The 115,343-nt window shown below is 37.7% G+C and carries 100 protein-coding genes, 1 pseudogene and 1 riboswitch (2 of these 102 only partly in view); of the genes and pseudogenes, 42 read left to right on the top strand and 59 right to left on the bottom strand.

What is annotated here, in order from left to right; all coding sequences use genetic code 11:
- Window positions 1-1,365, top strand: the 3' portion of a protein-coding gene (locus JOE23_RS06040; protein ID WP_239585290.1) for an aminotransferase class V-fold PLP-dependent enzyme. 105 nt of this gene lie to the left of the window's left edge; only the last 1,365 of its 1,470 coding nucleotides appear in the window; the start codon falls outside the window, past its left edge; the stop codon is at window positions 1,363-1,365.
- On the opposite strand, the gene JOE23_RS06045 is transcribed toward JOE23_RS06040, so the two are convergent.
- From JOE23_RS06045 to JOE23_RS06075, 7 genes are all read right to left on the bottom strand, one after another.
- Entirely contained in the window at window positions 1,362-2,117 is a 756-nt protein-coding gene (locus JOE23_RS06045) for a CPBP family intramembrane glutamic endopeptidase (protein ID WP_204436569.1), read from the bottom strand. The genes JOE23_RS06040 and JOE23_RS06045 overlap by 4 nt on opposite strands.
- A 55-nt stretch (window positions 2,118-2,172) precedes the next feature.
- The gene (locus JOE23_RS06050) at window positions 2,173-2,907 is read right to left on the bottom strand and encodes a TspO/MBR family protein (RefSeq protein WP_204436570.1); all 735 of its coding nucleotides are present in this window, start codon (window positions 2,905-2,907) and stop codon (window positions 2,173-2,175) included.
- A 1-nt stretch (window position 2,908) separates the two neighbouring features.
- Window positions 2,909-4,345: a cryptochrome/photolyase family protein gene (locus tag JOE23_RS06055; RefSeq protein ID WP_204436571.1), complete on the bottom strand. Its 1,437-nt coding sequence runs from the start codon at window positions 4,343-4,345 to the stop codon at window positions 2,909-2,911.
- Window positions 4,346-4,839: 494 nt separating this feature from the next.
- Window positions 4,840-5,277 (bottom strand): OsmC family protein, encoded by a 438-nt coding sequence (locus JOE23_RS06060; RefSeq protein ID WP_204436573.1) that lies wholly within the window; start codon window positions 5,275-5,277, stop codon window positions 4,840-4,842.
- Window positions 5,278-5,303: 26 nt separating this feature from the next.
- Window positions 5,304-6,296 (bottom strand): arsenic resistance protein, encoded by a 993-nt coding sequence (locus JOE23_RS06065; protein WP_204436575.1) that lies wholly within the window; start codon window positions 6,294-6,296, stop codon window positions 5,304-5,306.
- Window positions 6,297-6,640: 344 nt separating this feature from the next.
- Window positions 6,641-7,813, bottom strand: a complete 1,173-nt coding sequence (locus tag JOE23_RS06070) for a TraB/GumN family protein (RefSeq protein ID WP_204436578.1) — start codon at window positions 7,811-7,813, stop codon at window positions 6,641-6,643.
- Window positions 7,814-7,917: 104 nt separating this feature from the next.
- Entirely contained in the window at window positions 7,918-10,581 is a 2,664-nt protein-coding gene (locus JOE23_RS06075; RefSeq protein WP_204436580.1) for a cation-transporting P-type ATPase, read from the bottom strand.
- Window positions 10,582-11,042: 461 nt separating this feature from the next.
- On the opposite strand from JOE23_RS06075, the gene gdhA reads away from it, so the two are divergent.
- Window positions 11,043-12,398: an NADP-specific glutamate dehydrogenase gene (gene gdhA / locus JOE23_RS06080; protein WP_204436582.1), complete on the top strand. Its 1,356-nt coding sequence runs from the start codon at window positions 11,043-11,045 to the stop codon at window positions 12,396-12,398.
- Between the two features lie 228 nt (window positions 12,399-12,626).
- On the opposite strand, the gene JOE23_RS06085 is transcribed toward gdhA, so the two are convergent.
- Entirely contained in the window at window positions 12,627-13,184 is a 558-nt protein-coding gene (locus tag JOE23_RS06085; protein ID WP_204436583.1) for an NAD(P)H-dependent oxidoreductase, read from the bottom strand.
- Window positions 13,185-13,689: 505 nt separating this feature from the next.
- On the opposite strand from JOE23_RS06085, the gene JOE23_RS06090 reads away from it, so the two are divergent.
- A complete protein-coding gene (locus tag JOE23_RS06090) occupies window positions 13,690-14,712 on the top strand; it encodes a LacI family DNA-binding transcriptional regulator (protein ID WP_204436584.1) in 1,023 nt (340 codons plus the stop codon).
- A gap of 457 nt (window positions 14,713-15,169) precedes the next feature.
- Here JOE23_RS06090 and JOE23_RS06095 read toward each other — a convergent pair whose 3' ends face one another.
- Together JOE23_RS06095 and serC are read right to left on the bottom strand one after the other, a co-directional pair.
- Entirely contained in the window at window positions 15,170-15,586 is a 417-nt protein-coding gene (locus tag JOE23_RS06095; RefSeq protein WP_204436585.1) for a hypothetical protein, read from the bottom strand.
- Between the two features lie 514 nt (window positions 15,587-16,100).
- The gene (gene serC / locus JOE23_RS06100; protein ID WP_204436586.1) at window positions 16,101-17,180 is read right to left on the bottom strand and encodes a 3-phosphoserine/phosphohydroxythreonine transaminase; all 1,080 of its coding nucleotides are present in this window, start codon (window positions 17,178-17,180) and stop codon (window positions 16,101-16,103) included.
- A gap of 532 nt (window positions 17,181-17,712) precedes the next feature.
- Between serC and JOE23_RS18245 the strand changes: the two genes are divergently transcribed.
- Window positions 17,713-17,793: a putative holin-like toxin gene (locus JOE23_RS18245; RefSeq protein ID WP_420827534.1), complete on the top strand. Its 81-nt coding sequence runs from the start codon at window positions 17,713-17,715 to the stop codon at window positions 17,791-17,793.
- Between the two features lie 643 nt (window positions 17,794-18,436).
- On the opposite strand, the gene JOE23_RS06105 is transcribed toward JOE23_RS18245, so the two are convergent.
- The 3 genes from JOE23_RS06105 to JOE23_RS06115 all read right to left on the bottom strand — a co-directional run bounded on the left by JOE23_RS06105 (window position 18,437) and on the right by JOE23_RS06115 (window position 20,529).
- Window positions 18,437-18,754: a hypothetical protein gene (locus JOE23_RS06105; RefSeq protein ID WP_204436588.1), complete on the bottom strand. Its 318-nt coding sequence runs from the start codon at window positions 18,752-18,754 to the stop codon at window positions 18,437-18,439.
- 294 nt (window positions 18,755-19,048) lie between these two features.
- Window positions 19,049-19,981: an alpha/beta hydrolase gene (locus JOE23_RS06110; RefSeq protein ID WP_204436589.1), complete on the bottom strand. Its 933-nt coding sequence runs from the start codon at window positions 19,979-19,981 to the stop codon at window positions 19,049-19,051.
- Window positions 19,978-20,529, bottom strand: coding sequence for a GNAT family N-acetyltransferase (locus tag JOE23_RS06115; protein ID WP_204436590.1), 552 nt, complete (start codon window positions 20,527-20,529; stop codon window positions 19,978-19,980). The genes JOE23_RS06110 and JOE23_RS06115 overlap by 4 nt, the downstream gene beginning before the upstream one ends.
- 123 nt (window positions 20,530-20,652) lie before the next feature.
- On the opposite strand from JOE23_RS06115, the gene JOE23_RS06120 reads away from it, so the two are divergent.
- The 15 genes from JOE23_RS06120 to JOE23_RS06190 all read left to right on the top strand — a co-directional run bounded on the left by JOE23_RS06120 (window position 20,653) and on the right by JOE23_RS06190 (window position 38,255).
- A complete protein-coding gene (locus JOE23_RS06120) occupies window positions 20,653-21,873 on the top strand; it encodes an NAD(P)/FAD-dependent oxidoreductase (protein ID WP_204436591.1) in 1,221 nt (406 codons plus the stop codon).
- 497 nt (window positions 21,874-22,370) lie between these two features.
- On the top strand, window positions 22,371-22,679 hold the full coding sequence (locus JOE23_RS06125; RefSeq protein ID WP_204436592.1) for a PTS sugar transporter subunit IIB: 309 nt from the start codon (window positions 22,371-22,373) through the stop codon (window positions 22,677-22,679).
- A gap of 51 nt (window positions 22,680-22,730) precedes the next feature.
- Window positions 22,731-24,011 carry a PTS cellobiose transporter subunit IIC gene (gene celB, locus JOE23_RS06130; RefSeq protein ID WP_204436593.1) on the top strand — a complete coding sequence of 427 codons (1,281 nt, stop codon included), beginning with the start codon at window positions 22,731-22,733 and terminating at the stop codon, window positions 24,009-24,011.
- A gap of 82 nt (window positions 24,012-24,093) precedes the next feature.
- Window positions 24,094-24,402 (top strand): PTS sugar transporter subunit IIA, encoded by a 309-nt coding sequence (locus JOE23_RS06135; protein ID WP_017471255.1) that lies wholly within the window; start codon window positions 24,094-24,096, stop codon window positions 24,400-24,402.
- Between the two features lie 13 nt (window positions 24,403-24,415).
- Window positions 24,416-25,801, top strand: coding sequence for a glycoside hydrolase family 1 protein (locus JOE23_RS06140; RefSeq protein WP_204436596.1), 1,386 nt, complete (start codon window positions 24,416-24,418; stop codon window positions 25,799-25,801).
- A gap of 145 nt (window positions 25,802-25,946) precedes the next feature.
- Entirely contained in the window at window positions 25,947-27,890 is a 1,944-nt protein-coding gene (locus JOE23_RS06145) for a PRD domain-containing protein (RefSeq protein WP_204436598.1), read from the top strand.
- A gap of 224 nt (window positions 27,891-28,114) precedes the next feature.
- The gene (locus tag JOE23_RS06150) at window positions 28,115-28,564 is read left to right on the top strand and encodes a PTS sugar transporter subunit IIA (RefSeq protein WP_204436600.1); all 450 of its coding nucleotides are present in this window, start codon (window positions 28,115-28,117) and stop codon (window positions 28,562-28,564) included.
- Between the two features lie 3 nt (window positions 28,565-28,567).
- Window positions 28,568-28,894, top strand: a complete 327-nt coding sequence (locus JOE23_RS06155) for a PTS fructose transporter subunit IIB (RefSeq protein ID WP_204436603.1) — start codon at window positions 28,568-28,570, stop codon at window positions 28,892-28,894.
- A gap of 35 nt (window positions 28,895-28,929) precedes the next feature.
- The gene (locus tag JOE23_RS06160) at window positions 28,930-30,045 is read left to right on the top strand and encodes a PTS fructose transporter subunit IIC (RefSeq protein ID WP_204436605.1); all 1,116 of its coding nucleotides are present in this window, start codon (window positions 28,930-28,932) and stop codon (window positions 30,043-30,045) included.
- A gap of 13 nt (window positions 30,046-30,058) precedes the next feature.
- Complete coding sequence (mngB, locus tag JOE23_RS06165) at window positions 30,059-32,692, top strand: mannosylglycerate hydrolase (RefSeq protein ID WP_204436607.1); 2,634 nt, start codon at window positions 30,059-30,061, stop codon at window positions 32,690-32,692.
- A 65-nt stretch (window positions 32,693-32,757) separates the two neighbouring features.
- Window positions 32,758-34,671: a BglG family transcription antiterminator gene (locus JOE23_RS06170; protein ID WP_204436608.1), complete on the top strand. Its 1,914-nt coding sequence runs from the start codon at window positions 32,758-32,760 to the stop codon at window positions 34,669-34,671.
- A gap of 34 nt (window positions 34,672-34,705) precedes the next feature.
- A complete protein-coding gene (locus JOE23_RS06175) occupies window positions 34,706-35,635 on the top strand; it encodes an ROK family protein (protein WP_204436609.1) in 930 nt (309 codons plus the stop codon).
- A gap of 3 nt (window positions 35,636-35,638) precedes the next feature.
- Window positions 35,639-36,595, top strand: coding sequence for a mannose-6-phosphate isomerase, class I (manA, locus tag JOE23_RS06180; protein ID WP_204436610.1), 957 nt, complete (start codon window positions 35,639-35,641; stop codon window positions 36,593-36,595).
- Window positions 36,596-37,016: 421 nt separating this feature from the next.
- Entirely contained in the window at window positions 37,017-37,844 is an 828-nt protein-coding gene (locus tag JOE23_RS06185; protein ID WP_239585291.1) for a M23 family metallopeptidase, read from the top strand.
- 15 nt (window positions 37,845-37,859) lie between these two features.
- Complete coding sequence (locus tag JOE23_RS06190) at window positions 37,860-38,255, top strand: bactofilin family protein (protein WP_204436612.1); 396 nt, start codon at window positions 37,860-37,862, stop codon at window positions 38,253-38,255.
- A 133-nt stretch (window positions 38,256-38,388) separates the two neighbouring features.
- Here the strand turns inward: JOE23_RS06190 and JOE23_RS18060 are convergent, their stop codons facing one another.
- From JOE23_RS18060 to JOE23_RS06235, 9 genes are all read right to left on the bottom strand, one after another.
- Entirely contained in the window at window positions 38,389-39,294 is a 906-nt protein-coding gene (locus JOE23_RS18060; RefSeq protein WP_204436614.1) for a methyl-accepting chemotaxis protein, read from the bottom strand.
- A 96-nt stretch (window positions 39,295-39,390) separates the two neighbouring features.
- Complete coding sequence (locus JOE23_RS06200) at window positions 39,391-40,413, bottom strand: NAD(P)/FAD-dependent oxidoreductase (protein WP_204436616.1); 1,023 nt, start codon at window positions 40,411-40,413, stop codon at window positions 39,391-39,393.
- A 189-nt stretch (window positions 40,414-40,602) separates the two neighbouring features.
- Window positions 40,603-42,288, bottom strand: a complete 1,686-nt coding sequence (locus JOE23_RS18150; RefSeq protein WP_204436618.1) for a methyl-accepting chemotaxis protein — start codon at window positions 42,286-42,288, stop codon at window positions 40,603-40,605.
- Between the two features lie 484 nt (window positions 42,289-42,772).
- The gene (locus JOE23_RS06210) at window positions 42,773-43,897 is read right to left on the bottom strand and encodes an alpha-hydroxy-acid oxidizing protein (protein WP_204436621.1); all 1,125 of its coding nucleotides are present in this window, start codon (window positions 43,895-43,897) and stop codon (window positions 42,773-42,775) included.
- Between the two features lie 12 nt (window positions 43,898-43,909).
- On the bottom strand, window positions 43,910-44,581 hold the full coding sequence (locus JOE23_RS06215) for a methionine ABC transporter permease (RefSeq protein WP_204436885.1): 672 nt from the start codon (window positions 44,579-44,581) through the stop codon (window positions 43,910-43,912).
- 4 nt (window positions 44,582-44,585) lie between these two features.
- Window positions 44,586-45,611 (bottom strand): methionine ABC transporter ATP-binding protein, encoded by a 1,026-nt coding sequence (locus tag JOE23_RS06220; protein WP_204436622.1) that lies wholly within the window; start codon window positions 45,609-45,611, stop codon window positions 44,586-44,588.
- A 35-nt stretch (window positions 45,612-45,646) separates the two neighbouring features.
- On the bottom strand, window positions 45,647-46,459 hold the full coding sequence (locus tag JOE23_RS06225) for a MetQ/NlpA family ABC transporter substrate-binding protein (RefSeq protein ID WP_204436623.1): 813 nt from the start codon (window positions 46,457-46,459) through the stop codon (window positions 45,647-45,649).
- Window positions 46,460-46,740: 281 nt separating this feature from the next.
- A riboswitch (SAM riboswitch) is annotated at window positions 46,741-46,843 on the bottom strand.
- A 69-nt stretch (window positions 46,844-46,912) separates the two neighbouring features.
- Complete coding sequence (locus JOE23_RS06230; RefSeq protein WP_204436624.1) at window positions 46,913-47,728, bottom strand: nitrilase-related carbon-nitrogen hydrolase; 816 nt, start codon at window positions 47,726-47,728, stop codon at window positions 46,913-46,915.
- Complete coding sequence (locus JOE23_RS06235; protein ID WP_204436625.1) at window positions 47,725-48,828, bottom strand: iron-containing alcohol dehydrogenase family protein; 1,104 nt, start codon at window positions 48,826-48,828, stop codon at window positions 47,725-47,727. Before JOE23_RS06235 ends, JOE23_RS06230 begins: the two co-directional genes overlap by 4 nt.
- A 167-nt stretch (window positions 48,829-48,995) precedes the next feature.
- On the opposite strand from JOE23_RS06235, the gene JOE23_RS06240 reads away from it, so the two are divergent.
- Entirely contained in the window at window positions 48,996-50,174 is a 1,179-nt protein-coding gene (locus JOE23_RS06240) for a pyridoxal phosphate-dependent aminotransferase (protein ID WP_239585292.1), read from the top strand.
- A 371-nt stretch (window positions 50,175-50,545) separates the two neighbouring features.
- Here the strand turns inward: JOE23_RS06240 and JOE23_RS06245 are convergent, their stop codons facing one another.
- Together JOE23_RS06245 and JOE23_RS06250 are read right to left on the bottom strand one after the other, a co-directional pair.
- The gene (locus tag JOE23_RS06245; protein WP_204436627.1) at window positions 50,546-51,157 is read right to left on the bottom strand and encodes a LysE family translocator; all 612 of its coding nucleotides are present in this window, start codon (window positions 51,155-51,157) and stop codon (window positions 50,546-50,548) included.
- Entirely contained in the window at window positions 51,157-51,639 is a 483-nt protein-coding gene (locus JOE23_RS06250; RefSeq protein ID WP_204436629.1) for an Lrp/AsnC family transcriptional regulator, read from the bottom strand. The genes JOE23_RS06245 and JOE23_RS06250 overlap by 1 nt, the downstream gene beginning before the upstream one ends.
- 849 nt (window positions 51,640-52,488) lie before the next feature.
- On the opposite strand from JOE23_RS06250, the gene JOE23_RS06255 reads away from it, so the two are divergent.
- Window positions 52,489-53,388, top strand: coding sequence for a DUF1002 domain-containing protein (locus JOE23_RS06255; RefSeq protein WP_204436631.1), 900 nt, complete (start codon window positions 52,489-52,491; stop codon window positions 53,386-53,388).
- A 99-nt stretch (window positions 53,389-53,487) separates the two neighbouring features.
- Here JOE23_RS06255 and JOE23_RS06260 read toward each other — a convergent pair whose 3' ends face one another.
- The gene (locus tag JOE23_RS06260; protein WP_204436634.1) at window positions 53,488-53,775 is read right to left on the bottom strand and encodes a hypothetical protein; all 288 of its coding nucleotides are present in this window, start codon (window positions 53,773-53,775) and stop codon (window positions 53,488-53,490) included.
- 380 nt (window positions 53,776-54,155) lie between these two features.
- Here JOE23_RS06260 and licT (JOE23_RS06265) point away from each other — a divergent pair, with 380 nt between their 5' ends.
- Together licT (JOE23_RS06265) and JOE23_RS06270 are read left to right on the top strand one after the other, a co-directional pair.
- Window positions 54,156-54,995, top strand: a complete 840-nt coding sequence (gene licT / locus JOE23_RS06265; protein WP_204436644.1) for a BglG family transcription antiterminator LicT — start codon at window positions 54,156-54,158, stop codon at window positions 54,993-54,995.
- Between the two features lie 124 nt (window positions 54,996-55,119).
- The gene (locus tag JOE23_RS06270; RefSeq protein WP_204436646.1) at window positions 55,120-57,024 is read left to right on the top strand and encodes a beta-glucoside-specific PTS transporter subunit IIABC; all 1,905 of its coding nucleotides are present in this window, start codon (window positions 55,120-55,122) and stop codon (window positions 57,022-57,024) included.
- 135 nt (window positions 57,025-57,159) lie between these two features.
- Here the strand turns inward: JOE23_RS06270 and JOE23_RS06275 are convergent, their stop codons facing one another.
- The 4 genes from JOE23_RS06275 to JOE23_RS06290 are packed head-to-tail and all read right to left on the bottom strand — an operon-like array spanning window position 57,160 to window position 60,810.
- Window positions 57,160-58,347 (bottom strand): methyl-accepting chemotaxis protein, encoded by a 1,188-nt coding sequence (locus tag JOE23_RS06275; RefSeq protein ID WP_204436648.1) that lies wholly within the window; start codon window positions 58,345-58,347, stop codon window positions 57,160-57,162.
- A 21-nt stretch (window positions 58,348-58,368) separates the two neighbouring features.
- A complete protein-coding gene (locus JOE23_RS06280) occupies window positions 58,369-58,746 on the bottom strand; it encodes a hypothetical protein (protein ID WP_204436650.1) in 378 nt (125 codons plus the stop codon).
- A gap of 12 nt (window positions 58,747-58,758) precedes the next feature.
- The gene (locus JOE23_RS06285; protein ID WP_204436651.1) at window positions 58,759-59,136 is read right to left on the bottom strand and encodes a carboxymuconolactone decarboxylase family protein; all 378 of its coding nucleotides are present in this window, start codon (window positions 59,134-59,136) and stop codon (window positions 58,759-58,761) included.
- Window positions 59,137-59,154: 18 nt separating this feature from the next.
- Window positions 59,155-60,810: a thiamine pyrophosphate-binding protein gene (locus JOE23_RS06290; RefSeq protein WP_204436652.1), complete on the bottom strand. Its 1,656-nt coding sequence runs from the start codon at window positions 60,808-60,810 to the stop codon at window positions 59,155-59,157.
- Between the two features lie 649 nt (window positions 60,811-61,459).
- Here JOE23_RS06290 and ahpC point away from each other — a divergent pair.
- Complete coding sequence (gene ahpC / locus JOE23_RS06295; RefSeq protein ID WP_204436653.1) at window positions 61,460-62,026, top strand: alkyl hydroperoxide reductase subunit C; 567 nt, start codon at window positions 61,460-61,462, stop codon at window positions 62,024-62,026.
- A 14-nt stretch (window positions 62,027-62,040) separates the two neighbouring features.
- Window positions 62,041-63,567: an alkyl hydroperoxide reductase subunit F gene (ahpF, locus tag JOE23_RS06300; protein ID WP_239585293.1), complete on the top strand. Its 1,527-nt coding sequence runs from the start codon at window positions 62,041-62,043 to the stop codon at window positions 63,565-63,567.
- A 222-nt stretch (window positions 63,568-63,789) separates the two neighbouring features.
- Here ahpF and JOE23_RS06305 read toward each other — a convergent pair whose 3' ends face one another.
- The 4 genes from JOE23_RS06305 to JOE23_RS06320 all read right to left on the bottom strand — a co-directional run bounded on the left by JOE23_RS06305 (window position 63,790) and on the right by JOE23_RS06320 (window position 68,556).
- Complete coding sequence (locus JOE23_RS06305; protein WP_204436654.1) at window positions 63,790-64,359, bottom strand: CDP-alcohol phosphatidyltransferase family protein; 570 nt, start codon at window positions 64,357-64,359, stop codon at window positions 63,790-63,792.
- A gap of 151 nt (window positions 64,360-64,510) precedes the next feature.
- Window positions 64,511-65,494, bottom strand: coding sequence for a CobW family GTP-binding protein (locus tag JOE23_RS06310; protein ID WP_204436655.1), 984 nt, complete (start codon window positions 65,492-65,494; stop codon window positions 64,511-64,513).
- 299 nt (window positions 65,495-65,793) lie between these two features.
- The gene (tnpB, locus tag JOE23_RS06315; protein ID WP_204436658.1) at window positions 65,794-66,927 is read right to left on the bottom strand and encodes an IS200/IS605 family element RNA-guided endonuclease TnpB; all 1,134 of its coding nucleotides are present in this window, start codon (window positions 66,925-66,927) and stop codon (window positions 65,794-65,796) included.
- A gap of 684 nt (window positions 66,928-67,611) precedes the next feature.
- Window positions 67,612-68,556: an SDR family oxidoreductase gene (locus JOE23_RS06320; RefSeq protein WP_204436660.1), complete on the bottom strand. Its 945-nt coding sequence runs from the start codon at window positions 68,554-68,556 to the stop codon at window positions 67,612-67,614.
- Between the two features lie 379 nt (window positions 68,557-68,935).
- Between JOE23_RS06320 and JOE23_RS06325 the strand changes: the two genes are divergently transcribed.
- A complete protein-coding gene (locus JOE23_RS06325; protein WP_204436662.1) occupies window positions 68,936-69,106 on the top strand; it encodes a hypothetical protein in 171 nt (56 codons plus the stop codon).
- A gap of 201 nt (window positions 69,107-69,307) precedes the next feature.
- Window positions 69,308-69,991, top strand: coding sequence for a DUF421 domain-containing protein (locus tag JOE23_RS06330; protein ID WP_204436664.1), 684 nt, complete (start codon window positions 69,308-69,310; stop codon window positions 69,989-69,991).
- A gap of 59 nt (window positions 69,992-70,050) precedes the next feature.
- Here JOE23_RS06330 and JOE23_RS06335 read toward each other — a convergent pair whose 3' ends face one another.
- Both JOE23_RS06335 and JOE23_RS06340 read right to left on the bottom strand, forming a co-directional pair.
- Window positions 70,051-70,830 carry a YibE/F family protein gene (locus JOE23_RS06335; RefSeq protein ID WP_204436666.1) on the bottom strand — a complete coding sequence of 260 codons (780 nt, stop codon included), beginning with the start codon at window positions 70,828-70,830 and terminating at the stop codon, window positions 70,051-70,053.
- A complete protein-coding gene (locus JOE23_RS06340) occupies window positions 70,827-71,951 on the bottom strand; it encodes a YibE/F family protein (RefSeq protein ID WP_204436669.1) in 1,125 nt (374 codons plus the stop codon). The genes JOE23_RS06335 and JOE23_RS06340 overlap by 4 nt, the downstream gene beginning before the upstream one ends.
- Window positions 71,952-72,093: 142 nt before the next feature.
- On the opposite strand from JOE23_RS06340, the gene JOE23_RS06345 reads away from it, so the two are divergent.
- Window positions 72,094-72,531 carry an OsmC family protein gene (locus JOE23_RS06345; protein ID WP_204436671.1) on the top strand — a complete coding sequence of 146 codons (438 nt, stop codon included), beginning with the start codon at window positions 72,094-72,096 and terminating at the stop codon, window positions 72,529-72,531.
- 116 nt (window positions 72,532-72,647) lie between these two features.
- Here JOE23_RS06345 and JOE23_RS06350 read toward each other — a convergent pair whose 3' ends face one another.
- Window positions 72,648-73,772 (bottom strand): M20 metallopeptidase family protein, encoded by a 1,125-nt coding sequence (locus JOE23_RS06350; RefSeq protein WP_204436895.1) that lies wholly within the window; start codon window positions 73,770-73,772, stop codon window positions 72,648-72,650.
- 354 nt (window positions 73,773-74,126) lie between these two features.
- On the bottom strand, window positions 74,127-75,581 hold the full coding sequence (locus tag JOE23_RS06355) for a glycoside hydrolase family 1 protein (protein ID WP_204436675.1): 1,455 nt from the start codon (window positions 75,579-75,581) through the stop codon (window positions 74,127-74,129).
- A gap of 220 nt (window positions 75,582-75,801) precedes the next feature.
- On the opposite strand from JOE23_RS06355, the gene JOE23_RS06360 reads away from it, so the two are divergent.
- The 10 genes from JOE23_RS06360 to JOE23_RS06405 all read left to right on the top strand — a co-directional run bounded on the left by JOE23_RS06360 (window position 75,802) and on the right by JOE23_RS06405 (window position 85,666).
- The gene (locus tag JOE23_RS06360) at window positions 75,802-76,521 is read left to right on the top strand and encodes a MurR/RpiR family transcriptional regulator (RefSeq protein WP_204436680.1); all 720 of its coding nucleotides are present in this window, start codon (window positions 75,802-75,804) and stop codon (window positions 76,519-76,521) included.
- Between the two features lie 36 nt (window positions 76,522-76,557).
- Window positions 76,558-77,262 (top strand): HAD family hydrolase, encoded by a 705-nt coding sequence (locus tag JOE23_RS06365; protein ID WP_204436681.1) that lies wholly within the window; start codon window positions 76,558-76,560, stop codon window positions 77,260-77,262.
- 311 nt (window positions 77,263-77,573) lie between these two features.
- A complete protein-coding gene (locus JOE23_RS06370; RefSeq protein WP_204436682.1) occupies window positions 77,574-78,668 on the top strand; it encodes an ABC transporter permease in 1,095 nt (364 codons plus the stop codon).
- Window positions 78,669-78,683: 15 nt separating this feature from the next.
- Complete coding sequence (locus JOE23_RS06375; RefSeq protein ID WP_204436683.1) at window positions 78,684-79,370, top strand: ABC transporter ATP-binding protein; 687 nt, start codon at window positions 78,684-78,686, stop codon at window positions 79,368-79,370.
- A 366-nt stretch (window positions 79,371-79,736) separates the two neighbouring features.
- Entirely contained in the window at window positions 79,737-80,921 is a 1,185-nt protein-coding gene (locus tag JOE23_RS06380) for a DUF4317 domain-containing protein (protein WP_204436696.1), read from the top strand.
- 76 nt (window positions 80,922-80,997) lie between these two features.
- On the top strand, window positions 80,998-81,891 hold the full coding sequence (locus tag JOE23_RS06385) for a LysR family transcriptional regulator (protein ID WP_204436698.1): 894 nt from the start codon (window positions 80,998-81,000) through the stop codon (window positions 81,889-81,891).
- A 79-nt stretch (window positions 81,892-81,970) separates the two neighbouring features.
- Entirely contained in the window at window positions 81,971-82,912 is a 942-nt protein-coding gene (locus JOE23_RS06390; RefSeq protein ID WP_204436700.1) for an NAD(P)H-binding protein, read from the top strand.
- A gap of 200 nt (window positions 82,913-83,112) precedes the next feature.
- Entirely contained in the window at window positions 83,113-84,363 is a 1,251-nt protein-coding gene (locus JOE23_RS06395; RefSeq protein WP_204436897.1) for a M20/M25/M40 family metallo-hydrolase, read from the top strand.
- A 23-nt stretch (window positions 84,364-84,386) separates the two neighbouring features.
- Window positions 84,387-85,178: a DUF3100 domain-containing protein gene (locus JOE23_RS06400; RefSeq protein ID WP_204436703.1), complete on the top strand. Its 792-nt coding sequence runs from the start codon at window positions 84,387-84,389 to the stop codon at window positions 85,176-85,178.
- Window positions 85,175-85,666, top strand: a complete 492-nt coding sequence (locus JOE23_RS06405; protein ID WP_204436705.1) for a hypothetical protein — start codon at window positions 85,175-85,177, stop codon at window positions 85,664-85,666. Before JOE23_RS06400 ends, JOE23_RS06405 begins: the two co-directional genes overlap by 4 nt.
- A 154-nt stretch (window positions 85,667-85,820) precedes the next feature.
- Here JOE23_RS06405 and celB (JOE23_RS06410) read toward each other — a convergent pair whose 3' ends face one another.
- From celB (JOE23_RS06410) to JOE23_RS06430, 5 genes are read right to left on the bottom strand one after another with little or no spacing between them, the layout of a single operon-like run.
- Window positions 85,821-87,173 (bottom strand): PTS cellobiose transporter subunit IIC, encoded by a 1,353-nt coding sequence (celB, locus tag JOE23_RS06410; protein ID WP_204436707.1) that lies wholly within the window; start codon window positions 87,171-87,173, stop codon window positions 85,821-85,823.
- Window positions 87,163-87,663: a hypothetical protein gene (locus tag JOE23_RS06415; protein WP_204436709.1), complete on the bottom strand. Its 501-nt coding sequence runs from the start codon at window positions 87,661-87,663 to the stop codon at window positions 87,163-87,165. Before JOE23_RS06415 ends, celB (JOE23_RS06410) begins: the two co-directional genes overlap by 11 nt.
- Before the next feature lies 1 nt (window position 87,664).
- Entirely contained in the window at window positions 87,665-87,988 is a 324-nt protein-coding gene (locus JOE23_RS06420; protein WP_204436711.1) for a PTS cellobiose transporter subunit IIA, read from the bottom strand.
- Window positions 87,989-88,000: 12 nt separating this feature from the next.
- Entirely contained in the window at window positions 88,001-90,001 is a 2,001-nt protein-coding gene (locus tag JOE23_RS06425; protein ID WP_204436713.1) for a PRD domain-containing protein, read from the bottom strand.
- Window positions 90,002-90,017: 16 nt separating this feature from the next.
- Window positions 90,018-90,332: a PTS cellobiose transporter subunit IIB gene (locus JOE23_RS06430; protein WP_204436714.1), complete on the bottom strand. Its 315-nt coding sequence runs from the start codon at window positions 90,330-90,332 to the stop codon at window positions 90,018-90,020.
- A 244-nt stretch (window positions 90,333-90,576) separates the two neighbouring features.
- Between JOE23_RS06430 and JOE23_RS06435 the strand changes: the two genes are divergently transcribed.
- Window positions 90,577-91,482: an NAD(P)/FAD-dependent oxidoreductase gene (locus JOE23_RS06435; RefSeq protein ID WP_204436716.1), complete on the top strand. Its 906-nt coding sequence runs from the start codon at window positions 90,577-90,579 to the stop codon at window positions 91,480-91,482.
- 123 nt (window positions 91,483-91,605) lie between these two features.
- On the opposite strand, the gene JOE23_RS06440 is transcribed toward JOE23_RS06435, so the two are convergent.
- On the bottom strand, window positions 91,606-92,079 hold the full coding sequence (locus JOE23_RS06440) for an LURP-one-related/scramblase family protein (protein WP_204436719.1): 474 nt from the start codon (window positions 92,077-92,079) through the stop codon (window positions 91,606-91,608).
- Between the two features lie 496 nt (window positions 92,080-92,575).
- Here JOE23_RS06440 and JOE23_RS06445 point away from each other — a divergent pair, with 496 nt between their 5' ends.
- On the top strand, window positions 92,576-93,601 hold the full coding sequence (locus JOE23_RS06445) for a hypothetical protein (RefSeq protein ID WP_204436721.1): 1,026 nt from the start codon (window positions 92,576-92,578) through the stop codon (window positions 93,599-93,601).
- A 47-nt stretch (window positions 93,602-93,648) separates the two neighbouring features.
- Here the strand turns inward: JOE23_RS06445 and JOE23_RS06450 are convergent, their stop codons facing one another.
- The 9 genes from JOE23_RS06450 to skfA all read right to left on the bottom strand — a co-directional run bounded on the left by JOE23_RS06450 (window position 93,649) and on the right by skfA (window position 103,628).
- Entirely contained in the window at window positions 93,649-94,329 is a 681-nt protein-coding gene (locus JOE23_RS06450; protein ID WP_204436723.1) for a PspA/IM30 family protein, read from the bottom strand.
- 20 nt (window positions 94,330-94,349) lie between these two features.
- Window positions 94,350-95,837 carry a TPM domain-containing protein gene (locus JOE23_RS06455; RefSeq protein ID WP_204436726.1) on the bottom strand — a complete coding sequence of 496 codons (1,488 nt, stop codon included), beginning with the start codon at window positions 95,835-95,837 and terminating at the stop codon, window positions 94,350-94,352.
- 451 nt (window positions 95,838-96,288) lie between these two features.
- Entirely contained in the window at window positions 96,289-97,401 is a 1,113-nt protein-coding gene (gene ald / locus JOE23_RS06460; protein WP_204436729.1) for an alanine dehydrogenase, read from the bottom strand.
- Between the two features lie 517 nt (window positions 97,402-97,918).
- On the bottom strand, window positions 97,919-98,308 hold the full coding sequence (locus JOE23_RS06465; RefSeq protein ID WP_204436731.1) for a TlpA disulfide reductase family protein: 390 nt from the start codon (window positions 98,306-98,308) through the stop codon (window positions 97,919-97,921).
- Window positions 98,309-98,314: 6 nt separating this feature from the next.
- Window positions 98,315-99,772, bottom strand: coding sequence for a sporulation killing factor system integral membrane protein (skfF, locus tag JOE23_RS06470; RefSeq protein WP_204436733.1), 1,458 nt, complete (start codon window positions 99,770-99,772; stop codon window positions 98,315-98,317).
- Window positions 99,765-100,487 (bottom strand): ABC transporter ATP-binding protein, encoded by a 723-nt coding sequence (locus tag JOE23_RS06475; RefSeq protein WP_204436735.1) that lies wholly within the window; start codon window positions 100,485-100,487, stop codon window positions 99,765-99,767. The genes skfF and JOE23_RS06475 overlap by 8 nt, the downstream gene beginning before the upstream one ends.
- A 65-nt stretch (window positions 100,488-100,552) precedes the next feature.
- Window positions 100,553-102,037 (bottom strand): CPBP family intramembrane glutamic endopeptidase, encoded by a 1,485-nt coding sequence (locus JOE23_RS06480; RefSeq protein WP_420827535.1) that lies wholly within the window; start codon window positions 102,035-102,037, stop codon window positions 100,553-100,555.
- Between the two features lie 27 nt (window positions 102,038-102,064).
- Window positions 102,065-103,261: a sporulation killing factor system radical SAM maturase gene (skfB, locus tag JOE23_RS06485; RefSeq protein ID WP_239585295.1), complete on the bottom strand. Its 1,197-nt coding sequence runs from the start codon at window positions 103,259-103,261 to the stop codon at window positions 102,065-102,067.
- Window positions 103,262-103,436: 175 nt separating this feature from the next.
- Complete coding sequence (gene skfA, locus JOE23_RS18250; RefSeq protein WP_420827532.1) at window positions 103,437-103,628, bottom strand: sporulation killing factor; 192 nt, start codon at window positions 103,626-103,628, stop codon at window positions 103,437-103,439.
- Window positions 103,629-104,227: 599 nt separating this feature from the next.
- Here skfA and JOE23_RS06495 point away from each other — a divergent pair.
- Window positions 104,228-105,361: pseudogene (locus JOE23_RS06495) on the top strand (aldehyde dehydrogenase family protein); the annotation flags it as partial.
- Window positions 105,362-105,903: 542 nt separating this feature from the next.
- Here the strand turns inward: JOE23_RS06495 and JOE23_RS06500 are convergent.
- The 4 genes from JOE23_RS06500 to licT (JOE23_RS06515) all read right to left on the bottom strand — a co-directional run bounded on the left by JOE23_RS06500 (window position 105,904) and on the right by licT (JOE23_RS06515) (window position 111,464).
- Window positions 105,904-106,509 carry a superoxide dismutase family protein gene (locus JOE23_RS06500; protein ID WP_204436740.1) on the bottom strand — a complete coding sequence of 202 codons (606 nt, stop codon included), beginning with the start codon at window positions 106,507-106,509 and terminating at the stop codon, window positions 105,904-105,906.
- 408 nt (window positions 106,510-106,917) lie between these two features.
- Window positions 106,918-108,351, bottom strand: a complete 1,434-nt coding sequence (locus JOE23_RS06505; protein ID WP_204436742.1) for a glycoside hydrolase family 1 protein — start codon at window positions 108,349-108,351, stop codon at window positions 106,918-106,920.
- 86 nt (window positions 108,352-108,437) lie between these two features.
- Window positions 108,438-110,363 (bottom strand): beta-glucoside-specific PTS transporter subunit IIABC, encoded by a 1,926-nt coding sequence (locus tag JOE23_RS06510; RefSeq protein ID WP_204436745.1) that lies wholly within the window; start codon window positions 110,361-110,363, stop codon window positions 108,438-108,440.
- Window positions 110,364-110,612: 249 nt separating this feature from the next.
- A complete protein-coding gene (gene licT, locus JOE23_RS06515) occupies window positions 110,613-111,464 on the bottom strand; it encodes a BglG family transcription antiterminator LicT (RefSeq protein ID WP_204436755.1) in 852 nt (283 codons plus the stop codon).
- A gap of 503 nt (window positions 111,465-111,967) precedes the next feature.
- Here licT (JOE23_RS06515) and JOE23_RS06520 point away from each other — a divergent pair.
- Complete coding sequence (locus JOE23_RS06520) at window positions 111,968-113,359, top strand: MATE family efflux transporter (protein ID WP_204436757.1); 1,392 nt, start codon at window positions 111,968-111,970, stop codon at window positions 113,357-113,359.
- A 184-nt stretch (window positions 113,360-113,543) separates the two neighbouring features.
- On the opposite strand, the gene JOE23_RS06525 is transcribed toward JOE23_RS06520, so the two are convergent.
- The 3 genes in view from JOE23_RS06525 to JOE23_RS06535 are tightly spaced (at most 17 nt apart) and all read right to left on the bottom strand, a layout consistent with a single transcriptional unit that may run on beyond the window.
- Entirely contained in the window at window positions 113,544-114,560 is a 1,017-nt protein-coding gene (locus JOE23_RS06525) for a glycosyltransferase family 2 protein (protein WP_204436759.1), read from the bottom strand.
- 17 nt (window positions 114,561-114,577) lie between these two features.
- Window positions 114,578-115,213, bottom strand: a complete 636-nt coding sequence (locus tag JOE23_RS06530; protein ID WP_204436761.1) for a hypothetical protein — start codon at window positions 115,211-115,213, stop codon at window positions 114,578-114,580.
- Window positions 115,210-115,343 carry the 3' portion of a beta-glucosidase family protein gene (locus tag JOE23_RS06535; protein WP_204436763.1) on the bottom strand. 2,329 nt of this gene lie beyond the right edge of the window, so the window shows 134 of its 2,463 coding nt (coding positions 2,330-2,463); its start codon lies off the right edge, out of view — the gene reads right to left on this strand; it ends in the stop codon at window positions 115,210-115,212. Before JOE23_RS06535 ends, JOE23_RS06530 begins: the two co-directional genes overlap by 4 nt.

Here is a 115,343-nt window from a genome sequence, read left to right on the forward strand (position 1 = left end):
TGGACAGCTACAGGTCGTCTTTATCAACCCATAGAAGAGAAACTAGCATACGGGCTGGGGCCTTGGATAAGTAATACCCATACAGAGCATACATTAACAAGCCAATTGACAACCGAAGCATACAACTATGCTAAACACATACTGAAAGACCATGTTAACGCTGATGCAAATGACATCATCATACCAGTAGGCGCAGGTACAACCTCTGCATTAAATAAATTACAACGCTTATTAGGCATTCGTGCACCTTCTTCATTGCACGCTTATTTAAATATTCCGAGCCACCAACGACCCATTATTATCACATCATTATTAGAGCACCATTCGAATTACATTTCATGGTGTGAAACCATTGGTGAGGTGATCACCATTGGACTTGACGAGCAACATCAAATTAATTTAGAAGAGCTTGAACAAATCCTTATTCAATATCACGATCGACCCTTAAAGATCGGGGCATTTTCTGCTTGTTCAAATGTAACAGGGATCATCTCAAATTATCATCAAGCCGCTAAACTACTTCATCAATATAATGGTCTATGTTTTGTTGATTTCGCAGCTTCAGCCCCATATCTATCGATCAATATGCACCCTCAAGAGCCTCTCGCTCATTTAGACGGGATTGTTTTTTCTCCACATAAATTTTTGGGCGGGCCTGGATCAACAGGCATCTTAATTGTTAACCGTAATTCGATAGCCAATCACGTCCCAGATCATCCAGGTGGAGGCACGGTACTCTATACAACCGAATCGGGGACTTACCAGTATATTGATGACATTGAAGCTCGAGAAGATGGAGGAACACCTGCTATTTTACAAACGGTTAAAGCAGCCCTTGCCGTTCAATTAAAGGAGAAAATGACCGTTGCAAAGATTAAAGAACGAGAAGTATTGATGTTAAATTATTTTTTACCACAACTCACTAAAATCAAAGGGATTAAAATTTTAGGCTATCCTTTATCCACCGAGCGATTAGGGATTGTTTCGTTTACGCTCGAAGGCTGTCATCACCATTTGGCTACTCGGCTGTTAAATGATCGATTCGGTATTCAAACAAGAAGTGGTTGCTCATGCGCGGGTCCCTATGGTCACCATTTACTTGATCTATCAAAAGCCTATTCAGACAAGATGGTTAACATGCTAAAGCAAGGCGATAACACGTTAAGACCTGGCTGGGTAAGAGTATCATTGCACCCAACCTTAACAGATCAAGAGCTGATTTACATCTTGTATGCGATTGAAGCAGTGACAAATAACCACCAAAGATGGCAACGCGATTACCATTATGATATACGTACTGACACCTTCGTTCCTAATTATTCGACGACAAATTACGATCTAACTGCACGATTATTTGATCACTAGATAACAAAACTTAACAAAGCGTATGTAGCAAAAGCATTCCAAATCATATGAAAGATAATAGCTGACAACAGCGTATTTGATTTAACATAGAGCAACGATATGGCCATCCCCATTATACTTGCAGATAAAACATGCCCGGGGTGGAGCAGACCAAAAATAACTGATGATACAACAATAGCAATAACGAGACCGAACTTGACCCTTAAAAAACCAAAAATAACTGCACGAAACAATATTTCTTCTAAAATAGGGGCAATAATCACAAAAGCTATCACTAGTAATATCAGATTCAGCCCACCTAAATCGATTTGATTGAGGCCAAACAAGTCAATTTGACTCCCTGCCTGTTCTAACTGCCATACATCAATAATTAAATATTGAGACAAATACACAAGTGCAAATGTAATCACTAAATAAAGGTAAGTCTGCCATTGCTTTAAATATGACCACAAAAAGGCATCACGTATAAACAAGCGGATTGATGAGAAAATCAATAAGGCAAACACAAACGCAACCGCATCAATAATAGACACATATTGCGTCATCGACAACTGATTTGCACTTTCGGTTCCTAACAACATATCAATAACTGATGCTATCATAATGATGACCATTGTTAATCCTATTGATAAACCTAAATAGGCAAAAATAAACCCTATAAATTGTGCCCAACGCGGCACTCTTTTTTCTTGATTATTGTTATTTGATGATTGATGCTGATGGCTAACACCATCAACGTGCTGATCTTGCATGATTTAACCTCCATCTAAAAAACACAAAGTTAAACATTATTATAACAAATTTATATTAAGATGGAATGGTTTTTTTCTTCCTCCGAGCAATAAACAACATAACGACAATCACACCAACTACGACATAAGCGACCGAACTTACCACAGGATAGCGACCTTGATTTTCTACCCCAATTCCAATAATAGCCCAAACAAATACAAGCGGATAAATCAGATCATTTTGTCGATAGCGAAATCCTATGGCTAAACAAGCTGATATAATGAGTAGACCAATTGTCCACACTTGGTCGCTTAGCCCAAAGCGATTCCAACCGATCTCTACTAAATAATAGCTAATATTAGTAATAGTAGCTACGCTTATCCAAGCTAAATATAATGAAAATGATATTAAATCAAACAAACGAATCGCACGACGCTGCACTTTTTTATACAAAATAATCAGACTGACTAACAACGCTAGCATGACGACAACGGTGGCCCCAAAGTACAAATAATGCCATAGTAAAATCCAAGTTATATTTAAAATACACGTTAACCAAAACAGATAATGCGTATGAAGATAAATACCTAGGTCACGACGATGCTCCGGCCATTGCCGACCAACCCAAATCGCTAAAGCCAGATAAATAACACTCCAGATGCTAAACACATAGCCAGCAGGGGTAAATAACACTTGGAGCCGATCGGAAATCATTCCTGTCGTTAATCCATTGATAGGTAAAATATTTGCCAGTGAATTGATAACGATAACAGCAGCTAAAAAAATCACATTTAACCAAAATTTCGTCATTTTATTTACTCTCCTTAATCATGTCATAAGCAGCTAACGCCTGCTTTCTTGCCTGATCATGCTCAACTAACGGGGCGGGATATGTCTGTCCCCATTCAAGATTTGCCTGTTCTAAGATCGCTTTGGGCGCTTTACTGGGGTGATGGACGTAAGCTATAGGAAGATCCGTTAATTCGGGTAACCACTGTTTAATATACGTACCATCTGGATCAAACTTTTCCGCTTGTCGGATCGGATTAAATACCCTGAAATAAGGCGCAGCATCGAATCCAGATCCAGTCACCCATTGCCACCCCAACACATTATTGGCCTGATCATGATCAATTAAGGTTTCCTCAAACCATGCTTGTCCCCAACGCCAATCAATCCGTAAATGCTTAACGAGAAATGAAGCAACGACCATGCGGACCCGATTATTGATCCAACCCGTTTCCCAGAGTTCTCGCATCCCTGCATCAACAAGCGGATAACCCGTTTCTCCCTTCTTCCATGCATCAAACCGTTGATGATCCTTTAGCCAAGGAAATTGATTAAAGTTCTCTTTTAAAGCTTTCCTCTTAGCATCTGGATAAACAGCTAATTGTTGATAGGCAAAATCGCGCCATGCGAGCTGCCTTAAAAATGCCCACCCTTGTTTTTCAATGATGATTCGATCTTGTTGATCTTCTGTTAACAGCATCTCTTCAACGATCCGATCCCATATGACTCGTGGGCTAATCGCACCGACAGCTATGTAAGGCGATAACCTTGAAGCGATGTCTAAACTTGGGTACTCCTTTTCATTATAATGTGGTAAAGCGTGATTAATAAATTGTTCCAATAGCTGATGTGCATACGTTTCACCTGGCTTCCAGTAATGTTCAAATTTAGCTGTCCAATCACTGTCTTTAAGTAAGTTAAGTTGCTCAATTTCCTGACTCGATGACTCCGACACATTAATCGCATGATATGAAGCCGGTGCGCGGGTCGGTTTGATGATATCTGCTTGGATTAGTCGCTTCCAAAATGGCGTAAATACTTTATAGTGCTGATTTTGATTCGTTAATATCGTATGAAATGCGACCAATGTGTTCGGTTGAAAAAACTTTATTTGCACAGCTAGCTTTTTAGCCAATTCTAAAATGACCTGATCACCTTCATACGCGGTCTCTATGTAAGTTTGATTAAGGTAAATCGCCTCAATCTTAAATTCGTCAACGAACTGTTGCAAAACCGATACAGTATCACCTTTCACGACCAGCAACGGCAAATTCAACTGCCTTAACGACTGTTTCAAGTCGATCAATTGGTAATGAAGAAACCAATCGCTCGCATGCACCTGTTGACGTGCATGGGTTATATATACCGGTAATACCTCGCCATCTTTCCCGGCTTGATTTAATGCTGGATGGTCATTTGTCCGTAAATCGTTTCTGAACAAGACTAATATTCGCTTCAATTGTTATCACCTCATTGTCTTTTAACAAAACATTCGCTCATGTTTTGAGGAATCGATTAGTTTTTATATGATTAACACTTTAAATCGAATTCTGCTTCTATGTGTGAAAATTTAAAACTTTTCTAACATATAAAACGAAGCTGCAACCAGTGAGCATTTTCGTTCTTCACCCACAGTGCATCAGGACATTAGCATCCGTTATCACTCACCTATATGCTTTACCTCTGTTCTCTATTTTGAGGTGAGGATTTTACCGACGGTTATCTGTGATAAAGTTAATCTTACTATTCCCAAGCAGACAGATTCAGAAACCTGAAAAATAGTTGTGGCTAGAGTAAGACTCTGTCGTTTACTTTTCGTCTAACCAAGCGTGATCCCTTATCTGCTCGTTCGTTTAGGAGTATGAAAAACACTAAGTTTTGTAGAGCTAAAATAAATTCCTAACCAAAAAAGAAGCTGACTTAAATCGTCAACTTCTTGATTAAAAACGTACACTAGGCGCTTTCCCATTTATCTTTTAACTTCACATCTGCCGCTTTGAGCAAAGTGTACACTGGACAGCGTGACTCTACTTCTGCTTGTAATGCTGCAATCCGCTCTGGCGGTTCCGTTGTCGTTACTTTTACTTCAACCGTTACCTCTTCAAAATATGGGCGCACACTGTGATCTCCCATAAAACCACGGGGATCGAATACACCTGTTATGTTAAAGCTTAATGCTTGTAAATCAAAGCCGATTTCTTTGGCAACAACGTGTGCCGTTACATTTTCACATGAAGCAAGTGAAGCAAGGACATTTTGCATCGGATTTGGTCCTGTATCTTTACCCCCCATTTGTGCACCTTCATCTAAAACAATCTGATGCTTGCCAGCTTTTGCCGTAATCGCTAACCCTTGATTTTCTGCTTTTACGTTAAATTTCATTTTTTGCATTTTAATAACCTCTTTCCTATTTAATGTTAAGCCTTGATGGCTTTTGTTTGATGAACGCGATCGACTTCCTCTTGAAACCAATGATTCAATGCCACTTTCCCATAAAGTGCTATCCCTTGTTGTTGGACGACAAAGGCAATCGTTACAATGAGTGCTGCTTCTGCACCAAATGAGGTAACAGCTAAACCGATAGCAATTGATAAATTCCTAAGCACGGTACCGTTTACTAAAGCAATCCCATCACCACGGTTTAAAAATTTCACAGCGAATACTGTACTGACTATAAAATTAATAAGATAAAAGACAATGAGCACAACGGTTGCGATCAATATTAACTCCAAATTATTAACGATCATGTCTGCACGCGCACTAACACTCACAAATACGATGTAAAGCATTGCCCAAATACTTAAAGGCGCAAGCATTGGCTTTACACGTGCTTTAAAAGTTTCTGGCGTGTGGTGTTTCATCAATTGTTTAAACGTGATATGGCCAAGAATCATCGGTACAAAAACGACCAACAAGATGGTTTGAAATGTTGCAATTATATCAACTTCAACTAATTGCCCAACCATTACTAGCAAATACCATGGCGTTAAAACAGAACCTAATATTAAACCGAAAACCGTCAGTTTTACGGAAGCAGGAACGTTCCCTTTATGAAGTGCTGTCCAAGATATGGTCATCCCACTTGTCGGTAATAATGCCGATAAAGCTAGGCCGGCAAACATCATCGGGTAACTGCTTAATAACGTTACACCTAAAAGGTAAGCAATTAGCGGCACCATTAAAAAATTGATTAGTATTGAATAAAGTAAGACACGAGCATCTTTGATGGTGGTTAGTTGTTTGTAATTAAAGCCGATCATCGTTGCATAAATCATGATGATCGTTGCATAGAGAATAGTAGGCTGTAGCACACTTGTATCGATGATCGTTCCTAGAACAAAGGCAAGCACTAATGTTAACGGCACACTAATCATCAAGTATTTTTGTGGAAATCGATATATTTGTTTCATTTCACCCCTCCTAATTACCCCTAAGGGTATATAAATACTATATGGGGTATTAAGAAAAATGTCAAGGTTTTATCATTTATGAAATACTTAAAGATTTGCCTAAGGTATTAAAGTTGACTTGCCTGAATGAGAGAGACCCTCTAATCCTTTCCTCAACAAAAAAATAATGTAGCCACTATTGACTACATTGAAAAAAATTTTTTATAATACGAACCTTCAATCAGTGGGGGATTCATTCTTTCCCACTGATTGGTCGTTGAGTGAATCAGGACATTAGCTCCCACCTATAGCTCTCTTTTTTGAGGCGGTCGTTTTACGGAACGTTATCTGTGATAAGTTGGCCATTATAAATTACTTATAAATAACCTGACAATATCCGTACCTGCGATGACCGTACCTAATAAGCTACCTAAACTCGCAAATAAGACAATTAATAAAATTCTCGTCACTTTATTGCGCCAAAAGCCCTTCACTGTATATACATCTTCATTTAATTGCTCAAAATCTGCCACTTGTGGCTTATGGAAGTATGCTTGAACCAACCCTGCTAAAATGCCCACCCCTATTAAAGGACTTAATGATGTCATTGGAGCGGTGATAAAAGCAACTAAAATGGCTAATGGATGACCAAAGGCAACAGCCACTCCAATCGCAGAGAACGTCCCATTCCACAACAACCAACTTTTCATTTGTTGGATACCTACATCTGTATTCATCATAAACGTCATGACCATCATAGCGATGATCGCTAATGGAATCAGCCAGCCCACATACTTGGGCCAATTTGATTTTTTAGGGACTTTGGTCAATTGTTTTAAATCATGTGTGTTTCCAAGTTCCTTCCTTATTCCTGGGACATGAGCCGCCCCTAATACAGCAACAATCTTCTCACCAGGTGCTTTTTTGATCTTTTCAGCCAAATATTGATCCCGCTCATCAATTAATGGTTTCTTTAAGCGAGGGAAATAAGTGGTAAACTCACTAAGAATACTGTCAATCGAATCTTGGTTTTTCATCTTTTCCAATTCTTCTTCTGTGATCGTTTCATTAGAAAATATACCCGCTAACACTTGTGAAAGCAATAGCATTTTTCCCTTAAACCCAACACTACCCCAAACTCTCGCAAACGTCACTTGAATATGGCGATCCGCCAAAACAAGTTTGGCACCATGTTCTTCTGCTGATTCAATCGCTTGAATCATTTCTTGCCCAGCCTCAATATTAAATTGTTTTGCAATTCTTTTTTGAAATGAAGAAATCGCTAAGTTCATTAATAATAATGTTGTTTTTTTCTCTTTAATGACTTTAAATATATCCATATCTCTCCATCTGTTGCCATCCCTGATCGAGCGATACCTCTGTTCATCCAACTCTACACAAACCGCATCAGGTTTTTCTGCTTCAATAACTGCTTTTACTTGTTCAGCGCTATGCTTGGAAACATGGGCCGTGCCAATTAATATCAATGTTTTTCCATCTTGTTCAATACGAATGATATGATTTTGCTGTTCATCCATTTTAGTACCTTCCTTCAAAAATTCTCTAACCAACAGTATAACGTAATTTCATCAGAAAGGATATTAATAAACCGTACGGTTCATTTAAATATGGTAACAGCTTTTCAAGTTCTTTTTAACCATTTATGAGTGACTAATTTCTCAAGTTCAACTACTACAAAGACAAACAAGCCGATCAAGATTGGGAACAGCCAATACTGACCCGAAATGGGATGTAAACCAAGCGCTGTACTTAAAAACGGTATATATGTCACAGCTAATTGAATGATAATCAATATAGCTGACACGATAAATGCTGCTTTATTGGAAAAGAAATCACGATTCAAAGCAAAACGGCGTTCATTCCTAACATTAAACAGATGAAAAAGCTGAGCAAAAACAAGTGCGTGTAGAGTTACGGTATTGACTTCTTCAATGGTATAAGTTGTTGTATTCGTCAGCATATCAGCATTCATCACCATAATTGAGACCCCAATTAATAAAGAAACAAAAATAATTCTAAATATATAGTAGTTACTTAAAAGTCGATCATCTGCATCTCTAGGCGGTCGTTCCATCGTTCCTGCTTCAAGCCTTTCAAAAGCTAATGCCAAAGCTACAGTCACGGCGGTCACCATATTGACATAGAGAATTTGAACAGGTGTTAATGGCATTTCCATACCAATGATAAGGGCAGCTAATACCAAAAAAGCCTCAGCTCCATTTGTTGGTAAAATGAAGAGTATTGTCTTTTTCAAATTATCGTATACTCTTCTCCCCTCTCTTACCGCATTTACAATCGTTCGAAAATTATCATCCACCAGCACCATCTCAGAAGCTTCTTTAGCCACTTCCGTACCTTTTATACCCATGGCAATGCCAATATCAGCACGCTTCAATGCGGGGGCATCATTGACACCATCCCCAGTCATTGCACTGATATGATGATTTGCTTGCAGCGCTTTTACAAGTTGAAGTTTATTTTCAGGACTTGTACGGGCGAATACGTCTGATGCATCAACCGCTTGTCGTAAGGCCTGATCATTCATTTGATCGAGTTCTCGACCTTCAATAACGCGATCATTATCGGTAATACCCATTTGCTTTGCAATCGAAATGGCAGTCTCCTTATGATCACCTGTTATCATTTTCACTTGGATACCTGCTCGTCTACATTCTCTTACCGCCTCAATCGCTTCTTCTCTTGGCGGATCCATAATCCCAGCTAACCCTAACATTTCCAACCCTTCCCGCAGATCGTCATGATCAATCTGCTCTTTGTCAGAGTCAACATGTTTAACCGCTGCACCGATAACACGTTCTCCTTTTCTTGACCGTTTGAGCATCTTATCTTCCCAAAGTTGACGTTCCTTTGATCCTTCTTGAAGCCCAGCCATATCAAACAAACGATCAGGGGCCCCTTTGACATAGATCTTCTTTTGTCCATTTTCTTCTACTAATCCTGCCATATATTTATATGAAGAATCAAAAGGTATTTTAGATAGGATATCTAGCCGATCAATTTTATGATCCGCTTTTCTAGCTAATGTGACTAGACACCCTTCAGTCGGCTCGCCACTAATCACCCATTCACCGTCTTCGTTTTGGCGCAATTCCGTATCATTAATAGTTAAGACACTTGTAAGAAATTGATAGAGCTTCTGATCTTCTTTTACTGATACTTCCTGATTCGTTTCCGTAATCTGGCCTTCAGGTTTATAACCTGTACCCGTTACCATTAAGTCTCGTTCTTGTAGAGCAATAGCTTGTACCGTCATTTCATTCTTGGTGAGTGTTCCTGTTTTATCTGAACAAATAACGGTAACAGCACCTAAAGTCTCTACAGATGGCAGTGTTCGCATAATCGCTTGGTTTTGAGCCATCGATTGAACACCTAATGCTAAAATAATGGATAGAATGGCCGGTAACCCTTCTGGGATAGCTGCCACTGTTAAACCAATTACAGATAAAAGTAACTCCCCCCATTGATAGTCATGAAACATCATTCCAAATACAAATAAGACGATCGCCAGTATTAAGATGACAACCGAGATCGTTTTTCCAAATTGGGCTGTTTGTTTAAGTAACGGGGTTTGAATCTCTTCAACCTCAGCGATAGACGTATTTATTTTTCCTATTTCGGTGTGGACACCGGTTTCAACGACGATACCACGACCAGACCCCGAGGCGACTGATGTACCGGAAAACGCCATATTCAATCGATCACCGATCACCGTATTTTCCGGCAACTTTTCTATGTTTTTTTCAACTGATGTTGACTCTCCTGTCAATGGTGACTCTTCTATATTTAAATGATCTGCTGAGCTAAGGCGGATATCGGCAGGAATCTTATCACCAGCCTTGAGAATAACGAGATCTCCAGGTACTAATTGACTCGAGGGTAGATCAATACGTTCCCCATCTCTGATTACGGTTGCTTGCAAAGATAACATCTTCTTTATGCCTTCTAACGCTTTTTCTGCTTTATTTTCTTGAATATAGCCAATCAGGGCATTGATAATCGCCACCAGAAGAATAACAACAGTATCGATATAATGACCTAAAATTAACGTAATAATTGCAGCGACTAGTAAAATATAAATAAGCACATCGTGAAAATGGCGGATAAACTTTAACCATTCCGCATCTTTCTTAGCTTCTGGCAATTCATTCCGTCCCCATTCTTCATGTAAAGATGAAATAGCGCTGGTTTGTAATCCGTTTTTGACATCTGTATTTAATTGCTTTTCTATATCAGTAATTGTCAAGCTAAACCACTTTTTATTCATAAAATTAACAACTCCTTTCACTATAATATGAACCTTTTTTAACATTATAATTATTCCACTTTTATCCACAATACAAACCCACTATTAATTTACATGGTCGCGATTCTAAATGTCAGATGACATGACAAGCGACCAGAACTCGACATTGATATAGACAATCTCATAAATTTATGATTACAATCACAATTTTGCATAAAAAAAGATTTAACAGAATATTTTTATCATTCGAAAAGATAGCTTATGGTTGAAAAATCTTATTATGCCCTATTTTATATACAGCTCTACTTAAATTTAAGATCCCATATTTTTATTCAATAAACCTCAAATCATCTCTATATCAGAATGTTTTAATACTTGTTTTATATTGTTAATTAATCTTACATTCGATAAACTTGTCTATAATAATGATATTGAAAATGATTTAATAATTTTAGATACACTTACTTGAAAGGAGCTTGACCATGTCCAGCAATGTTGCATTAAATTATGTTAACGATGTTTACCATACTGTCAAAAAAAGAAATCCAAATGAAAAGGAGTTTCAACAAGCGGTAAAAGAAATTCTCGATTCATTAGTACCTGTGTTTGAAAAGAACCCCTCCTACATTGACCACGCCATACTAGAGCGAATGGTAGAACCTGAGCGTATTATTTCTTTTCGTATTCCATGGGTTGATGATCAAGGTGATATTCATGTAAATAGAGGCTTTCGTGTTCAATTTAATAGTGCGATCGGACCTTATAAGGGAGGCTTACGCTTCCATCCGTCTGTTAATGCAAGTATTATTAAATTTTTAGGATTTGAACAAATTTTTAAGAACTCACTTACCGGTCAACCGATTGGTGCGGGTAAAGGGGGCGCTGACTTTGATCCGAAAGGAAAGTCGGACAATGAGATTATGCGCTTTTGCCAAAGTTTTATGAGTGAGTTGGCTAAACATATTGGACCAGACACAGACGTACCCGCTGGTGATATCGGTGTTGGTGCGAGAGAGATTGGCTATTTATTTGGTCAATATAAGAAAATGCAAGGGAGCTTTCAAGCCGGTGTTTTAACAGGAAAAGCTTTTGAATTTGGTGGTAGCTTAGCTAGAAAAGAAGCAACTGGATACGGGACCGTTTACTTCGTTCAAGAGATGCTAAAAGGGAACAATGATGATCTTAATGGCAAAACGGTTGTCGTTTCTGGCTCTGGTAATGTTGCCATATACGCTATTGAGAAAGCAACAGAGCTTGGTGCAAAGGTCGTTGCCTGCAGTGATTACAATGGTTATATATATGATAAAGATGGCATTAAGCTTGATACAGTTAAACGATTAAAAGAAGTAGAACGTAAAAGAATTAAAGAATATCTTACGGAACATCCAAATGCCCAATACAGCGAAAAATCCGAGGAAATCTGGACGATTCCTTGTGATATTGCCTTACCATGTGCCACTCAAAACGAATTGGATAAAGATGCGGCCAACCACTTAATTAAAAATGGTGTGATTGCCATTGGGGAAGGCGCTAATATGCCTTGTACGACAGAAGCGGTTGATTTGTTTATTGAAAAGGCAATTTTATTTGGACCTGGAAAAGCAGCCAATGCAGGTGGGGTTGCAGTCTCAGCTCTAGAAATGGCACAAAATAGTGCTCACCTTTCTTGGAAGTTTGAAGAAGTTGATGAAAAGCTTCAGGATATTATGAAAGATATTTACCGGAATAGTGTCGAAGCGGCAGAAGAGCATGGGAAGTCAGGAAACCTTGTGGTAGGTGCTAATATTGCTGGCTTCTTGAAAGTCGCAGATGCCATGATTGCTCAAGGGGTTATTTAAAAAAGTAAGTCACTATAATAACCGAACTATAATAACTATTATAGTTCGGTTATTTATTTTTCTAGGACATAAAATGAACCTGCAATCAGTGGCCTTTCGTTATTCGCCCGCTGATTGCAGGTTCGTTGAGTGAATCAGGAATTTAGCGTCCGTTATTACCCACCTCAATTGATTGACCGCTGTTCTCTATTTTGAGGTGGGTTTTTTACCGATTATCTGCGATAAAGTTCATTCAGGAAACACCTCACGCAAATGTACCGCTAATAGGTTTAACGATTGCTCAATATTAGGTTGCTTAATCACATTAAATAAGGCGAACGTTTTTAACGGCTTCATACCAATAAAAGCATGCAAGCGATGAAGATGAAATAAGGCCTCATCCACAGACTTCCCCTCAAAGAAACCATCATCCGTTGAGAATTGATCCTCTGGTGCATTCCAAGTTGTAGATAACATATAATGTTTATTTACCATCAAACCGCCTTGGCCATAGCGTTCATGACTTTCAAAAAATACCCCTGACTTTAATACTTGATCAAAGTACGTTTTCAATTTCCCTGGAATACTAAACCAATAAATAGGTGTTTGATAAATTACACAGTCTGCCCACTTAAATTTTTCTTGTTCTTCTTCAATCAAATAGCCTTCGTCTATATTTGTAAGCTTCACCTCATGTGACAATGTAAATTCCAAAAAGGATTTCATATGTTCGGTTAACGTTCGATTTAACCTTCCTTTACTATTTGGATAAAATTGGTGCCCATTAATAATTAAAATGCGTTTCATGTTGATTTTCACTCCAGTCCATTATGCTATTTTAAATTATGCGATAGCCGATAAAAATATGATTTTACTTAATGCTTATTATATCGATCGGAATTATGTGCTATAATGGTCGTATAGAGAAATTATTTTCTTTAGAAGCTGTTGTCAGTGCATATATGACTCATAAGTGGAGTGATTAATATGAAAGGTACACCTATTATTGATTTTAGAAGTCTAATGCTTATTATTTTTATTATTATTTTCATTATCATTATTTTATAATGGTATATTTCTTCCCATGCTTTAAACCTCACTTCCCCCTCTTATCCTGCAAAGAAATATAGCTAATGCTATTTTAAATTAATTCGACATCATATATAATATGATTAATCCATTTAATCAAAATATCAAACGATTGCACCAAACGGTAGTTAGAAAGTTAAACGCTATCATTTTATTTGTTTAACTTATCCACTTAAACTACGATTTCGATCTGACTCATTTTCTAGAAAAAGGATGAAGAATGATGGCCATAACAATAAAAGATGTTGCAAAGAAAGCAAATGTTGCTCCTTCCACTGTATCAAGAGTGATTGCAGATAATCCACGCATTAGTGTAAATACAAAAAAGCGCGTTCGAAAAGCAATGAAAGAGCTTGGCTATCACCCAAATGTAAACGCGAGAAACTTAGCTGTACGTTCTTCGCAATCCATTGGCGTCATTATGCCCTCCTCAGCTGAAACAGCTTTGCAAAACCCCTTTTTCCCTGAAGTATTACGAGGAATTGGGAGTATAGCTCATGAAACCGAATATTCTCTATATGTTTCAACCGGCGGTGATGATAGACAACTTTTCGAAGAAGTAAAACGTATGGTTTTCGGTAATCGTGTTGATGGTATCATCTTGCTTTATTCTCGTGCTAACGATCCAATTATCGATTTTTTAGTTGAAGAGAAATTTCCATTTGTCGTTGTAGGTAAACCCTACAATAATGAAAGTAGCATTACTTACGTAGACAATGACAACGTTCATGCTAGTATGGAGCTAACTAATCATTTGATTGAATTTGGCCATCGGCAAATTGCCTTTATCGGGGGAACGACAGACTTAATGGTAACTAGGGAACGACTACTAGGATATAAGCAAGCATTAGCCGATGCAAATATTGCCTTTAAGGAGAAATATATCGTTCATGATGAATTTTTACGCTCAAGTGGGCATAAAGCAGTTGAACAATTATTTGCTTTAAGTACGCCGCCTAGTGCAATTGTTATTGCTGATGACATGATGAGCCTAGGTGTAATCAATATGTTAGAAGAGTTTGGACTGGATTGTCCAAGTGATGTGTCAATTACAAGCTTCAATAATTTATACTTATCAGAGTTAACAAGACCACCATTAACAACCGTAGATATTCAAATTTACAAATTAGGTATTCAAAGTGCTAAATGTTTAATAGAACAATTAAAGTCAAAGGATGAACCTGCCAAACGGGTGATTGTACCTTATGCCATTAAATATCGAAGCTCAACAAAAAAAATAAAATAATCATCTAATCTTTTTCTTTTATAACTAATGATCTGTTAGCAAGCACAGAGACTCGCTTATAAGTCAGTCTCTGTGCTTGCGCTTATTGCTGGTAGTGACTATAAGTTCCTCTTCTGACATCTTATCTAACTTTTGTTTAGACATTTAACTACCCCTTTTTGTAAGCGCACTCAAAATTATACTTGCATTTTATAGAGTGCATGTTAACTTGTTAGTAACTTATTGTTTATCTTAAATGTATATACGGGTGTGATGAAATGATTGACTCTTTTGCAGGAGAAGCAATGCCTGGGCGTAATCATAAACTTAAAATAGCTGCTAAATGACTCATACAAATATGTCATATTTTACTTTCAATAAATATAATCCAGAAACAAATCATGTCCAATTTACAGCTTAAATACATCCCATTCATATAACAACACATATTTTCTTTAAGCACCGCTTTAAAAAGAATCTAATCTTCAAACTTTTGTTTCAATAAAAACAATTCCTTTTCGAGTTTATTTACTTTTTCCATGACAAAACCAAACTCTGAGATTCTCGACTCGGTGATTAATTCAAACTGGTTGCCTATACCATCTAATTTCATATCAACAACTTCTAGTTTTGCATCAATACTATTTAGACGCTGATCTATTACATTTAAACGTTTATCTAGTTTATTAATGGTACCATCTATCACATTGAAATGCTTATCCATTTCACTAAAGCGGTCATCTACCTTATTAAAGCGATTATCCATTTCGCTTAGACAATCATCTATTTTATTAAATCTTAAATGGATATCTTTTTTTAAAACGTTTATTGTTCCTTTATATTCTTCCATTCCATGATTAATCTTATCAAGCAAGTTAAGCATTTCTTCTTCCATTACATTCTCCCTCCTTGTTGATTGATTTTTTGTAAGGATAAAAGTTAATCTATCTTCTCGTTATGATTGCTTTTATTATAACCTAAACAGCGTTACCATTTAAGATCAAATCTCGACTTTCTTCATTTTAAACAGCATACAACTAAAACCTTTATTTGTAGAGACACAACCGTTACTATTAAGATTAAAATAGAGCTTTGTCATTTTAAAGTCAAGAAGCTATCGATCTCGAATAAATGAAAAATACAGATGATTTATTTTACAAAACCTAAATATATAATCGAAAAAGAAAAGTATGCTAATCATCTCATAACGATTATCTTTTGTGAGGGAAGGATAGCCTATAGTGATGTCTCAGTCGAATATATTTAAGTATTAAGTACATTTTTTATTCCATTTGGGCAATATACTTTCGTTTCAGATGTATTTTTATTTAGACGAACACCAATAGTAAAAAGAGGGGCATTCACAAGTTCTGCACTTGGAACACCCCCATTCTGCTAATTTATAACTGTTATTTATTCGCATGCTCAAACGATTTGATAAATTCAACTAATGCTTCTACACCTTCATAGGGCATCGCATTATAAATGCTTGCTCTCATCCCACCAACAGACCGATGACCTTTTAATGTTTCTAATCCATAGGCCTGAGCTTCCTTAATAAACTTTGCTTCAAGTTCTTTATCACCATCTACAGATACAAAGGGCACATTCATTAGAGATCGATCCTCTTTGTTAATTGGGGCATAAAAAAGTTCAGACTGATCAAGGGTCTGGTATAACAATGCTGCTTTATCACGATTTTGCTGCTCCATCTCTGTTAATCCACCTCGCGCCTTGAGCCACTCAAACACTAGTTTTGCTACATATATCGCGAAAGTTGGCGGGGTATTGTAAAGAGAATTGGAATCTGTTTGCGTTTTGTAGTCAAGCATCGTTGGTACCGCATCTGATGCATGACCAATCAAATCCTCTCTGATGATAACAAGGGTCATTCCTGCAGGACCAATATTTTTTTGAGCGCCTGCATAGATTAAGCCAAATTTCGACACATCAATGGGCGTTGATAAAATATTTGAAGACATATCAGCAACTAATGGAATATCTCCCGTATCGGGAATTTCATGAAAAGCTGTTCCTTCAATCGTATTATTCGTTGTGATATGAACATAGTCTGCTTCTGGATCAAACATATCAGAAGAAAGCTTAGGAATATGATTAATTGTATCTTCTCCAACGACACGCACATTGCCATATTTCTGAGCTTCTTTATAAGCTTTTTTAGACCAAGAACCTGTCAAAACATAATCTGCTTTTTTATTTTTCACCATAAGGTTTAGCGGGACCATCGCAAACTGTTGAGACGCGCCTCCTTGAAGAAAAAGAACCTTATAGTTTTCAGGAATATCTAAGAGGTCTCTTATCAACCATTCAGCATCTTCAATAATATTTGAAAACAAGTTTGAACGGTGACTCAACTCCATCACTGACATTCCAGAATGGTCATAATTCAATAATTCATCTTGAGCCTTTTTCAAAACACTTTTAGGTAATGCTGACGGTCCTGCCGAGAAGTTATATACTGGGTTCACTTTGCCACACCTGCCCTGTTAGATTTCTTTACAAAAAAATATTTTAGAAAGGCTTGGCTCCAAGCCAAGCCTTTCTATCTATATCATTCCTTTACTTTTTACTTAATTGTGAATAGTTTATCAATATTCGCTTTACTTTTCAATACTAATTTTCTTAAAATTTGTATAATTCACATGATTGAGATTAATAGAAAGAGATGTACCACCGCAATTTCTTATTGACGTCGAAAATACCATAGACCAAACAAGAAAAAGAAACTCATGATTATAACAGCTAAAATAAACTGGACCGAACTGATAAATAAGCGGTAACGAAGCCGCTGTAAAAAGACCGCCCCCAACCAACGGTTTAAACACTATAGCAAGTGCACCTTCTGCTAAGAAGTAGGTTTTATAATAGACGTTGAGTTAATCATGTTTATAAAATATTTTGCTGTGAAATACAACGTCTTTTTTTTGGAATGCCATGTTAATTATTTTATCGGTAGGAAGCTTATAGGGTGGTAGTCACTCCCGAAGGGGGGTGACGTTTATGAGTACTTATGAAAGTCTTATTGTTATGATAAGCTTTGCAAGTCTAGTAGTGCTTATAATGAAAGATAACCAAAAATAATACCACCCTATCTAAGCTAAATGCTTGAATAGGGTGGTATTCTCTGTTTAATTATGTGAGACTGCCATTCTATGGGCAATCTATCGTAGACCATTAAAGTGTTCCCGCACTTTAGTGGTCGTTTTTAATTTATTCTTCTGGACAAATATTATACCACAACTTTCAGAAAAATAAACTTATGTTGATTTAAAAACGCCATATATGATTAATAAGAAACACTTAAATACAGAGCATTTAAGCGGAATTATATTCCATATAGATGCTTTTGCAGTCTTTATTAGTTTTTATGTGCTAAAATAAGTAGTAGGTTCTCATATCCTTATTAAAAGGAGGCTATTATGAGTAATAAAAACATTAATAACAAACTTTTTAATGTTATCATTACTAGTTCATATGTAATAATAATATGTATGTTTATAACTTCTGTTATTGCATGGATAAAAACAACCAATTTGATTTTTATTATATCTGGATTTATTAGTATTTTAGGTATTTTGTTAAATATATACCTTTATTCAAGAGAAAAATCAAAAAATAAGGAGTTCTTGAAAAGTTCCTGACAACCCAACAGCTGTGCCATGACCACCGACAAAACTAATTTCAATTAACGGACCTGTTAGTGGACTCATGTCGAAGAATGGTGTCAAGATAAAAAAACCCAGTACATACTGTTCCCACGAAACGGTTTGTCCCATAACCACTTGCGGCCCGGCAATGTGTTCCAAACCTCTAAAACAGAAGAAGAGAGAAAACCATAATAAAAAACAGCATCTTGTTCAAGCCAAGCCTGTGTTAGTCTACCTAGCACTTCAGGTCCAACAAATATCGCAATAAAACCTGCGATAATTGAACTTGGTAAAATCAAATCACGCAACCATTTTATATGTACGCGCAAGATCTTACCTATAATCAAAAACATACCTAACATAATAAAGCTAAAACCGATTGTGTTTGCTGACAAAGCAATAGCCTCCTTGACTGCCTTACTATATATCTCATACCACTGATTTCGTCCATTAAACATGAGAAAAGCTATCCCAATCGTTTTTTAGCGAATGGGATAGCTTTTCTTAGACTTGGTTCTTTAAGTTTTTACCTCAGCACTTTTCTAATATGAAAAAGACGTTATGATCTCCCGACAAGAAGTAAGCAGCGATCATGCGACCAAAAACTTCCAGTTGTCTGGAGTTATTCTATCCCCTTTTAAAGGATATATACGCTATCTTTAAATGATAGTGATAAAAAAACTTGGAAGTCAGTTAAGGTGAGTATCTAGAAAATGTCGAACTTTATTTTGATACAACTTTGTGTCGGTACGGTTAGCTAAACCATGTCCGGCACCTTCTATAATTAGCAACTGTTTCTCACTTGTACAAGCTTGATAAAGCCGATTAACCATCTCTGTAGGTACGAAAGCATCGTCTGATCCATGAACAAATAATATCGGTACTGATGCTTTAGCCACTTGATTAAGTGCAGATGCCTCTGAAAAGCTATACCCTGCACGAATTTTAGTTAACCAGCTTGTAGCATTTAAAATAGGAAAAGCAGGCAATCGGTACATCCGCTTCATTTGATAAGTTAACTCATCTTTGACTGAAGTGTAACCACAATCAGCAATGGTTGCTTTAACTTGTTTTGGTAACGTTTCGCCACTTGTCATCATCACTGTTGCAGCCCCCATTGAAACACCATGTAAAATAATTTCGACATCGTCACCTAATGTTTTTATAATTTGATTAATCCAATCTAAATAATCTAGGCGCTCATGCCAACCAAAACCGATGTATTTCCCTTCACTTTTCCCGTGTCCTCTAGCATCCGGTAATAAAATGTTCATATTATACTGTTCATGGTAAATTCGGGCAAATTCCTTCATAATCGATGCTTCACCAGAATAACCGTGAGCTAACAAAACGGTTTGCCGCGTCGCTACTTTTGCAGATAAATAATAACCATGCAAATGGAGTTTGTCTCTACTTATTAATGACCAATCTTCAAACGTTTGATCAGCCCACCACTTTTGATCCGATTTTACACATTGATCTAATTCAGGGGTCATTTGTAAATCGGGATCCTCTTGGATAAAGACTTTTTCTGCTCGTGCGATAGCAAAATTGTAAAAGTAAAAGCTCGCTCCAACAATTAATAGTGTTACAACAATTAGCCCAATCAATAAATAGATCATGATTGATCTCCTTTCACCGCTTGCCACTCATCTTCCAACATACTCATTTCATAAAGGTCCCAATAATCGTCACCGACTTTACGCGCATGGCGAAGTAACCCATCAATTTGAAAACCAACTTTTTGATAACAACTTAATGCAGACTGATTAAAGTCAAACACGCCTAACGATGCTTTATGTAATTGCCACCGATCAAAAATAATTTCACAAGCAGCTCTTATCATTTGTTGTCCATAACCTTGACCTCTACTCCGCGGTTCACCAATTAACACACGTGAAATGCGAGCACTCCTCTGTTTTAAGTCAACAGCAGCAATCTGCAGATGACCAATAACTTGTCCGGTTTGCTGCTCAACCACTCGATAAATATAGCGCGTGGCTCCATTTTTATTAGCACCTTTTAAATAAGCTTCTAATTGGGCATGTGTCAACGGATAGGTTAATTCGGCCCCTCCTGTCCATTGATACAAAAAAGATGTAGACGCATTTACATTCCAATCAATCAATGTTTGAAAATCATCTTTTGTAAAGTATTCTAATCTAATCATTGAACTATCTCCCTATTATAAATTCCTTTCTTATTTTAGCAGAATATTGATCAATTAAGACACTTTTTTACTTGTGAATAACTATATGGACAAATCCTCATAATATTAACAGAGGTGAAAACGATGAATATTCAAACGGGCGATTTTTTTTGGCCAACAACATTAAAAGACCCACCTATTTACCCAACTTTACAAGATCATTTAACTTGTGATGTGTTAATTATTGGAGGTGGAAGCAGTGGTGCTCAGATGGCTTATCAATTAGCCGACTCTCAATTAACTGTTGCGTTAATCGAAAAAAATCAAATAGCATCAGGAAGCACAAGTGCAAATACAGCACTGATTCAATATGCCGGCGAACGCTCTTTTACAACATTAGCCCATACATTTGGTCGCGAGATGATGAAGCAACATCTGAATTTATGTCGAAATGCAATTAACGAAATTGAAGAAACCTGTAGCAAGCTTACGATCAAACCAGATTTTGAACGTAAAGATTCATTGTATTTCACAACTAAACCTGAGGACTTACAAGATATTGAACAGGAATATCAAGTGCTTCGCGCAGAAAATTGTCCTGTAGAATTATTAACTGAAACAGATATTAGCGATCGATATCCCTTTAAAAAAGCAGGCGCACTTTATTACAAAAATGACGCGCAACTTAACCCTTATCTTTACACCCACGGTTTAATTCAATCCGCTTCACAAAAAGGGGTTCAAATTTTTGAGCAAACGGAAATGAATGGTCATAGACATCACAATAACGGGGTTACGATTACGACTAAAAATGGTTTTCATATTGAAACCAAAAAAGTTGTTTACTGTTGTGGCTATGAAGGAGTGGAATTGAAAAACGATAAAAACATTTCCTTTGTAAGCACTTATACAGTTACCACAAAACCGGTTGATCCGAATTTGTTTTGGTATAATCGTACATTGATATGGGAAACCGCACGTCCTTACACTTATCTACGTACCACATCAGACCATCGAGTTATTATTGGTGGCCTCGATGAAACGACAACCTACCCTAATCAAAGAGATGCCAAACTTATTCACAAACGTGATCAGCTTATAGATAAATTCAATCTTTTATTTCCTGACATCTCCATTGAACCTGACTCATATTTAACCGCTCATTATGGTGGGACAATGGACGGATTACCGATTATAGGCGAATACTTATCGTTTCCAAACAGCTATTTTGTTTTTGCATTTGGTGATAATGGGTTGGTTTATAGTCAAGTCTTAACAAAGATAATAGCTGATGAATTAATAAATGGCGTCAGTGAGGACTTGTTTATTTATCGTCAAGACCGACCACTACTTATTAAGCACTGAAGACTATTTTTATTTTTCATGCGGAATTTTTACTTTTCGTCCGTTCGCATGATACTTTCATGCGATTTCCTCGCTTTTCGTGCGAACTCGTTATACTTTCATGCGATTTCCTCACTTTTCGTGCGAACTCGTTATACTTTCATGCGATTTCCTCACTTTTCGTGCGAACTCGTTATACTTTCATGCGATTTCCTCGCTTTTCGTGCGAACGCATGATACTTTCATGCGAATTCTTCACTTTTCGTGCGAACTCGCAATACTTTCATGCGATTTCTTCACTTTTCGTGCGAACGCATGCGAAATTCTTCTTTTTCGTGCGTTCTCATAGGTGATTAGATTTGTACATCACTCATTTTCATTCAAGGATATAGATTGATAACCTTTAATAAATTGCATATTTCCGTTTTGAAACGGAAAAACTACACGTGGTAATGGAAGCGCTTCTAAAATACAATGCAATGTAAGAGGCACATACCAATCTAAAAGGAGGAATTAAAATGAAAAGAATTTTGTTAGCATGTTCAGCTGGAATGTCAACGAGCCTACTTGTCTCCAAAATGGAGGAAGAAGCGAAAGAACGTGGTATCGACACAAAAATTTGGGCTGTCGCTCAAGACAAAGCGACAGAGGAAATGAAAGAAGCTGATGTACTTTTACTCGGTCCACAAATGCGCTTTATGAAAAAGAAATTAGAAGGACCAGCTCAAGAACAAGGTATCCCTCTAGACGTTATTGATCCTGTGTCTTATGGTCGGATTAACGGTAAAGCCGTATTGGACAAAGCTCTTGAACTAATTGGTGATTAATGCTGACTAAATCTCATTTTAGTCAGCTAATAAATTAAAGGAGGAAACATTATGAACACTTTTATGGAAAAACTAGAAAACGTGTTGATGCCTGTCGCAGACAAGTTAAATAATAATCGTTATTTATCAGCTCTGCGTAACGGATTTATGGTGGCGTTACCATTAATTATTTTTGGTTCTATCTTTGTGGTTATTGCTAACTTACCCTTTTTAGATGAACTTATTGGCGAAGAGGCCTTCGCCACTTATCAGGACGCCTTAGGACCAGCATCCGCTGCAACGTTAAGTATTATGGGGCTATTTGTTATTCTAGGTATTGGTTATAAAATGGTCGAGCAAAGAGAGGGCGAGTCCATTTACGGGGCCGTTGTTGCACTTGGTGCTTTCTTGATTTTAACACCTCAGGTTGTAGATGAAGTCGGTGGTGTAATCCCGACATCCGCTTTAGGTGCAGAAGGTATGTTTCTAGGTATATTCACTGCTTTTATTGCAGCCGAATTATATCAGCACTTCGTTAATCGTAAATTAACTATTAAAATGCCTGCCGGTGTTCCAAGTGCTGTAGCACGTTCGTTTAGTGCACTTATTCCAATTACTTTAACCCTAGCTATTTTCTTACTTGTCCGTATTATCTTTAGCTATACACCGTTTGAAACCGTACAAAATTTTATCTATACTATCGTTCAAGAACCATTAACTGCATTAGGTAGTGGGTTACCTGCTACCATAGTCGCCGTCTTATTAATACAAGTCTTCTGGTTCTTTGGCTTACACGGTCAAATTATTATTAACTCGGTACTTGATCCGATTTGGTTTGCACTTAATGATCAAAACTACCAAGCTTTCCAAGCAGGTGAGGAGTTACCGAATATTGTAACAAAACCGTTTATTGATACTTTTATTGTAGGTATTGGTGGATCTGGTATGACGCTAGCTGTTCTTATTGCAATATTTATTGTAGCAAAGAGTAGACAAATGCGCGAGTTAGGTAAACTCGGTATTGGCTCAGGTGTATTTAATGTTAATGAACCTGTTATCTTTGGTTTACCGATTATTATGAATCCACTCGTTATTATCCCGTGGTTATTAGCTCCGGTTGTTGTAGCCATTGTCACTTATTTCTGTATGTCTATCGGTTTTGTACCAAGGACAACTGGGGTTGTCGTCCCATGGACCACACCAGCTCTTCTAAGTGGTTATTTAGCAACGGGTAATAATATTATGGGTGGTGTTATGCAACTGATTAACATGGCCATTGTCTTTGTGATTTGGTTACCATTCTTAAAAATTATGGATAACCAGTATTACGAGAATGAAAGAACGGCTAAATAAATGAATAATAGGATACGTATTTCTTTTCTCTAAAGAAATACGTATCTCTTTTCACAGACTTTTAACTTAGGGGGACAATACAATGGAACAAACAATCACTGAAATTGCATTCCAAATTATTTTATATGCTGGAAATGGTAAATCAAGTGCAATGGAAGCCATTCAAGAAGCAAAAGAAGGCAATTTTGATGCCGCAGATGAGAAAATCAAAGAGGCAAATGAAGAGCTCGGTAAAGCGCATAAATTTCAAACGACACTACTACAAGAAGAAGCGCGTGGCGATGGTCAAACCGTTAATATTATCCTAATTCACTCACAAGATCACTTAATGACTTCAATGACAGTAAGAGATCTAGCCATTGAAATTATTGAAATTTACCGTAATAAATAAGGAGGATGCATATATGACTGTAACATATCAATTTCCAGAAAATTTTTGGTGGGGTAGTGCAGCTTCAGCAACACAGACAGAGGGCTCTAATAATGGCGTGAAAGGCAAGGATATCTGGGATCAATGGTTTGCAACTGAACCCAATCGTTTCTTTGAAGGTGTTGGTCCTGGTGTCACTTCAGACTTTTACAATCGCTATAAAGAAGATATTAAAAATATGAAAGAAATCGGGCACAATACTTTTCGGATGTCTATCTCTTGGGCCCGTCTTATTCCAGGTGGTCGAGGTGACGTAAATCAGGAGGCCGTTACCTTTTATAATCAAGTCATTGACGAATTGCTTGCCAATGATATTGAACCATTTGTTAACTTATTTCACTTCGATATGCCTTTTGAACTTCAAGAATTAGGTGGATGGGAAAATAGAGAAGTGATTAATGATTACGTCAATTACGCTAGAACAGCTTTTGACTTATTTGGCGATCGAATAAAAACGTGGTTTACTTTTAATGAACCCATCGTCCCCGTTGAAGGTGGCTATTTATATGATTTTCATTACCCTAATATCGTTGATGCTAAGCGAGCCATTCAAGTGGCTTATCACACGATGATCGCCCATGCTAAAGCTGTTGAAGCTTATCATAAAGATTATAATGGAAAGATCGGGATTGTATTGAACTTAACGCCCTCTTATCCACGGAGCCAAAACCCTGCTGACCTTAAGGCTTCTCATATTTGCGACTTATTTTTTAATCGAAGCTTTCTTGATCCAGCTGTGAAAGGTGAATATCCAGAAGATCTAATTAAGCTTTTAGAAGAACACGGACACCTTCCTGTAACCGAACCCGGTGATCAACACTTATTAAAAGCAAACACTGTTGATCTACTCGGTGTGAATTATTATCAACCAAGACGAGTAAAAGCTAAAGATAGTTTACCTAATCCGTATAGTCCATTTATGCCTGACTGGTTCTTTGACAATTACGAAATGCCCGGACGCAAAATGAATCCTTATCGCGGCTGGGAAATTTATGAAAAAGGCATCTATGATATTATGATGAATTTGAAACAGAGCTATGGTAATATTGAATCCTTTATTTCTGAAAATGGTATGGGTGTACAAAACGAAGAAAGATTCCTTAATAATGGGCGAATTGAAGATGACTATCGGATTGACTTTATTAAAGAGCATTTAAAATGGCTACACAAAGCTATAGAAGAAGGTTGTAATGTGAAGGGTTATCATCTGTGGACGTTTATGGACAACTGGTCTTGGATGAACGCTTATAAAAATCGGTACGGCTTTTTCTCTGTTGACCTAAAAACGCAAACGCGGACAGCTAAGAAAAGTGCTTCTTGGTTCGCAGAAGTTTCACAACAAAACGGCTTTAATGATTAGCGGTGAATGAAACATAGCGTAGCAATTTTTATTGCTACGCTTTTGCACTTCATATAATAAACCCTTTGCCATATAGTTGATTTAGATTTAAATCTCGCTATGATAAAGGTAGGTCTTTCATCCAAACAAAAAGGAGGGGTGACAAGTGAACAGTCGAGCGATTAAAATACTACGTGAATTATTGGCATCAGACCAACCGATTACCAGTGACTACTTAGCCCATGTCCTTGATGTTTCTTCGAGAACCGTTCGTGATGACATAAAAGCACTTAATCATTCACTACAAATGCACGGTGCAAAGATAAAGTCAACGCGCGGGACAGGTTACGAGTTACTCATTAATGACGACCAAAATTTCAGGCACTATTTAAATCAGTTTTTTAATCATGTTTCACAAGAACAAGCATTGTTAGATTCACCTGATGCGCGGATTAAATACTTAGTTAAACGCTTTTTACTCGCAGAGCGTTACTTAAAGCTTGATGATCTCTGTGATGAAATGCATATTAGCAAATCAACGATCCAAAGTGATCTCAGAAGTGTTAAAAAAATGTTAGAAAAACATGATATTTACCTCGATAAAAAACCCAATTATGGACTCAAAGCAATCGGGAGTGAAGTTAAACTCAGATTTGCTATGTCTGAATACATTTTTGATAGAAGTGAGACAGGTTCTAAAACGATTTGGCAAGACCAATTAGCAACGATAGCAGATGCTGACAAAGAACAGTTAGATAAAGTGTGGACCGTCATTATTAATCAAATAAAAGAAAATCATATCTCATTAGCTGACATCGCGATAAACAATCTTTATATCCATATTGCCATTGCCTACAAACGAATAAAGAGCGGACATCATGTTTCTTTAATCAATCAAGAGTTTAATGAAATCACGAAGCAGAAGGAATACCGTGTGGCTCATCATATCGTTCGTGCTGCTGAAGAGATATTCAGGGTCAAGTTCCCTCCTGAGGAAATCGCCTATATTGCCATTCATTTACTTGGAACAAAGATGGTCAGTCAAACCAATATGAGTGAGGCAGAGCTTGAAAATATTATGGAAAAACAAATCCAAATCATGACCACAAAAATATTAGATGCATTAGAAGCAAAAATGCATCTTGGTATACGTCATGATAAAGAATTACTAATTGGTTTAGGGCTTCATCTAAAACCAGCCATTAATCGTTACAAATATGGGATGAATGTACGAAATCCAATGCTACAAGATATAAAGTTGAATTACCCTCTAGCTTTTGAAGCTGGCATTATCGCAGGTATGGTTTTGGAACAAGAAATGGCTGTTACCATCGATGAGAATGAAATTGGTTATATTGCATTGCATATTGGTGCAGCCATTGAACGAAAAAAAATGCAGTCCAGCCCCATGCGCTGTTACATCGTTTGTGCCTCTGGACTAGGCAGTGCCCACCTCATTAAATATAAATTAAAAGCCGTATTTGGCTCTCGAATTGAAGTGATGGGCACAACAGAATACTATAAGCTTAAACAGATCCCTTTTGACAAAACTGATTTCATCGTTAGCTCTGTACCGATTAATGAGGATCTAACCGTGCCTGTCATTGATGTTAATGCGATATTATCTGATAAAGACATCGCAAAAATCGGGGCATTTGTCGAGGAAGATACTGACCGTGTTTTTGAATATATTCAAGAGGATCTCCTGTTCTTAAGCAAAGATTTACAAACACAAGATGAAGTACTCACCTTCTTAGTTGATCAAGTCAATAAGACAACGCCGTTACCGGATGACTATTTAAAACGCATTTATGAACGTGAAGAGATTGCACCAACGGCGTATGGTAATCTTATTGCCATCCCTCATCCGATTACAGCACAAACAGATCACACGTTCTTAACGATCTGCACACTTAAAAAACCAATTGACTGGGCAGATAAACGGGTACAATTTATTTGTTTATTGAATGTCGAAAAAGATAGTAAAGAAGATTTACAGCATATGTATGAAATGCTCGGTAAGATGGTCGATAATCCTAGTTTAATTCAGCAATTGATTCACTGCAAAAATTATCGAGATTTCATTAATACATTGCTAGCGCAGAATTAACAAGAGGCTTCTCCCTCCCTTTTAAATTCAATTTCTTAGTATCTCTTAAGATAACCTATTCATTTTTCATTTAAACAACTACTACATGTAGCCCCGTAGTAGTTGTTTATTTTTAACTAATCTAATTTGTTCCACTCGATTTGGTAGAAGTTTAGATTAAACTTTATACGAAGCTGAGCTATAGTGTAAATATAGAAAGCGTTATCAAAAAGGAGGGTGACAGGTTGCTTATTACAGAGAATCAAATTTATTTAGAGCAAACATTCAAAGATAGAGATGAGGTGCTAGCATTTATAGCTGAACAAGCCATAAACCAAGATGTCATCAACAATAAGACACTACTTTTTGATGACTTCATCGCTAGAGAAGATGAATATTCAACAGCGGTTCAAGAAGGAATTGCTATACCACATGCAAAAAGTGCAGCAGTTAAACAGGCAAAGCTTTATTTTGTCAGTTTAGAAGAGCCGATCAGCTGGGCATCACCTGATCAGTACCAGGTAAAGGTTATCTTTGCCATCTTAGTTCCAAAGCAAGAATCTGGGACAAAACATATTGCTATTCTATCAGCACTGGCATCTCGGCTCATGGATGATGACTTTCAAGAGTCGATCTTTGAAATTGACCAAGCATCACAAGTATTAAACTTACTAAAGGAAATGGAGGAGGTGTGAATAATGAAATTTGTTGGTATTACGTCATGTATTGCCGGACTTGCACACACACCCATGGCTGCTAAAGCACTCGAAAAAGCCGGAGTTAAACTTGGACATGAAGTGAAAATTGAACAGCAAGGCGCAATGGGGATTGTTAATCAATTGAAAGCTTCTGAAATTAGTGAAGCAGATGCTGTGATTATCGCAGCAGACCAATCTATTGAAGGTGAAGACCGATTTAAAGGTAAACCCATTATTCGAGTGAAATTAGGACAAGTCGTTTCTAACGGTGAAATAGTGTTAAGTAAAATCGCGAAAGCCATTGCAGATAAGAAAAAAATGCATTAAATAGCTAGCAAAGAAATAATTGAGGAGGGTTTTAATTGAAAAACAAGGTTCATGAATTTAAAAATCATTTGATGTCCGGTATTTCATATGTATTACCTGTCATTATTGCAGGGTCTTTAGTTGTCGCTGTTGCAAAAATTGTCGGATTTTTGTTTGGCGAAACAGATTTAAATGCTTTTGCTGATTCCGGTGGTATGCTTCACTATGCGTATCTATTTGAACAAGTGGGCTGGACAGCAATTGGGTTGCTTAATATCATTTTAGGTGCCTATATTGCCCATTCGATCTCTGGTAAACCAGGTCTTGCTGCTGGTTTAGTAGGTGGAGCACTAGCAAGTAGTACAAATGCTGGCTTTTTAGGTGCTGTATTGGCTGGTTTCTTTGCAGGTTGGTTAACCAATTGGGTTAAAAATAACGTTAAACTAGAAGGTTCGTTTGCTAGTGCTGTTCCACTTATCATATTACCTTTAATTACAGTAGGTGCTACAGGCATTCTTATGGCACTTATACTTGGCCAGCCACTTGGTTGGTTAAATACTACACTTCTTGAATGGATTACAGATATGACACAAAGCAGCACAAACAATGTTGTTTTAGCGGCGATACTAGGCGGTATGATTGCATTTGACATGGGTGGTCCTGTGAATAAAGCTGCATGGATGGCTGGGAATGCGTTATTAATAAGTGGCGTATATTTGCCTGCGATTATGGTTAATGCGGCGATTTGTGTACCTCCATTAGGCTATGGATTAGCAACGTTAGTTAAGAAAAACAACTTCTCTAATGAACTTAAAGAATCAGGAAAAGGATCTCTAATTATGGGTATTATCGGCATTACCGAAGGTGCCATTCCTTTTACATTAAAAAGTCCATTAAAATTAATTCCTTTAAACGTTGTAGCGGGCGCAGCAGGATCGGCCACTGCGATTTTATTGGGTGCACACGATGTCATGCCTCCAGTAGGTGGGGTATACGGATTTTTCTCAGTCGGTAGTGGTTGGGCGTATGTGATTGGAATTTTAGTTGGCGCTTTGATTATTGCATTCGGGTCTAATGCATTAGTGAATTTTAATGATGAAAAACAAGTTGCAAGTCAAGCAGAGGTAGTAAAATCAGAAGACGATATCGAATTAGATTTTGACACATTGTAGGAAGGAGAACGATATGACGAAGACTAAGGTTCATGTGATACCACACTCACACTGGGATCGAGAGTGGTATTTCACATCATCACGTTCAACAGTATATTTAATTAAACACATGAAAGAGGTTCTTTCAACCTTAGAGGAGAAAGAGGGTTTCCCTTTTTACTTAATGGATGCCCAAACCTCCTTAATCGAAGATTACTTGAAATATTGTCCTGAAGATGAAGATCGAATAAAGACATTAGTATCACAAAAGCGATTATTGACAGGCCCTTGGTATACCCAAACCGACCAATTAGTGATTTCGCAAGAATCAGTCGTTAGAAACCTATTATATGGTACACGTTTCTCAGACCAACTGGGTCACACATTTAAAATGGGCTATGTCCCGGATGCCTTTGGCCAAGGTGCAAATATGCCTCAAATTTACAAAAGTTTTGGGATTGAACGCTTCCTCTTTTGGCGAGGCGTAGCAGATAATCGTTTAAAACAAACGGAATTTGTCTGGAAAGGCAGTGACGGCACCCAAGTACTAGCTGTTCAAATGCCTTTCGGTTATTACTATGGCGGGAATATTCCAGAAGACATTAATGACACAAAAGCATATTTAACGACCATGATTGGAGCGTTAGAAGAGAAAGCATCAACTAAACACGTCTATTTCCCAAATGGGTTTGATCAAGCACCCGTAAGAAAAAATCTTCCTGAACTAGTAGAAACGTTTAACCAGATGGATGAAGATCGATCCTATGTGATGAATTCACCTGAAGTATTCTTTGACGAAGTAGAAGCCGATGCGAGTGAATTGCCGGTCATTACTGGTGAACTAACAGAGGGTAAACATAGCCGGATTCACAAATCGATTTTTTCTACTCGTGCTGACTTAAAACAAAAAAACAATCAAATTGAAAACTATTTAACCAATTGTGTGGAACCCATTCTCACGATAAGTCATTCACTCGGAAACGCATATCCACATAAGCAACTTGAGGAAATATGGAAATTGATGTTTGAAAATGCAGCACATGATAGTATTGGTGGCTGTAATAGTGATGAAACAAACCAAGATGTAACATTCAGATATAAACTTGCAAATGATAAAGCAAAAAATTTACTAGATTTGCATATGCGTCTTATTAGTGAACGTATCCCTTATCAGCAGGACTTGAATTTTACTCTTTTTAATCCATTACCTTATCAGCGCTCAGGAACGTTCAACATCACGTTATACATCCCGGACGAAGCATTTACGATTAAGGACACGGACGGACAGGTTATTCCGTATACCATTCTAGATAAAGCGGATGTGACGGAATATGTCTTAAACCAAACGATTCAATTGAATCCAAGTAAAGACATTTACCTACCAAAGAAAATATATTTAGCTAATCTTTTAATCTCTGTACAAAATACAAGTGGCTTAGGCTATACTAGTTATTACTTAGATCTAGACAAGGAAGCACCAAAACAAGAATTGCTCGTTTCCTTCAATCGCGCCATCGAAAATGATTTTTATAAAGTAAGCTTAGCAGATAATAATACGCTGACCATTACGGATAAACGAAGTGGAAGCACATTTACGAATCAAATGTTATTTGTTGAAAATGGTGACGATGGAGATTCGTATAATTATTCCCCACCCCGTGATGATTTGTTTATTACATCTAAAGAAAGTGAATGTCTAAGTGTAAAGCGTGAAACGGGAGAACTCGAAGAAAGACTAACCATTAAATTAAAAATGCTCGTACCTTATGATCTTAAAGATCGAGCGGCAGGCATTAATGATCAGCCTTTTATTATTGAGGCACAAGTCTCTTTACGTAAAGATGAAGAGTGGTTGCGTTTTAATGCTAAAGTAAATAATCAAGTACTAAGCCATCGCTTAACCGTTCAATTTGATACCAAATTAGCAAGCCATTTTTCAACGGCTGATCAATTATTTGGCGTTATTAATCGTCCAGTAAGGTTGCCAGAAATGGATGTTTGGGAGAAAGAAGCATGGCATGAAACACCGATTTCCATTGAACCCATGCAAAGCTTTGTTGCGCTCCATCAAGAAGAGCAAACAGTAGCAGTCTTAACAGAGGGTGTTCGAGAATATGAAATTGTTGGAGAACAATATGACACCATTCAATTGACGCTATTTAGAACCTTTAGTCATATGGGAAAGACTGATCTCTTGTATCGACCTGGTCGAGCATCTGGTGAAACCATCGTAGAAACACCTGATGCCCAACTTTTAGGTGAGCTATCATCATCATTTGCACTGGTTTACAAGGGATGCTCATTTGATGAATCACACATAGCAAAACTTGCCAAATCATACCTCTCGCCCATGCAAGCTTATCAGTTCTCTGATTTTTTGAATGGAAGGTTGATTTATGCTTTTCGAGATGAGGAGAAAACAAACCCATTAACTTATCAGTTAGCAGATTTTAATGATATGACAGCGGTTGTTAGCGCGATTAAGAAAACAGAAGATTCAGATCATTACCTTGTTCGCGTATTCAATCCCTATTTAAATCAGGTAGCGACAGTATCCCAACATTTAGTTGATCATGGTCAATTTGTTCAGTTAGATGAACAAACAGCAGATCAGTTGGTAGCTCAATTAACATCAAATCAATTTAAATCAATTATCTTATCATCATAAACAATGACTGAGGACTAAGATGCTTAGTCCTCTCATTTTAATCAGTGGCTTAAGGAGAGGACGCTATGTTTAATGAACGAAGAAAAAACAAATTAGTTTACTTAATTGAAGAATCTCCTTATCAGTTAAATAGCGAAAAAATCGGACAAATAATGAAATTATCTGCTCGAACCATTCGAAAAGATATTAAAGAGATCAATGATACTGATCAAACGGGATTTTCAGTTGCTAATAAAATAGGTAAAGGTTATTATTTGAATATATATGACCAACATGCTTTTCACCAATTCAGAGACGAAAGCAGTGAAAGTCATTATTTTGATGTAAACGTTAAGGAAGATCGAATTAAATATGTCGTCTATTTACTATTGAATGAAACAACAAATGGAACGATCGAAGAATTAGCTGAGGAAATGTTTGTTAGTCGATCCACATTGACAAATGATTTGGAACAAGTACGTCAACTATTGGAAAACTATAACCTCTCACTTTATTCAAAAGTCGGTAAAGGCATTTGGATAGAAGGTGATGAAAATCATAAACGCTTTCTTCTGTTATCTTTAATTGATGAGAGGCTAGCTGAAGAGAATATGCTTGCGTATTTCAAATGGAAAGGGCAAGAGCAAGCAATTACACGGTTAAAGGATATAGTGCCTCGTTTATTTAAAGACTTTCACCTGTATATGACTGACGATAATGTAAACAACTTAATCTATCATATGCTCATTATGAAAGATCGCATTGAAATGGGGTTTACGATTAAAGATAGCGTTTCCTTTGAATGCACAGATCAAGAGCAAGCTTTATTCAACGAATTAGTCGATTGGCTTGAAAACTATTTCCAACTATCCATTCCTGAGCAAGAACAAGCCTATCTATTTTTACAAATTAAAAGTAAGGTTATTGTTGATAATTATGAAAATCTAGAAAAGATGAATATGGTTAAACAATATATTCACCGTTTAATAGATGAAATTAATAAAAGTTATTACTATGATCTATCCAAAGATGAACAATTAAAGTTGGATTTACAAAGTCATATTTATTCCATGATTTATCGTGTTGAACATGATATTCGTGTCCGCAACCCAATGGAACAACACATTAAACGCTATTACCCATTAGCCTTCGAAGTCACGATGTATGCAGTTGAGGCGATTAAAGATACATTTAATTATGTAATTAATCAAGGTGAAATCGCTTATCTAGCTTTACACATCGGGGCATCACTTGAGCGTAATTATCAAATTGAATATGCTAGACATAATTCATGCTTGATCGTATGTGGTTCAGGGGCAGGGACAGCACGGATGATTGAAACAACGATCAAAAAGACCATGCCGGATTTGTTTGTAACAAAAACGGTTAGTGCTCAATCCTATAATGAGATGGAATATATCGAAGAAGATGTGGTCATTACGACGATAGATATTAAACATAAAAATAAACCTGTATATAAAGTCGATAAGTTACCAACAAAATCCCAATTGATTGATTTAGATCAGCGAATAACTGACGAATTGGCTCATCATACAGATCTTTTTGACCGTTTTTTCTCACCAACCTTATTTGTCAAAGGTACCTATGCAGATAAACATCATTTAATTAAATCCGCTTGCAGAAAGTTGGAAATGTATGGGGCGATCGATCATGAAGCAGCATTCATTCAATCGATTCATGAAAGAGAAAGGTTGGGATCAACGGTTTTAGGGGAAGGAATAGCGATTCCACATCCTATGCTTATGCTAGCTAAAAAGACAAAAGTGGTGGTCGTTATTCTGGATAAACCGATACGTTGGGCAGACGATCAAGAAGTTGAACTTGTCTTCTTGTTGGCGATTAGTAAGGAAGATTACGATCAGACATTGAATATTTATGACTTTTTAGTTGAAGTTATTCGAAGAAATTATGGTGACAAATTAATAAATGCTGTAACTTTCCAGCAATTTATCGAACTTGCCAAAAAATTACATTTCTAACATTACAATAAATGATCAGTAAGGAGGCTTTATGATGTATGCAGTCGGGATAGACATAGGTGGGACAAAGGTAGCCATCGCTATTGTTAATCAAGATGGACAAATCATTCACCAAGATAAATTCAACACGGACTTAACGATTGAGCCTAAGGCCATGATTGATCGAATTAATCAAAACGTTAAGGTATTAATAACGGAAGCTGAACTTAATCTTGCAACGATAAGTGGAATTGGTATTGGGGCACCAGGCCCGCTTAATAGCCAAAAAGGACTGATCACCAGACCACCCAATCTGAAACGATGGATAAATGTCCCTATAGTGGATCAGATTCAAAATTTCTTTAACATGCCTGTTCGTTTAGAGAATGACGCTAGTGCAGCAGCACTTGCAGAGAAATGGATTGGAGCAGCTCAATCAAATGATGATTTTGTTTATATCACCATCAGTACCGGAATCGGCGCTGGAATCTATGCCAATGGGCAATTAATGACAGGCTCACGTGGAAACGCTGGGGATTTCGGTCATACGGTTATTGATCCAAGCTTTGGTCAGTGTCATTGCGGACAATATGGCTGTCTTGAGCATATCGCCTCTGGAACAGCAATTGCTAGAAAAGGGTCTGAGCTTGTTGGAGAACCGCTATCGACTGCAGAAGTTTTCTCCCGTTATCAGCTTAATGATCCAGTCCTCCAACCATTTATTAACGATATATTTCGTGTACTTGGCGCGGCTTGCGTCTCTCTTATCAATACATTTGATCCTGAAAAAATTGTCATTGGTGGTGGTGTATCTAAGGTTGGTCATGTATTATTTAAAGAGATAAGGGATTACGTTAAAAGACATGCACTAAACCCTGATAGCAGGGACACAACCATTGTTCCAGCAAAACTTGATCAAGATGCTGGAGTGCTGGGTGCAGCTGCACTAATCCTAAAAAATGAAGCAAATATACAAGGGGGCTAACACATGTATAATCAACCTATTTTTCTTGCACCCGTTTTTCAAGAACGAATTTGGGGGGGCACTAAATTAAAGACACTGTTTCAATATGACATACCCAATAACCATACTGGCGAAGCATGGGTCATCTCTGCCCATGAGAATGGACCAAGTCAAATTATCAATGGCGATTTAGCTGGAGAGACACTGACTGACGCTTGGGAAAACCACCCTGAACTTTTTAATAAGCCTAGTAATAGTGATGCCGCTTATCCATTGCTTGTTAAAATCTTAGATGCGGCTAATGATCTATCTGTACAAGTCCATCCTAACGATAGCTATGCTCAAAAAGTTGAAGGGCAGCCTTATGGAAAAACGGAATGTTGGTATGTCCTTCAAGCAGAAGAAGGAGCAAAAATTGTCTTCGGCCACCATGCACAATCTCAAGAAGAATTTGCTAAATTAGCCAAAAACGGTGATTGGGATAGCTTACTCCGTTACGTGCCTGTTCGTGCTGGAGACTTTATCTATGTCCCAAGCGGATCGATTCATGCTATTGGTAGAGGGATTGTTATTTTAGAGACACAACAGAGCTCAGATATTACATACCGTGTCTATGATTATGATCGTACCAATGATCAAGGGCAGACACGCGAGCTTCATTTAGATGCATCAATTGAAGTGACCACAGCACCGCACCAAGACCCCTCTATTAAACAAACTGAAGTCACTCATCAAGGTTTAACCATAAAGAAACTCGTTGAAGAGCAATACTTTACTGTTTATCACTGGAACTTGACAGGAGAAGCTAATCAAAAGCGCGATGCCGACTTTCTCCAAGTCAGTGTCATTGATGGAAAGGCGACTTTAATCATTAACCAACATCATTACACAATAAAGAAAGGCGACCACTTCATCATACCGGCTACCATTGACCATTATAGCCTATCTGGAGAAGCCGAAATGATTGTTTCACATCCATAATTTAAAAGAGATAGATTAAGCAACGACATGCATGTCGTTGCTTAATCTTTTTTTACTATTTCTTCTCATCGCTTGTTCCCACTGTAAAACAATTAATCACCCTCCTATATCTGGACCCATATCTTTGGTGATGACAGACACTCTTTATCGTTCTAATCACTCTATAACACGGATTAACCTTAGTCAATATGTCACTTTTTTATTTCAAATTGATTACAAAACCTCATAATCCCTTGATAAAAATTAGGCATTTCAGTATGGTATTAGTGGACTAAGTATATTATTGGCGATTTTCAGCTAAATTTAGCTTATTTTCTGCGAAAGGAGTGTAGACACACTGAAACGAAAAATATTTAAACCGAACAAATTAACATTTACGCTTATATCAAACCAAGCCAACAAGCCTGTTAAACGAATCGCATTGCCCCACTTTGTTATTTTGTTTGTTGCTATTTTATTTCTATTACCTATTACGCTATTCATCTATCATAGTGTTTTAAACAGACAACTGTTAACAACAAATGCATCCTTGCACGATCAAGTTGAACACTTAGAAGAGCATACAGAAGTATTATCCATGTCTTTAGATGAACTAAAAAGTGAACGTGATACCGTTATCGAACGTTTTGAAGCATTAGATGAAATTGAAGAACAACTTCATGAATACATAACAACATTACCTGATGAGGCATTAGGCGGCATCGAGATTCCACTGAGTACGGAGGAATTATCTTCTTTAGAATCCGATGATGTTAACACTATTTTAGAAAGTTCAGCTTGGCTAGAGCGATATCAAGAGACATTAACCAATATTGAACAACTTGAAGAGAACTTACAATATATACCGACAGCATGGCCAACCGAACCGGATACGATTACATCCTCATTCGGTCCAAGAAACGATCCTTTCAAAGGGACACAATCGATGCATTCGGGAATGGATGTTCGTGGGACTATAGGAACACCTATCTATGCAGGCGCAGATGGCGTTGTTACTCTTGCTCAAAACCATGGGGGTTATGGTAAAACGATTATCATTGATCATGGCGGTCAATATGAGACCTTATATGCGCACTTGTCTGCAATCGATGTTAACCGCGGGGATCAAGTGATAAAAGGCGAAAAAATTGGAGAATTAGGTAATACAGGGAGAAGTACTGGCCCTCATCTCCACTATGAAGTCATCAAGGACGGCGTACCTGTTGATCCTGAATATTACATTAATTTTTTTGATAATGAAGACGAATAAGAGAGGATTTTTAATTTGCTAAAAGGAAAGAAACAAGAAGACATCATTGACACAGTTATTGGTAAAGATACAACAATCGAAGGGAAAGTTTCATTATCAACAAGCCTTCGAATCGATGGTAAGGTTCACGGGGAAATTGAATGCAATGGCGATGTCTTTATCGGAAAAGATGGCTTTGCCGAACCTTCTATTAAAGCGAAAAATGTCGTTATCGCTGGTGAAGCAAAAGGTGATATTGAAACAAGCGCAAAAGTACACGTGCAAACAAGTGGTGTCTTAACAGGTAATATTACTTCAGCAGGAATTATTATTGATGAAGGTGGTATCTTTAACGGATCAAGTACTGTTAAAGCAAAAGAACGAAAAAGCTCAAAGCGAAAAACAGAACCCGCAAATAACGATGAGCATTAAATAACTGTAGAAAAACTATCATCTTCGCTAAAAAGAACGAAGATGATAGTTTTTCTTATAATGGGTAGTTTTAAATGTTGTTAGTATCGAAATCCGCTACTATTCTAACAAAATACAGGAGCGAATCATTTTATTAGATGATATCCATCACTTCTCGTGCTTGTTTGGCCAAATCCTCTGCAGCACTCAATACGTTCTTAAAGTCAGAAGTCGCTGTCGTAATATCTTCTTGGATTACCGTCACGTTATCTTGAACAGCTACTGTACTTTCAACCATTCGATCAATTTCTTCTGTAATCCCTTCAATTTTTTGTCTTATTTCTACAATCGAATCTTCAACACCAGATGCTAGTTTCCTTACCTCACCAGCAACCACATTAAAACCGCGTCCATGATCCCCTGCCCGAGCGGCTTCAATTGCTGCGTTTAAAGCGAGTAAGTTTGTTTGCGAAGCAATTCCGCGTATCGTCTTAACAATATCTTGAATAGAATCTGTTTGCTTTTGTAAAGATATCAATGTTTGATGACTATTTTGATAAACATTTGCCATATGATCAATCTTACTTGATATGGCTTCACTTCGTTTTATTCCTGTTTCAGCCCGTTGATTTAAGGTACTGGACATCGCTTGTAATTCTTCAACCACCGTTGTCGCTGTATTTTGTCGCTTCGTAACATCGGTTGCCACTTTTACGACACCGATAACCTGACGATGAGCATCAATTAACGGCATATATGTCGCCTCTAACCAGATACGCGCTCCATTTTTTGCTTTACGATCAATTTTATCTTGGAAGCTTTGACCAGATAATAAATCTTGCCATAACTGACGATACGCAGAGCTCTTAGCAAAATCCTCAAAGCATAATTGCTTATGATCCATTCCCATCATTTCCCGTTCTTGATAGCCCATGGTTTGGGCAAACGCCTGATTAACATAGGATACTTTTCGCTCTAAGTCAAAGCGTATAATAGCTAAATTCTGATCTAATGCTTGCATAACGACATTGGTTACATCTAGTGATTCGGTTTGATTCATGATTGACTTCCCCCAAAAAGTTAATGTTCTCTCGAAATGAAGATAACTGTTATTTACATACCCCTTAATGTATAGGAGGAAACCTGTTTCGTCTATTTATTTTAGCTTTTTAAACACTTGATTAGCTGATGAAACCATCGCTACTTTATCCGCTTGAGGTTGAATAAACTGTTTTGCTTGATTGACAGCATGTGCTGCATCTTGGAAAGCACCAGCAATTAAATTCAACTTGCCATCATAGTGAATAATATCACCAGCTCCAAACACACCTGCAACTGATGATTTTCCATAAGCTGTTCCTTTGATATAGAAATTGTCTTTCCGTTCAATGGGCAAATCACTATTGTCTAATAGCGAAGCGATTTGTTCATAGCCATGATTGACTAATACATCATCGACATCAATAATCTGTGTTTGATTTGTCATTTGTTCCTTTACAACGACTTGTCTTATTTTAAGTTGACAGTCATCAGCAATCAATTCAACCAATTCTGTGTCTAATAAGCAGGTCGTCTTACCATTCAACAATGTAGAAACACTTGCTTCATGTCCTTTTAGTAAATCTTTTCGATAGACGAGATAAACTTTTTTTGCAATCTCTGATAATTCGTTTGCCCAATCAATGGCAGAATTACCACCGCCTGAAATAAGTACCGTCCGATCACGATAATATTCTAATGGCTTTACTTGGTAATGAAGGTTCGTTTGTTCAAAGCGTTCTGTCCCTACAAACGTTAACTTTTTCGGATTTATCACACCACTTCCAACAGCAACAATCACGGTTTTTGATAAGTGGTCACTTCCATCTACAGTTTCCAATAAGAAAGCGCCTGATTCCATTTGACGAATAGACTTAACCGTTTGATTGAAAACAATGGTTGGTGAAAATGTCATGGCTTGCTCAGTCATCTGTTCAATCAATTGATAACCTGTGATAACTGGAATGGCTCCCACATCCCAAATCTTCTTTTCTTGATAAAAGCGAACTTTGCCACCTAATTCACTTTGACTTTCAATGATCTTTGTTTTCATCTCACGTAATCCACTATAAAATGCCGCGTACAGTCCCGCTGGCCCTCCACCAATTATCGTCGTATCGTATAATTCTAATTCTTCCATTTAACCACCCCAATAAATTTAAAAATATATAATTGACATTTTAGTTACATGTTAAAGTATAACATATAAACTGCGACTGATAATCATTGTCATTTGTTTTTTGTTATAATTTGATTGTTGTGAGATTACGAAACAAAAAGAAGCTGATACAAAAAATCAGCTTCTTTTATATGAAATGAACATTTTTTGCTAAGTTGTTTTAAAGTGGCTAACTTCTTTAGAAAGTCCCTCAGCTAATTCCGCTAATGTTGTCGCACTATTTGAAATTTCCTCCATTGAACTCAATGATTGTTCAGATGAAGCGGCGGTCTCTTCAATTCCTGCCGCTGACTCTTCAGAAATGGAGGCAATCTCCTCAATCGATGCATTGATTTGTGAACTTTCTTGCGTGATCTCAGATAAGTTGGTGGCTACTTTCTTCACCACTTTATCCATTAAACCGATTGAATCATTAATAGATGTAAAGTTCTCGCCTGTTTTAGCCATTTGTGTCGTTCCTTGATTAACTTCTTTATAACCTGTTTCTAAAGCCGTAACCACGTCAGTCGTTTCTGCTTGAATACCATCGATAATCGTTGTAATCTCTCGAACAGAACTTGAGACATCCTCTGCTAGTTTACGCACCTCATCGGCAACAACTGCAAATCCTTTACCATGTTCACCGGCTCTTGCAGCCTCAATCGCAGCATTAAGTGCTAGCAAATTAGTTTGTTCTGCAATATCTTGAATCACATCAACGAGTCTAGAAATGTCTTGTGAACGTTTATCTAAACCTTCCACTTTTTGCACCGCATCTTGAACAATCTGATCAATCGTCATCATTTGTTGTATAGATTGCTCCATCATTTGAAAACCTTCATCTGTTTTTTCTAATACCATTTGTGATTCGTTGGATACTTTGTTTGTATTGTTATTAGCATCCGTAATCATTTGGACAAATTGCTCCATTTTTTCAGATAAAAGTGTTACTGTACTTGCTTGAGTCTCCCCGCCAGTTGAAAGTTCCTGCATGGTCGAAGCAATTTGTTCACTTCCCTCACGCACTTCATTAGCAGATTGTGTTAACTCCTCACTTGCACCAGATACTTGATCTGTTGTGTTTGCAACACTTAGAATGACCGCTTGCAAATCTTCTTGCATTTGGTTAGCTGAATCGACAAGCTCGCCAATCTCATCTTTACGTTTTGTGATCAATCGATCATTTCTTAAATCACCACTCGCGATTGCTTTCATTCTAGTCGATAACTGACTTAGTGGACCACCAATTGCTCGTCCCATATAAAGACCTAATCCGATTGCCACGATCACAGCTGCTATGGAAATCGCAAGAATAACCAATCGAATCGTTTCGTATGTGCTCGCACTATTATTATAATCTTCTCCAGCTATCTCTAAATTGATATCTCTTAGTTGTTGTAAATCAGCACTAAATGTTCTAAAAAACTCACCATTCCCCACAATGCCAGACAAAGCTTCTTCAAAATTACCGCCTATAATTAAAGAAACATTTTCTTCCACTGATTGACTGTAAATATTCCAATCGTCCAACATGCGTTCAAAAGTATCTAACTCATCTGCTCGCATCTCACTTGTGTCAAATTGATCAAGCAGTGCATTAATTTGTTCAACATTTTCCATCGCATTAGAGGCTCTTGTTTCATCTTCTTCTGCCACACTCGAAAGCATTTGAACACGTACATTCTCACCTAATTGAATCACTTCTGTTAATCTCCCCAAAGGATGAACACGGTCTTGATACATGGTTTGATTATACCGATATACACTTTGCAAACTAAAATAAGCAGTTACTGCTATTATTAGAAGTAATCCAGCAATTGATAAATACGATATAATTAATTTCCCCTTTATATACACTTCTTCCTTCCCCCTTTGTATGCATATGCCTTATCTTTTATCAACTTATCTTAAATGTTAAAGGCATAATTTCTTGTTGTTGTGTACATATACTACATATCGTCATAAAGTCCTCAAACTTAATACTTATGCTAACTTTATTTTTATATCTGTAAAGTATACAAAAATAACCATCAGTGCGCTTTCGCTCTTCTCCAACTAATTACAGGTTCATTGAGTGAATCAAGACATTAGCCTCCGTTAGCGTCCACCTCAATCGATTGATCTAAGCTCTCCATTTTAAGGACAGTTATCTGTGATAAAACAAAAATGTTTGCAAATGAATAAGCTTTTAACCCCTCCTTACTTTTTTATGGACTTTCAATACTTGCTATTTAAACGGCATAAATAAGATTTATTACAAAAAAAGCTCCCCCAAAACAGGAGAGCAAAATTTTTAAAAAAATCCGTACATATTAATATGCTTAGAATTAGCTGCATCATTTTATTCAAGCTTTTTTATATAATCTCGATTTAATTGCGTTAAGGTATTAACCCCAACAATGGCAAGACTTGTATCCAAATCTTTAATAAGGTTGTTCAAAACTGCCGTCACTCCATACTGACCGTCAATAAGACCGTAAACATAAGGTCGACCAAGTAATACCCCATTTGCCCCTAAAGCAAAGGCCTTTAAAATATCCGTTCCTCGTCTTATACCACCATCAACAAGAATAGCGACTTTATCCTGAACCGCCTCTACAATGGCGGGTAATGCTTCTAGCCCGCTGATTACCCCATCTAGTTGGCGCCCCCCATGGTTAGAGACAATAATACCATCGACCCCTATTTCAGCAGCTTGCTTGGCATCATCTAAGTGTAAAATACCTTTTAAAATAATAGGTAGGTCAGTGATCTCTTGTAACCATTTAATATTTTCCCAAGTTAAGTTCTGCTTAAATAAAATCGATTTAATCGATGCAATGATCTCTGCCTGAGACAATAAAGAATCTGGATTGTATCGTTGGTTAAATACCGGATCTGTCATAAAATTCGCGATCCCCTCCCCAGTTTGCATCGGGAAATATTGATTAGTCATATCCACTTCGCGCCATCCTAAAAAAGGCGTGTCGACTGTAACAACTATACCATGGTAACCCACGGCTTCCGCTCGTTTTATAAAGCTTTCAGCAACAGCTTGATCATTCGGCCAATACAGTTGAAAGTAATGCGGATTATCACCCATAATATCAGAGATCTCTTCAATTGAGGTCGATGATACCGTACTAGCAATATAAGGAACCCCTTGATCTCGAGCAGCACGAGCCGATGCTTTCTCACCTTCTGGGTGGATAATGGCTTGAAAACCAACGGGTGCCATTAAAAAGGGGAATGGATGATGACGATTAAACAGCGAAATCGATAAATCACGCTTTATCACATCTTTGAGCACTTTTGGTACTAGTGCTAATCGTTCAAAGGCACGATCATTTTGACCAAGTGTGGTTTCAGCACCGGATCCACTTCGGACATAGCCAAACGGCCCATGATCTAGCTGTTCTTGACATCGTAATTCCCAATCTTGATATGAAAATGGATAGTTTGTTGCCAAACGATCAATACTCGTCACAATGCTCACCTTCTAATCCTTTTTCGCTCGATCAGCTATTTGATTGCCAAGTGTTTGAATCACTTGAATAATAATGATTAAGATCACAATGGTTGCATACATAACCACAGGTTCATAGCGGAGGTGACCAAAGCGATAAGCCACATCACCTAAACCACCAGCTCCAACAAGACCAGCCATTGCAGTAGCACCAATTAAGCCAATGACAGCAATGGTAATCCCTAAAATAATTGATGGTTTAGCTTCACGTACCATCACATGCCAAATAATATCTCGCGTTCGAATGCCCATCGCTTCATAAGCCTCTATAACACCCTTATCGACTTCTAGTAAGGCTGACTCCATTAACCGGGCAATGTATGGGGCGGTAAACACAACAAGTGGAACAATAACACCACGTACACCCATTGATGTCCCAACAATAAACCGTGTGAAAGGAAGCAGTGTGAATAATAAAATAATGAAAGGTACAGATCGAATAATATTAATGATTACGTTTAAAAATCCAGAAAGATATTTATTGCCCAGACTTTTCCCAGGACGACTCAATACGAGTAAAACCCCTAACGGCAGTCCAATAATAATTGAAATAATTAAAGAAATGCTGACCATTTGGAATGTTTCAATCGTTGATTCCCAAATTAAACCGCTCCAACGATCAATAAACGCTAAGATTTCATTCATTAATTTAACCACGTCGCTTCACCTCACTTACCTTAACACCTTGTTCTTGCAAATAGGCTAAAGCCTTATCTGTCTCGACTTTATCACCCTGAATATGTGCTGTTAATTTACCAAACGGCTGATCCTTTAGTTGAACAATATTTCCTGATAAAATGTTTGACTGAATATCGAATTGTTTAGATAACATCGATAATGCCGGTTGATCCGCAGAATGCCCGACAAAAGTTAAATTAATAATTGGGCCTTGTTTTTCAAGGTCATCAATAATGGTATCAGGAATGTCACTAGGAAAAATACTACTCACAAATTTCTCTGTCGTCTTGTTTTTTGGCTGTGTATAAATATCGATAACTTTACCTTGTTCAATCACTTGACCATTTTCCATAACGGCGACTTGATCACAGATCTTCTGAATCACATGCATTTCGTGTGTAATCAACAGGATCGTTATCCCAAATTCTCGATTGATTTTGAGTAGCAAATCGAGTATAGCATCCGTTGTCTCAGGATCAAGCGCACTTGTTGCTTCATCACTCAATAACACCTCAGGCTCATGAGATAACGCCCTTGCAATAGCCACACGTTGCTTTTGACCACCAGAAAGCTGGTTAGGGAAAACTTTCTTTTTATCAGCTAAACCGACAATATTTAAGTATTTATCAACACGCTTTTTGATTTCACTTGACGATACCCCTGTCAATTTTAGTGGGATCGCAATGTTGTCATAAACATTAGCTGTTGTCAAAAGGTTAAAGCCTTGAAAAATCATCCCAATATTCTGGCGGGCTTGTCGAAGCTGTTCTGTTGACATCTCCCCTAATTCGGCCCCATCTATAATGACTTCGCCTGACGTCGGACGTTCTAGATAATTGACACAGCGAACCAAGGTACTCTTCCCCGCTCCACTGTAGCCAATCACACCAAAGATTTCGCCTTTTTTAACATGAAGACTGACATCATTAAGTGCAAGCACATCTTCATTTTTCTTTTTTGATTCAAATGTCTTTGATAAATGCCTTAATTCGATCATCTCGATCTACCCCTTCGCCTCAAACATATCCATACTTACCAAGAAGTGACTACTGAACCTTCAAATGTTTCATCCACAAACTGCTGGATTTCTTCTGACTGATAAAGATCAATTAATTGCTGAACCACTGGATCATCTTGATTTTCCTCTCGAACTACAAGTAAGTTAACCCACGGCGAATCACTAGGTTCGATAAAAATTGAATCTTGAGTCGGTACATAGCCATGCTCAATTGCAAAATTTGTATTAATCGTCGCAGCAGCCAATTCATCTAATTGACGAGGAATTTGTGATGCTTCTAGTTCTACAAAGTTTAAATCTAACGGATTTTCTACAATGTCCAATACCGTTGCTGACGTTCCAGCTTCCTCATCTAAAGTAATAAGACCAGCATCTTCGAATAAAATTAAAGCACGTGCACCATTAGTTGGATCATTTGGCAACCCAACTGAGTCGCCTTCTTCTAGTTCTGAAACATCAGAAATTGCTGTAGAGTAAATCCCCATTGGAAAATTTACCGTTGTTGCAACATCAACAAGATTATAGCCACGATCTTCAATAAAATCATCTAAAAATGGTTTGTGTTGATAGCTATTTGCGTCTAGCTCTCCCTCTTCCAATGCTGTATTTGGCATAACATATTCTTGGAAAACTTCAACATTAATCGTCAAACCTTCTTCTTCAGCTAACTCAGCTACTTTTTCCATAATTTGTTCGTGCGGTCCTGCTGTAACCCCTACTGTTAACTCGTCTTCGGAAAGTGCGTCTCCCTCAGCATTTCCCCCTCCACACGCTGTTAAAATGGTTAAAATAGTAATTATTCCTAACAAACTAAGAAACTTCTTCATGTTAATTCCCCCTTGTTTTAATATAACGAATAGCTGAACACCTTTTCTCTCTTGATCCTTTGTGATATTTACTTACCTCTCAAGTCTAAAAATGGAATTCGAAATACTTAAAAAATTTAGACTTTTGAAAAACTAACTAAATCTTAAGCGATTAAGCTCGCCCTATTATACATATTTGGAATTATAAGTTTTGACTTTGCTAATCTTATTGTTTCCCAACGTATAATAAAACCCTCTTCTTATCAATTTAAGAAGAGGGTTTAACTAGATAAAGTTAACTCTTCTTATCTTTCAAGCGATCGCTTGCTGGATTTGGCACAGTGACGGATAACGTCTGTTGCCGAGGCTTCAAAGGGCCAGTCCCTCCACCTCTCTGGATAAGAATATGCTATTCGTTATTTATATTGTGCTTATTACTTTACAATGGCTACACACAGAAGTCAAACCTTTTTTTCAGATTTGTCTATTTTTTTTGAAACCATCCAAAGATTGGTACAATTCTGTCCGCCGATCTTGATATACTGGGATTTCTTTCCGCACACGATCGACTTCCTCCCATGTTATATTGGCGAGCAGAGTCATTGCTTGGTCATCTGCTTCCGCTATAATTTCTCCCCACGGACCAATAACCATTGAATGTCCGCCAAACATATTATTGGGATCTTCCCCGATTCTATTACATGCAACAACATAACACTGATTTTCAATTGCCCGACTAATTAACAAGGTTCGCCAATGATCAATCCTTGGTTTCGGCCATTCAGCCACTACAAATAACACTTTTGCTCCGTTTAACATATGGGTTCTGACCCATTCAGGAAAGCGAATATCATAACAAATAACAGCAGCAGCTTGTTGATCGTCAATCGTAAACAAACCATCTATACTTCCTTGTTGCAAAAACTTCTCTTCTTCCATTAATCGGAATAAATGTACTTTGTCATATTGCTTAATAAGTTCACCTTGACGATCAATCACGATCAAGGTATTATAATAGCCGGTCTCTTTAGCATTCGCAATTGACCCCGCAACAAAATTGACTTGATATTGCTTGGCTAGCTTAGCAATAAACCCGATCGTTATTTCTCCACTCTGCTCAGCAATCTGATCAAAGCGAGCTAAATCATAGCCCGTTGTCCAAAGTTCGGGTAATACAAACAAATCGATTGTTTCTTCGGCTACAGCCTGTTCGACCTGCTGTTTAACATATCGACGATTGGCCTCTGGGTCGCCAAAAGCAATATCCATTTGAATAATCGCTATTTTCACTCAATCACATCCTGTATTTGTTTACTCATTATCCATGTTTCTAGCTGTTTCATAGTATGGGCTACCGCTTCTTCGGTCGATCGTTCCATAAAGTGAATCGATTCAGTCGCTTTTGTTGCTGCTTTTGCTACCCGTTCAAACGCTAAATCCTGTTGTTCAATCACGCCTAAATCTTTAAGAGAAGTGGGTAATTTTAATTGACGATAGTAAGGTAATAATTTTTCAATTTCTTCAAATCGATTCTCTAAAGCGAGTTGGACAAGAATGCCATAGGCAACCTTATCACCATGTAACTTATCATGCGTTTGCGGCAATACCGTTAAACCATTGTGAATCGAGTGCGCTCCAGCAATTCTACCATAGCGATCACCAAATCCACCTACCATACCCCCAGCCATTATAATCGTTTCGACCGTTTGAATAAATGATCGTGTGACTTTTTGTTCAGCATGGTCTTGTAGCGCCTGTGCACCATGCTCAAGTAAAACATCATGGCAAAGCCGTGCAGCATGAACAGCTACATTAACCGAAATCGGTTTATGGTCAAGTTGTTTGACGAGCACATCAGCCTCATACCATTTGGCTAACGTATCGCCAATACCTGCTCGTAAGAATGATGCCGGAGAATTCATAATAATATTAGGCTCAATCGCGACCATGAACGCATTTCGTGAAAAGACTACATAATCAGTAAACCGACCTTCCTGATCATAAAATACACTTAATGGTGTCCATGGCGCGCAATTTGATGCCAAGGTTGGCACAAGCAGAAAAGGCTGTTGTAAACGGTCAGCCGTTGCTTTAACCAAATCAATAATTTTCCCTCCACCGACACCAAGAATATAATCAACGCCTTCTTCTAGCGCTAAAGTAGCTATGCGCATGACCTCTTCCCTTGTACATTCACCATGATACCGTGTAGCCACCAGCGGCAGGTTTAATGATTGAATAAATGGAGAAGCAACTGTCCAAGAATCAGTCCCATGAACAAGTAACCCTTTCTTCCATTGTTCCTTTATGATCACTTGTTTCAGTTCACTCAACGCACCTTTATGGCAACGATATAGATTAGGGGCACCTTGCACTTGAATCGTCTCCATACCATCCACTCCTCACCAGATCAATTTCAATTGTATTGGTGCAAATTATCCCACTCCCCCCTTATTGTGTCAAGATTCAAAATTATCTTAATTCAAGCTTTACAAATCGAAAGACATTGACTATGATTGTTTTTACAACTTTCAAGAAATAATGAGGTGTCTGATCAATGATTGAATTTCAACCTTCAACTGCACTACAGCGTTTACCAGAACAGTTTTTCGCACGTTTAGTACATCGTGCACAAGCAATGGTCGATGCTGGACATGATGTCATTAATCTCGGTCAAGGAAACCCTGATTTACCCACGCCCGATCGGATCGTTACTGCTTTACAAGAGGCTGCACCTAACCCCCTTTATCATAAATATTCACCGTTTCGTGGTCATTCATTTTTAAAAGAGGCTGTAGCTAATTTTTATCTTCGTGAATATGGCGTAACACTTAATCCAGAAACAGAAGTTGCTGTTTTACCCGGATCAAAAACAGGCTTAGTAGAACTTAGCCAATGCTTACTCAATCCTGGAGATCTTGCCCTTTTACCAGATCCGGGGTATCCCGACTATTTATCTGGTATTGCATTAGCTCATGCTCAAGCAGAAAGCATGCCATTGTTAGCATCAAATCAATTTTTACCAGATTTTAAAACAATAGCTAACGAAAAGCTCGACCAAACAAAATTGATGTTCTTAAACTACCCGAATAATCCAACTGCAGCGGTGGCTACAGCCGAGTTCTTTGCTGAAACCGTCGCTGTAGCCAAAAAACATCAGATTTGTGTTTGCCATGACTTTGCCTATGCTTCGATTGGGTTCGACGGCGAAAAAGCTCGAAGTTTCTTACAAACTAAAGGAGCTAAAGATGTGGGCATTGAAATGTTTACCTTATCAAAGGCTTACAATATGGCAGGCTGGCGAGTTGGATTTGCTGTAGGAAATGCCTCTGTGATTGAACAGCTTAATTTGATTCAAGACCACATGTATGTAAGTCTTTTCGGTGCTATTCAAGACGCAGCTATGGAAGCGCTACTCGGCCCACAAGATGAAACGCTCGCATTAACAGCGATCTATCAAGAGCGTCGTGATCAGTTTATCTCACTTTTAAACAAAGCCGGTTGGGAGGTAAAAGCACCGAAGGGAACATTCTTCTGCTGGTTGAAAGTACCGGAAGGCTATAGTTCTCAAGCATTTGCTGATTATTTATTGGAACACGCCCATGTAGTTGTAGCACCAGGAAATGGATTTGGAAAATATGGTGAAGGCTATGTTCGCGCTGGACTTGTCACACCAGTTGAACGATTAGTTGAAGCAGCAAATCGTATTAAACAACTTAAACTGTTTAATAATTAATTGACACCTACTATGCATCATTATCCGGTCTATTGATTATTCTGACAAAAAACAATAAAAAAAGCGTACCTTAGGTAAAATTAAAGTAACTACACAATAATTTGCGGAGGTGCTCTGCAGTGAATTTAAGAAAATGCATTGCCAATACTTGAAGATTCCAAACAATTGTACAAGAGGGTTAATTTACGAGAAACCGTAAATTAACCCTTTTTATTCATTGAGGCTAGTTTTGGCCCGACCTCGTTTTGATTATTTCACATCTATAAGCAAATAGAAATCAATCGTGTAATCATCTTGAGATAAATTCAGCTAAATCCGAATGATGCAACACATTGAACTAGTCATTTATTTTACCCTAAGTCAAAACTTTCTTAGATAAGTCTATATAAAGACAGTAATCCAAATAATAACAATATAGACCCTGATATTCGATTAATCCATATGAAAGAAAAGCCATTCACACGATTAGCTACTAATCCAGCTATACTACAAAGGAACAGCCACCATACTATTGAACCTAGAAATACTCCTAAAACTAACATTAAACTCATGATTGTTGAATCGGTTTCTATAATACCCAAATTAGAAAAAATAGCAACAAAGGCTAATATAGTAACTGGATTAGTTAACGTTAAAAAAAAGGTAGATGAATACGCCGCCAAAGACCGAGTCCCTTTAGTTTTAGGTGATATACGTGAAGACCTTAAAAAGAATAGGCTTACTCCAAGATAAATTAAGAAGACGCCCCCGATTAATTGCAACCACCACTGCCAGCCAATTAAAAAATTAGTCATAAATGTCAAACCCAAGCCGGCACATAATCCATATATTCCATCTGCTGTTGCTGCACCTAAACCAGAAATAAATCCAATTAGCTTCCCCTGTTCAAGCGTTCGACGAATACATAAAACACCAATCGGCCCTACTGGTGCAGCTATGGTTAAACCAATCACCAATCCTTTTAATAGCATTTCACTGAACATTAATCTTCCACCTCTAAATAATCAAACTTATCTTTTTGTAGTGGTATAAGAGACGTTTCTTTTGCCGTATCCATTACAATTGTTGTTTTTGTCTTTGTTACACCTTCAACACTTTTAATTTCATAACTAATAACTCTGTCTAGATCTCTTGTATTTCTACAACGAATTTTCAATAAATAATCATCTTCTCCTGCAATATGATGACACTCTTGAACTTCATCTAAATTGGAAATTAGTTGTAAAAAAGGAGCCCTAAATGCTGGCCTTTCTAGCGAAACGGTAACAAAAGCAGTGGTTTCTATCCCGGCAGCGCTACTATTAACACGTGCACTAATCCCCCTAATAACATCACTTTTAACAAGTCGATTCACACGATCTGCAATAGCTGGGGCAGATAAACCAATTTGAGATGCTAATTCTGACCACGTAACCCTTCCATTAGTCATTAATACCTTGATAATTTTATAATCAAACGAATCCAATATCATCACCCTTTTTTTATTAATTTTCTAATATTATATTATTCATTTACGAAAAAAACAACCTAATTAAACATTATAATATTAATTAAATGGCCTTATTCACTTTCGAAAATAAATTAAAAGACATAGCGAACACCTTTACACCAATTTAATTAAAACCTTAATCCTATGAATTATATTTCTTTCAGTGGAAAACCCTCACTCATGATGTCATGCTGAAAGTGACTTACTTTACCTTTAAAATGACTTTAAATCAAGTGTCTTCAATCGGATGAATTGTTATAATACACCTAACTGAATCCATTTCATGCTCACTCATTACTGAAGACGAACCCTATTTTCAATATAAACAAAAACATTGAAGGCGTTCACTGATGCTTTTTCGCTTAGCGCCTCATCGATTGATTTTCCTTCACTTATTGACAACTTGCACATCGTTCGCCTTTAACTACAAATAACCGAATGATGGAACGCATTCAAATGTATACTAAAACAGGAAATTATTCATTTCTCATTTTATATACGTAACAAAAAACGTCTAGCGTTCGTCAGTAACTATATTGAGGCAACTTTTGTTTAGTCGTGATCATACCTTTTCGCGATCACTAAAAAAAGCTTTGCAAGTGGATGACATATAGAGCTAAACATCAACTTGCAAGGGTGAGGTCTTGTGTGCTAAGCCATGCTATTTAACTCTTTCCTCTTGTTTACTTTAAAAGTTAGTCTGTTTTCAATTGACGAACATAGTTATATAGATAAGTAAAAGCGGACAAGATGTTTCAGATGTAGTAAAATAGGTATAGGTTGGCGAAGAACTAAAAGATGTTTATAAAAAAGGAGATTATTTAAATGAAGAAATTAATTGCTACAAGTTGCATCACATTACTTGCGGTCACTTTTTTTATATATACGAGTATCCCGATTGCATTAGCTGATGCCATTGAAGGTGAAACAATTGTGACACTAGGTGAAGATCTATCACAATCACAGCGAGCAACTGTTTTAGAAGACATGGGCATTACTGACGAAGATGAAGTAGAGATTATTTATGTCACTAATGAAGAAGAACACAATTATTTAGGTGATTATATTCCGGCAAGTCAAATCGGTACAAACGCTATTTCATCTGCAAGAATTACATTAAGAAATGATAATACAGGCGTTGCCGTAACGACAAATAATATTAATTATATTACTGGTGCCATGTACACGAATGCACTTGCCACAGCAGGTGTCAGTGGCGCAGAAATTTATGCTACAGCCCCTTTCACTGTATCAGGAACAGGCGCATTAACTGGCATTATGAAAGCATACGAAGCATCAACTGGGGAAACCATTGATGAAGAAGTCAAGCAAGCAGCAAACGAAGAAATGGTAGTCACCGCTGAGTTAGCTGAAGATGAAGACATAGATGAAGACGAAGCGGTTGATTTTATGAACCAGATAAAAGAGCGTATTGATCAAGAAAATCCGCAGTCTGCCGAAGATGTCCGCGATCTGATCTCACGCTTGGCTGATGAGCTTGGTATTAGCTTAAGTCAAGACCAGCTTGAGCAATTGGTTTCGTTGTTCAATAATCTACGTAATTTGAACATTGATTGGGGTAAAGTAACCGATACGATCGATGCTACACGCGACTGGATTAGTGATTTCGCAGAGAGTGAAGAGGGACAAAATGTTATCCAAAGTATTATCGGCTTTTTCCAATCGATTTGGGAATGGTTCTTGTCCGTTTTCTCTAACAATTAATCAAAGGTAAGTGCATTTGGATTAAGGATATAATGAAAAAGAAGCGCTGAATTCAGCGCTTCTTTTTTTGGGGATTGTAGGTCCTATTTACGCCTCTTTTCAATTGATGTGCTGAATCGCAGAATCAAGACGATCATCTTGCTCGATCAATTGAGTTGCCATTTGATCACACCAACTTGTAAGAGCTCCCATATCTGTTGATTGTGAGAATATAATAGACTCAGCAAAAATATCAATTAATTGCACTCTAAAATCAATAGAAATAAGCGTGTGATTTTGACTAGAAGGATGTATTAATGGATCGACTACATTTGCAAACTTAAAACTGTGAGTCCATATTTTCTTTGATAATTGATAACTGATCTTTGTTAGTTCATTGATATCCATTGTTTTAACCAACTCCAAACGGGGTAATGATAAACCTAATGTTCCGACAAATTCTTGCGATTTATGGCTAAGTGGGGAGAGGAACACAAGGAGATAGTAGAAAGAAGCGGGGCATAATTTCTTCTAAGCAGTCATTTATCAACTAACATTTATCCTAAACTATGAAAAGTAATTATTATATGAAAAAGGGCTTACTTTCCGGTTTATTTTGCTAGCTTTATCTTTAACACATAGCAAAATGGGGTTGACATTAAATATACCATATGATCTAATAAGTATTACAGTCAAGGTTGTTACCACTTCCGTGGGCTATACTTGATTTCTACAATACATGATTTAAATTAGCTAGCTGATTCAGTCTCACTAAGGAGATAGCAGTTGTGAAAGTAAAAAAGGTGATTAACAATAACATTGTCAAATCTATTGATAGCGCAAACAATGAAGTGTTGGTCATGGGAAAAGGGATTGGTTTTAAGAAGCAGGTTGGCGATCCCATTGATGAAGATGCTGTTGAAAAAATATACACAAGTAATAAAGATACAAATACGAATAAATTGACGCAACTACTTGCTAATGTCGAGTTAGAGCACTTACAAGTTGCCAATGAAATCATTAGCTTTGCTAAAGTATCTTTAGGAAAGAAATTAAGCGAAAATATTTACCTTACCCTTACTGACCATATTGATTATGCTATCGAACGCCACAAGAAAGCATTACCGATTAAAAATGCACTATTGTGGGAAATTAAACGTTTTTACAATCATGAATTTTTAATTGGGAAAGAAGCTTTAGTCATTATCAAAAACAAATTGGGTATTTCTTTACCTGAGGATGAAGCCGGTTTCATCGCGTTACACATTGTTAACGCAGAATTAGATATGTCTAAAGTTAGTGAAGTATCTGAAATGACTCAGATTATCCAGAATATCCTCAACATCATCAAATACTACTATAAAATGGATTTAGACGAGTACTCATTGAATTATGAACGTTTTATTACACACTTGAAATTTTTTGTCCATCGTTTATATAGTGGTGTAGAGCTTGAAGAAAATAAGGATGCTGGATTTCTATTCATGCTTAAGGAACGTTATAAAGAAGAATATTTATGTGCATTAAAAGTTCGCGATTATATCATTAAAGAATTTGGTCGTGACTTAAAAGAAGATGAAATGATTTACCTAACCATTCACATTAGACGAATTACAAGTAATAAGTAAATATATATAGGATTGTTACTGGTCAAGCAGGCTATACCTAGATAAATTCCTTACTCAAGGTCAATTGAGTCCAAGGGATCTATTTAGGTATTTTTTTTGCAATCCTTAGAGGAGGAAATGTAAGATGGATTACAATGATTTAGCTAAAACAATTTTAGATAACATCGGCAGCGAACAAAACGTCTCTAGCTTAGGGCATTGCGCCACCCGTTTACGATTTAATCTAAAAGATGATAAAGTTGCCAATACCGATAAATTAAAGCATACACCCGGAATCATGGGAGTAGTCTCTAAAGGTGGTCAATACCAAATTATTATTGGTAGTGACGTCAGCAGTGTATACAAAGAAATTATTAATGAAGTCCCATCACTGGGAAGCGACGAGGATCAGGATGATAATAAAGATGACCGCTCTGCATTAGCAAAAGTAATTGATACCATTACCGGAATTTTCACACCGATATTACCAGCAATAACAGCAGCAGGTATGTTAAAAGCCGTGCTATCTTTGTTAGTCGTTTTTAACGTCGTTAATGATGAAAGCCAAACCTATCAAGTGGTTGATTTTATGGCTGATGCTGCTTTTTATTTCTTGCCTATTTTACTAGCTGCTTCATCTGCACAAAAATTTAAAACAAATGCTTATCTCGCTATGATGGTTGGTGGGATTTTGTTACACCCTAACTTTGTCGCTATGGTTCAAGGATTAGAAGGAACAGAAGGGATTAGCGTATTTGGCTTACCTGTTACACCGGTCACTTACTCTTCTTCTGTTATTCCAATTATATTAGCTGTTTGGTTCATGTCTTATATAGAACCTATTGCTGATCGTATATCACCAAAAGCAATTAAATTCTTTAGTAAACCTTTAATTACGATTGCAATAGTAGGAACAGCTTCAATTGTTATTATTGGACCACTTGGGCACTTTATTAGTGACGGTATTTCTGCTGGAATTACAACGCTTGAAAATGTTAGCCCATGGTTAGTCCCTACATTATTAGGTGCACTTTCACCACTTTTCGTTGCTACAGGTACACACTATGGCCTTGTGCCGATTGGCATTAACAACCGTATGGTATCTGGTTACGATACGGTCATTTATCCCGGCATGCTAGCATCAAACGTTGGACAAGGTGCCGCTGCTTTAGCTGTTGGTTTTAAGAGTAAAGATTCAACAATCAAACAATTGGCTTCATCAGCGGGTTTAACTGGGATATTTGGTATTACCGAACCTGCTTTATACGGTGTTAATTTGCGATTTAAAACACCTCTATATGCTGCCATGATTGGTGGTGGTATCGGCGGGTTATTTATGGGTATTTTCAGAGTCCGCAACTTCGCAGGTGGAGCGCCTGGCCTATTAACTTTACCTAGTTATATTGGTGATGATACATTAAGCTATTTTACCTTCGCTACAATTGGCGCTATTATTAGTATCATTATTGCCTTTATCGTTTCTTATATTCTTTATAAAGATCCGACTCCAGAAGAAGATGGATTAGTAGATGATACGGAAGAAGTTAATGCTGATATTGGTGATGTAACCCTTGAACCAACAAGCAACAGAATTTCTGAAGAGGTTATTCTTGCACCAATAAAAGGGGAAGTTGTTTCCTTAGCTGCTGTAGAAGATGGCATGTTTTCGGAAGAAATTTTAGGTAAGGGTGTTGCAATAAAACCCGCCGAAGGGGTCGTTGTCTCACCGATCTCTGGAACAGTATCTGCAATCTTCGACTCCAAGCATGCGATTGGCTTAACGACGGATGCCGGACTTGAACTCCTTATCCATGTTGGTATTGACACGGTTCAGCTAGAAGGGGAAGGTTATCAATATTTCATTGAGAAAGGTCAGCGCGTTCAGACTGGTGATCAACTGTTGACTTTTGATTTAGAAAGCATTTCAAGTAAAGGTTTCCCAACGATAACACCTATTGTGATTACTAACTCAACAGACTATGGGGATATCATTAGTTTAAATGAGTCACAAGTAGAGACAGGTACAGAAATCATTAAAGTTATCCGATAAAACGAAACTTCCATCAATGGGTGTTTTACGGACGGCTATCTGTGATAAAGAAACAGGAAGAAGCGTCAGTTAAACGCTTCTTCCTGTTTCTATTACAACTTTGATACCATTATCTTAAGTTATTCAAGGTACCCATTACTGTATGTGTTGGTTTAAATCACTTGCCACACCAGATAAAATATTAGCAGAACTAGAAATTTCCTGCATCGATGCATTCAATTGCTCAATAACAGCAACGATATTCTCAATGTTTCCATTAGAATCATTAACTGTATTTGATACCGTTTCGATAGATTTGTGAACTTGATTCATATTTGTTGTCACATCAGTAATCGCCGTGTTTAAATCTTGCACAAATTCATCCACTTCATCAACGTTCATCGCAATATCTTGGAACACCTGTTTCACATCATCATTTAACGATACACCACTCTTAATCGAGTTTGCACTCTCAGTAATGACATCGATAACTTGTGACGTACCAGCTTGTATCTCTTGAATAAGAACTTGTGTTTTGCTCGTTGCACCATTTGTTTGCTCTGCTAACTTGCGAACTTCGTCGGCTACAACAGAAAAGCCCTTGCCATGCTCGCCTGCACGAGCAGCTTCAATAGCTGCATTCAGCGCAAGTAAGTTGGTTTGATTAGAAATATCTGTTATTAGTGAAAGAATATCATTAACTTGGTCTGTCTTTTGATCCAGTTGGTGAACGACCTCAATCGACTCTTTAACTTGGTTTCCAATTAAGTCCATTTGCTTCGTAATTTTTTCAACCGCTTGATCACCGTTTTTTGTTTGATCGATCGCTTGATGTGATGTTTCTGAAACAAATTTAATACTTTCCCCTACCTCTTGTAGACTGAAAAATATTTGACCTGATGTTTGATTAATGTCATGAATTTCATTGGCTTGTGCATCTGCTCCAGCAGCCATATCTTGCATCGTTGTGGATATCTCATTAACCGCATGACTCGTTTCACTCGTTGTTGACATCAACTGCGCTGAAATAGAATCTGCTTGTCCAGCTAGATCTTTTATCCCTTCATCTGTCGACTGACTCTCAATAGGGGTCACTACTTCTCGTTCTGATGGTTGCATAGATTTGACCATCTCACGCGCATAAACAAACGAGCCAAGCATCACAATTGCAATCACAGCGATAACCGTCAACCAATAAATCCAACTCGTTAAGCTAAAAACAAATAATGTATTGATTAGCGTTAACGCTACAATTGGCACAATTACAGCTATAAAAGCAATGGATATCATCTTTATCATAAACCCATGATCTTCTGTCAGTAATTTTTTTTCCTTTACATTCATAATTATATTCGCCCCATTTTATTATAAAGTCATATCTGGAACATCTAGGAATTTTAACGCTTCGTCTAAACTAGTAAAGGCTTTTACCGTATTATGTGTACCGGCACCTCTTGATAGTCGATTTAACTGCATTTTTAATGTCACATTGGGAGCTACAGTAGCATTCTTCTCGACATGTTTAGCTATATCTTGCATAAGCTGTCCCCAAACCTGATTAACTTCAGGCTTTGCCACAGCTTGAATCGCACTATTGTCGTTTAAGAATTTCTTAATATGGGGCTTCTGTAAAGCTTGTCTCACCACATCAGATTGCTGTTTTGCCTCTTCTACTGTTGTTGCCATTTCATTATATTTAAAATAGAATACATCTTTATACTCTTTCGTTTCGTATTTTGCCATTTTATTTTCCTCCTAGTTTGTTGTTTCATCTTGTGAAAGTACATCTTTAAAGATATGTAGAGCATGGATTGATTTTGGAAAACCAGCATAGGCACTACAATGATTGATAACCTCTAATATTTGCTCCTGCCTTAAACCAACATTTAATGCTGCACGGAAATGATAGGCTAAACCTCTTCCAGGATCACCTTGAGTAATCAATGAAGACAAGGTCACCAATGCCCGTTGCTTCAAATCAAGTTGATCATCTGCATAAACATCGCCATAACCAAACTCTAATGCCAATTTGGCTAACCGAGGAGAAAATTCTTCTACTGCCTTCATTGAATCAATGCCAGATTGGCCAGCTAATTCCTCTATTTTTTTCCATCCCATTTCTCGTTTATCCATTATCTCACCCTCTTTTGATTAACTGCGTTTTAACGTAGGGGGAACTTCATCCTGCCATGTTAACACTTCAATGACTGTTGGGCCTTGAGCGGATAACCCTTGTTCTACTGCTATTGTCAGATCATCTAGTGTCTTACAACGCGTACTATTCGCACCTAAAGACGCTGCAAATTGTGTTGCATCAATACCAAAGGCATATTGCACACCGATTGACTTGCCACCAGTCATTCGTTTCATTCCCTTATCAACCATGTCAAGCATACCGTTATTTAGAACAATAAAAAGCACATTTGCTCCTTGATCAACAGCCGTCGATAGTTCCATGCCGTGCATCATTAAACAGCCATCACCAACCAAGCATACAATCGGATCTTGTGGTTTTGCTATTTTAGCACCAATGGCAAGACCTAACCCATGCCCCATCGCACCAAAAACATCATCAAAATAGAAGGTGCCATGCTTCACAATATCGAAATACTTAATTCCATAAAACGTATGACTGCCATCATCACCAAAAACAATCGTCTCAGCAGGCAAAAGCTCTCTTAGTTTCAACATAACAGAGGCGGTAGATAGTCGTTCTGCGCGTTCAAAGTTATTTTTGACCGTGTCTCTCAGCTTCTGTTCATCCAACCAATATTTTGTTAGATCACGTTCGCTCAACTTTTGTGCAGGTTGAAAATTCTGATTTAACTGTAAGAGATTTTCTCGCGCATCACCTTTAATAAACAAAGTCTCTACCGGAAGACTTTTACCAATAAAGGTAGGGTCAGTATCAAACTGAATAATCGCTTTAGGGTATAAATCTTCACTTAATCCAGCCGTCGACATATCAGAAAGCTTTGATCCAACTACAATCATGACATCGACACCTTCTTTAAGATACGCTTCTGAGGCTGTTGTTCCACCTAATCCAAAACTACCTAAAGATAGTGGATGATTAGTAAGAAAAGCACCCTTTCCCCCCGGTGTTGTCATAACAGGAATTTGCCATGTTTCTGCAAATTTCTGAACAGGATGATATGCATTTGCAATATGAACACCTTTCCCTAGTAATAAAAGTGGTCGTTTGGCTTCAATTAATTTGTCTTTAACGAGACTTAGATGTCCAGAAATCGTGCTATCATCAATCTCCCAATTGGGTACTTCAACATCCGAAACTTCGGCCATTAATACATCCATCGGAATTGATAAATGAACTGGACCTTTATCACCGGTTAAAGCATTCTGCAACGCATGTTGTAAATAGCTCTTTAACAACTTAACATCGTCTATCCTGGCACTAAATTTAGTAAGCGGCTTAAACAACTGAACTAAATCCGTTCCAAAAAAGCTTGAATCTTGCCCTAATGCTTTTCCTTCATCTTGTAAAGGGGGGTGACCGGTAATAAACAATACAGGTGCGTGAAAGGCTTTTGCCTGGCCAGCAGCAGTTAGTAAATTCGTACCGCCTGGTCCCGATGTCCCTACAGCTACACCTAGTGTATGATTTTGCAAGGCATACCCAGTAGCCATAAAACCAGCTCCGCCTTCATGACGAGCCAAGACAAAATCTAAACCTTGTTGTTCAATTGCACTAATCAATGGGACGAGTGGTTTTCCCGGGATACCAAAAACTTTTTCACAGCCTTGCTGTTTTACAGCTTCTGCAATGTATGTTGCCAAGTTCGCCATATTCTTCACCTCCTTATAGATAAATAGTTTTTAGATACCCCACAACTAAAGTCACATAGAAGTGGAGGAAATCTAAAATAGATACTCCCTTTATATCGACAATTATCGGTAAATATATCTATTAATTGAATATTTTTTATAAAATATGACAAAAGACCCATTTCTTTTTAACCTAACAGGTGTCATCCGAAAACAGATGACTGTTATATTTTTTACATTTCACAGCCTGATTTAATAATGATTTCGCCCTTACCTTCACGTATTACTCCTTAATAGGTACTAATAACCACAACGGGATAACCAGCCCTCATTTTACTTTTTTCGCCAATCCCTTTTGTCAAAACATCAGTATGAATTAGTAATTTTGTTGACGGTTATCAAATAAATTAATTTAAACGATAATAAAAAGAGAAATCTTCCATCAGCAATCTACTAAAATTCTTTACATGTATATTTAAGCGATTCTGTTATACACTATTGAAATAACAGTCTTTTTCATTGCTATTCATTTCTAATCATAATCCTTGACAAATAAAATGGATACTTTATAATAACTTATATCGAATTAGAATTATTATTGTTAATAACTTAAGTCAATAAGTGCTTAGCAATACATTCTATTAAAAAAATTTAAGGAGGACGACAGTTTATGTCTCTTATTGGAACAGAAGTACAACCATTCGCAGCACAAGCATTTCAAGCAGGTAAAGATTTCTTTGAAGTTACAGAAGAAAATTTCAAAGGTAAGTGGAGTGTGGTTTGTTTTTATCCGGCAGATTTTTCATTCGTTTGCCCGACTGAATTAGAAGATCTACAAAAAGAATATGATGAACTTAAAAAATTAGATGTTGAAGTATATGGTGTGTCTACAGACACGCACTTTGTGCACAAAGCATGGCATGAGCATTCAACAGCTGTAAGTTCAATTGAATATATTATGATTGGTGACCCATCTCAAACGATTTCTCGTAACTTTGATGTTTTAGATGAAGAAAGTGGATTGGCTGATCGTGGTACATTCTTAATTGATCCAGACGGTGTTATTCAAACGGTTGAAATTAACGCAGGTGGAATCGGCCGTGATGCAAGTACAATTATTAATAAAGTAAAAGCAGCTCAATATGTACGCAAGAATCCAGGTGAAGTTTGTCCTGCAAAATGGGAAGAAGGACAAGAAACACTTAAGCCTAGCCTAGATATCGTCGGCAAAATTTAAGGAGCTTGATAATTATGTTGGAACAAGAGATTAAACAACAGCTTAATCAATATATGGAGCTCTTGGAAAATGATATTGTTATTAAAGTAAGTCTTGGTGATGATAAATTTTCTACAGAAACAAAAGAGCTTGTTGATGAAATTTCATCAATGTCTTCAATGATTACCGTTGAAGAGACTAAATTGGAGCGTACACCAAGCTTTAGTATTAGTCGTAAAGGTGAGGAAACCGGCGTTACTTTCGCCGGTGTTCCCCTTGGTCATGAATTCACCTCACTTGTAATGGCTTTACTGCAAGTAAGTGGTCGCGCACCTAAAATTGAAGATAGCCAAATTGAACAAATTAAAGCTATTGATGGCGAGTATCATTTTACGACTTATGTTAGTTTGTCTTGTCATAACTGCCCTGATGTTGTGCAAGCTTTGAACATTATGAGTGTATTAAATCCTAACATCACCCATACAATGGTTGATGGGGCGGCATTTAAAGATGAAGTTGAAAGTAAAAACATCATGGCCGTTCCATCCGTTTATCTAAATGGAGAGTTCATGGAATCAGGACGTATGACACTTGATGACATTCTAGCCAAAGTAGGATCCGGCCCTGATGCAAGTGTAATCAGTGAGAAAGATCCATTTGATGTGCTCGTTGTCGGTGGTGGTCCTGGCGGGGCCAGTGCAGCAATCTATGCAGCGCGTAAAGGGATTCGCACCGGCCTAGTCGCAGACCGTTTTGGTGGTCAGGTGATGGATACATTAGGTATTGAGAATTTCATTAGTACATCTTATACTGAAGGACCTAAATTAATGGCAAGTGTAGAAGGACATGTCAATGACTATGACGTTGATATCATGAAGAGCTTGCAAGCTACAAAACTCGAAAAGAAAGACTTATTTGAAGTTGAACTTAATAATGGGGCTACCCTACAAAGTAAGTCTGTTATTATTTCAACAGGTGCACGCTGGCGAAATATCGGTGTGCCAGGCGAAGCCGAGTTCAAAAATAAAGGTGTCGCTTACTGTCCACACTGTGATGGCCCATTATTTGAAGGCAAGGACGTCGCCGTTATTGGCGGAGGTAACTCTGGTGTAGAAGCAGCTATTGATTTAGCTGGTATCGTGAAGCACGTAACCGTACTTGAGTTCTTGCCAGAATTAAAGGCTGATGCAGTCTTACAAGAACGTCTTCATAGCCTGCCTAACGTCACGGTTATATTAAACGCTCAGACTACAGAAATTACAGGTGATGAGACAGTCAATGGGATCACTTATGTAGATCGAGATACAAATGACGAGGTTCATATTGAACTCGCTGGTGTCTTCGTTCAAATCGGTCTCGTTCCTAACACCGATTGGCTAGGTGATACCGTCGAACGTAATCGCATGGGTGAAATTGTAATTGATAAGCATGGTCAAACAAGCTTACCAGGCGTATTTGCTGCAGGCGACTGTACAGATACCCCATATAAACAAATTATTGTATCAATGGGATCTGGTGCAACTGCTTCTTTAGGTGCCTTTGATTACCTGATTCGAAACTAACTATCACTACAAAGCATTTGTGACAAAAAGATTTGGGACTGTGCCTTATGTGCCCCCATTGAAGTGATGCGGGATTAGTAATTAGGTTTGTCCAATAAAAAAACGCCGACATGACTATCATATCGGCGTTTTACTACTAAAATAATCGAACCTTAACCTTACGTGCCTAAGTCCTCCTATAGTGATAAAATTTGTTCAACTAAGAATGGCTAGAACGAAACATTATTTATTCACTCGTCCATCCTTTTTCCTATTGTTCATAACATCTTGAATAAGGCCCTTGCGATTTAAGTTAATATCACTATGGGCTATTGTTATCATTAATTCTTCAATGGCTGATAAAAAGGCAATAAGGCAAGCAAGCCAAGCGATCCATTCACTGTCCAGAATGTAGAGTGCTAAAAAAGCCAAATAAAAAAAGGCACCACTTAGTTTATTTAGGAATGTATGAACAAAAATAAATTGCTTATATTTTATTCGCGTAACAACTAGATTAATTAAACGAATGATCACAAGCATTACAATAAAGTAATAAAGCCATGTACTTATTAAGTCAGTATATATGGCAAAGAAACACACCACCATAAAGAAGATAAAGTCCCCAATAGAATCGAGTCTTGCTCCATAATTACTCTCACAGTTAAGTCGGCGAGCTAGATAACCGTCAAATATGTCTGTTAATCCAATGATAATAAACATGAAGCTGAAGATAACTGGATACTGAAAAGCTATCAGCAATAAGGTGGCCATTACAATACGTAAAAGCGATAATATGTTTGGCACATGCCGCATAATTTGTAGCCTCCTTAGATAAAGTCAACTCTTTATTCTTTATTCTATTATAGGAGACTAGGTTAAAACAACAAATTATTTTTGATGTTTTGCACTATCGTCTTTTGATATGTGATTAATGTTAATATCATACTTTTAAATTTCTATTCAATCACGCAAGACATTGTTCAAATTGTTTAATGAGAGCTTCTCTATCTAGTTGTTTGCCAATAAAAATGAATTGACTCCTTCTAACTTCTCCATCACGCCATTTTCGATCTTTTTTTCCGGCAAAAAGCATATGTATACCTTGGAAAATCACACGTTCTTCTACACCATCAATATTTAATATACCTTTGTACCTTAAAAGATCTTCTCCTTTTTCTTGGATTAGCCAACTCATCCAACGATCTAGCTTTAATTGATCAAGTGGTTGTTCTTCAACAAACGCTATTGATTTGATATGATCATCATGATGATGGTGGTGATGATCTTCTAGTAAGTGTGGATGAATTCTTAGTTTATCCTTCAAATTAAAGGATTGGATATTCAATATATCATCGATAGCTATATCACAATACTCCGCGAATAACCATTTTGCAGTAGGGTTAATCATGTTTATCCGTTCCTCTAATTGAAGTTGTTCTCGCTTTTGCAGTAAATCTAGCTTATTCAGAAGAATCACATCGGCAAAAGCTATTTGCTCTTGAGCTTCATCTTTCACATCTAAGTGACGAGAAATATGTTTGCCATCAACAACCGTCACAATACTATCAATGATAAATTGCTCAGCCAAATCTTGATCGATTAGAAAAGTTTGCGCAACTGGAGCTGGGTCTGCTAAACCCGTTGTTTCAATCACCACACGGTCAAAGTGAACTTGATTCTCTTCTTTAGCAAAAACTAACGTGCGAAGGATGTTGACTAAATCACCTCTAACTGTACAGCAGATACAACCATTGTTCATTTCAATAATCTCTTCATCAGAATTAATAACAAGCTGGTTATCTATTCCTACCTCTCCATATTCATTTACAATAACGGCTACTTTTTGATTGTGTTTTTCTGCAAGAATTCTATTTAATAACGTGGTTTTACCAGCACCTAGATAACCTGTCAATATCGTTACGGGAATTTGCTTACCTTTAGCTAACATTTTTCTACCTCTTTTCTCAAATAGTAATGATTACGATTTAAATATACTATTATTTACTTTACTTTGCAAATTGGAGTCATCAGCCCATTTAAAATCGCCCTATAACAAACGATATTCTCTTTATCAATAAACTAAAATCAACCTTTGAACTACTCCCACTTATCAACCTTGCGGTCTGATTGAAGTGGGAGATTCTTGGGAACAGAGCGTACTTGTTAGCGTATTTCTTTACTAACAGAGGTTTCTCTTCTATACCAAGCTATCCCCGTAGTCCCTACGGTTCGATCATGGAAGTTTCTTTATGCTAAAGCTACGATTCGTAAGCCTTCCGTTAGAATATTTTTGCTAGCATTGACATCTCGATCGTGGTGCGTTTGACAAGCAGGACAAGTCCAACCCCTTATGTCAAGAGATTTCTTACCATCGTGATGTCCACACTCAGAGCATAGCTGACTAGATGGAAACCATCTACTTATTTTCACGATCGTTTTACCGTACCAATCGGCTTTGTACTGTAATTTCGTGACCAAGCTAGACCATGATACGTCAGAGATAGATTTTGCTAGTTTATGGTTACGCAATATTCCTTTTATGTGCAAATCTTCGATACAGATCACATCGTGGTTTTTGATGATGTCTGTACTTAACTTGTTAAGGAAGTCGGCACGTTGATTCATCACTTGTTCATGTAATCTCGCAACTTTACGTTTTTGCTTCTGATAGTTTTTGGCACCAAGAAGGTCAACCCCGTTGTTTTTCGCATGCAGGGCACGTCTGGAAAGTTTTCGTTGTTCTCGTTTTAATTTCTTTTCCATTTTAGTGGTGAACCGATGATTATCTACCTTTTGACCATCAGAAAGAATCGCAAAATCCGTAATACCTAAGTCGATGCCGATAGCTGCTTCTGTTTTCTCTAAGGGTTGTATGTCTGTTTTAGCAAGAATGGATATGAAATATTTTCCACTCGGGTTGCGTCTGATGGTGGCACGGAGAACTTGTCCTTTTACTTCACGACTTTTAGCAAAGCGAACGAGTCCAAGTTTCGGTAGTTTGATTTGGTTACCTACAATCGAGATATTTCCGTTTGTCTGCTTCGTTGTATAGGATTGAACATGGTTTTTCTTCGATTTAAAACGAGGTTTGCCATTCTGCTTCTTAAAGAATCTGGAGAAGGAATCTGCAAGGTTTTTAAGGGAGGATTGGATCGCAATGCTGTCTACTTCTTTTAACCAGCTTAATTCTTGCTTTAGCTGCGGTAGTTGAGCGGAACAAGCACGATACGTCAGTCCTTTCCCCGTTTCTTTGTACGTATCATTCCATTTAGCTAAAAAATGATTAAAGACAAAACGAGAACAGCCGATTGTTTTCGCAATCTGTCTTTCCTGTTCGTTCGTTGGATAGATACGGAATTTATAGGCTTTGTTGACGAGCAAAGCTTTCACTCCCTTCTGTTATGATGATCCATCCATTATACCCTATTTTGCATGGCGGATACATCATTTTAGGGAGGAGACGCAAGAAACAAAAGAATTTAAGCACGCGTACCCAAGCTATCTTTCGGTTATAGCACGTGCACTCGAACAGTCGGACAATCGAGATGGTTGAAGCTATCCCTTGTCCGAAGGCGATTCATCTCCCACCTACTCATTGGGCTATGCCCTTCTCATTCCTTGAGGTGGGAGTCTTCTCGCCTAGCAAGATAAAACGAACCTTCAATCCGTGGGCAGAGGGCTACAGGATGTAGGTCATGCAGACGTGGCCACAGGACGTGGCGATCTTAGTCTGTAATCCTTCTTAAAGATATGGTGGTTTTAGTCTACGATCTTACCCACCCATTAATGGTTCGTTGAGTGAATCAGGACATTAGCGTCCGTTATCACCCACCTCAATAGATTTACCTCTGTTCTCTTTTTTGAGGTGGACGTTTTACGGACGGTTATCTGTGATAAAATTAAAGCTCCACTCAGCTGGCATTCTCTTCACTATTCGATTAGGATTAATGATCAAACAGCAAACGAAGCCATTATATCCTTATTCAAGATCAACAACTGAAAGATTTAATCATTTATAGTAAAAAGTATCCAGTGCCTTATGATTTAGGCGATGGATACTTATTTTTATGAAGATGTACGTTCCCCACCATTAGGATGTAAGGTTTGCCCCGTCATAAATCTAGAGTCATCAGAAGCTAGGAAAACATAGGAAGGTGCCATTTCAAATGGCTGTGCCATTCTTTTCATTGGATTTTGTGATCCAAAAATGGCGACATCGTCTGCTGGAAAGCTAGCTGGAATTAATGGTGTCCAAATACGTCCAGGTGCAACTGCATTGACGCGGATTCCGTCTTCAATAAGATTCATCGCAAGCGCGCGCGTAAAACCAATATTAGCTGCTTTAGTGGCTGTATAATCAATCATTTGTGCTTCACCAGCATATGCAACAATAGAAGCTGTATTAATAATTGAGCTGCCTGCCTTTAAATGTCGAATCGCCGTACGTGTCGTATAGAATGGAGAATAAACATTCACTTTAAGGGTATCATCGAACTGTTCATCGGTTATATTTATTAAACTCGGTTGTCGAAATTGAATACCAACATGATTAACCAAAATATCTAGTGCTCCAAATGTGGCGACCGTATCCTCGACTATCCGTTCACTCTGCTCTTTTTTTCTCAAATCACCTGGTAATAATAGACAGTTTCGACCCCGTTCTTCGACCTCCCTTTTTGTACGGTTGGCATCTTCATGTTCATCCAAATATGCTATCGCTACATTTGCTCCTTCTTTTGCAAATGCAATAGCCACTGCTGCTCCAATCCCACTATCTCCCCCCGTAATAAGCGCTACTTTTCCTTTTAACTTACCACTGCCAATGTAATTTGGGTTGTCTATAATCGGCTTTGGTTCCATTAATTTTTCCACACCTGGTTGACGAAGTTGTCTCTGTTCAGGCGCACTTAATGGTATATCTTCATACTTTGTTATCGTTCCGAAATATGGATAAATAGGATAGACTTGTTCTTGTTCTTTTTCCTTTTCGTCTTTGTCCCTCTGATACATTAGGCAAACCTCCTTATTTTTATCACTATGTTAAATTATGTTTATATGTAAAAAAGGTGCCTATGCGATTAATACGAAACACCCTTTTACAACGATCACGTTTTCAATAAAACGAAATTTCTATCGGGGGGTTTTACGGACGGTTATCCGTGATAAATCATTAACATAGATCATAGAACAAAATCATTCAGGTTGCATAACTTATAATAAAACGAAATTTCTATCTGTAGGGGGTTTTGTCCTTTACCCCCGATTAAGCGTTGAGTGAATCAGGACATGAGCCTCCGTTACCGCATACCTAAATAGATTTAACTCCAATCTCTATTTTGAGTTAGGCGGTTTACGGACGGTTATCTGTGATAAAAAAGGAGGAAAGAAAATGAATCCCTATCAATACTCTGGCGTTCAACTATTGTTACTCGATCATTCGGATCAAACCGTCCAAATGCGATATAATGATAATCCCTATACATGGCCAATGCGTTTAATTGGTAGACGACCACCCTATTATACCAACCCTCGCTACATTCAAACATTTCCGGTTATTTAGTAAAGATAAAACGAACCTTCAATCAGCGGGCGTTGAGTGGCGGGCGGTTTACGGACAAATTAAGCTGTTGATAAATAAAGCTAACCGATTTTTCAACAGCTTAATTTGTAAACTAACATTTTTAAAATATACACTTTTCCTCGAATGAAGGTTATGGTCTTCGGTTAAGCTAATTTAAAATGAACGCAAAGGATGAAAAAAATGACAGTAATCAGTGATATTGGACTAGTGATCGGACGAATATTGACGATTATCCCTTTATTGTTAGCGGTTGTTTTATTTATGGGGAAGCGCGCCATTGGGCAATTGCCTGTTTTCGACTTTATCATTATCATAGTGCTCGGTTCGATCGTTGGTGCAGACATTGCCGACCCCGACATTGACCACCTCCCTACAGCTGTTGCTGTCTTAGCGATTGCAGGTTTCCAGCGTCTTATTGCGAACAGGAAATTAGCGAACAGGAAATTGAATCAAATGCTTACCTTTGAGCCCACCGTTATCATCCACGAGGGTAAATTTATTTATGCCCACGTAAAAAGTATTAAGTATACGATTGATAATATTCTTCAGATGCTTCGCGAAAAAGATATATTTGATATTGGTGAAGTAGAAACCGCGATTATCGAACCTAATGGTAATTTGAGCGTTCTAAAAAAAGGGGGAGGACAAGCCAGCGAAGCCTATCCGATTATTATGGACGGTGTCATTGAACGTGATATATTGAAGTTTGTAAAAGTAGATGAAAAATGGCTATTAGACCAACTAACGAAACTAGGCATTACAGAGCTTAAGTCTGTCTTCTTTGCTTCGATCAATATTAATCATGATCTACAAATCTCACTAAAAAATCAAGGACAGCCTCAAGTGCCTCCGATAAAGTATTAATATACGCACCTTCGTTTAATACGCTAGTGGCAACCCAAATAGCTGTTAAGTTTACTGACTTAACTTTTCGAACTTTTATGAGCGGGTGATTTTTTAACTAATACATAGGATGTGATGGCGGCCGTTACCGGAATAATAAGTGCAACCCCAATGCCTGCACAAAAAATGGTAATCATTTGAGCACTAAAGACTTTTGAATTAATAATTTGACCAAAAGTATAAGACAAATCCTTATAACGCACAAGCAATGCTAAATAACCACCAAAAAAAGCAAAAAATAACGTATTTGCACTCGTTCCTAATAAGTCCTTGCCAATGCGCATTCCTGCCTGAAACAAGGCTTTCATACTAATCGTTGGATGATGACGGTGAATCTCAAACATAGGCGAACTAATTGAAATAGCTTCATCGGTTACCGCTCCAATCGTGCTCATAATCACAACTGATGTCGCTACCTGTAAAAAATCAATACCTAAATAGAAGGAATAAATCGTTAAACCTTCAACCTCTTCATCACCAAAACCTTGTACCATGACCCGATCGGTGACAAACTGGATAAATAATAGCAAAAGGACGGTTGTTATAATGGTGGAAACAAATGCTGTTTTTGTTTTGGCATTTGACTCATTAATAAAGAATAAGGTAACAGCACTAATTAAGGCGCAAGCAATAACCGTTAAAACAACTGGACTTGCATTTGAATCCGTCATAATCAATACGGTTATTAACAACACTAAGAAGTTAATAAACAAAGCTATAAATGAACGGACCCCTTTTTTGCCACCAATTAGTGTCATTAAGGAAAATAAAATAATTGTTAAAATGACTAATGCGTTCATACACTCGCCCGCTTTCGATTAATAAAAAAGATGGTCGTATATAACCCAATCGGAATGGCTAAAACAATACCAATCCCGCCCGCCAATGCTCTTGTTAACTCTAGTGATAGGTTTAGTGATAACGTGAATCCTAGCGGTGCACCATTCATAAAATAAATTAACAAGGTAGGGATCGTTCCACTAACATAAGCAAAAAACAAAATATTTGTCATCGTTCCCATAATATCTTTGCCTATTTCAATTCCTGATTGCTTTAGATCATGATCAGAAATCTGATGATTTTTTTCATAAAGACTAAATAATGATGATGAAATGGTAACCGCAACGTCCATAACAGCTCCAAGTGCGCCCACTAAAACACCTGCCATAAAAACAGCCTCAGGCGGTCGTGTTAGAAATTCCATCTCTTCAAACCGCAAACCCTCAGCATTAGTCATTGCTAAAACTAATATCGTAATAAAAAGCAAGGAAAATGTTCCTATCAAAGTTGCTATAATCGCTGCATAGGTTTGGTGTGTAAGTCCACTCACCAACACTAATGATAAAGCGGTCATGACAATAACCACAAGGCTCATAATGAAAAGCAGCGTTATATCAGCTGTAGCAATATACACATCTAAAGCTAAACTGAGCAGAACCGCATTAACGACTAAACTGATCACAGCAAATAATCCTTGACGGCGACCAACAGCGATCAAGACTAGTATAAAAAACCAACATACTAACAGCAAATAATGATCGCGTTTAGCATCGATAATACTTCCAGTTAGGTCATCCCCCTCTTGTACCTGATCTATTGTAACAAACACGTCATCCCCCTCTTGAAACTCTGGGTGATAAACACGTGATTGACTAAATTCATTTTCCAAATAAACGCGCTCATCTTTTTGAGGGCTATTTTTCAACTTGCCCTCAATCGCTTGCGTATAAATAATATCCGTATTTCCTTGCCCATCGCTGACTTTTTGTTCGTCAATGATTGTCACTTTAGTTACTTGAACAATGGGATCTTGGTAAAAAGCGTGATTGTGATAAACAAAATAAATCGAACTAATCAATACGGTACTTAATATAAACAAGAATACAAGTCGCTTCCTTGGTATTTTTTTTATCATATCCATAAAAACCCTCCGCTTTCCCAAATAACCAAGTTCATCTTAACATATTTTCCTCAAAGCCAGAAAAAATTTCAGCTCTGACGACTTAAAATTTTGATTTTAAGCAACAAAAAAATTAGACTTAAACAAGAAGGAGTGAACATAGATGATGGCAAACAACATTCGTACGATTAAAGCAAACAGCACGCGTACGACAGCTTACCAAAACCAACATACGATAAGAAATTTTAATTTTTTGATTGATATTCCTCACGCCTTAGGCGGAGAAAACAAAGCAGCTACACCAACCGAGTACTTACTCAGTTCATTAAATGGCTGTCTAATGATTGTTATGGAAATGGTCGCCAAAGAACGCCAACTGACCATTCAATCGCTTACTATTGATTCAGAAGCAACGAGTGATCGTCGCGGTATGTTAGGAACAGCGAATGTACAACCCTATTTCCTTACTGTTGACCTTTATATTACATTGACGGTTAAGGAAGATATAGATATTGAAGAATTTATCGAGTTGTCACTCTCTCGTTGTCCTACTTACAACTTGATTAACGATAGTCAAACTAAAATTAATATCCATATCTGAGCTAAGCTATGTTGAGCCATTTTTCTTATACTTAGGATTAATGTTGTACTTTCTTAACAGGTAACAATAAGCAAAAACTCACATGAGATCATGTGAGTTTACTTCTTAACTGAGCTTCATTCAAATAAATAGTGTTTTGCTATGGCCAATAGTGCTTCTTGAATGACAGTTAATGCGCGTTCATCAAAGTCAAACAACGGATGATGATGTGGATATCCTGTAGCCTCGCTACTTTTTGAACCCACTCTAAAGTATGTGCCCGGCTTTTCTAATAAAAAGTAGGAGAAATCTTCAGCCCCCATCATCGGGTCAAACGCGACAACCCGCTCACTAGAAAAGTAATCTTTAAAAATATCGGTGACTTGCTCTGTCGTTTGCCGATCATTGTTTAACGCCGGGTAGCCGTTTAGATAATCAATGCTGATATCTGCTTGATAGGCTGACCCAATACCAGCTACCATCGAGCGAATTTGCTGTTCAATCATTGTTCGAACAGTTTGATCAAAGCTACGCACGGTCCCTTCGAGTATCGCTTGGTCAGGAATGACATTAAAGGCATGCCCAGCTTGAAACACACCTATAGTGACTACGGCTGATTGTAACGGATCTACGCGACGACTTACGATTTTTTGTAAACCATTAACCACATCACTCCCAATCACTATCGGGTCATTAGAATCCTGAGGTCGGGCGCCATGGCCCCCTTTCCCTTTAATCGTAACCTTAAATTTATCAACAGCCGCCATCTTATAACCTGGACCAATCGCTAATTGACCAACTGGCAAATCTGACGCTAAATGAGCAGCAAATACATAATCGACACCTTTTAAAAGATCATGTTCTAGCATCGCCTTTGCACCGCCTGGCGGTGTCTCTTCTGCCGGTTGAAAAATAAAAACAACGCCACCTTTTAATTGGTCCTTATAATTTGTTAATGCTTTGGCTAATCCTAATAACGCTGCAGTATGACCATCATGACCGCAAGCATGCATCACACCTTTAACTTTCGATCGATAAGCCACTTGTTTTTCGTCTTCAATAGGTAAGGCATCAAAATCCGCTCGAAATGCAATGGTTGGTCCGGGTTGATGCCCAACTAACCTCGCCACCATACCATAACCTCCGATACCCGTTTGTACCTCTAATCCAAAACCTTGTAACTTCTCTTCAATAAATGCTGCTGTTTCTTTCTCTTGAAAAGATAGTTCAGGATGTTGGTGTAAATACCGTCGCCATTCCATCACTTCAGTTTCCTGTTCCCTAATTTCTAAAGCAATTACAGCTTCTACTCCCGCCACGATGCGCTCCCCCTTCACATAAATAATCCGATTAAATCGATTGAATTATTACGTATCATACTTGATTTATGAGTTGCTTGCAATGATTATTTACGAAAAATAAAGTTAATATGCGATCGCTCGTAAAGTGAAAATTTCGCTCGAATGCAGTGTACTTTCGCTCGCAAACCGAGATTTTCGCTCGAATGCACCGTACTTTCGCTCGTAAACCGAGATTTTCGCTCGAATACAGCATCCGATCGCTCGAATACCAAAATACAAAAAGCCTCATCCCCGATTAAAGGATGAGGCTCTTCATTATGTTAAGTCTGCTCCATTTGTTTCAATAACTTTCTTATACCAATCAAATGATTTTTTCTTCTTACGCTCTAGTGTTCCATTACCATAATCATCTTGATCGACATAGATAAATCCATAACGTTTGGACATTTCCGAGGTACTCGCAGAGATCAAATCAATACAACCCCAACTTGTATACCCCATCAAATCAACACCGTCTTCGATCGCATGACCCATTTGATCAATATGAGCACGGAGGTAATCTATCCGATAGTCATCATTTATTGTCCCATCCTCCTCAACGGTATCGTATGCACCAAGTCCATTCTCCACTATAAATAAAGGCACTTGATAGCGATCATACATTTTTTTCAATGTAATGCGCAGCCCTTTTGGATCGATTTGCCAACCCCAATCTGAGGCTTCTAGATAAGGATTCTTCACACCACTAAAGAAGTTCCCTTTCTCTTTTTTCTTCACAGGTGATCCACTTTCCACCATTGACATGTAATAACTAAATGATAGGAAATCAACGGGATGGGCTGCTAATATCTCTTGATCTCCTGGTTGCATCTCAATGTTAATGTTATTCTTTTTAAAATAATCTAACATAAAATTCGGATATGCACCCCGGACTTGAACATCAGTGAAAAATAAATTCTTTTGATCTGCTTCTAATGCTGCTAACACATCATCTGGATGACAAGTTTCAGGATATACTTCCATACGTGCAAGCATACAACCGATCTTCGCTTCCGGAATAATCTGATGACAAGCTTTCACCGCAAGCGCACTCGCAACGAATTGATGATGTAATGCTTGATAAATCGATTGTTCACGATTGGTTAATCGTTCAACCAACATGCCACTACCAATATATGGAGAAATAGTCGAGATATTAATCTCATTAAATGTCAGCCATAGTTTTACTTTATCTTTATAACGATTAAAAAGGGTCTCTGCATAACGAACAAAGAACTCAATCAGACGGCGGTCTTCCCAACCATTATATTTTTGTACAAGGTTAAGCGGCATTTCGTAATGTGAAATGGTCACCAATGGTTCAATGCCATGTTTCAATAATTCATCAAACACCTTATCATAAAAGGCCAAACCTGCTTCGTTCGGTTCAGCATCATCACCGTTTGGAAAAATACGCGGCCATGATATCGACAATCGGTATGTTTTAAAGCCCATTTCAGCAAATAATGCTATATCTTCTTTATAGCGATGATAGAAGTCAACACCACGACGCTTGGGGAAATTATCACCCTTCTCGCCAGCCAATAAAGACGCTAGCTCTTCTTCACTTTTTACATCCATTTCAATATCGCCACGCTCTTCTTTCGGGACGAATGTGACCATATCAAAAATAGAAAGGCCTTTACCATCCTTATCAAAGGCACCTTCGACCTGATTAGCCGCTGTAGCACCGCCCCATAGGAAACCTTTTGGAAAACGACTTTTTGCCATTAAATATTACCTCCTCATTTTATGTTTACATGCTATATATATAATTAAAACGCTGTACTTCTAGGATATAAGGGGCCATCTAATTTGTATAGTGATGTTGCATAACCTGTTCGATATCACAACATTCGTCACTTGTAACAAATTTGTAACGCTGTGTTTTATAACGTTTATATGCTATAATCAAGCTACCAATTGACGTGAGAGAAATGAGGAGAATGCTATGTTTTCCAGTGAAATAATTGCATCATTCAATGATTTAGAGACATCGATTTACAATTACATTTGTCAAAATAGTGAAAAGGTTGCTTACATGCGGATTAGAGAACTCGCAGATGCCACACATGTGTCAACGGCTACGATTCTACGATTTTGTCGAAAATTAAACTGCGAAGGGTATTCGGAGTTCAAAGCTAAGTTGAAAATGGAATTAAAGAAGAATAAAAAAACATCAATAAAAAGTAGTCAGCACGCTATGTTAGAATTTTTCGAGCGAACTTTAAACACCGATCGAGATCAGCAAATCACTGAAGCAGCTAAACTCATCTTGCAAGCGGATAATGTCATTTTTATTGGTAACGGCAGTTCTGGCATTCTCGCTGAATATGGTGCTCGTTATTTTTCAGGACTAGGTAAATTTTCAACTCACATTAAAGATTTTTCATATCCAATCCATTCCAAACTTAGACAAAATAGTGTTACGATCGCCTTGTCCGTCTCAGGTGAAAACCCATTTACCTTGTCACAGTTAAATCAACTGAAGCAAGAAGGGAGTAAAGTGATCAGCATTACAAATAACAAACTCTCTACCCTTGCAAAAATTTCTGATATTAATATCTCTTACTATATTACTGAAGAATTTTTTCAGGAAACGAACATCACCACACAAGTGCCCGTTGTTTTTATCATTGAATCGATCGCAAGAGAAATTCACCAGTTATGACATTTTTATGATGAGCAAAAGGAGTAAAATTAACAGATGAAAACACTTATTTTTGATGTAGACGACACACTATATGATCAATTATTACCTTTTGAAAAAGCAGTTAATGAAACATTACATATTAATTTAGACAAACCTTTCATTCACGAACTCTATTTAGCGAGTCGCAAATATAGTGATCAAATCTTTGAACAAGAACAGCGGGGTGAATGGTCAACACTGGACTTGCAGATTTATCGGATTCAACAAGCCTGTCTCGATTTTGATATTCAGATAACAACTGAGCAAGCCATAAGCTTTCAGCAAAATTATTTAAAATACCAAAGGCAAATTACCTTATTCCCTGAAATCAAGCAGTTGCTTGATCAGTTAAGTCATCAAAATGTACAATTAGGTGTATTGACAAACGGTAATGCTGATCATCAAACAATGAAGATCGAACAACTTAACCTGAAACAATGGATCAGTCCAAAGCATTTTTTCATATCTGGCGCTATCGGCATCGCTAAACCAAATCCCGATGTCTTCAACTATGTTGAATGTCATTTAACATCCAAACCTTCCGAATGCTGGTATATTGGTGACTCTTACCCCAATGATGTTCATGGCGCTAAACGAGCGGGGTGGCATGTGGCTTGGTTTAATCATCGAAATCGTCAAGTCCCAAATTCTACACTTACCCCCACAGTCACATTCAACGATCCTAAATCAGTCTACGATTTCTTTTCTAAGAAAGCATAGACAGAACGCAATAAACGAACCTTCCATCAGCGGGCGCTTTTGTTCTTCGCCCACTGATGATTAGTTCACCCACCTCAATCGATTGACCTCTGTTCTCTATTTTGAGGGGGTTTTACGGACGGTTAGCTGTGATAAACACCCTGTCTCTTTCTATATTGTCCCATGTTTATACTCCTTACAAAGTGGGAATAGCTTAAATCTCAGCTATAATACAATCGATTAACAAGGTATCATAAGTGTGTACCACACGATTGGGTGCTAGTTATCTTACTATCCGCAAATACAAAAGTTCTTCGAAGGGGCGATCGCTAATGTTTTTGGCTTGGAACGAAATAAAGTATTCAAAAGTTAGGTATTTACTGATCATCGGAGTCTTATTCCTTATTTCATACCTCGTGTTTTTTTTAACTGGATTAGCTTATGGGCTTGCCCAAGAAAATCGGACAGCGATTGACAGCTGGGATGCTGATGGCATTATATTACCAGAAGAGGCAAATGGAAATTTTAACATGTCACTTTTTTCTGCTGAGGAGCTTGACAATATACAAGCAGATGAAAAAGCAATCTTAGGTCAAACCCCCGCTGTCATTGAAAAAGACCAAGAAGATTCAGGTGAGGATCGCCTTGATGTTCGATTTCTAGGCATTGATACCGAACAGTTTTTAACGCCCGATGTCGTAGAAGGACGCTTAGTTGAAAGCAATGGAGAAGTTGTCGCAGATATCAGTTTAAAAGAAGAAAACGGTCTAAATTTAAACGACTCAATTACACTAGTTGGCGGTGAACAAGCGTTTGAAATTGTTGGTTTTATGGAAGATGCTAAATTAAGTGTAGCACCTGTTCTATATACAACAATCGAAGCTTTCCAAGAGGTTCGTTTTGGTGAGCCTGTCTCAGACGATAGTGAGCTAGCAATTAGTGCGATTGTTGTCAGAAGTGAGACAGATGAATTAGATCAGGTAACGATCGATAATGATCAATTAGAATTGATTTCGATTGGTGACTTTATCAATGATTTGCCTGGTTACAATGCTCAACTCCTAACTTTTGTGTTCATGATTAGCTTTCTCATTGTCATTGCCGCAATTGTTATTGGTATATTTATTTACGTCTTAACCATGCAAAAGATAAACATATTCGGGGTCATGAAGGCACAGGGGATTTCCAGTGGCTACATCTCAAAATCAGTTATTGCACAAACATTTTTACTAAGTTTGATCGGCGTTCTTGTTGGACTGCTAGCAACACTTGGAACGGCTCTATTACTACCAGCAGCAGTACCCTTTAGAAGCAATGAACTTTTTTTAATTGTTGTCAGTATGCTCATGATTGGCATTGCTATCCTAGGTGCACTATTTTCCGTACGAACCATTGTAAAGATTGACCCATTGAAAGCGATTAGTTAACAAGGAGGTAAACATATGAAAGCTATAGAATTTATAAATGTAGATCGGGCCTTTAAAGACGGTGATAAAACAGTAAAAGCTTTACAGCCAACCAATTTTTCAATTGACAGAGGACAATTTGTCGCTATTATTGGTCCTTCTGGTTCAGGGAAAAGTACATTTCTTACGATAGCCGGTGGACTACAAGCACCTTCTCATGGTGAAGTTAAAATCAATGGGCAGCGTTTTAGTACAGAATCTGAAAAGAAACGCGCGCAGATTAGATTATCTGAAATCGGATTTATATTACAAGCTTCAAATCTTGTCCCTTTTCTAACGATTAAACAACAGCTTCAATTAGTTGATCGCGTTGATAAAGGTAACGTTAATAGAGAAGAGATAGTGACATTGCTCGAACAGTTAGACATTGAGGATTTACAAAATAAATACCCGAGCGGTATCTCAGGCGGGCAGCGCCAACGTGCGGCTATCGCCCGTGCCTTGTATAATGATCCAACGATTATATTGGCAGATGAACCTACCGCGAGTTTAGACACAGATAAAGCTTATCAAGTTGTTGAAATCCTTGCGCAAGAAACAAAAAAGAAAAACAAAGCAACCATCATGGTGACGCATGACACCCGCTTAATTAAATATTGTGATCAAGTGTTTGAAATGAAAGATGGTGTACTACAAGAAGCTCAACTAACTGCTACAACGTAATCAAAGAGGTTGGGAGATAACTAAATAATGAAATGGCGTATCCGAACATTCTGAACAAAGCGTAGGAAAAACACGTAGACTCCTTGAAAATAAAGAACGATTTTCTTCGTGCGATGTATGACCGACGAGGCTTTCCTTATCCTGTGGGAATAGCACGAGCTGAGGATCCACTGAAAGCGAAGTGTTTTACCGAAGCGCTATATGTATCAGACATTAATGTTCGGATTTTTCTTATCTAGTTACTCTTTTGTCCCAGCGTCTTTTAAATTTTTTATAAGATTAGCGCACCAATCACTCCCTCTTACATTTTCATTACCTGTTAACTACTAAATATGATAAGATCAAATAACGTAGGAGGAGAGAATAATGAATAAAAAAGATATTGCCCACATACGCAAACAGTTTAAACGAGAAAATGATTTACTACATATTAGTGAAATTTTCAATGTATATATTATGAAAGAATCTAGTGAAATTTATCACCAGGTAAGTCGACCTTTTTCAATCCTTGACCAAGACGAACAAGAATTGTTTTTAGCTAATTTTAAAAAAGTATTAACCGGTTCACTAGATGAAAAACTATTTGAGTTGAAATTCCAAGCCGATTTAGAAGATTCCAGTCAACTGATCTTGCATCAAGCCTTACTTGCTAACGAGGGGGGGCATTGGCAAGAACAGATGCTTAAGCTTGTAGAAAAGATGTTGAATGAGCGTGAATATGACATGGATATTGTTGTCACCTTTATCAAAGGAGACTATTTAAAACCAATCAAAAAACGTAATGATGAGACTGAAGAAAGTGACCGTGACGCGGTCTATTCGCATAACTTTATCCTTTGCACCATTAATAAGACACAAGATCCTAAAAAAGAATTGTTATTTGATTATGTTGAAAAACAGTTTAAATACAATGTGATTGTTGATCCAATTATCAACTTAAAAGCACCGATTGGTGGATTTTTGTTCCCTTGCTTTATCGACCAAGCATCAGATGTCAATCACATTCTTTACTCCGCACCGAAGGCAAACGAACCCGATCCAGACTTTATTAACGACGTTCTTAATGCGGAGGAATCCACCACGGCTCAAGAAGATAAAATTATCTTTGAAGAGATTGTCAGAGATGCAGTTGGGCATCAACTGAACACCTCAACGCTCGCGAATGTCTATCAAGAAGTTCACCGTATCGTTGAAGAAAACGAAGCAGAAGACGACACACCTAAATTAGACTATAAAGACGTTGAACAGGTGTTAAAGCACAGTGGCATTGAAACCGTTGATCATGAGAAGCTTCAGACGGCATTCCAAAATGTTGTTGATAATGATCAATACGAGCTAAAAGCAAAGCATATTGTACCCAAATATAACTCAAAATCGATTAAAATTAATACAAAGGTAGCTAATGTTGCGGTTAGTCCAGAAGATTTACGTTTCGTTAAACAGATTCACTTTAGTGGCAAACGTTATTTAATGATTGAGGTTGAAGAAGATACTGTCATTGATGGGTTTACTATGATTCCAGAGGTGTTTGGCGAGAAGAGTGAAGACTAATATTCGTATGATTTTGCGTTTCACTTGTGATTGATTTGTGTCAGTCAACCCTGCACATAGAAAGGCGCGTGATGCCATGCATATAGAAAAAATTAAGTATTTTATTGATCTTGTCAAATGTCGAAATTTCACGGAAACGGCAAAACTCAATTATGTCTCACAAACCACTATTAGTCAGCAAATCGCTTCACTCGAAAAAACATTTGGGGTAAAGTTAATTGATCGGAATCAGATACCCATTGAGCCAACCCAAGCCGGTTGGGTATTTTATAATGAAGCAAACATACTTTGGAAGCAATACAACCATATGAAGGAAAAAATCAATCAGCTCCAATACGATCAGCGTCATGTGCTTAATATTGAGTATGCCACGTTAACAGATATTCAAGGCGTACTTCAGTTTATCCCAAGCTTTAAACAAAAGCATCCAAACATCGAGCTTAAACTAAATAAAGTCCCTTTAAAAGATATTGCTACCTTTCTCGAAAAGGGGCTTTATGATCTTGCTATTTCGGTTAATTCCGAGTTTTACGGAAAAGAAAAGGTTGCGACCTGCCCACTATATAGCGGTAATTACTGTGCCGTTGTTAGTCGCAATCATCCGCTTTTCCACCATGAAACACTGACGAAAGCTGAACTTTATCAGCATCCTTTAATTATGTTAAATTCAAATACTATTGGTAACTCTTATGACTTAATGATTCAACATGCCATCGAAGACGGTTACCAACCTCATATCGTGCATACCGTTGAGGATGTAGAAACCGAGCTTTTCCATATTGTCACCGACAATGTCATTGGCTTCTTACCAGATAATTATTTATTAAACTATCCAAAAGAAGACATACGACTAATCGCCATTAAAGACACTCATCATACCTACCAAATTCAAATAGGGTATTTAAAAGAAAATACAGATCCAGCTTTAAAACACCTTATTAAAGCCATTCATCATTGGTTTTCGCAATAGGTCATTTGTTTTTTCTATTAGATTTTGTGCATTTTTTCACATATACTATGAGTAACAAATGTGAAAGGGTGAACAAAGAATGGGTAAATTACTATTAACCGGTGTGGATGGCAATTTGGGAAGACAAGCTGCAGAGGATTTATTGAAAATCGTTAATAAGGATCAAGTGATCTTATGTGGATATAATCCTGAAGCGTTAAAATTTTTTGCAAAACAAGGGATTGAAACACACGTGACCAATTTCAATCAAATTGACGGGCTAAAAGAAGCATTTTCTGAAGCGGACAAGCTCGCTCTTATTTCCATGCCTTTCGTTGGTCAAAAACGGCAACAGGCTCACAAAAATGTTGTCGATGCTGCCAAAGCTGCTGGTGTTAAGCAGATCATTTATACGTCTCTTGTTAATGCTGCCGATCAATCGAATCCAAGCGTGGAAAAAATTGATCACATTTACACTGAAGATTATATTAAACATATTGGATTAGATTATATTTTCTTGCGTAACTCACAGTATGCCGAAGCAATGATTACAAATTACTTCACCTATGCCAAAGGGGACGGCGTACTAAAAAATAGTCAAGGCGATGGAAAAATGGCTTATATTTCACGAAAAGATTGCGCAAAAGCGGTTGCCCACGCACTCGCTGCAACAGACTATCATGAAGCTATCCTTAATATCAATGGACCAGAACTAATGACAATGACAGCGTTTATTGCGATCGGCAACAAAGTAACTGGACATCATGTGACGTATAAAGAAATTACCGATGAAGAAAACTATCAGATTTTTGATGCGATGGGCGTCCCTCGAACAACTGACGGAACATTCAAAGATGGTTCGGAGGCTCCATTCTCCTCAGAAGGGATGGTAACCTTTGCCCAAGCGATTCGATTAGGGAAAATGGATACCTTTACTGATGACTTTAACAAACTAACCGGACAAAAACCACTGACTGTGGAGTACATGTTCAGACATGCCAATGACTTTCAAGTTGGGGAACGTCATTCAATGGATGATTAATATGACTGAATACAAAGCGCATTTGCTAATTTAAAGCAGATGCGTTTTTTCTATGGGTTAATAGGCAGGATCTTATATTAACGAACATTATGGAGAATTAGATTAAAAAAGTTCGTGAAATGCATTGACGAAAATTGTCTAATAATGATATAAATAATACTATTAGTTTTTACATCCAATATGTTCTTAAGGAGGGGCTTATCGTTTTATCGAATGATAACAATCAGATTAAAAAATTAGCAGATGATATTTATCAAAATCCAGAGTTAGGTTATAAAGAAACCAAAACAAAGGCTACAGTTATTAAATTTTTAAAGCAAATAAACCCCAATATTGATTTGGAGTACTTTAGCACAACCGGATTTAGAACACGTTTAGGTGATGCAAAGTCACTTCATATCGCTTTCATTGCTGAGCTTGATGCCGTTTATGCACCGACACACTTTAAAGCGGATCCCAGCAATGGCGCCGCTCATAACTGTGGGCATTATACCCAAGTCGCTATTGCACTCGCGTTATACCAAGAGCTTTTTCAAACAAAAGCATACGAATCATTTGATTATCAACTATCTTTTATCTTTGTTCCGGCCGAAGAATATTTAGATTTAGGCTATAGAGAGCAATTACGACATGAAAAAACAATCCATCATTACGGCGGAAAACCAGAAGCGATGCGATTAGGCGTATTTGATGATATTGATGCAGCCATTTGTGTACATGCGATCGGCGGTGAATTTGAAAAACGTACGATTGAAATAAATTGCGATTTAGCGGGTTTCCTTTACAAGAAATATGATTTCCAAGGAGAGGCTTCACATGCTGGCTTTGACCCATTTTCGTCTGTAAATGCCTATAATATATCCACATTGTTTAATACTGCGATTGGACTATCGCGACAACAACTTGATGAAAAAGAAATGGTAAGAATCAATCCGATTATTATTGATTCAGATATGTCAACAAATGTCATTCCTAATCGAATTACTGTTGGTACGGATCTTCGAACACAATCGATCACTTACATGCAAGAAGTCGCCAAACGCTTAGACAACGCAGCTTATGGTTCCGCCCAAGCTTTAAATGGTAAAGTAGCTATTAACACAGAGATGGGATACTTACCTTTCAAACAAGATCGCTATTTATCAAGTTTTGTCGCAGATGCGTTTAATAAAAACGATCAGATTGAAGCGATATTAAATAACAATGCAATTAGTGCAGCAGGTGATATTGGCGATCTCTCTTACATGATCCCATGCATCCAAATTGGCTATAGTGGATTTACTGGTACGATTCATGGTGATGATTTTATTGATATTGATCCTGAATTTATATACGGAATTTTCCCAAAATTCTTAAATCAGGTCCTTCAAGAAATGAACGGTCATATCGATCGAAACAAATTATATAAAAAGAGTTACACCGATTATTTACAGTTAATTAATCAAATTTAAGAAAAGGGAAAGGGGATAAACAGATGAAACGTCAATTAATTTTTTTATTATTATTTGTTCTTTTTGTTATTACAACAGCTGAATGGATTGGCTTCCAAAATATTACGATCGGTGCCATCACCATTACTTTGCTGCCACTTGTATTTGCCATTTTAATCACCATGGTATTGGGGATGAAATTTTTCAGGCAAGGGTTTATGAAACAAATTTATAGCAAAGCAAACGTTAGCTTTGCCAGTAAGTATCTTATCTTTATTATGCTACCCTTAATGGCGAGATATGGAGCAGATGTGGCTCCACAAATTAATGATATCCTTCAAGTAGGCTGGGTTTTTATCATTCAAGATTTAGGTAATCTAGGAACAGTCCTGATTGGTTTACCTATCGCGGTTTTCATTGGACTTCGTCGCGAAGCTATTGGAGCTACCTTAGGGATTGGACGAGAGGGAGAGCTCGCTTATATATCAGAGAAGTATACATTAGAATCTAAAGAAGGGCGTGGCGTACTATCCATTTATATCATCGGTACACTTTTCGGCGCATTATTTTTTAGTATTTTCGCCCCTATTTTACTCGATCTTGGCTTACGACCAGAAGCTTTAGCGATGGCATCTGGCGTTGGATCAAGCAGTATGATGACAGGTGCTTCATCAACATTAGTCGCACGATTACCTGAAATGGAAAGTACGATTCTCTCTTATGCTGCAGCGAGTCAATTGTTAACAAGTTTCTTAGGCACTTTCACGATGATCTTTCTTGCTGTTCCGCTTCAACGATTTATGTATAAAACCTTAGTCAGAGGTGATCAATCATGACCGAAAAACAAGGGCTACCTTCATACGTGAAATACGCACTCATTCTATTATTAAGCATCACACTGATTCTCTTTACTCAAAGTATTAAACTCGTTTTCAATCCAGCGAGTACACCGGTTAATAGCATGACGATTGCAGGACTTGCAAGCTTGTGGCTCTTCTCTGTGATTGGGATTGGGATATCCCAACTTCTTAACAAAACCCATATTGCAGTGCTGAAGAATTTCCCTATACTCGGATGGGTTTCCATTACTTCGCTTGTCATGTGTCTTCTTTTCGACTTTTTCGTAACCGCTATTCAAGCCGTTGACTTTCTATCGATAACCACACCGATTTTAACTTTTGCCGGCATTTCAGTAGCTGACCGCCTCGTTGATTTAAGAAGAACATCTTGGAAGGTTGCGATTGTAGCGGTCTTTGTATTTATTGGTACCTATTTAGGAAGTGCATTACTTGCCCAATTCGGATTAATGGTATCAGGAAATTGATTAAACAAACATGTGAAATAACAGTCAGGCATGATGATGTGCCTGACTGTTAATCTTTATTTCATGATGATGATAACCGCGCAAATATTGGGCTTGTTTGCTGTTAGCCAAATATCCCTTAATTATCTATGGGTTGACAGATATGAAACCTTGATCATGCAGCCATCCCCTGTTCTTCTTTCACTAATTTCTTATCGTATGCTTTGATAAATGGATAATAAATAAGGAAAGCCGCCGCCACACATATAAATGCTACAATGGCTGCCCGCCAATCTCCACCTGTACCAATATATGCGCCAATACCTACTGGTGATGGCCAAGGTAACAACGCAATAATCGGGTTAATCCATTCAAGTGTAATTGCAAAATAGGCAATTGATGCACTGACCATTGGTGCTAAGAAGAATGGAATCGCTAAAAACGGATTGTAAATTAACGGAAGACCAAAAATAATCGGTTCATTAATATTAAATAGGGCGGGAATCATTGCAGCTTTTCCAATTGCTTTTAATTGTTCTGATCGTGCTAAAAAAGCAATAAAGAATGTAAGGACTAATGTTGCACCTGAACCACCTACGGTAACATAAGCATTGTTAAACTCACCAGCTAGCGGAATGTTTGCACCGGCAGCATTTGCTGCTAAATTCGAAAGTGTAATCGGAGTAATTAAAGCAAAAATAATATTGGCCCCATGAATCCCAACTAACCATAGTGCATGTACTAAAAAATAGATAACCATAATACCCAACCACGTATTAGTTAGATTGGTTACAAAACCAAACGGCACTTGAATGATCTGGAATACGTCTGTGTTAAAGATAACGAGAACACCATTAATAATGAGCACAACAAATGCTACAATAAATGCAGGAATTAATGCTGTAAAGGCACGCGAGACACCTGAAGGGACTTCTTCTGGCAACTTAATTACCCAATTCCTACTTACACATAGCTTATATAAATTGACTGCAATGATCGCCATTATAATTCCGGTAAAGATACCCACTGTACCTAGACGCTCAACACCATCAGCGCCAATTCGCCAACCATTAATAATATTTGTATCGTCTGTTATTTCACTGACACGCGTCACCACGCCATTTTCAAATATCAGTTCAGGAATGGTCATAAAGAAAGCAAACATGGATAGAAGCGCACCATTTAATCCACTCATATTTAAATCTTCTTCTTCAGCAATGATTTTGGCATACTCATAACCTAAACTAATATTAAAGTATAAAGCCAATAAACCCATGGTTGTCGCATTAGCTAGCATGTATAAATCACTGAATCTAAAAAACGATGCATCGAAAAAATTCTCCAAGAATGGAAAGGTTAAAGGTAAGACATTAAAGACTAAAAACATAGAACCTACGATAGTAAAGGGGATCGAGGCCATCCCAGCGCCCATAATACCACGAACGACTTTATATTGTGCCACCTTACCTAATGGTCCCATCAGATATTTTTCTAGCATGCCGAACAGTTTATTATTTTCACTTCCCATATGACCCACTCGCTTTCATTGATTTTTTAAAGTTAAGAAACAGCTTATATCCCCGGTCATGATTTAGATGAATAGCTTTTATCTTTTTCAAACACAGTAAACTTAGCGTCATTCCTACGATTAAAACCGTTATTGTTCCTAATACACCATACAGATTGACATTCATAAACGGAAAGGTGATTGAAAACGTAAGTGAATGAATAGCTAGACTGATTAAAAATCCATTAACCACTAACTGTGCAACAAAGTAAATCGACGTCTTTTTAAGCGTGCCCCCCTCTGGTTGACTATATAATTTTAATAACTCTTGTATAGGCAATAAAGCTAAGAAAAGCATAATTAACGGGATCACCATCACAATTGATCGACTGGGTAACATAAATATAAACCAGTTTAAATTAGCGAAGAAAAAACCAGCTATCGTATAGCGTAATAAAATATAGCGATTATACTTCATATGTTTAAGAGCCATCTTTTCTCTAGCTACCACGTTATCTCTCCCCCTCTAATTTTTGGTACAAGATCATCATTTCTAATGCGACTTCCCTTAATGTCATTGTTGTCATTAGATGATCTTGAGCATGAACCATAATCACCTCTATATTAATTTCTACACCATTCGCGTACTCATGTAATAAATGGGTTTGAATGCTATGCGCTTTAACTAAACTGTCATTTGCTTGCTCTAGTTTCGTTCGTGCCTCGATAAAATCCGCCTCTCTCATCGCCTTAAATCCTTCATGGACTAAGGTGCGTGCTTCACCACTATTTAAAATGATTTGAAATGCAATTTCTTGAATTTTTGTTGAATCCATTTTAAGTCCCCTTCACTCTGTTAATTGTAAAATGAGTTTCTGTCTAAAACCGGCAAAATCTTTAGCTTTAATAAGCTCATGTAGTCTATCATCATCTTCAATGAGGGGTAAAAGCATTTTACTCACCTCATCCAATTGATGCTTCCCTAAGCGGTCAGGGAGCATGAGCATGGTTAATTTTATATCTTCATGTGTTTCATCCCAACTCATCCCGTTTGGAGTGATTAAGATCGCAACATACGGGTGATTGCATATACCCTCTAATGGATGGGGAATAGCTACGTAGTCTGAGAATACAACAGTACTAAAACGTTCTCTAAGTTTAAGCTGTCTTTTCAAAAAGGCCTTATTAATACTCTGGTCAAGTTTGATGCTCTGATTAATTAAAAACTCAATCGCTTCTTCTCGATCCGTCACTTGTTCCGATATCATAAATAATTCTGAATGAAAGTACCTATCGACCAATGGAGTGACACACTTCGAATCAACCCCTAATGATGGATTGGTTTTCTTCATCATCTTTGTATGTGTGCCTATCACTTGATTAATGGCTTTAATATCTTTATCATTTAAAAGCACACTCACGTTGACAACAGGGATCTTAAAAACAACATTGGATAAATCAATAGATGATACAATCAAATCGATGTTTTTCAAAGATAAATCATTGATTTGATAATAACTAATTACATCAACAATATTTAACTTTGATCTAAATTCATTTTCCAATCGCACTTTTAACATTTGTGAACTACCTAAGCCCGTCGCACAAATGACGAGTGTCTCCATTTTTTTCTCAGCCACATTTCTTTCCATTGCTGCAATAACATGTAAAGAAATATATGCCCACTCATCATCTGAGATCATAAATTGATTTAAGCCTGTCATTTCAGAAAAGTGTTTCTTTGTCAATTCAAACACAGCTGAATACTTTGCTTTAATCTCATCCAATAATGGATTAGCTAAGGCATTATTGTTTTTCAGGCGTGTTAAAAAGGGTGAAAAATGATCAATTAGCCCATTTAGCAAAATCTGGTCTTCAGCAAGGGGCACCTCAGATTCTATTTCCATTCGTCTTATTACATCGATGATTTTGTCTTTTATTGTTTGTATTTCTGCATCAATTGCACTAAAATCACTCTTCGCACGTTTATTTTTTAAATGAAGAGCGATATTATAAATCTCTTCATCAGGTAATTCCAGAGATGACCGCTTCCGTAAGCGATTGACTATTTTGATAGCGGCTTGATATTCATTCACGTTACTTTCCGGATTAAAAGAGGGATCAAAATTAATTTGATACCCTTCTTCCACCCTTTTTAAAGCTAGAGCAATGTGTGTAACGATATTTAAAATGACCGTATCACTTAATGTCAAATTCGCACTTCGACACTCATCTATCACAATCAATAAGATTTCTTCTGAACTAATCGTAGTTAATAACTTAGATATTTCACCAAGAGATCTCAAATTATTTTGCAAACGTTCAACAAAGAAGTAATTCATAATAAAATGACGTTTTTTCTGTTCCTCTCCAGTAATATAGATCCCTATTTTTTTACTCGTTTTTAAGGATAAATCATAGGGAGTTAATTGCCTGTTTATATCTTTTAAATCATTGAGTAACGTAGAGTGGGCAATCGCCAATTCAATGAGAATTTCATCTATAAAAAGAGCTTCATCTTCAAAGAATATCTTTTTTAAAATCACATACTGACGGTCTTTAGATTGTTCTATTGACGTAATATCTAGTTTTTCCTCTAATGCTTGCTTATTTCGTTGATAAAAATCGATGAATGCTTTTTGATCATAGACTTTAAGAATAAAGCCATGTCCTGGTACAGATATAACCTCAGCAACTTCATCATCAAGCCAGCTATTGAGTTGCCTAATATACTTACGGGCGGTTTTTTCTGTTACACCTAAATAATGAGCAATCGTTTTACTTTTTAAATAATAAGCACCGTGTTGATAGAAAAAATCTAAAATTGATAATTCTTTTTGATTGAGCACATTCATCCAACCTTTTTTAGATATTATCTTCAACTAATTTTGCCATTTTTTCAATGCCCATTAGAATTGGAACATATGCCTGAGGTGGAATATTAACAATTGGCTTTCCTGTTTTATTGGCTGCTTTTTCTAGACTATTAAAATACATTTTTGTTTGTGGGCTGACCAAATATAGATCAAACTCATCTTTTTCTATCATCTTAGCTCCTTGTGCTTGGCTAGTTGCATCCAATTCAATTTTCTGACCATGACTTTGCAGATAATCTGTGGTTTTTTTGGCGATTAAAGATGAAGACATACCTCCTGCACAAATGATTAAAGCTTTCTTCATTATCTTTCCCCCTCCTTTCTTGTAGTTAATTCCACTATAAAATAAAGCGCTTACAATTAATAGATAACGAATTACCGTTGCGTAACGGTCTTCTCATAGAATATGTTCAGTCTATATTTCCTTGTCTTTCCAAGAAAAAATAATCGGCCCGTATATCTTTTAAACAATGACACAAACTAAAACTGCTCCCATACATATGCAACAACTCGTATTGAACCAATTAATAATAAATGAGGTGTAGTGAATGATTTTCGACTGTATTATTGTAGGTGGTGGACCAGCCGGATTAAATGCGGCGCTCGTGTTAGGGCGTGCAAGACGAAAGGCAATAATGTTTGATGATAAACAACCAAGGAATTTCGTAGCCCATGCTTCTCACGGTTTTATTACTAGGGATGGTGTTTCACCTAAAGGCTTCAGAAATTTGGCACAGCTCGATATTGATAATTATCCATCAATTGAACGAAAAGACGAAACGATCGTTAGTATCACGCCAACCGATTCAACCTGTTTTACTTTAGAAACAACGCATGGACAAACCTATACGAGTAAAAAGGTTATTTTAGCTACCGGTCTAAAAGAAACTTTACCTAACATAAATGGGATTAAGGATTACTATGGGGAAAGTATATTTAGCTGTCCTTATTGCAATGGGTGGGAACTAAGAGACCAACCCCTCGTATTCATTTCTGAAAAGCAAGATGCAGGACATATGGCAAAGCTTATTTACCATTGGAGTAAAGACTTAATCGTCTGTACCAATGGAACCAATAACTTACCAAAGGCAGATGAACAAAGCTTGCAAAAAAAAGGCATCAAAATCCAAAAAGATCAGATTATTAATTTAGTTGGTGCAAAAGGACAATTAGAGAAGATTATTTTTAAAAGTGGGATAGAACTGAATAGAAATGGTGGCTTCGTATCAACAGACCCAAAACAGCCAAATGGATTAGCTGTTGAGTTGGGTTGTCAATTGAATCAAGATGGTGGCATAGTTGTTGATCAATTAGGGCGAACAAACGTTGATGGTATTTATGCTGCAGGTGACAGCGCGATTGTCAATCCGGCAAAATTAATTGTTGCAGCCGCTCACGGTGTTCGCGCAGCAATGGGCGTCAACAGTGATTTAACGACAGCATGCTTCCAATAACTTAACTGGAGTGATTGAACATTGATTTCAATCACTCTTTTTAAAATGTTGATAAAGTCAGCTGATTGATAACTTCACTTTATATTCATACGTAGAGACCATTTAACGATGGTTATTAGCTGATCAACTTGCTTCTTGCTTTACAAAGTCAATGGCTACGACTAAGGCAATCATGATTTGTTCAAAGCTTTCATCTTCTACATCAATTTCATAAGTATCGCCCCATGTAAACCATTTTTCGTTAACATGTCCGATAACTTGGTCTCTGCTGAGCACATCAAAATGTTTATCCCACCAGTCACCTCGTACACTAATGTTTTTCCCTTCAATACGGTATCGCGCTTTAAAGAATGCGAATTGCTTTTGAATCATTAGCTCCTCCTTCCCATCAACTTCAACAAAGAACTTGGGTAAAAAGCTAAATATTTTTTTAGTTACTCGTGCGACTTTGTTTTCATTAACATCTTTAATCGTAAACGTCTTTGGGATTTTAAAGAAACTTCCCTCAACAAAGTATTTATCGGTTTCATTCTGATCTTTAATGGTAAATCGTTCACTTAAACTAAATACTTTCTGTTTCATGTATAATCGATTCATTTTTATCCTCCTTCTTATTTACTCTATCCATTGAATACGCGAGCCTGCCTTTTCCATTATAAAATACGAACAAGGGATTTAGATAGAGCTATTTTTACGGGTATTAAAGCACACTAAAAACGCACAACAATTATGGATGTCAATTCTCAAATATGTTAAAATATGTACAGGTGCACTTTTAAATTATCATAAACGAAGCTTCAAGCGGAGGGCTACAGAACGTAGGTCATGCAGACGTTGCCACAGGACGTGGCGGGCTTAGTCTGTAATCCTTCTTAAAGATGTGGCGGTTTTAGTCTACGATCTTATCCACCCACTGATTGCAGGTGTGTTGAGGGAACAGGACATTAGCGGCCGGTAATCAATTGACCTCTATTTTTATTTTGAGGTGGGGTTTTAAGGACGGTTATATGTATTAAATTAGAAGAACAAGTTCGATCTAAACAACTTTTTCACAGCTTTATTATCTACAAAATATAAAAGGGGGTATTTTTATATGAATATAAGAGGCGTTCGTTTAAGCTACGTAGGAATAACCCTTGTCACTACCTTATTACTTATTGCTAGTCTAAAGGAAATGTATTTATACGGAAGTCGATTCATCTTATTATTGCCTATGACTTTATTAATTTTTCCCTTACTGTTTGTAAAACGAAGGGAATGGTTAACGTACAATCCTCACGTATTTAAAACGAGGCAGAAGTGGACAAAAGATGATTGCTTACATGTCTGCTTAGTAATCATCGGTTCAATTATTACCTATACCCTGAGTATTGACTTTGACCTTGGTCCGATTTTAGCTGCCGCTTTAGTCGGCATGTTCTCAGCACTATTTTTACCTAATTACCAAAACGCCCTGTACTGTGGTGCGTTTGTAGGCATGAGTTGTTCAACCTTCTTGCCAAACCTCTTCTGCATTCTACTTGCCGGTCTATTAACCGGCATCACTTATATACTTTCCAAAGCGCTATTTAATGGATTCGGAGGTAAACTTGGAGCAATCGCATTGATTGGCACCTTAATGACCAGTTTTATAACAGGTTATTACCCTTTAAATGCGCGTATGCCTTCTAAAGAGATTCTTCATCTACTTATCTTTTATGCTATTCTAGCCGCTGTCTTAACGACATTTTTCATTCATCGTGTTAAACTAAGCCCTGTACTTAGCTCGGCTATCGTTTCACTTTCGGGCACCTTATTATTAACCTCGATTCACGCTCATTCAGAAGATGTTTTATCCTTAATGGTTATGTGTGCTAGCTTTGCTGGTATGTCAAGTCATGAACGTATTCCTAATGAAGGATACATGATTGTTGTGGCGCTTATTGCTGCCGTACTCTTCAAATATAGCCAACCTTTTATCGATAATGCCGGTGGTAAACTTGGTACGATCGCCTTTGCTTCAGCAATTACTACACACGGACTGATTCAATCCACTTATTATTTGCAACAACAAATATCCGCAAAGAAAAAACACCATCGCTTTAAAGCTAAATTATTATCTTCTTTTCAAATAAAATAAAAGGAGGGAAGCGCACTCCCTCCTTCACCTACTAACTATTCAAACGCTTATAAACCCATTTCACCTTTTAAACGCTCAAGTTCATCTTCTACTGCAGCAGAACTTTGATCTAAAGCATATTTTTCTTCAAGGCTTTTTGCTTCATCAACAGGTTTCTCATTTAATGATGCCATTGCATTCGCTTCGTCTAATTGTTGCGTTACTTTTTCTTCCATTCGTTGGAAAGAAGACATGGCTCCCTGTGCTTTACCAGCTGATTTAGTCATATCATTAAGTTTCTCTTGCGTATTCGCTACTGAGATTTGAGCTTTAAGCATAGCTCGACGACCTTTTAGTTTTTCAATGTCAGAAGCTAGCTTGTCATGCATTTGGCGCATTTTACTGGCATTTTCATGTGCGGTAGCATATGTCTTTGCTAGGCCAACCCCAATATCCTCTAATTCTTGTTTCTTTTTCAAGAAAACACGAGCATCTGCTTCATTACCAGCCGTAAGTGCTTTTTTGGTAAGTTCTGTATACTTTTTAACTTCTGCATCATTATCATCAACTTGGCGTTTTGCTTTTGTTTCTTCTGCCATCACGCTAGCTGTATTTTCTTTAACTTCCGCTAAATCTTTCATCATATTTCGTAAATACTGATCAATCATCTTCTCAGGATTTTCCATACGATCAAGTACTGCATTAATATTAGAACTTATAATATCTTGAAATCGTGCTAAGATTGACATGTTTAATTCCTCCTAAAATATTATGATGGTTGGTTTGTATTATTCTCTTCTTGATCTTGATATTTGCTTGACAAGTCTTCTGCTTCATATTGACCAAAAGTATCTATATCAGTATTTAACATTTTCTCTAATCGTTCTGCCTCTAGTTTCTTTTGTTCTTGCCGGCGCTTCCACCAAACAAATGCCACAGCTAGTATAGCTATCACAACAATTGCAGTGACAATATCAATCCACGGTGACGTGGTCACTTCCATGATACGATTTGCTGTATCTTGAAATACTAGACTAAAGAATTCTGCATTGCTGATATTATCTTCATAGTAATATTCTACATAATCAAACAATATATCACCAGCTTCTGTATCGATTACACTTCGAGCTTGGGTACCTACAACATAGTGCTTGACATACTCTCCAGGAGTCGGTTCGAAAAAGACCAATAACAAATGGGCTTCATCCGTAAATAATTCATCATATAACTCATTTGAAAAAGCCTCTATCTCAGCCATTGAAGGATCGACATCACCAGCTATATGATCGGTAATGTAAACATGAGGCTGCACACCTGTCTCATTATAAAAATGTCGTAATCCTCTGAGCATTGTCGTTTGGTTATCAATCCACCCAAGCTGATCCGTGAAATAATCTGTTTCGTCCACAACCCCAGAAGGCAAAGGTTCTCGCTCAACTGTTGAGGAGGTAATTTCGCCAGAATCCGTTATCGCTGAGAAAATCATTGAAACAGCAGCAAGACCAAGCAGTACTAAAATAACAATACCAACATTTCTTGAGCACCCCATTCGTTGCCTTCGAGGACGGGGTGGTCTCCGATCGTCACGATAATCTCTTCTTTCTGAACCCTCTCTATATTGCGAACCTTCATGATACTGATCAGAGTGATGATGGTGATGATGCTGATCACGATGGTAATAAGGGTCTGAGTAGCGGTTTGAAAAGAAGCGTCGTCTCCGAACCGGACGATAATAGCCACCAGGCTCATCATAATATCCATAATCATAATCTCGGTGTCTATTTCTACCAAACCAAGACCGATTTCTCGTATCCTCTCTTCTAGATGTGGTCTCATTTCTCTTTCTATTATTCTGTGTTAACGTATTCACGCTACTTTTACTAGGCTGTTTCTTTTTATCTACTTTTCTTTTTTCATGAGCAGTTGTATCGACTTTATTTCGCCCAGGATTGGTAGGTGTTTCCTTACCTCTTCCCCTGTTGGTTGATCCAGATTGCCTGTTTTTACTGGCACTTGACGTACTCGCACTTTTACCTCTTCCTATACTAGAGGATGAAGCAGAATTTCCTTTGCTCCTCCCTGAACTTATAGATGCAGAGGCTTTGCTTTTCGACTGACTTGATGTAGAGCTGCTTGCTTTGCTTTTCGGCTTACTCGATGTGGAACTACTTGCTCCACGGTTTCGCCCAGCACTACCTCGATTACCACCAAAAGAGCCACTCCTCTTATTTGTTCCGCTCTTTCCTCCTCTACCCATAAAACACTCACTCCTTCATATGTCCTAGCCGTTTTATCTTACCTAAAAATTAGCATACGAGAAAGGAAGTGTCAACATAAGAATAGCTATCCAACCTATTTTGAGCACTGCCATACTGGGATTTTAATGGTGATTAAAAGGGACTTATTTTATATTGTAAAAACCTAGAAATGCTCCCCCTTCCTTGCCTAACGAAGCCGTTCGTTCTGTTAGCACGTTTGAGGTTATACTTATTAACTTCCCACTTCCATGTAAAAATATTTTTCTGCAAACATATGTAATAAACCTTCAATCCGTATGGGGCGTTCTTCTCCCACTAATTGAAGGTTCATTGAATCAGGACGTTAGCGATCGTCTATATAGATGATCGCTGTTCTCTATTTAAGGCGAGCGTTTTACGATCGGTTAGCCGTGATGAAAAGAGCATCTGTTGTGACGACCGCTCATGCCCTTATAGTAATTTAGATAATGGTCGATCGACTTTCTCAAAAGCAAGTGCAACATTTTGATTCGTTATATGCCCCTTAAAGATATTCATGCCTGTATATATCATTCGATTTTGTTTACATGCCTCCACTAAGCCTAAGTTAGCAATCTGTAAGGCATAAGGAAGGGTTACATTAGTCAATGCTACCGTGGATGTTTTCGGTACAGCACCGGGCATATTCGGAACCGCATAGTGCAATACCTCATGTTTTATATAAATGGGATCGTCATGTGATGTGGTTCGATCAACGGTCTCAAAAATTCCACCTTGATCAATCGCAATATCTACAATGACCGACCCCGGTTTCATCGTTTTCACCATCTCTTCAGTTACAAGAGTTGGGGCCTTTGAGCCCGGGATTAAGACAGCACCTATCACCAAATCTGCTTCAGTAATCACTTTGGCTATATTTACTTCATTAGACATTAAAGTGACGACACTTTGTCCATAGACCTCTTCTATTTTTTGTAGCACATTAAGTTTTACATCTAAAATCGTTACATGTGCCCCAAGTCCTTTTGCTATTTGCAGAGCATTCTGACCTGCAACGCCCCCGCCAATAATAACGACCTTTCCGTTCTCAACACCAGGCACACCACCAATAAATATCCCTTCTCCTCCCTGAGGACTTTGTAGAAAATAGGAACCCAATTGAACCGACAAACGGCCGGCAACAGCACTCATTGGAGTCAGTATCGGTAAACTACCATCTTCCTCTTCCATTGTTTCATAAGCAATTGCTGTCACTCCCGCTTGACTTAGTGCTTCTGTTAATAGCGGTTCATTAGCTAAATGCAAATAAGTAAATAAAATTAAACCCTCCCTAAAGAATCGATATTCACTTGCTTGAGGCTCTTTCACTTTAATCACCATATCGGTTGCCCACACTTCTTCTACCGACATCGAAAGCACCGCTCCAGCTTCTTGATACTGCTCATCGATAAAGCCGGCTCCCTCTCCCGCCCTCGACTCAATAACAACCTGATGACCTTGGCGTGTTAACAGCTTAACCCCCATCGGTGTTATCGCCACGCGTCGCTCATTATTTTTAATCTCTTTTGGTACGCCAATTCTCATAGCCAATCCCTCCTGAACTTAAGTGCACACTCATTTAATTTAGTGAATATTTTCACATGAATTTAATTTAACACTTATTCTCCTAAGCCGCTAGCCTTATGTCTGAATATCTGTCAAATGACTAAACGACTTTATTTTTATAAAACAAACCTTCAATCAGTAGGCTTTTTTGTTCTTTTCCTACTGATTGTCGTTGAGTGAATCAAGAGGCCTCCGTTAGCTCCCGCCTAAATAGATGAGCTCTACTCTCTTTTTGAGCGCTTATTTTACGGACGGTTATCTGTGATGAACAATAGAATCTGTAAATAGTAAACTTGATGAATCTACCAAGATCAAGCATACTCCTTTAATGAGAAAAATGAACCCATTCGTTTGACATTCAGCGAATGGGTTCATTTTTCTTACTTTTCGCACTTTAACATTTTCCCTTAGTCATTTCCACTTCTTTATTAAAATCTTTGCTAACGCGAGGAGAAGCAAGCTGTATCCTCAACTGTTGCAAGAAAAGCGATATTAGTTAACTAGCTAACTTTGTCTTCAGTTTTTCTTCGATTTCATCAATATAAATCATTTTTGAAATACCGTCTTGTTCCTTTTCTAGTACAACCAGTGTCGGTAAATAAATCGAATCAAACGGTGCGAAAAAGTCATGATCATGGTCAAAATAAACAGGCAGCTTAATCGCCTGATCATTTATAAACTGATTAACCTTATCGATATCGCGATCATCTTCACATAAAGGGACATGAATCGTTATAATTGAATCACTGTGTTGATTGTGTAGTTGATTGAAAATCTGCTTGCAGTGCTTACAGCTTAGCGACCAGAAATAAATCATTTCTATCTTATTCACATCTTGCAATCCAAATCTTTCACTTAATTGCTCTAAAATAACGGTTCTATCCATGACTCACTACTCCTTTATTATTTTACTTAAGCGATGATTACTATTAAAAATCGCTGTGATAATTAGTAAGAACATACCTAAACTGACACTAATAATGGTCAACATTTGGAAGCGTTCTGTTAACGAAAACAGATAAATGATACTGAACAGTAAACTAGCAAGCAAGCTCCATCCGATCATTTGCTTATAATATAATTTTGCTGACATCTTACCTTGAATCATTAAATGTAAAAAAACAAGTATGCGTAATCCTATTGTCATGATAAACAGGATATGAAAGCAAATAATAGCTGAAACGGTTGGAAGTGCATCAGTGTATGCAGCTAAAACATGAAGCCCAATCAGCAAGGAAAGATTAGGGAGGATTGCAACAGCTTCAATAGATAACACTTTTAATAACAGTGAACCAGGCGTTGTCAACAGATCCTCTGAGTGATAATGCCGAACCATTCCAGAAAGGAATCCTCCAAATAGGTGCGAGACAATCACAAAAGTGAAAATCACATAATAGAAGCGTGGCGAAATGTTAATCAGCGCTAGCGCTAATACAACCGTTACAACTGCTTGCAGAGCAAGACTTTTATAACTTTTTCGCAACAGTAACCATTCAAACCAAACAAAGGCATACGTCTTTGTTAAAGACTTCCCGCCCCACCAACTATTACTAATCGTTTTTCTGTTAGACATATGAAGCAAGGCATTAACATCTTGATACTGTGACCAAAAATCACCTTCGAAGACAAGGCGTTCTTTAAAGCTCGCTCTTTCACTAAACATGTGAATGACCACTAAGCTCACAGCAGTCACTGTAAGTAAAACCATTAAAGAAATAAGGTGTAATCGACCATTTAACAGTTCGCCTAACTTAATGAAGGCATCATTAAAACGTAGTGCATAGTCACCGAACGTCAAGAAGTATGACACAATCACAAATCCAATAAGGGCCAATCCTAATAACCCAACACAAACGAAACTGGGCACAGCACTTCCTCTAATCGTAGATAGCGAGAATGAGAGAAGATCAAAGCTGATAAAAATTGAATAACATATCAGGCCTTTAATCACCACATTATGCCAAGATCCATTCACTAACATGATTAACTCTACAAGGATAGCTGAAGCTAACCACACAGATAGCCTAGGAATAACCTTTGATAGAAACAACGCAACCATAATCTTAAAGCTTGACTTGGGAACCGAATATATCCAGGTAATCTCATTCAGATGACTAGGTAGCCGATTTGACACCACACCAAAAAAAGCATGACAGAGTAATAGCCCAAGCACAATCCAACCTTGCCATAATGCATAAACTGTATCCCATTTCACAAACAGGTTGTATTGAAACCAAGCAATGGAAAAAAAACCAATCATCATCAATAATATGATGTGACCTGACTTCAACGACCATTGTTTGAATTTCCGGCGCTGTCGTTTTAATTGTAATGCAATGATATTATTCATGAACTTGGACAGCACCCCCTAATCTTTGAATGACTTGATCGCCCCACGCTATTTTTTCATCTTGAGCTTGCGGGACTTGATCTACACCTTGGCTTTTACCTTTACGCAACATCAAGCAACTGTCGGCAACATCTTTAATAAAGTCTAAACTGTGCGAAGAAACCAGGATGGTCTTCCCCTTTGCTTTCTGGTCAACAAGCCATTTTGCCAACCATTGACGTGAAGGAATATCTAATCCGTTAGTTGGTTCGTCTAACACAAATAATTGTGCCTGATGTTGATAAGCTGATGCTAACATGACTTTTTGCTTCTGACCTTTTGACAAACTTCCACTCGTTCGATCTGCATATGCTGACAACCCAACGGCTTCTAACGCCTGACCGACCGATTCCTCGAGTTTATCACTCGGTACACCAAATGCTTTTGCCTTAAACTGGATATGCTCAACTACCGTTAGTGAAGGGAAAAGGTGGGGCTGATCCGGCACAAAGGCTGTTAAACACTTGCCTGCTTCTGTACCCGGTTGGTTACCTGCAATCTCAATCGATCCGGCATCCGGTTTCAATAAACCGGCAATGCATCTTAGCAAGGTTGTTTTCCCAGCACCATTAGCACCAATAATGCCTACAATCGTTCCAGAAGTAGCTTGAAAATGAATATCAAAAATCCCTTCCCCTTGCCGATACGCTTTGGTTAAGCCGCCTACATCTAACATAAATACAACCACCTCTACATTACTATTTATATCGATTCAATCTAACGAAACGCGCGTCACACAGATTATGACTCACTAAGAGGTGTTAAAGACTGGCGTTTCACTTTTCGTTTACTCATTTGATAATCGATGAGTGGCAAAGATGTCATTAAGAAATTATAAATAAAGTGGGCAACAAAAACAGCTAAAAATCCGAAGTAAACATAGACTACACCGAGAATCATACCAATGATCACTAATTGTAAGCCTCGATATAGAGAAGATGAAAAGCCTAGACCTTGATGTAGAAAAGCCCATAAAATCGAGGTTACCACAATCGCTATAACGGTTTGATTGATGAATAAACTAAGCAATGAAATGCCGAGTAATCGATAGATGACCTCTTCAAGTAAGGCACTTTGTATCGACATACTAATTGATTGTTTATATTTATAACCCGATAAAAACGTAGAACGTGAAGACAATTCAGGAGCTATGCGAAGAAAACCATGTTGTTGTAAACAGTGAAACAGCACACTTGTTAGCGATAAACAGATAAAGCCTGTCCCAATCCCAGCCAACAACTGTGTGATGCTATTTTGAAAGGTGATACTCCCATTTAAATAAGCAAGATTCAAACCGACAAAGGATAATAAAAACATGAGAAAACCATAAGCAATCATGCCAACTAAAGCAGATAAGACCCCAACTGTATAAATTGACCTGACGGTTAACCGCGAATCATAGGCGTTAATTAGACTTAACTTAATATCATCTACAGCTGTTAATAAAATAGAGAAAATCATTAATCCTGTTAAAGCAATACTCGTATAGACATTAATCACCTGTTCGATGTTAATTAAAACAAAAATAGCTACAGTAACCGCAATTAATGAGCCAATAAAACCACTTAAATTAAGTGCCGTTTCGCGATACTCTTTTCTAACAATCGCTTGCATGTCACTTGTGTTGATCTCTGTATCATTAGCTACTTCCGTCACCCGACCATCTTCTAAAATGATCGTGATTTTCATCCGTAGATCACCTTGACTAATCATGTACCAGTAGTGCTTAATATTTGCTAATTCTTCTGTCCGTTCACCTGCTCCAGTCGCTTCTATTCGATTCCAAATACAACTGTGCTTATGTTTTATTCGACTGACGACATCAGCCGATGATGTCATTGTTTTATGTGCTTCATTATAAATAGCCGCATCTCTGATTGTCGTACTTAAGAATGTGACTTCTCCCTTGGCACTAATATTAATAACGATTGAGTTGTCCTGATCAATAAACCGTATGCGCCACGCTTCTACGATACCCCAATCAAATAATAGGTGTCGCCATTTATCTAATAGATTTAACTTATGCATTCGGTTAATTAACTTGTGGTCATACCAATAACTTGTATACCATGTCCATTTACTAACATCCACCCCTACCAGCTGGTTGATATAATCAGTTGCTATATGTACCGCCTTTTTCTCGGGCAACAGCGAAGATTCATAGCTAGCTGGTCTGAACCGCCAATATAAAAACATTGATGCTAAACCTAACACAAACAAAAGCATTTCAATCACCGTTTTATCACACCCTTTCTAAGCAAATGAATGAGGAAGATCTACCTCATCTGGAAAGTTAACTTTTGCGAGACATCGACATGTTCTAGCCCGTTGTTGTAGAGCCTGTAAATTAGCAGGCCGACCTAATGTCTCAAAACTGTCTTCTAGTATATGCCCTAATGCTTCTGTTTCAATTTGGCACGGTGTAACAAGACCATCAGCCCTAATGTACCATTGCAGATAGCCTGGCGTACTATATTCCGTACAACCCTCATTATTTTTGCCATCCCATACCTGAAGATAGATTTGATCTTGATATTTTTTGTTAGCCTCAAAAAATTGAGCTTGCACGTCCTGATATTGTTCTTGTGATAAACTGAGCGTGTCCAACTGTTCTGCTCGTCCTAAAGGCAAGGTCATGCCAGCTCTAAACCCACTAGCACCAGCATTAACACAGTATTCAATCACTTCAGCGACGGTTTGATAATTGTTGGGATTAACGGTCATCGCAACTAAAGTCGGCACACCATGATTTGACAGTTTCTCTATCGTATTTATAGATTCTACAAACGCCCCTTCTTTTCCTCTTAACTGATCATGAATTTTTGGTGAACCATCGATACTAATTTGCACGGAAAGATTGGCTAAATTGGAAATGAGATTAACTTCATCATCCTTCCAATTCAAACCATTTGAAAAAAGGTTTACCGTTGAAAATAAAGAACTCGCTGTTGTAACAATTTCTTTAAACCCTTTAATTAACCGAGCTTCACCACCTGTTAGCGTAATATCATTGATTCCATTGGCCGCTAAACGATGCATAATGGCGATCCAATCCTCAGCCTTTAACTCACCTTTAAGTCGCCTACCTGATGACGAATAACAAAAAGAACAAAATAAGTTACAACCATTTGTGAGCTGAAGTGTACAACTAATTGGCAAATAGGATCGAGTCGATCCTGTGACCACGAAAGAGGGAACCTTATGTATCCATGCTTCTGTTATTGGGTGAGCTGCCAATTGATCCGTTAAATCTTGCTCACTAATCGTTTCTTTTTTCATAATACTGAGTACTTGAGCCGTCTTTGCTACCGATTTATTTTTAGCTAATAACAAAGCTATTTCTACCGCTTCACCACTTAAACGAAAATAATACATACTCTTTCGTTCAACCAACAATGCACTATGTGGTTGTAAGTGAATATAGTATTCTGGTTCTTCAATAGCTTGCAAAATAAAAGCCTCCTTGACATTTAATCGTGTAGGGAAGACGATTGGCGCATCAATCTTCCCATACCCGTTTCATCTTATGCATAGATTGCTAAAGCCATGAACAATCATCTGCCTCTAAATCTACCTATCATTCATTTAAATCAGCCTTCATTAATGCTTAATAAAGGAAACCATTTTATATGGTGGCTTTCGCAGGGCTTAGTGGTGGCCAACACGCTTTCGTTAGAGAAACGGTCTTTGTCGCCCAACAAGCCGTACACCCTACCGTTTTGACAAGCGGTCTAGCCACAGGTGTCCCTGTCGAAGCATATGTTGATTCCCATCTGTTTTTGTTAGATATGTCTTTTGTCATTTTTTCACCTCCCATTATCACTTATTAAACTATATTATTTACTAGTCATTTTATGACAATTAACAGAATGATATGCTTGATATTTTTCAATTTAGTGGAAATTAGTATGTGGAAATAATTACAATATAAGCTGGAGATTAATAAGACATTACAGCTTCTTATCAGTTGTTATTGAACATCTTAGTCAAGAAAAGACAGGAGAAAAAAACGGTGTGCGTCAAGGATTTTAAAGCGATTGGCCCAGGCAGTGCAACAGTTATATGAGGCGTTTTATTAATGTTTTTTCTAGTAAATAAATACCTAGCACATTTATTTATGAACACAAAGGCGAATTTTAGTGATTGTCTTTCTCTCTATTTAGTTGATCACTTGCATTCTAGACTGTATCTTCAATTATATAAACAAACATCCCTGTACCGCTCTTAATAACAGCCTAGGGATGTTTCATTTTAAGTTATGGTTTGGAACAACCGCTCACCTTTAATTGCTAAAGCCTTGATTAATACGCTAAAGCGTTAATCAAAGCCCTTATCGTGAACCGCCGCCTCCACCACTTGAAGCACTAAGTCCACTTTGATAACCTTTTGCAAAACTTCCTCAGAATATACTTATCATATTATGCAATGGGGTTAAATCATTTCAAAGCAACAGCCAAGCTACTGCGTGACTTTGCCTTTACAGAAGATCGGGCAGACTCATTTATTCAAAAAGAAGCCGTTGGCGTAGCCGGCTTAATTACACCATGGAACTTCCCAACCAATCAAGTCGCTACGAAGCTCGCAAGTGCGTTTGCCGCTGGAAGTACGGTGGTATTAAAGCCCGCTACAAAAACACCCTTTGCTTCGATCATTTTAACAGAAGTTCTAGAGAAGGCAGGTGTACCAAAAGGCGTCTTTAACTTAGTAAACGGAACAGGTTCCACCATTGGGGATGCAATCAGTTCTCATCCAGATATTGATTTTGTTTCGTTCACGGGTTCAGGCAATGTTGGCACAAAAATCATGGAGAATGCTGCTCAGGATATTAAAAATGTTGCCCTTGAATTGGGAGATAAATCACCGATCATTGTTCTCGATGATACAGACGTAGAAACCGCTGCCCGAACAGCCATTGCAAATATTGCTGCTAATACAGGTCAAGTTTGTACAGCTGGCACACGCATCTTTATTCCGCAATCGATGCATGATCAATTTGCAAAAATGGTAAAAAAACTTCTCCCTGAATATCCAGTCGGTGATCCAAAAGACCCGAACACATTCATGGGACCACAAGTATCTGAAAAGCAGTGGAAAACCGTGCAAGACTACATTCAGACAGGGATTGATAGTGGCGCTGACTTAATGGTTGGTGGTACTGGCAAACCCGATCAACTAACGACAGGTCATTACTCAAAAATCACGATGTTTACCAACTTAAAACACCATGACACAATCGCTCAAGAAGAAATATTTGGACCGGTCATGACCGTGTTTACCTATGACAACCTTGACGAAGCGATTGAGCTTGCTAATACCACGATTTATGGACTTGCTGGTTATGTTGTCGGTAAAGATCCAGACACACTTACAAAGGTAGCGAAAAGTATCCGGGCCGGGAGAATAACCATAAATGATGGTGAAATGGACTTTGGCGCACCATTCGGTGGCTTTAAACAATCAGGAATTGGTCGAGAATGGGGCGATTATGGAATTGAGGAATTTCTAGAGACGAAGACGATCTTGGGGATGCCCAAAGGTTCAGCAAAATAATTGATCAAAAACCGCGCTAAACTTTACTAGGTCTAGGGAGAAGTATGGGGAATAAAAGCATTTTATAAAAATATGTCTATAGCCTTTTATCTAGAGGACTATCGATCAGATATGTTAACAAATGCGTTGTAAAGTTGCTCAAAATTCTATATAACCACTTCTCTCCCTAGTCAGAGGTTGATTTTTAGTAACAACAATAAATTATGATAAAACAAAAGGAACGAGAGACTAGTATCATTCCCTCCCGTTCCTTTTGTTAACGCATATCTATGCATTCTTTTTTTATTTAGCGCGATCTTAAATAGCTCACTTTTGTAATTTCTTTTAAGATGCATTACACCTCCTTCACCATTTAAATACGCTTTAACAATGCTTAATTTAAATTCAAAACTATCTTTCACCATATAAAGAATCCCAAGAGTTAGATTTTAGGTCTAACTTTTGGGGGCAAATCAAAACGTGTTCGTCTTTCAAAATTTGCTCTTTTTATTAACTTATTAACTCAGTCCATTTGCTTTTCAAACGGACAAAATTATTTCTTGTTACTCCCCAATCACCCCACAAGCGATACGATCTCCTGCATCACCAGACGGTTGTGAAATATAATCATCTGGCCCAGCATGAATAATGAGTGAAGTCCCCTCTTTAGTAAAAAGTGTGTTTTCACCATCGCGCTTAAGTGTCACCATCGGTGCTTCAACTTCTGCATAAACAGTGCCATCTTCATTAACCGTAATATTCTTTAGATCGCCTGCATGTGGCCCCTCAGGGTGTTTAAATCCATGCTTGCTTCCTGTCGGGTTATAATGACCTCCAGCCGTTTCAAAATCGGGCGGCACACATTGACCTGATTCATGGATATGAAAAGCCAGTTCACCCGGTGGTAAATCTTCGCCTTCAAGAATAATACCAACACCACCTTCAGCTTTTTCCGTTAGCGTTGCTGTTGCTACTGTTTTACCATCCGCATTCATTAATGTGACCAATACCTCTTCTACACCTGACGCATTCGTCTCAACTGTTTCCTGTGATTCAACATCCGCTTGATCATCTGTTGACTTACTTTCATTATTATTAGTTTGTGTGCAGGCAGATAAACTAATGATCGCAATCATTATGATAAATAGACCTCGCCCATACTTATGCATTTTAGCACCCCTCCGCAAATTAATATCGCTAGTTAGTTTTTACAAAAAAATCTAGTTTTAAACAATAAAACGAAACTTCAATTAATGGGCGGAGGGCTATAGGATGTAGGTCATGCAGACGTTGCCACAGGACGTGGCGCCCTTAGTCTGTAACCCTTCTTGAGGACGTGGCGGTCTTAGTCTGTAATCCTTTGGTTGTTAGTTGAGTGAAGCAGGGCATTAGCGTCCGTTTTAGCTGTCCTAAATAGATGTATCTCAGCTCTCTATTTTATTTATGATCGTTTTACTGACAGTTATCTAGCGCTATTTATTTAGAACGGGAATGGGTGCTTTTTTCCTCTCAATATCTAATTGAGAGGAAAAACAAACAAGGTCAGTGAGCAAATGCTCACTGACCTTAGCTTTCACTTATAATTGTTTACCATTTGAATCAATTAGATCTTTGTACCAGTAGAATGATTTTTTGCGTTTACGCTCCAATGTTCCACTACCATCGTCATGTTTGTCTACATAAATGAAACCATAGCGCTTAGAATATTGACCTGATGATGCACTGACTAAATCAATGCAACCCCAGCTTGTATAACCTATGAGATCGACACCATCTTCAATCGCCTCACCCATTTGTTTAATGTGCTCACGAAGATAATCAATCCGGTAATCATCTTGAATTGATCCGTCCGCTTCAACTTTATCATAAGCGCCTAGACCGTTTTCAACAATCATTAATGGCACTTGATAACGACCATACAATTCATTAAGTGCAATTCTCAAGCCGACTGGATCAATTTCCCAACCCCAATCACTTGCTTTTAGGAATGGATTTTTAACGCCTCCGATTAAATTGCCTTGTCCGATTTCTTCTGGTGTTTTTTCTTTCTTATCGGTGCGTGACATGTAGTAACTAAATGAAATGAAGTCAACGGTTCCTTCTTTAATTTCAGCCAAATCGCCTTCTTTAATATCAAGCTTAATATCATGCTCTTTAAAATAGCGATTGGCAAAGTAAGGATATTCACCACGTACTTGGACATCTCCACAGAAAAAATTAAATAAATCTGCTTCACGCCGTGCATGCATAACGTTTTCTGGATTTGAGTCAAAACTGTAGACGGGTGCATAGAGTAACATACAACCAATCTGTGAATCGGGAATGATTTCATGTCCTTTTTTAACCGCTCTTGCACTAGCCAAAAATTGATGATGAAGCCCTTGGAAGCTGTCTTGCAAGCGTGTTTTCTCGTTTTCCGGAGAGAAGCCAAGACCCATTAAAGGCATATGCGTTGCCCCATTTATTTCATTAAATGTTAACCAATATTTCACTTTATCTTTGTAGCGGGTAAATATCGTCTCAACATAACGGTCGAAAAATTCAACCAATTGACGATTTCTCCAACCACCATATTCCTTAGTCAAGTGTAATGGTGTTTCGTAGTGAGCAATGGTTACTAATGGTTCAATACCGTATTTCTGAAGCTCATCAAAGACGCGATCATAAAAAGCAAGCCCCTCTTCATTTGGTTCAGTTTCATCACCATTAGGAAAAATACGACTCCAAGCAATACTTAGCCGGAAGACTTTAAATCCCATCTCAGCAAACAAAGCAATATCTTCTTTGTAACGATGATAAAAGTCAATCCCTTCATGATTTGGGTAACTATATTTTGATTTATCAATCTCAAAATCAAAGCCAGTACTTGAAAGTAATGCTAGCCTTTCTTTACCACCAGGTAAAACATCTGCCAGATTTAATCCTTTTCCACCCTCATTATAAGCGCCTTCAAATTGATTAGCAGCAGTTGCACCACCCCATAAGAAGCCGTCTGGAAATTGGTAAGTCATATTTATCTTCCTCCTGTTAAGTAATTAAATCATGTTGAAAGGAAACGTCTTCTATTATTGAAACACGTTTCCTTCTTTTTTTTCTACTATTTTGCCTTCAATTCCATTAATAAATCCTCAACTTTGACATTTTGTTCTGTTGATAACGAAATGTCGTATTGCGTATGGTTTGTGACAATCACTGGTGTTGTTAATGAATAGCCTTCTTCTTTAATACGCTCACCATCAAATTCTAATAATAACTGGCCACGTTCAACGCGATCACCTTGGGCAACATGTGCGGTAAAATATTTACCTTCTAATTTTACGGTATCCATACCGACATGGATCAGTATTTCTGCACCTTCATCTGAAATAATGCCAATCGCATGGTGAGTTGGGAATAAAGTTGTTACGATACCGGTTACCGGTGAAAACACTTTATTTTCTAATGGTTCAATCGCCACACCTTTACCAATTGCACCGGAAGCGAAAGCTGTATCTTCAATAGACTCTAATGTTTTGACTTGCCCAGCAAAAGGACTGGTAATCACTTCATCCTGAACCGGACCTTTATTAGGCTCTACTTGCTTTTTTTCAACATCACCAGATGGTTGGTCTGTACCCTCAATTTTATTAATGTTGCCAAAGAAATACGTTAAGAAAAATGCTAAAACAAATCCACCAGCAGCTGCAATTAACGCACCGATAACTGACATATCAATTCCTTCTGGTGGGATAAAACTTGGGATTTGAAATACACCTAGTCCACCCATAACATATCCAGTCGTTCCAACCAAACCTAGCAACGCACCACCAAGTGCTGATGAAACAAGTGTGAAAATAAACGGCCGTTTAAGTGGTAGTGCAATCCCGTACATACCTGGTTCTGTAACACCAAAAATAGCTGATATAAAGGCTGGCGCACTAAGTGTTTTGGTTTTTCGATTATTTGATTTAATCCAAACCGCTAAAATTGCACCTGCTAATGCAAAGGAATGGGCAAACACGAGGGCTAATACAGAATCTGCACCATGTACCGCAAAGTTATTAATCGCAATCGGAACAAGTCCCCAGTGTAAACCAAACATAACAAACACGAGCCATAGACCCCCAAGGAATACCCCTGCAATAACTGGGCTTAAACTATACGCCCATACTGTTACTTCACCTAACAATTGACTTGCCCAAGTTGCAATTGGACCAATAACAATAAATGTTAATGGGACAATAATTAGTAGCGTAAACATTGGAACAAGAAACATTTTAACAACATCTGGGACAATTTTCTTAAAGAAATTTTCAACTTTTGCTGCAAACAATGCTGAAACAATGATTGGAATAACCGACATGGAATAGGTCATTAAAATAACCGGAATTCCCAAAAATTCTATATAGACTGGTGATTCAAACATCGTTCCTGCAAACAATGTATACAACGGTTCACCCGCTTGAGGAATCCCCTCAAGACTTGGATAGACAAGTGCCATCGCAATCACCATGCCGAGGAACGGTGTTCCACCAAACTTCTTCATCGCTGTGTAACCTAGTAATATTGGCAAGAAGTAAAACAGCGCATCACCTGTAGCGTTCAAGACTTGATATGTTCCACTTGTTTCTTCCAGCCAACCTACTGCAATAAATAACGCATTAAAACCTTTAATCATACCCGAAGCAGCTAACACACTAAGAATAGGTGTGAAAATGCCAGAAATCATGTCAATAAAACGATCAAAAATACTTCCTTTCTCGCCATCTTCATCTGTATCTGCGGAAGCTTGGCCTTGAAAACCACCTTCGTCCACGACTGCTTTGTATACATCAGGAACATGGTTACCAATCACGACTTGATATTGACCACCACTTATTCTAACGGTAACGACACCTTCCATATTTTTTAACACTTCTGTATTCGCTTTACTTTCATCCTTTAGTTTAAATCGAAGACGGGTAATACAATGAACCACACTGTTAACGTTTTCTTTTCCGCCGACATTTTCTATAATATCTTTTGCCAACTGCTCATAACTCATAATTAACATCCTCTCTTTTGTTCGTTTATTTACTTACTGTAACCATTTTTAGAAATAAAAAACCTGAATCAATTTGCACAGACACACACACATGAGTAGTGTCGTTCGCAATTGATTCAGGTTATGCCCAATTAGGTAACATTCCTAAATTTAAAATATAAAATTATAGCTGTTAATTAATTAACACCTTAAAGTTAACACGAACTCAAAGGCTTGTCAATGAAAAAATAAAACGTTTTCATGTTTTTTTCACAACTGTTTTTTTTGCCGATAGGTAACGCGATGAATATGAACAGTTAAATATACTTTTTCATCTTGCGATAATGACCAACTAAAATTCTTTTTCAAATAAATATTAATTCTTTCTGTACACGCATAAGCTTCTTGGTATTTTTTTTGGACTTGTTCATGTAAAAACTCATCGACAGTATCTTCTGATTTCTCTTTTCGGATGAATCGCATTGAGAAATAACGGAGGTGGGTAACAAACCGTTCGTAGTTAATCGAACGTTCATCCAACTCTACTTGATAATAATATTTCACGATATTTAAAATACTGTTGACCATATCTGTGACTTGTACAGCGATCTCCATATTTTCACCAGATATTTGACTATTGACTAAGTGTAATGCTATTGAGCCTGCTTCATCCTCACCTAAACGGATGTCTGTATGCTTTTCAATAATTTCCAAAGCATGGATACCTATTTCAAATTCTTTTTTATAATACTTCCTTACTTCATACAATAAATTATTTTTCAAATCAATACCTTGTTGATAGCGCGCAATCGCAAAGCTAATGTGATCAGTCAATGCCACGTATAAATATTCATCTAATTTATAAGGCAACTTTGATTGAGCATATGTCAAAATTTCTGACGATATGTCCAGGTATTTTTCAGAGGTATATTTCAATAATTGATCAAGCTTTTCAGATGTCCCTGTATTTTGTAATATAAAGGTTTTTTCAACTTTGGTCGCTTCTACCGGATCGCCCGCTTTTTTCTGAAAAGCTAGGCCTTTTCCCATCACGACCATTTCTTGATGGTTGTCATTTTCTGTGATTACCACATTATTATTTAAAACCTTCTTAATCTGCACACGATCACCTCCATCTTTTTATTATCAAACAAAAGCAGTTGGCAAAACTTCACTTAATGGGTGCCCTAAACACATCAAGATTGTCATACTTTTCTGTAAACGTTAACTTAACAAATTTCTATCACAGTGTTGTGTAACTGTCAAGCAAGGATATGACAGATTCCATTACACGATCACCCTTTAACATAGAGGGGGATAATAGAAGATCACATTTAAATTTTCTATATGATTTGTCCTAAACCACTTGCATTTTTGGTCGATAGGACTATACTATTCAAAGGATATAAGATAACGGTAACAGGGTAACACTTTAGATTACTTGACACTTAAAGAAAGAGATCACGGCTAATGCTGAACGAATCATGATTTTTAAGGTAAGGTGTTTTCAAAACATGCCTTTATTTTAAGAGTTCAAGCCAGCTATGACCACGAGGGTTGCTCGTTCCACAAAAACGAAGATAAAAATTCATTTAGACAAAAGAGAAAGATATGAGGGACACACTATGGGGAGAGATATGACAACGGGGAATCCGTTCAAATTAATTGTCTTTTTTACGCTTCCGATGCTAATCGGAAATATTTTTCAACAATTTTATAGTATGGCTGATACCTTTATTGTTAGTCAAACGCTTGGTATGGACGCACTAGCTGCCGTCGGTTCAACGGGTAGTATCACTTTTTTAATTTTAGGTATGGCAATCGGCCTTACCGCTGGACTAGCTGTAATTACCGCTCAACGCTTTGGAAAAAAAGACGAAGCTGCACTACGTAGAAGTCTTGGTGTTAGTATAATTATTACGGGTATTGTAAGCCTCATTATTACGCTTATTGCTACGCTCAATACACGTAATATATTGGAATGGATGCAAACACCACCAGAAATTATTGATCAAGCCTATGATTATTTAGTGATTATTTTCACCGGAATTGGCGCAACCGTTTTCTTTAATTTCCTTTCCAATATCTTGCGTGCGATTGGTGACAGCCAAACACCATTAATCTTTTTAATCGTTACATCTATTTTAAATATTATATTGGACTATCTATTTATTTTAGGATTTGGCATGAACGTTGCAGGTGCTGGTTATGCAACCATTATTTCTCAACTGATTGCTTCACTACTCTGCTTGTTATATATAAGAAAACGTGTCCGTATTTTACGTGTCCGCAAACAAGATTGGACGTTAGATTGGAGCGAGTACAGTGAACATTTACGGATCGGGTTGCCTTATGGCTTTCAGTATTCGATTATTGCCGTTGGTTCAATTGCTGTTCAAATCACACTTAATCAATTAGGCGCTTTATCAGTTGCAGCTTATACCGCAGCAAGTAAAATTGATCAATTACTTACTATGCCACTGCCCGCTTTTGGCGTGACCATGTCGACCTATGCTGCGCAAAACTTTGGTGCACAAAAATTTGAGCGGATTAAACAAGGCATGCGTGCCGGCTTAAAAATCACACTCAGCTATGCCATTGTAATAGGTATTCTTTTATTTTTCAGCGGTCGATTTTTATCCGGTTTTTTTGTTAATGATTATAATGAAGCTGTTCTCGAGCTAACTGAGCAGTTTTTTAAAATTCAAGCTCCTTTTTATAGTTTTTTGGCACTCGTCTTTTTACTTAGACATACTATACAAGGGTTGGGAAATAGCTTTGCTCCAACATTAGCTGGTGTAATGGAACTATCGGCACGTATCTTTGGAGCGCTAACGCTTTCACATTATTTTGGTTTTAACGGAGCCATCATGGCTAATCCACTTGCTTGGATCAGTGCTGTTATCCCTTTAACCTTATCGTATGTTTATACACAACGTTTACTAATGAAACAACCAAACAAAACCGCCCTTTGGCTGTCACTAGGATCGAAGAAGGTTTTACGTGCAGTCAAATAAAGGTCTGCCTGTCGCACAATAGATGACATATGCAGCACTTTATCACAGATAATCATCCGTGCTATCGACTGACGCATGTATAAAATTTGATTTTACAGATGCTTTCTAATGCAAAAATACCTTGGTTTCATTCATATAAAATAGCGAGAACATCAATGATGCTCTCGCTAAATGGTTGGCGTTTCTAATTAAACCCTATCATTTTTCGAGACACTTTATAGGCACCAACTGAAATTCTCCGACCAATCCAACCTGGTAGATTGATCAGATGACCTAAAAATCCAAACCTTATATTGTGGTACATTTCTGGGTCTTTGTTTCGAATATATATCATTAATTGCTTTTTCTTGTTCAGATTCTCTTTTGTTCCTGAGCGAATGAGAAAGATAGCAGAAATAACAGTGACAATCTCCAATTGATGAAGCATATAGCGTTGAAGCTTAACATCGTCAATTAATCTTAAATCTACTTGTTCAACCATAAGTTTATTGACCTTAATTTGTTGATCAATCCGCTTTATCATCATGTTTTCATTGACAGATTGATCTTCTCGCCCAATGAAATAACGATAAAAATCAACATTCAAATAATAGATTTTCTTTACAAAAGGCAATGGTTGATAGACATAGAGATTATCAACATAGAATGTATGTTTAGGAAGCTTCAATCCAGAATCTCTTAATAATTGTGTCCGATAAATAATAGAATGCATCATCAAATATTGACTTTGGCGAAAATCTTTGATGTCTTTCCATCGAAAGATCTTTCCCTCAGGAAGAACATCATCATATCTCATGACCTTCTTATACTTTGCACCTTCTTTTTCATAGACAAAATTACTAATGAGCATATCTACGGTTAACTCCTCTTCCTCAAAGCTCCGCAATGTTTTTAAGACCTTTAGATAAGCTCGAATATCTACCCAGTCATCACTATCAACGACCTTAAAATACAAGCCCATCGCATGTCGAATCCCTGTGTTTACTGCTTCCCCATGACCGCCATTACGCTGATGAATGACATTTATCATATCAGGGTATTTGTTTGCATAATCATCAGCAATAGTCCCCGTTTGATCAACCGAGCCATCATTGACGATGAGAAGTTCTACATCCTCCCGGCCAGGTAAAAGGGATTCAATGCAATCTCTCATATAATCTTGAGAATTATAGCAAGGAATAACAACCGATAACAATTTCATGCTTACACAACCTTTATCTATTTTTTAGGCTCTTCAGGCACTTGTTTAAAGATAATTTTAAAAATAGGGAAAAACACCCAAAATGAAATTGCACTATTAATAATCATCGTTATCACATCTGCTACCGTTTCTCCAAAGCTACCCCAATCCAACGTGTCCATAAAAAAGTTGTAGACAGGTGTTTGATAGAATCCTAAGGCAATTGCCGCAACGATGGTAATAATGATGTAAGCGAAAAAATACCAAAATGCTGCCTTCCAGATACTACTGTTTGATTTAAACGTTATACTTCTCTGTGCGAAGAAGTTAATGATCTGTGCAACCGCAATACTAATTTGTACCGCTAGAAAAAAGGCGAGACCTCCGCCACCACCTTCAGAAATAGGACCGGCAGGAAAGTCAAAGATATAATATGGATTTCCATCAATATTTGTACCCATCTGCCAAATTTGAAAATTTGTGCTCACTAATGCCGTTTGAGCAAAAATATTTCTAAAAACAGGCATCAATACCAATTGAAGTACGGTGACTCCATTACTCAGCATAAAAAACACAAAAAACTGTGCACTATTCGGGTATTTCTCTTTCATATTATTCCAAAAATTAGCTATCCCTGAAGAGGAATGAATTTTCTCCATACTATCTCTTTTCATAATACCTCTCCTTCCCCAGTTTTTGAAGTGCTAAATTCACCCTTATCCTTATTTAATTTTACCAACTTTTTTCTTTCTCTTAACACATGTCGCACACCTTTAAAGAAATGTCCATTTACAATCATCAGAA

The sequence above is a fragment of the Amphibacillus cookii genome, assembly GCF_016908375.1.
GTDB classification, from domain to species: domain Bacteria; phylum Bacillota; class Bacilli; order Bacillales; family Amphibacillaceae; genus Amphibacillus_C; species Amphibacillus_C cookii.

Excerpts from the sequence above, each read along its gene's own strand:
- JOE23_RS06045 (WP_204436569.1), bottom strand. The coding sequence starts at position 2,117 with ATGCAAGATCAGCACGTTGATGGTGTTAGCCATCAGCATCAATCATCA.
- JOE23_RS06050 (WP_204436570.1), bottom strand. The coding sequence starts at position 2,907 with ATGACGAAATTTTGGTTAAATGTGATTTTTTTAGCTGCTGTTATCGTT.
- JOE23_RS06060 (WP_204436573.1), bottom strand. The coding sequence starts at position 5,277 with ATGCAAAAAATGAAATTTAACGTAAAAGCAGAAAATCAAGGGTTAGCG.
- JOE23_RS06065 (WP_204436575.1), bottom strand. The coding sequence starts at position 6,296 with ATGAAACAAATATATCGATTTCCACAAAAATACTTGATGATTAGTGTG.
- JOE23_RS06070 (WP_204436578.1), bottom strand. The coding sequence starts at position 7,813 with ATGGATGAACAGCAAAATCATATCATTCGTATTGAACAAGATGGAAAA.
- JOE23_RS06075 (WP_204436580.1), bottom strand. The coding sequence starts at position 10,581 with ATGAATAAAAAGTGGTTTAGCTTGACAATTACTGATATAGAAAAGCAA.
- gdhA (WP_204436582.1), top strand. The coding sequence starts at position 11,043 with ATGTCCAGCAATGTTGCATTAAATTATGTTAACGATGTTTACCATACT.
- JOE23_RS06085 (WP_204436583.1), bottom strand. The coding sequence starts at position 13,184 with ATGAAACGCATTTTAATTATTAATGGGCACCAATTTTATCCAAATAGT.
- JOE23_RS06090 (WP_204436584.1), top strand. The coding sequence starts at position 13,690 with ATGGCCATAACAATAAAAGATGTTGCAAAGAAAGCAAATGTTGCTCCT.
- JOE23_RS06095 (WP_204436585.1), bottom strand. The coding sequence starts at position 15,586 with ATGGAAGAAGAAATGCTTAACTTGCTTGATAAGATTAATCATGGAATG.
- JOE23_RS18245 (WP_420827534.1), top strand. The coding sequence starts at position 17,713 with ATGAGTACTTATGAAAGTCTTATTGTTATGATAAGCTTTGCAAGTCTA.
- JOE23_RS06110 (WP_204436589.1), bottom strand. The coding sequence starts at position 19,981 with ATGATCTATTTATTGATTGGGCTAATTGTTGTAACACTATTAATTGTT.
- JOE23_RS06115 (WP_204436590.1), bottom strand. The coding sequence starts at position 20,529 with ATGATTAGATTAGAATACTTTACAAAAGATGATTTTCAAACATTGATT.
- JOE23_RS06120 (WP_204436591.1), top strand. The coding sequence starts at position 20,653 with ATGAATATTCAAACGGGCGATTTTTTTTGGCCAACAACATTAAAAGAC.
- JOE23_RS06125 (WP_204436592.1), top strand. The coding sequence starts at position 22,371 with ATGAAAAGAATTTTGTTAGCATGTTCAGCTGGAATGTCAACGAGCCTA.
- celB (WP_204436593.1), top strand. The coding sequence starts at position 22,731 with ATGAACACTTTTATGGAAAAACTAGAAAACGTGTTGATGCCTGTCGCA.
- JOE23_RS06135 (WP_017471255.1), top strand. The coding sequence starts at position 24,094 with ATGGAACAAACAATCACTGAAATTGCATTCCAAATTATTTTATATGCT.
- JOE23_RS06140 (WP_204436596.1), top strand. The coding sequence starts at position 24,416 with ATGACTGTAACATATCAATTTCCAGAAAATTTTTGGTGGGGTAGTGCA.
- JOE23_RS06155 (WP_204436603.1), top strand. The coding sequence starts at position 28,568 with ATGAAATTTGTTGGTATTACGTCATGTATTGCCGGACTTGCACACACA.
- mngB (WP_204436607.1), top strand. The coding sequence starts at position 30,059 with ATGACGAAGACTAAGGTTCATGTGATACCACACTCACACTGGGATCGA.
- JOE23_RS06170 (WP_204436608.1), top strand. The coding sequence starts at position 32,758 with ATGTTTAATGAACGAAGAAAAAACAAATTAGTTTACTTAATTGAAGAA.
- JOE23_RS06175 (WP_204436609.1), top strand. The coding sequence starts at position 34,706 with ATGTATGCAGTCGGGATAGACATAGGTGGGACAAAGGTAGCCATCGCT.
- manA (WP_204436610.1), top strand. The coding sequence starts at position 35,639 with ATGTATAATCAACCTATTTTTCTTGCACCCGTTTTTCAAGAACGAATT.
- JOE23_RS18060 (WP_204436614.1), bottom strand. The coding sequence starts at position 39,294 with ATGAATCAAACCGAATCACTAGATGTAACCAATGTCGTTATGCAAGCA.
- JOE23_RS06200 (WP_204436616.1), bottom strand. The coding sequence starts at position 40,413 with ATGGAAGAATTAGAATTATACGATACGACGATAATTGGTGGAGGGCCA.
- JOE23_RS06215 (WP_204436885.1), bottom strand. The coding sequence starts at position 44,581 with ATGAATGAAATCTTAGCGTTTATTGATCGTTGGAGCGGTTTAATTTGG.
- JOE23_RS06220 (WP_204436622.1), bottom strand. The coding sequence starts at position 45,611 with ATGATCGAATTAAGGCATTTATCAAAGACATTTGAATCAAAAAAGAAA.
- JOE23_RS06225 (WP_204436623.1), bottom strand. The coding sequence starts at position 46,459 with ATGAAGAAGTTTCTTAGTTTGTTAGGAATAATTACTATTTTAACCATT.
- JOE23_RS06235 (WP_204436625.1), bottom strand. The coding sequence starts at position 48,828 with ATGGAGACGATTCAAGTGCAAGGTGCCCCTAATCTATATCGTTGCCAT.
- JOE23_RS06240 (WP_239585292.1), top strand. The coding sequence starts at position 48,996 with ATGATTGAATTTCAACCTTCAACTGCACTACAGCGTTTACCAGAACAG.
- JOE23_RS06245 (WP_204436627.1), bottom strand. The coding sequence starts at position 51,157 with ATGTTCAGTGAAATGCTATTAAAAGGATTGGTGATTGGTTTAACCATA.
- JOE23_RS06255 (WP_204436631.1), top strand. The coding sequence starts at position 52,489 with ATGAAGAAATTAATTGCTACAAGTTGCATCACATTACTTGCGGTCACT.
- JOE23_RS06260 (WP_204436634.1), bottom strand. The coding sequence starts at position 53,775 with ATGGATATCAATGAACTAACAAAGATCAGTTATCAATTATCAAAGAAA.
- JOE23_RS06270 (WP_204436646.1), top strand. The coding sequence starts at position 55,120 with ATGGATTACAATGATTTAGCTAAAACAATTTTAGATAACATCGGCAGC.
- JOE23_RS06275 (WP_204436648.1), bottom strand. The coding sequence starts at position 58,347 with ATGAATGTAAAGGAAAAAAAATTACTGACAGAAGATCATGGGTTTATG.
- JOE23_RS06280 (WP_204436650.1), bottom strand. The coding sequence starts at position 58,746 with ATGGCAAAATACGAAACGAAAGAGTATAAAGATGTATTCTATTTTAAA.
- JOE23_RS06285 (WP_204436651.1), bottom strand. The coding sequence starts at position 59,136 with ATGGATAAACGAGAAATGGGATGGAAAAAAATAGAGGAATTAGCTGGC.
- JOE23_RS06290 (WP_204436652.1), bottom strand. The coding sequence starts at position 60,810 with ATGGCGAACTTGGCAACATACATTGCAGAAGCTGTAAAACAGCAAGGC.
- ahpC (WP_204436653.1), top strand. The coding sequence starts at position 61,460 with ATGTCTCTTATTGGAACAGAAGTACAACCATTCGCAGCACAAGCATTT.
- ahpF (WP_239585293.1), top strand. The coding sequence starts at position 62,041 with ATGTTGGAACAAGAGATTAAACAACAGCTTAATCAATATATGGAGCTC.
- JOE23_RS06305 (WP_204436654.1), bottom strand. The coding sequence starts at position 64,359 with ATGCGGCATGTGCCAAACATATTATCGCTTTTACGTATTGTAATGGCC.
- JOE23_RS06310 (WP_204436655.1), bottom strand. The coding sequence starts at position 65,494 with ATGTTAGCTAAAGGTAAGCAAATTCCCGTAACGATATTGACAGGTTAT.
- JOE23_RS06320 (WP_204436660.1), bottom strand. The coding sequence starts at position 68,556 with ATGTATCAGAGGGACAAAGACGAAAAGGAAAAAGAACAAGAACAAGTC.
- JOE23_RS06325 (WP_204436662.1), top strand. The coding sequence starts at position 68,936 with ATGAATCCCTATCAATACTCTGGCGTTCAACTATTGTTACTCGATCAT.
- JOE23_RS06330 (WP_204436664.1), top strand. The coding sequence starts at position 69,308 with ATGACAGTAATCAGTGATATTGGACTAGTGATCGGACGAATATTGACG.
- JOE23_RS06335 (WP_204436666.1), bottom strand. The coding sequence starts at position 70,830 with ATGAACGCATTAGTCATTTTAACAATTATTTTATTTTCCTTAATGACA.
- JOE23_RS06340 (WP_204436669.1), bottom strand. The coding sequence starts at position 71,951 with ATGGATATGATAAAAAAAATACCAAGGAAGCGACTTGTATTCTTGTTT.
- JOE23_RS06345 (WP_204436671.1), top strand. The coding sequence starts at position 72,094 with ATGATGGCAAACAACATTCGTACGATTAAAGCAAACAGCACGCGTACG.
- JOE23_RS06350 (WP_204436895.1), bottom strand. The coding sequence starts at position 73,772 with ATGGAATGGCGACGGTATTTACACCAACATCCTGAACTATCTTTTCAA.
- JOE23_RS06355 (WP_204436675.1), bottom strand. The coding sequence starts at position 75,581 with ATGGCAAAAAGTCGTTTTCCAAAAGGTTTCCTATGGGGCGGTGCTACA.
- JOE23_RS06360 (WP_204436680.1), top strand. The coding sequence starts at position 75,802 with ATGTTTTCCAGTGAAATAATTGCATCATTCAATGATTTAGAGACATCG.
- JOE23_RS06365 (WP_204436681.1), top strand. The coding sequence starts at position 76,558 with ATGAAAACACTTATTTTTGATGTAGACGACACACTATATGATCAATTA.
- JOE23_RS06370 (WP_204436682.1), top strand. The coding sequence starts at position 77,574 with ATGTTTTTGGCTTGGAACGAAATAAAGTATTCAAAAGTTAGGTATTTA.
- JOE23_RS06375 (WP_204436683.1), top strand. The coding sequence starts at position 78,684 with ATGAAAGCTATAGAATTTATAAATGTAGATCGGGCCTTTAAAGACGGT.
- JOE23_RS06380 (WP_204436696.1), top strand. The coding sequence starts at position 79,737 with ATGAATAAAAAAGATATTGCCCACATACGCAAACAGTTTAAACGAGAA.
- JOE23_RS06385 (WP_204436698.1), top strand. The coding sequence starts at position 80,998 with ATGCATATAGAAAAAATTAAGTATTTTATTGATCTTGTCAAATGTCGA.
- JOE23_RS06390 (WP_204436700.1), top strand. The coding sequence starts at position 81,971 with ATGGGTAAATTACTATTAACCGGTGTGGATGGCAATTTGGGAAGACAA.
- JOE23_RS06400 (WP_204436703.1), top strand. The coding sequence starts at position 84,387 with ATGAAACGTCAATTAATTTTTTTATTATTATTTGTTCTTTTTGTTATT.
- JOE23_RS06405 (WP_204436705.1), top strand. The coding sequence starts at position 85,175 with ATGACCGAAAAACAAGGGCTACCTTCATACGTGAAATACGCACTCATT.
- celB (WP_204436707.1), bottom strand. The coding sequence starts at position 87,173 with ATGGGAAGTGAAAATAATAAACTGTTCGGCATGCTAGAAAAATATCTG.
- JOE23_RS06420 (WP_204436711.1), bottom strand. The coding sequence starts at position 87,988 with ATGGATTCAACAAAAATTCAAGAAATTGCATTTCAAATCATTTTAAAT.
- JOE23_RS06430 (WP_204436714.1), bottom strand. The coding sequence starts at position 90,332 with ATGAAGAAAGCTTTAATCATTTGTGCAGGAGGTATGTCTTCATCTTTA.
- JOE23_RS06435 (WP_204436716.1), top strand. The coding sequence starts at position 90,577 with ATGATTTTCGACTGTATTATTGTAGGTGGTGGACCAGCCGGATTAAAT.
- JOE23_RS06440 (WP_204436719.1), bottom strand. The coding sequence starts at position 92,079 with ATGAATCGATTATACATGAAACAGAAAGTATTTAGTTTAAGTGAACGA.
- JOE23_RS06445 (WP_204436721.1), top strand. The coding sequence starts at position 92,576 with ATGAATATAAGAGGCGTTCGTTTAAGCTACGTAGGAATAACCCTTGTC.
- JOE23_RS06450 (WP_204436723.1), bottom strand. The coding sequence starts at position 94,329 with ATGTCAATCTTAGCACGATTTCAAGATATTATAAGTTCTAATATTAAT.
- JOE23_RS06455 (WP_204436726.1), bottom strand. The coding sequence starts at position 95,837 with ATGGGTAGAGGAGGAAAGAGCGGAACAAATAAGAGGAGTGGCTCTTTT.
- ald (WP_204436729.1), bottom strand. The coding sequence starts at position 97,401 with ATGAGAATTGGCGTACCAAAAGAGATTAAAAATAATGAGCGACGCGTG.
- JOE23_RS06465 (WP_204436731.1), bottom strand. The coding sequence starts at position 98,308 with ATGGATAGAACCGTTATTTTAGAGCAATTAAGTGAAAGATTTGGATTG.
- skfF (WP_204436733.1), bottom strand. The coding sequence starts at position 99,772 with ATGAATAATATCATTGCATTACAATTAAAACGACAGCGCCGGAAATTC.
- JOE23_RS06475 (WP_204436735.1), bottom strand. The coding sequence starts at position 100,487 with ATGTTAGATGTAGGCGGCTTAACCAAAGCGTATCGGCAAGGGGAAGGG.
- JOE23_RS06480 (WP_420827535.1), bottom strand. The coding sequence starts at position 102,037 with ATGCTTTTGTTTGTGTTAGGTTTAGCATCAATGTTTTTATATTGGCGG.
- skfA (WP_420827532.1), bottom strand. The coding sequence starts at position 103,628 with ATGGGAGGTGAAAAAATGACAAAAGACATATCTAACAAAAACAGATGG.
- JOE23_RS06500 (WP_204436740.1), bottom strand. The coding sequence starts at position 106,509 with ATGCATAAGTATGGGCGAGGTCTATTTATCATAATGATTGCGATCATT.
- JOE23_RS06505 (WP_204436742.1), bottom strand. The coding sequence starts at position 108,351 with ATGACTTACCAATTTCCAGACGGCTTCTTATGGGGTGGTGCAACTGCT.
- JOE23_RS06510 (WP_204436745.1), bottom strand. The coding sequence starts at position 110,363 with ATGAGTTATGAGCAGTTGGCAAAAGATATTATAGAAAATGTCGGCGGA.
- JOE23_RS06520 (WP_204436757.1), top strand. The coding sequence starts at position 111,968 with ATGGGGAGAGATATGACAACGGGGAATCCGTTCAAATTAATTGTCTTT.
- JOE23_RS06525 (WP_204436759.1), bottom strand. The coding sequence starts at position 114,560 with ATGAAATTGTTATCGGTTGTTATTCCTTGCTATAATTCTCAAGATTAT.
- JOE23_RS06530 (WP_204436761.1), bottom strand. The coding sequence starts at position 115,213 with ATGAAAAGAGATAGTATGGAGAAAATTCATTCCTCTTCAGGGATAGCT.